87 protein-coding genes (1 of these 87 only partly in view) are annotated in these 95,670 nt (G+C 32.9%); 43 read left to right on the top strand and 44 right to left on the bottom strand.

Annotated features, from left to right (window positions below):
• The 11 genes from GB234_RS08265 to GB234_RS08315 form a co-directional block, all read left to right on the top strand.
• Positions 1 to 1,129 carry the 3' portion of a protein-disulfide reductase DsbD family protein gene (locus tag GB234_RS08265; RefSeq protein ID WP_151894074.1) on the top strand. 845 nt of this gene lie to the left of the window's left edge, so the window shows 1,129 of its 1,974 coding nt (coding positions 846-1,974); its start codon lies beyond the left edge, outside the window; the stop codon is at positions 1,127 to 1,129.
• A 294-nt stretch (positions 1,130 to 1,423) separates the two neighbouring features.
• The gene (locus GB234_RS08270; RefSeq protein ID WP_151894075.1) at positions 1,424 to 2,416 is read left to right on the top strand and encodes an alpha/beta hydrolase; all 993 of its coding nucleotides are present in this window, start codon (positions 1,424 to 1,426) and stop codon (positions 2,414 to 2,416) included.
• A 182-nt stretch (positions 2,417 to 2,598) separates the two neighbouring features.
• The gene (gene pfkA / locus GB234_RS08275; RefSeq protein WP_151894076.1) at positions 2,599 to 3,588 is read left to right on the top strand and encodes a 6-phosphofructokinase; all 990 of its coding nucleotides are present in this window, start codon (positions 2,599 to 2,601) and stop codon (positions 3,586 to 3,588) included.
• 81 nt (positions 3,589 to 3,669) lie between these two features.
• Positions 3,670 to 4,668 carry a type I glyceraldehyde-3-phosphate dehydrogenase gene (gene gap, locus GB234_RS08280; protein WP_172966865.1) on the top strand — a complete coding sequence of 333 codons (999 nt, stop codon included), beginning with the start codon at positions 3,670 to 3,672 and terminating at the stop codon, positions 4,666 to 4,668.
• A 52-nt stretch (positions 4,669 to 4,720) separates the two neighbouring features.
• Positions 4,721 to 5,593: an N-acetylglucosamine kinase gene (locus GB234_RS08285; protein ID WP_151894077.1), complete on the top strand. Its 873-nt coding sequence runs from the start codon at positions 4,721 to 4,723 to the stop codon at positions 5,591 to 5,593.
• Positions 5,594 to 5,622: 29 nt separating this feature from the next.
• A complete protein-coding gene (pgi, locus tag GB234_RS08290; protein ID WP_151894078.1) occupies positions 5,623 to 7,116 on the top strand; it encodes a glucose-6-phosphate isomerase in 1,494 nt (497 codons plus the stop codon).
• 183 nt (positions 7,117 to 7,299) lie between these two features.
• Complete coding sequence (locus GB234_RS08295; protein ID WP_151894079.1) at positions 7,300 to 9,777, top strand: S8 family serine peptidase; 2,478 nt, start codon at positions 7,300 to 7,302, stop codon at positions 9,775 to 9,777.
• A 101-nt stretch (positions 9,778 to 9,878) separates the two neighbouring features.
• Positions 9,879 to 11,420, top strand: coding sequence for a YifB family Mg chelatase-like AAA ATPase (locus GB234_RS08300; protein WP_151894080.1), 1,542 nt, complete (start codon positions 9,879 to 9,881; stop codon positions 11,418 to 11,420).
• A gap of 340 nt (positions 11,421 to 11,760) precedes the next feature.
• Positions 11,761 to 14,241: an ATP-dependent Clp protease ATP-binding subunit gene (locus tag GB234_RS08305; RefSeq protein ID WP_151894081.1), complete on the top strand. Its 2,481-nt coding sequence runs from the start codon at positions 11,761 to 11,763 to the stop codon at positions 14,239 to 14,241.
• 39 nt (positions 14,242 to 14,280) lie between these two features.
• Positions 14,281 to 14,730, top strand: a complete 450-nt coding sequence (locus GB234_RS08310; RefSeq protein ID WP_151894082.1) for a hypothetical protein — start codon at positions 14,281 to 14,283, stop codon at positions 14,728 to 14,730.
• Position 14,731: 1 nt separating this feature from the next.
• The gene (locus GB234_RS08315) at positions 14,732 to 16,081 is read left to right on the top strand and encodes a DUF5458 family protein (RefSeq protein WP_151894083.1); all 1,350 of its coding nucleotides are present in this window, start codon (positions 14,732 to 14,734) and stop codon (positions 16,079 to 16,081) included.
• Between the two features lie 34 nt (positions 16,082 to 16,115).
• Here GB234_RS08315 and GB234_RS08320 read toward each other — a convergent pair whose 3' ends face one another.
• The 14 genes from GB234_RS08320 to GB234_RS08385 form a co-directional block, all read right to left on the bottom strand.
• A complete protein-coding gene (locus GB234_RS08320; protein ID WP_151894084.1) occupies positions 16,116 to 16,496 on the bottom strand; it encodes a DUF3592 domain-containing protein in 381 nt (126 codons plus the stop codon).
• A gap of 405 nt (positions 16,497 to 16,901) precedes the next feature.
• Positions 16,902 to 17,510 (bottom strand): DUF8309 domain-containing protein, encoded by a 609-nt coding sequence (locus tag GB234_RS08325; RefSeq protein ID WP_503826537.1) that lies wholly within the window; start codon positions 17,508 to 17,510, stop codon positions 16,902 to 16,904.
• A 40-nt stretch (positions 17,511 to 17,550) separates the two neighbouring features.
• Positions 17,551 to 17,979, bottom strand: a complete 429-nt coding sequence (locus tag GB234_RS08330) for a hypothetical protein (RefSeq protein WP_151894086.1) — start codon at positions 17,977 to 17,979, stop codon at positions 17,551 to 17,553.
• 27 nt (positions 17,980 to 18,006) lie between these two features.
• Positions 18,007 to 18,153: an RHS repeat-associated core domain-containing protein gene (locus tag GB234_RS15355; protein WP_151894171.1), complete on the bottom strand. Its 147-nt coding sequence runs from the start codon at positions 18,151 to 18,153 to the stop codon at positions 18,007 to 18,009.
• Positions 18,154 to 18,344: 191 nt separating this feature from the next.
• Positions 18,345 to 18,776 (bottom strand): hypothetical protein, encoded by a 432-nt coding sequence (locus GB234_RS08340; RefSeq protein ID WP_151894087.1) that lies wholly within the window; start codon positions 18,774 to 18,776, stop codon positions 18,345 to 18,347.
• 332 nt (positions 18,777 to 19,108) lie between these two features.
• Positions 19,109 to 19,564: an Imm26 family immunity protein gene (locus GB234_RS08345; protein WP_151894088.1), complete on the bottom strand. Its 456-nt coding sequence runs from the start codon at positions 19,562 to 19,564 to the stop codon at positions 19,109 to 19,111.
• A gap of 1 nt (position 19,565) precedes the next feature.
• Positions 19,566 to 23,690, bottom strand: coding sequence for a DUF6531 domain-containing protein (locus tag GB234_RS08350; protein ID WP_151894089.1), 4,125 nt, complete (start codon positions 23,688 to 23,690; stop codon positions 19,566 to 19,568).
• 3 nt (positions 23,691 to 23,693) lie between these two features.
• Positions 23,694 to 25,055: a hypothetical protein gene (locus tag GB234_RS08355; RefSeq protein ID WP_151894090.1), complete on the bottom strand. Its 1,362-nt coding sequence runs from the start codon at positions 25,053 to 25,055 to the stop codon at positions 23,694 to 23,696.
• 6 nt (positions 25,056 to 25,061) lie between these two features.
• A complete protein-coding gene (locus tag GB234_RS08360; protein ID WP_151894091.1) occupies positions 25,062 to 26,825 on the bottom strand; it encodes a type VI secretion system Vgr family protein in 1,764 nt (587 codons plus the stop codon).
• 15 nt (positions 26,826 to 26,840) lie between these two features.
• Positions 26,841 to 27,242 (bottom strand): type VI secretion system tube protein TssD, encoded by a 402-nt coding sequence (gene tssD, locus GB234_RS08365; protein WP_151894092.1) that lies wholly within the window; start codon positions 27,240 to 27,242, stop codon positions 26,841 to 26,843.
• A gap of 96 nt (positions 27,243 to 27,338) precedes the next feature.
• Positions 27,339 to 27,725 (bottom strand): type VI secretion system tube protein TssD, encoded by a 387-nt coding sequence (tssD, locus tag GB234_RS08370; protein ID WP_151894093.1) that lies wholly within the window; start codon positions 27,723 to 27,725, stop codon positions 27,339 to 27,341.
• Between the two features lie 387 nt (positions 27,726 to 28,112).
• Positions 28,113 to 28,988 (bottom strand): TssN family type VI secretion system protein, encoded by an 876-nt coding sequence (locus tag GB234_RS08375; RefSeq protein WP_151894094.1) that lies wholly within the window; start codon positions 28,986 to 28,988, stop codon positions 28,113 to 28,115.
• 6 nt (positions 28,989 to 28,994) lie between these two features.
• Entirely contained in the window at positions 28,995 to 29,912 is a 918-nt protein-coding gene (locus tag GB234_RS08380; RefSeq protein WP_151894095.1) for a hypothetical protein, read from the bottom strand.
• 6 nt (positions 29,913 to 29,918) lie between these two features.
• Positions 29,919 to 30,950, bottom strand: coding sequence for an NlpC/P60 family protein (locus tag GB234_RS08385; protein WP_151894096.1), 1,032 nt, complete (start codon positions 30,948 to 30,950; stop codon positions 29,919 to 29,921).
• A 227-nt stretch (positions 30,951 to 31,177) separates the two neighbouring features.
• On the opposite strand from GB234_RS08385, the gene GB234_RS08390 reads away from it, so the two are divergent.
• Genes GB234_RS08390 through tssO form a run of 5 tightly spaced genes read left to right on the top strand, consistent with a single transcriptional unit; the run spans position 31,178 to position 36,233 of the window.
• Complete coding sequence (locus GB234_RS08390; protein ID WP_151894097.1) at positions 31,178 to 31,612, top strand: GPW/gp25 family protein; 435 nt, start codon at positions 31,178 to 31,180, stop codon at positions 31,610 to 31,612.
• A 7-nt stretch (positions 31,613 to 31,619) separates the two neighbouring features.
• A complete protein-coding gene (locus GB234_RS08395) occupies positions 31,620 to 33,458 on the top strand; it encodes a type VI secretion system baseplate subunit TssF (RefSeq protein WP_151894098.1) in 1,839 nt (612 codons plus the stop codon).
• A 30-nt stretch (positions 33,459 to 33,488) separates the two neighbouring features.
• Complete coding sequence (locus GB234_RS08400) at positions 33,489 to 34,511, top strand: PKD domain-containing protein (protein WP_151894099.1); 1,023 nt, start codon at positions 33,489 to 33,491, stop codon at positions 34,509 to 34,511.
• A 16-nt stretch (positions 34,512 to 34,527) separates the two neighbouring features.
• Positions 34,528 to 35,688: a hypothetical protein gene (locus tag GB234_RS08405; RefSeq protein ID WP_151894100.1), complete on the top strand. Its 1,161-nt coding sequence runs from the start codon at positions 34,528 to 34,530 to the stop codon at positions 35,686 to 35,688.
• 50 nt (positions 35,689 to 35,738) lie between these two features.
• Complete coding sequence (gene tssO / locus GB234_RS08410) at positions 35,739 to 36,233, top strand: type VI secretion system TssO (RefSeq protein ID WP_151894101.1); 495 nt, start codon at positions 35,739 to 35,741, stop codon at positions 36,231 to 36,233.
• A gap of 96 nt (positions 36,234 to 36,329) precedes the next feature.
• Here tssO and GB234_RS08415 read toward each other — a convergent pair whose 3' ends face one another.
• Positions 36,330 to 37,139 (bottom strand): methyltransferase domain-containing protein, encoded by an 810-nt coding sequence (locus GB234_RS08415; protein ID WP_151894102.1) that lies wholly within the window; start codon positions 37,137 to 37,139, stop codon positions 36,330 to 36,332.
• A gap of 292 nt (positions 37,140 to 37,431) precedes the next feature.
• Here GB234_RS08415 and GB234_RS08420 point away from each other — a divergent pair, with 292 nt between their 5' ends.
• The 8 genes from GB234_RS08420 to GB234_RS08455 all read left to right on the top strand — a co-directional run bounded on the left by GB234_RS08420 (position 37,432) and on the right by GB234_RS08455 (position 46,399).
• Complete coding sequence (locus GB234_RS08420; protein WP_151894103.1) at positions 37,432 to 40,308, top strand: M16 family metallopeptidase; 2,877 nt, start codon at positions 37,432 to 37,434, stop codon at positions 40,306 to 40,308.
• A gap of 109 nt (positions 40,309 to 40,417) precedes the next feature.
• On the top strand, positions 40,418 to 41,641 hold the full coding sequence (locus GB234_RS08425; RefSeq protein ID WP_151894104.1) for an Nramp family divalent metal transporter: 1,224 nt from the start codon (positions 40,418 to 40,420) through the stop codon (positions 41,639 to 41,641).
• 118 nt (positions 41,642 to 41,759) lie between these two features.
• Positions 41,760 to 42,500 carry a 5-oxoprolinase subunit PxpA gene (gene pxpA / locus GB234_RS08430; RefSeq protein WP_151894105.1) on the top strand — a complete coding sequence of 247 codons (741 nt, stop codon included), beginning with the start codon at positions 41,760 to 41,762 and terminating at the stop codon, positions 42,498 to 42,500.
• Positions 42,497 to 43,219 carry a 5-oxoprolinase subunit PxpB gene (gene pxpB / locus GB234_RS08435; RefSeq protein WP_151894106.1) on the top strand — a complete coding sequence of 241 codons (723 nt, stop codon included), beginning with the start codon at positions 42,497 to 42,499 and terminating at the stop codon, positions 43,217 to 43,219. The genes pxpA and pxpB overlap by 4 nt, the downstream gene beginning before the upstream one ends.
• A complete protein-coding gene (locus GB234_RS08440; protein ID WP_151894107.1) occupies positions 43,212 to 44,057 on the top strand; it encodes a 5-oxoprolinase subunit C family protein in 846 nt (281 codons plus the stop codon). The genes pxpB and GB234_RS08440 overlap by 8 nt, the downstream gene beginning before the upstream one ends.
• 233 nt (positions 44,058 to 44,290) lie before the next feature.
• Positions 44,291 to 45,004: a hypothetical protein gene (locus GB234_RS08445; protein ID WP_151894108.1), complete on the top strand. Its 714-nt coding sequence runs from the start codon at positions 44,291 to 44,293 to the stop codon at positions 45,002 to 45,004.
• On the top strand, positions 44,980 to 45,768 hold the full coding sequence (locus GB234_RS08450; RefSeq protein WP_151894109.1) for a sensor histidine kinase: 789 nt from the start codon (positions 44,980 to 44,982) through the stop codon (positions 45,766 to 45,768). The genes GB234_RS08445 and GB234_RS08450 overlap by 25 nt, the downstream gene beginning before the upstream one ends.
• Complete coding sequence (locus GB234_RS08455) at positions 45,746 to 46,399, top strand: response regulator transcription factor (protein ID WP_151894110.1); 654 nt, start codon at positions 45,746 to 45,748, stop codon at positions 46,397 to 46,399. Before GB234_RS08450 ends, GB234_RS08455 begins: the two co-directional genes overlap by 23 nt.
• 100 nt (positions 46,400 to 46,499) lie before the next feature.
• Here the strand turns inward: GB234_RS08455 and GB234_RS08460 are convergent, their stop codons facing one another.
• Together GB234_RS08460 and panB are read right to left on the bottom strand one after the other, a co-directional pair.
• On the bottom strand, positions 46,500 to 47,216 hold the full coding sequence (locus GB234_RS08460) for an RluA family pseudouridine synthase (RefSeq protein WP_151894172.1): 717 nt from the start codon (positions 47,214 to 47,216) through the stop codon (positions 46,500 to 46,502).
• Positions 47,217 to 47,257: 41 nt separating this feature from the next.
• Entirely contained in the window at positions 47,258 to 48,076 is an 819-nt protein-coding gene (gene panB / locus GB234_RS08465) for a 3-methyl-2-oxobutanoate hydroxymethyltransferase (protein ID WP_151894111.1), read from the bottom strand.
• 61 nt (positions 48,077 to 48,137) lie between these two features.
• Here panB and GB234_RS08470 point away from each other — a divergent pair, with 61 nt between their 5' ends.
• Positions 48,138 to 48,602, top strand: a complete 465-nt coding sequence (locus GB234_RS08470; RefSeq protein ID WP_151894112.1) for a nuclear transport factor 2 family protein — start codon at positions 48,138 to 48,140, stop codon at positions 48,600 to 48,602.
• 12 nt (positions 48,603 to 48,614) lie between these two features.
• Here the strand turns inward: GB234_RS08470 and GB234_RS08475 are convergent, their stop codons facing one another.
• A complete protein-coding gene (locus tag GB234_RS08475) occupies positions 48,615 to 49,112 on the bottom strand; it encodes a hypothetical protein (RefSeq protein ID WP_151894113.1) in 498 nt (165 codons plus the stop codon).
• Between the two features lie 269 nt (positions 49,113 to 49,381).
• Positions 49,382 to 50,809 (bottom strand): L-serine ammonia-lyase, encoded by a 1,428-nt coding sequence (locus GB234_RS08480; RefSeq protein WP_151894114.1) that lies wholly within the window; start codon positions 50,807 to 50,809, stop codon positions 49,382 to 49,384.
• Positions 50,810 to 51,072: 263 nt separating this feature from the next.
• Between GB234_RS08480 and GB234_RS08485 the strand changes: the two genes are divergently transcribed.
• Both GB234_RS08485 and GB234_RS08490 read left to right on the top strand, forming a co-directional pair.
• Positions 51,073 to 51,441 carry a S24 family peptidase gene (locus tag GB234_RS08485; RefSeq protein WP_151894115.1) on the top strand — a complete coding sequence of 123 codons (369 nt, stop codon included), beginning with the start codon at positions 51,073 to 51,075 and terminating at the stop codon, positions 51,439 to 51,441.
• Positions 51,442 to 51,446: 5 nt separating this feature from the next.
• Positions 51,447 to 52,706, top strand: coding sequence for a Y-family DNA polymerase (locus tag GB234_RS08490; RefSeq protein ID WP_235906088.1), 1,260 nt, complete (start codon positions 51,447 to 51,449; stop codon positions 52,704 to 52,706).
• Between the two features lie 44 nt (positions 52,707 to 52,750).
• Here GB234_RS08490 and GB234_RS08495 read toward each other — a convergent pair whose 3' ends face one another.
• Together GB234_RS08495 and GB234_RS08500 are read right to left on the bottom strand one after the other, a co-directional pair.
• Positions 52,751 to 53,539, bottom strand: coding sequence for a tetratricopeptide repeat protein (locus GB234_RS08495; protein WP_151894117.1), 789 nt, complete (start codon positions 53,537 to 53,539; stop codon positions 52,751 to 52,753).
• Positions 53,536 to 54,099 (bottom strand): RNA polymerase sigma factor, encoded by a 564-nt coding sequence (locus tag GB234_RS08500; RefSeq protein ID WP_151894118.1) that lies wholly within the window; start codon positions 54,097 to 54,099, stop codon positions 53,536 to 53,538. Before GB234_RS08500 ends, GB234_RS08495 begins: the two co-directional genes overlap by 4 nt.
• Positions 54,100 to 54,204: 105 nt before the next feature.
• Between GB234_RS08500 and GB234_RS08505 the strand changes: the two genes are divergently transcribed.
• From GB234_RS08505 to GB234_RS08515, 3 genes are all read left to right on the top strand, one after another.
• The gene (locus tag GB234_RS08505; protein WP_151894119.1) at positions 54,205 to 54,570 is read left to right on the top strand and encodes a hypothetical protein; all 366 of its coding nucleotides are present in this window, start codon (positions 54,205 to 54,207) and stop codon (positions 54,568 to 54,570) included.
• 55 nt (positions 54,571 to 54,625) lie between these two features.
• Positions 54,626 to 57,268, top strand: a complete 2,643-nt coding sequence (locus tag GB234_RS08510) for a CHAT domain-containing protein (RefSeq protein WP_151894120.1) — start codon at positions 54,626 to 54,628, stop codon at positions 57,266 to 57,268.
• A 344-nt stretch (positions 57,269 to 57,612) separates the two neighbouring features.
• On the top strand, positions 57,613 to 58,329 hold the full coding sequence (locus GB234_RS08515; protein WP_151894121.1) for a hypothetical protein: 717 nt from the start codon (positions 57,613 to 57,615) through the stop codon (positions 58,327 to 58,329).
• A 35-nt stretch (positions 58,330 to 58,364) separates the two neighbouring features.
• On the opposite strand, the gene GB234_RS08520 is transcribed toward GB234_RS08515, so the two are convergent.
• Positions 58,365 to 59,636 carry an MFS transporter gene (locus GB234_RS08520; RefSeq protein WP_151894122.1) on the bottom strand — a complete coding sequence of 424 codons (1,272 nt, stop codon included), beginning with the start codon at positions 59,634 to 59,636 and terminating at the stop codon, positions 58,365 to 58,367.
• Between the two features lie 122 nt (positions 59,637 to 59,758).
• Complete coding sequence (locus GB234_RS08525; RefSeq protein WP_151894123.1) at positions 59,759 to 60,403, bottom strand: peroxiredoxin; 645 nt, start codon at positions 60,401 to 60,403, stop codon at positions 59,759 to 59,761.
• Between the two features lie 568 nt (positions 60,404 to 60,971).
• On the opposite strand from GB234_RS08525, the gene dnaK reads away from it, so the two are divergent.
• The 3 genes from dnaK (at position 60,972) to GB234_RS08540 (ending at position 64,016) form a co-directional block, all read left to right on the top strand.
• Positions 60,972 to 62,873, top strand: a complete 1,902-nt coding sequence (gene dnaK, locus GB234_RS08530; RefSeq protein ID WP_151894124.1) for a molecular chaperone DnaK — start codon at positions 60,972 to 60,974, stop codon at positions 62,871 to 62,873.
• 286 nt (positions 62,874 to 63,159) lie between these two features.
• The gene (locus GB234_RS08535) at positions 63,160 to 63,654 is read left to right on the top strand and encodes a hypothetical protein (RefSeq protein WP_151894125.1); all 495 of its coding nucleotides are present in this window, start codon (positions 63,160 to 63,162) and stop codon (positions 63,652 to 63,654) included.
• Positions 63,655 to 63,692: 38 nt separating this feature from the next.
• Positions 63,693 to 64,016, top strand: a complete 324-nt coding sequence (locus GB234_RS08540; protein WP_151894126.1) for a hypothetical protein — start codon at positions 63,693 to 63,695, stop codon at positions 64,014 to 64,016.
• 93 nt (positions 64,017 to 64,109) lie between these two features.
• On the opposite strand, the gene GB234_RS08545 is transcribed toward GB234_RS08540, so the two are convergent.
• Complete coding sequence (locus tag GB234_RS08545; protein ID WP_151894127.1) at positions 64,110 to 64,625, bottom strand: hypothetical protein; 516 nt, start codon at positions 64,623 to 64,625, stop codon at positions 64,110 to 64,112.
• A 169-nt stretch (positions 64,626 to 64,794) separates the two neighbouring features.
• Between GB234_RS08545 and GB234_RS08550 the strand changes: the two genes are divergently transcribed.
• Positions 64,795 to 66,639, top strand: a complete 1,845-nt coding sequence (locus tag GB234_RS08550; protein ID WP_151894128.1) for a PLP-dependent aminotransferase family protein — start codon at positions 64,795 to 64,797, stop codon at positions 66,637 to 66,639.
• A 135-nt stretch (positions 66,640 to 66,774) separates the two neighbouring features.
• Here the strand turns inward: GB234_RS08550 and GB234_RS08555 are convergent, their stop codons facing one another.
• From GB234_RS08555 to GB234_RS08565, 3 genes are all read right to left on the bottom strand, one after another.
• Positions 66,775 to 67,074 carry a type II toxin-antitoxin system RelE/ParE family toxin gene (locus GB234_RS08555; RefSeq protein ID WP_151894129.1) on the bottom strand — a complete coding sequence of 100 codons (300 nt, stop codon included), beginning with the start codon at positions 67,072 to 67,074 and terminating at the stop codon, positions 66,775 to 66,777.
• Positions 67,067 to 67,318: a type II toxin-antitoxin system ParD family antitoxin gene (locus GB234_RS08560; RefSeq protein ID WP_151894130.1), complete on the bottom strand. Its 252-nt coding sequence runs from the start codon at positions 67,316 to 67,318 to the stop codon at positions 67,067 to 67,069. The genes GB234_RS08555 and GB234_RS08560 overlap by 8 nt, the downstream gene beginning before the upstream one ends.
• A 153-nt stretch (positions 67,319 to 67,471) precedes the next feature.
• The gene (locus GB234_RS08565; RefSeq protein WP_151894131.1) at positions 67,472 to 69,115 is read right to left on the bottom strand and encodes an acyl-CoA carboxylase subunit beta; all 1,644 of its coding nucleotides are present in this window, start codon (positions 69,113 to 69,115) and stop codon (positions 67,472 to 67,474) included.
• 236 nt (positions 69,116 to 69,351) lie between these two features.
• On the opposite strand from GB234_RS08565, the gene GB234_RS08570 reads away from it, so the two are divergent.
• The 5 genes from GB234_RS08570 to ettA all read left to right on the top strand — a co-directional run bounded on the left by GB234_RS08570 (position 69,352) and on the right by ettA (position 73,377).
• Positions 69,352 to 69,885: an NADPH-dependent FMN reductase gene (locus tag GB234_RS08570; RefSeq protein WP_151894132.1), complete on the top strand. Its 534-nt coding sequence runs from the start codon at positions 69,352 to 69,354 to the stop codon at positions 69,883 to 69,885.
• Between the two features lie 11 nt (positions 69,886 to 69,896).
• On the top strand, positions 69,897 to 70,334 hold the full coding sequence (locus GB234_RS08575) for a MarR family winged helix-turn-helix transcriptional regulator (protein ID WP_151894133.1): 438 nt from the start codon (positions 69,897 to 69,899) through the stop codon (positions 70,332 to 70,334).
• A gap of 41 nt (positions 70,335 to 70,375) precedes the next feature.
• Positions 70,376 to 71,245: a pirin family protein gene (locus GB234_RS08580; RefSeq protein WP_151894134.1), complete on the top strand. Its 870-nt coding sequence runs from the start codon at positions 70,376 to 70,378 to the stop codon at positions 71,243 to 71,245.
• A 206-nt stretch (positions 71,246 to 71,451) separates the two neighbouring features.
• Positions 71,452 to 71,628: a CAL67264 family membrane protein gene (locus GB234_RS08585; protein WP_235906093.1), complete on the top strand. Its 177-nt coding sequence runs from the start codon at positions 71,452 to 71,454 to the stop codon at positions 71,626 to 71,628.
• 57 nt (positions 71,629 to 71,685) lie between these two features.
• Positions 71,686 to 73,377 (top strand): energy-dependent translational throttle protein EttA, encoded by a 1,692-nt coding sequence (gene ettA, locus GB234_RS08590; RefSeq protein WP_151894136.1) that lies wholly within the window; start codon positions 71,686 to 71,688, stop codon positions 73,375 to 73,377.
• Between the two features lie 95 nt (positions 73,378 to 73,472).
• On the opposite strand, the gene GB234_RS08595 is transcribed toward ettA, so the two are convergent.
• Complete coding sequence (locus GB234_RS08595) at positions 73,473 to 73,754, bottom strand: hypothetical protein (RefSeq protein WP_151894137.1); 282 nt, start codon at positions 73,752 to 73,754, stop codon at positions 73,473 to 73,475.
• A gap of 188 nt (positions 73,755 to 73,942) precedes the next feature.
• On the opposite strand from GB234_RS08595, the gene GB234_RS08600 reads away from it, so the two are divergent.
• Positions 73,943 to 75,973 carry a S9 family peptidase gene (locus GB234_RS08600; RefSeq protein ID WP_151894138.1) on the top strand — a complete coding sequence of 677 codons (2,031 nt, stop codon included), beginning with the start codon at positions 73,943 to 73,945 and terminating at the stop codon, positions 75,971 to 75,973.
• Between the two features lie 5 nt (positions 75,974 to 75,978).
• Here the strand turns inward: GB234_RS08600 and GB234_RS08605 are convergent, their stop codons facing one another.
• The 4 genes from GB234_RS08605 to GB234_RS08620 all read right to left on the bottom strand — a co-directional run bounded on the left by GB234_RS08605 (position 75,979) and on the right by GB234_RS08620 (position 80,393).
• Positions 75,979 to 76,455, bottom strand: a complete 477-nt coding sequence (locus tag GB234_RS08605) for a response regulator transcription factor (RefSeq protein WP_151894139.1) — start codon at positions 76,453 to 76,455, stop codon at positions 75,979 to 75,981.
• 229 nt (positions 76,456 to 76,684) lie between these two features.
• Entirely contained in the window at positions 76,685 to 78,400 is a 1,716-nt protein-coding gene (locus tag GB234_RS08610; protein ID WP_151894140.1) for a LytTR family transcriptional regulator DNA-binding domain-containing protein, read from the bottom strand.
• A 210-nt stretch (positions 78,401 to 78,610) separates the two neighbouring features.
• The gene (locus GB234_RS08615) at positions 78,611 to 79,405 is read right to left on the bottom strand and encodes an MBL fold metallo-hydrolase (protein ID WP_151894141.1); all 795 of its coding nucleotides are present in this window, start codon (positions 79,403 to 79,405) and stop codon (positions 78,611 to 78,613) included.
• A 19-nt stretch (positions 79,406 to 79,424) separates the two neighbouring features.
• Positions 79,425 to 80,393: an NAD(P)H-dependent flavin oxidoreductase gene (locus tag GB234_RS08620; RefSeq protein ID WP_151894142.1), complete on the bottom strand. Its 969-nt coding sequence runs from the start codon at positions 80,391 to 80,393 to the stop codon at positions 79,425 to 79,427.
• Positions 80,394 to 80,684: 291 nt separating this feature from the next.
• On the opposite strand from GB234_RS08620, the gene trxB reads away from it, so the two are divergent.
• Complete coding sequence (trxB, locus tag GB234_RS08625) at positions 80,685 to 81,653, top strand: thioredoxin-disulfide reductase (protein WP_151894143.1); 969 nt, start codon at positions 80,685 to 80,687, stop codon at positions 81,651 to 81,653.
• Between the two features lie 107 nt (positions 81,654 to 81,760).
• On the opposite strand, the gene GB234_RS08630 is transcribed toward trxB, so the two are convergent.
• The 9 genes from GB234_RS08630 to GB234_RS08670 form a co-directional block, all read right to left on the bottom strand.
• On the bottom strand, positions 81,761 to 82,345 hold the full coding sequence (locus GB234_RS08630) for an aspartyl/asparaginyl beta-hydroxylase domain-containing protein (protein ID WP_151894144.1): 585 nt from the start codon (positions 82,343 to 82,345) through the stop codon (positions 81,761 to 81,763).
• Between the two features lie 116 nt (positions 82,346 to 82,461).
• The gene (locus GB234_RS08635; protein WP_151894145.1) at positions 82,462 to 83,976 is read right to left on the bottom strand and encodes a serine hydrolase domain-containing protein; all 1,515 of its coding nucleotides are present in this window, start codon (positions 83,974 to 83,976) and stop codon (positions 82,462 to 82,464) included.
• A 107-nt stretch (positions 83,977 to 84,083) separates the two neighbouring features.
• On the bottom strand, positions 84,084 to 84,620 hold the full coding sequence (locus GB234_RS08640) for a helix-turn-helix domain-containing protein (protein WP_151894146.1): 537 nt from the start codon (positions 84,618 to 84,620) through the stop codon (positions 84,084 to 84,086).
• A 10-nt stretch (positions 84,621 to 84,630) separates the two neighbouring features.
• Entirely contained in the window at positions 84,631 to 86,247 is a 1,617-nt protein-coding gene (locus tag GB234_RS08645) for a serine hydrolase domain-containing protein (protein WP_151894147.1), read from the bottom strand.
• A 155-nt stretch (positions 86,248 to 86,402) separates the two neighbouring features.
• The gene (locus GB234_RS08650; protein WP_151894148.1) at positions 86,403 to 87,125 is read right to left on the bottom strand and encodes a head GIN domain-containing protein; all 723 of its coding nucleotides are present in this window, start codon (positions 87,123 to 87,125) and stop codon (positions 86,403 to 86,405) included.
• A gap of 64 nt (positions 87,126 to 87,189) precedes the next feature.
• On the bottom strand, positions 87,190 to 89,019 hold the full coding sequence (locus GB234_RS08655) for a PspC domain-containing protein (protein WP_151894149.1): 1,830 nt from the start codon (positions 89,017 to 89,019) through the stop codon (positions 87,190 to 87,192).
• A complete protein-coding gene (locus tag GB234_RS08660) occupies positions 89,016 to 89,351 on the bottom strand; it encodes a PadR family transcriptional regulator (protein ID WP_151894150.1) in 336 nt (111 codons plus the stop codon). The genes GB234_RS08655 and GB234_RS08660 overlap by 4 nt, the downstream gene beginning before the upstream one ends.
• Complete coding sequence (locus GB234_RS08665) at positions 89,351 to 89,530, bottom strand: hypothetical protein (protein ID WP_151894151.1); 180 nt, start codon at positions 89,528 to 89,530, stop codon at positions 89,351 to 89,353. Before GB234_RS08665 ends, GB234_RS08660 begins: the two co-directional genes overlap by 1 nt.
• 2 nt (positions 89,531 to 89,532) lie before the next feature.
• Positions 89,533 to 90,171, bottom strand: a complete 639-nt coding sequence (locus tag GB234_RS08670; RefSeq protein WP_151894152.1) for a DUF4870 domain-containing protein — start codon at positions 90,169 to 90,171, stop codon at positions 89,533 to 89,535.
• A gap of 212 nt (positions 90,172 to 90,383) precedes the next feature.
• Between GB234_RS08670 and GB234_RS08675 the strand changes: the two genes are divergently transcribed.
• Positions 90,384 to 90,842, top strand: a complete 459-nt coding sequence (locus tag GB234_RS08675; protein ID WP_151894153.1) for a DUF4442 domain-containing protein — start codon at positions 90,384 to 90,386, stop codon at positions 90,840 to 90,842.
• 148 nt (positions 90,843 to 90,990) lie between these two features.
• Positions 90,991 to 91,188, top strand: a complete 198-nt coding sequence (locus tag GB234_RS08680) for a hypothetical protein (protein ID WP_151894154.1) — start codon at positions 90,991 to 90,993, stop codon at positions 91,186 to 91,188.
• A gap of 650 nt (positions 91,189 to 91,838) precedes the next feature.
• Here the strand turns inward: GB234_RS08680 and GB234_RS08685 are convergent.
• From GB234_RS08685 to GB234_RS08695, 3 genes are all read right to left on the bottom strand, one after another.
• Entirely contained in the window at positions 91,839 to 92,774 is a 936-nt protein-coding gene (locus tag GB234_RS08685) for a LysR family transcriptional regulator (RefSeq protein WP_151894155.1), read from the bottom strand.
• Positions 92,775 to 92,987: 213 nt separating this feature from the next.
• Positions 92,988 to 94,241, bottom strand: a complete 1,254-nt coding sequence (locus tag GB234_RS08690; RefSeq protein WP_151894156.1) for a hypothetical protein — start codon at positions 94,239 to 94,241, stop codon at positions 92,988 to 92,990.
• 143 nt (positions 94,242 to 94,384) lie between these two features.
• The gene (locus tag GB234_RS08695; RefSeq protein ID WP_151894173.1) at positions 94,385 to 95,338 is read right to left on the bottom strand and encodes a Fic family protein; all 954 of its coding nucleotides are present in this window, start codon (positions 95,336 to 95,338) and stop codon (positions 94,385 to 94,387) included.
• Between the last annotated feature and the right edge of the window lie 332 nt (positions 95,339 to 95,670).

The following is a 95,670-nucleotide window of genomic DNA, read 5'->3' on the forward strand; positions in this document are numbered from 1 at the left end:
TGAGATTATGTTACCCAATTCTTGGGCTAATAAAGTTGATAAACAAGCAGACAGAGGTGGTTTAATAGGTATCTTTTTTATGGCACTTGCTTTAGCCATTGTGTCTTTTTCTTGTACCGGTCCTATAGTAGGAACGTTGCTAGTTGAAGCCGCAGCTGGAGGAAGCCAAATAGGACCTATTGTAGGAATGTTAGGTTTTGCATTAGCGATAGCATTACCATTTGCATTATTTGCTGCTTTCCCTGGATGGTTAAATTCTTTACCAAAAAGTGGTGGATGGTTAAACACTGTAAAAGTGGTGTTAGGATTTTTAGAATTAGCATTAGCTTTTAAGTTTTTGTCAAATGCAGATTTGGTCTTACAATTACACTGGTTAGAAAGAGAGGTATTCCTTGCAATCTGGATAGCTATTTTTGGAGCTTTAGCTTTTTATTTACTAGGAAAAATAAGATTGCCACATGATTCGCCAGTGGCGCACATTAGCGTTGGGAGACTTATGTTAGCATTATTAGTCTTGTCATTTACGGTATATATGATTCCGGGGTTATGGGGAGCGCCACTTAAATTAATTAGTGGTTTCCCACCAGCAGCACATTATAGCGAATCTCCATATGGTGTAGGTTTTTCTAAGTTGGGTGGTGGAAGTGCTGCAGTACAAGGCGATATACCTGACGGGGCAAAACTTTTAGCTCCTCATGACATACTTTCATTCACTGATTATGATAAAGGAGTGGCTTACGCTAAAGAAGTAGGTAAACCAATTATGATAGATTTTACAGGACACGCATGTGTAAATTGTAGGAAAATGGAAGAAAATGTTTGGCCTAACGGTAATATACTTTCAATTTTAAAGAATGACGTAGTCTTGATATCATTGTATGTTGATGAAAAGAAAGAATTACCAGAAAGTGAGAAGTATACAAGTAAAGAGACAGGTAAAAAGGTGAGAACAGTAGGTAATAAGTGGAGTGATTTACAAATTATAAATTACAAAGCAAATGCACAACCTTATTACGTGCTCATGGATCACGATGAAGAAAACCTTATTAAACCAGTAGGATACACACCAGATGCAGAGGATTATGAAAAATGGTTGAAAACTGGAATATCAAAATTTGGGGCAAAATAAATCACATTTGGTTAGGGTAAAAAAATAGAGCGTTACAGTGTAACGCTCTTAACAAACCTAACTTAGTAAATTTTTTATTGTAATTGTATGTTTTTTATCCCCACAAAAAACATATTCTATACATATTCACTAATTCATACAACAAATTTAATGATTAGTGTTGTTTAATACCATACGTGTTTCCACGTATATTTTAATCTACATATCTGATTATCTTAACAATAAATTAGTAGTCACATTTGAGAATTCCTTTTTTATTCATTGTAATTTTACATAAACTTTAAGGTAATCTTTATGAAATTCTATTTGTTTTGCAGTATTGCTATATTAATCTCAGGTTGTAGTAACGCCCAAAAACACATTCAAAATATTGAAAAGCAAATTTCTTCTTCTGAAATTTCACAAACAAAAATCTATAATTTTGATATAATTGAAAATGAATCTGTCACAGGTAAACTTCACCGTTTTGATTCTTTTGCCTCAAATTTTATCATTCCGCGTACCGTTGATGTTTGGTTACCAGAAAATTACTCTGCCAATAAAAAGTACGCAGTCCTTTATATGAATGATGGGCAGGATTTATTTGATCCATTAGTTAATAAACGCAAGCCAGAAATCGAAATAGACGAAACAATTACTCGTTTAGTTTCAGAAGAAAAAATAAAAGATGCAATCGTAGTTGGTATTTATAATATCCCTAATGAACGTAGTGAAGATTATTTTCCTCAAAAACCTATTGATTTGTTACCCGTAAAAACTAAGGATTCATTATTGCGCCTGGTGAGAGCTTTTAATAAATCGTTTAATTTTAATAGTGATGACTACCTAAAATTTTTAACTCAAGAACTTAAACCATATATAGACGCTAATTATAGCACAGCCACAGATGTTACCAATACTTATATCGCTGGAGCAAGTATGGGTGGTTTAATTTCTATGTACGCCGTATGTGAATATCCTCAAATTTTTGGTGGTGCCATTGGGATGAGTACACATTGGGTAGGAGCAGTACCAAGTGATGGTAACCCTATTCCGCCAGCATTTTTTAATTACATGCGAAAAAATTTACCACCTCCAGATACGCATAAATTCTATTTTTCATTTGGAACAAAGGGGTTGGATATGTTTTACACACAATACGAAGATGAGGTAAACAATGTATTTAATGAACGTGGGTATACTACAAACAATGTATTCCGAAATATTAAAACCGAAGGCGGTAACCATAATGTCCCATCATGGCAAGAGCGCTTTCCTGAAGCTGTCCAGATGATGATAGGAAAATAGTAGTAATCTATTATTTAAAGTAAACAAAAATGTATCACAAATAATGTTATCTACATTCTTTGACGATACTTTTTTTATTCTTATTTCTGAAATATTAAAATTTAAAATGAAAATTTTAAACAAAAGTATTTTAGTAACATAAACTAATTGTATGTCACTATTTTTGAACTTATATTTATGCTATGAATAAAACAACTATAAAAAGAATAGGGGTACTAACTAGTGGTGGTGATGCACCAGGAATGAATGCAGCCATTAGAGCCGTAGTTCGTTCATCTGTTTATCACACTATTGAATGTGTAGGAATTTTTAGAGGATATGAAGGATTGATTGAAGGAGACTTTGAGGCTCTTAATGCTCGTAGTGTTAAAAATATAATCAATAGAGGTGGCACTTTTTTAAAATCGGCACGCTCAGAAGAATTTCGAACAAAAGAAGGCAGACAAAAAGCATACAATAATTTAAAGAAAGCCGAAATTGATGCCTTAGTAACCATAGGTGGTGATGGTACTTTTAATGGCGCTATTGTTTTTAATGAGGAGTTTGATTTCCCTATTGTAGGACTTCCAGGAACAATAGATAATGATATTAATGGAACAGACTATACCATAGGCTATGATACGGCATTAAACACTGTGGTTGAGGCAATAGATAAAATAAGAGATACAGCAAACTCGCATAATCGTTTATTTCTTGTTGAAGTAATGGGGAGAGATGCGGGAGATATTGCACTAAATGCAGGGATAGGTGCAGGGGCAGAGGAAATACTTATTCCCGAACAAGATATGGGACGAGATAGATTAGTCGAATCTTTGAAACGAAGTAAAAAGTCTGGTAAATCCTCAAGTATTGTTGTAGTTTCGGAAGGTGATCAGATAGGTAAAAACATTTTAGGACTTGCAGATTACATAAGAGAAAACCTTAAAGAGTATGAATGTAAAGTAACAGTTTTAGGTCATATTCAACGAGGAGGCGCACCAAGCTGTTATGATAGAGTTTTAGCCAGTAGGCTGGGAGTAGGAGCGGTGGATGCTTTACTTAATGGAGAGAGGGCTGTTATGATAGGTATTGTCCACAATAAGATTGTTTCAGTTAATTTTAAAGAATCTTTAAAAGGATCAAATAAGATAGATGAGGATTTAATTAGAGTGGCAGATATAATTTCTATTTAGACACAATTTATTCCGAATTTAAAATTTAAAAATTAATTTATTGTTGTTTTAAAATTTCCGCAGCATTTAGAAAAAAAATATATGATTACTAAAATAGGGATTAACGGCTTTGGTCGCATAGGTAGAATAGCTTTTAGAATTGCATCACAAAACCCAGCAATCAAGGTTGTAGCTGTAAATGATCTGTTAGATGTTGAACATTTAGCATATTTATTAGAGTATGATTCGGTTCACGGTAAATACCCGGGAATAATTAAAGTTAAAGATGGCAATTTAATAGTGGATGGAAATTCGATTAGAGTTTCAGGAGAGAAAAATCCAGAAAATTTAGCATGGGGTGAAGTAGGTGCTACAATTGTATTAGATTGTACAGGTATTTTTAAAACGATAGATACTGCTAATGCTCATATTAAAGCTGGCGCAAAAAAGGTAGTTATTTCTGCTCCTTCAAAAGATGCGCCCATGTTTGTTATGGGAGTAAATCATAAAGATTTAAAAGCTACAGATACTATTATATCAAATGCCTCTTGCACTACAAATTGTCTAGCGCCTTTAGCAAAAATTATAGATGATGCTTATGGTATTGTTGAAGGATTAATGACAACAGTACACTCATTAACGGCAACCCAATCAACCGTCGATCAACCTTCAAAGAAAAATTATCGTTTAGGAAGAAGTGGTGTAAATAATATAATACCTACATCAACAGGAGCAGCTGTTGCTGTAACAAAAGTAATCCCTGCGCTTGAGGGAAAATTAACAGGAATGGCCTTTAGAGTTCCCACTGTTGATGTGTCTGTCGTCGATTTAACGGTGCGCACTAAAAAATCAACTAGCTTAGAAGATATCAAAAAATTATTTAAAGACGCTGCAAATGGACCTTATAAAGGGATTGTTGCATATACAGATGAGCAAGTAGTATCTCAAGATTTTGTAAGCGATCCACATACATGTACATTTGATGCAGATGCCGCAATTGCACTTAATGATAACTTTTTTAAGTTGATTGCATGGTACGACAATGAATATGGGTATTCTGCAAAATTGATTGAACTTTCACTATATGCGGCAAGTTTATAAATAATTAAATCGCTAATTATCTAACTGGCTAAAATTCCTTTAATAAAGAATAATGATACTTATTACAGACGGAGGATCTACAAAATGTGACTGGATTTTACTTAATACAGTGGGTGAAGTTATATTGAAAACACAAACTCTGGGGCTTAATCCAGCAGTTATTCCAGAGCAGGAATTATACCAACGAATTTCAGAAAGTAAAGATTTAAAACCGCTATTTAAAACTAATATACAATTAGATTTTTATGGAGCAGGTTGTGGTACAAAAACACCTGTATCAATCTTAAAAAAAGTATTAAAATCCATTTTTATTGAGGCCTCAATAATTATTAGGGAAGACACTGTGGCTGCCGTTAACGCTATCACTAATAAACCTGGAATAGTTTGTATTCTAGGTACAGGTAGCAATAGCTGTTATTTTGATGGAGAAAAAGTACACTCTGGAGTAGTATCTTTAGGATACTCATTGATGGATGAGGCGAGTGGAAACTATTTTGGTAAACGATTAATACGAGATTATTTTTATAAAAAAATGCCAAGTGTCTTAGCACAACAATTTGAACAAAGTTTTAACCTTGATGCAGACGAAATTAAGATAAACCTCTACAAAAAACCAAACCCCAATATGTACTTAGCTTCTTTTGCGGAGTTTATTTTTAATAATGACAGATTAGAAAACACCGTTGAAATAAATGGTTATTTTTACAAATTAATTAGTGAAGGAATTCTCAACTTTATCGATAATCATATACTTTGTTTTAAACAAGCACAACATGTCCCCATTCATTTTATAGGCAGTATTGCCCATTTTAGTGAGGATATAATTAGAGATTGTATGCAACCATATCAATTAGAACTGGGGAATATAATAAGAAGACCCATTGATGGTTTAATTGAATATTATAAAAAAAATAAATTCGTTTAGTACAGTATTAGCTACCATTAAAAACAACTATGTTCCCAAAAATAAATCCTACCACTACAAAAGCATGGCAAAAGCTAGCAAAGCATTTTGAAAAAGTCAATGATGTTGAAATGCAAGATTTATTTACTTCGGAAATGAATCGAACTGAAAAATATAGTATTCAATGGAACAACTTTTTACTTGATTACTCTAAAAACCGAATGACTTCGGAAACGTTAGAACTCTTGTTAGAACTCGCAGATGAAGTAAAACTAAAAGAAGCCATTGAGGCTCAATTTACTGGCAAATTAATAAACGAAACCGAAAATAGAGCAGTATTACACACAGCATTAAGAGATATTAACAATCTAAAACCTGATGTAAAAGCTACATTGTCTCAAATGGAGCACTTTTCAGAAAAAATAATTAGTGGTTCTTGGAAAGGCTATACAGGTAGAGCAATAACAAATATTGTAAATATAGGAATTGGCGGAAGTGATTTAGGTCCAGCAATGGCAACTGAGGCATTATCCTTCTATAAAAACCATTTAAAAACACACTATATTTCAAATATTGACGGGGATCATGTAATGGAAACCCTTAAAAATCTAGATAGAGAAACCACACTAATTATTATAGTTTCAAAATCATTTACAACACAAGATACGTTGACAAATGCACAAACTGTGCGTAGCTGGTTCTTAGAAAAAGCGTTAGAGTCAGATATTGAAAAACACTTTGTGGCGGTATCTACAAATCTTGAAGAAGTTTCAAGTTTTGGAATTTCAGAAGAGAATACATTTACTTTGTGGAATTGGGTTGGTGGTCGATTTTCACTTTGGAGTGCAGTAGGCCTTTCTACCTGTTGCGCTATTGGTTATTCAAATTTTGAGCAATTATTAAATGGAGCAAATGAAATGGATAACCATTTTAGAGAAGCACCATTCTCTGAGAATATTCCGGTTATATTAGCATTATTATCCGTATGGTATAATAATTTTTTTCAAGCAGAAACTGAGGCGGTCATACCATATACTCAATACCTTTCAAAATTTGTCAACTTCTTACAACAAGCAGTAATGGAGAGTAATGGAAAGTCTGTAGATAGAAATGGTAATTTTGTAAATTATCAAACTGGAACAGTAATTTGGGGTAGCACTGGCGTTAATGCACAACATGCTTTTTTTCAATTAATACATCAAGGCACAAAATTAATTCCTTGCGATTTTATTGCTTTTAAAGAGGCTCTCTACGGAAATGAGGAACATCAAAGAAAATTACTAGCAAATTTTCATGCTCAGACAGATGCTTTATTAATGGGAACTAAAGGAACAGAAGTAGAAAACAACTTTAAATCATTTAGTGGAAATAGACCCACAAACTCTCTCTTTATTAAAAAGCTAACACCACAGTCATTAGGATCTTTAATAGCTATATATGAACATAAACTATTTGTTCAAGGTATCATCTGGAATATTTTTAGTTATGACCAAATAGGAGTGGAACTTGGAAAAAAATTAGCACTTAAGAGGCTTAATTCATAGTAACTTATTGCATGTTTATTAATAATTATTTGTTTTTCTTAAATAATTTCTCTCAAAATAGGTTTTTAAAACCTGAATAGTGTTAAAAATGGGCTGTTTTCATATGATTAAGGAAGTTATGACAAATAAAATCAACAGTTTTTTATTAAATTAGCAATCTTAAATTATAATTATAAAAAATATATGAAAAAGTCTACATTTTTATCAGGAGTTGTGCTTCTCGCTGGTATGGCAACAGCAATGGCTCAAACACCTGCTGAACGTCAAGAAATTGCTGCTAAGTATAATCAAACAGCTTTAACTCAATTAGAAGCTGAGTTGGCAAATGATTTTGAAGAACGACAACAAAAAGCAATGGTAGCAGCCGCTGCAAATGGTTGGGATATAGAAATTAGTTTACCTGATGGTGGTAATGCTTTGTTAGTAGGCTTGTACCCAGATGGGAGTCCTATGTATTATTCGACAGACAATCGTGAAGGTGGAATTACAACACGTACAGACCGTGTACATACTGGAGGTGCTGCTGGGTTAGATCTTAATGGTGAAAATATGTTAGGTGGAATTTGGGATGGAGGAAGAGTTCGTTCTACACATAATATATTAAATGATAGAGTAACTCAAATGGATAATCCAGCAAGTTTGAGTAATCACTCAACACACGTTTCTGGTACTATGATTGGAAATGGAGATCTATTTGCCGGACAAGTAAAAGGGATGGCTCATGTAGCTTCTTTAATAGCTTATGATTTTAATAGTGACGAACCAGAAATGACAGCTGAAGCTGGTAACGGGCTTTTAGTTTCTAATCATAGCTATGGAATTCGCGCAGATAATGGACCTTTATGGTACATTGGGTATTATGACAATAATGCTAGAAATATTGATCGTATTATATATAATGCACCTTACTATTTACCTATATGTTCAGCTGGTAATGATAGACAGTCTGGAGGTAATAATGGAGATGGTGGATATGATTATTTGACAGATAAAAGTTTAGCTAAAAATAATATTGTAGTAGCAGCTGTAAATGAAGTTCTTAATTATACTGGGCCTAATAGTGTAGTTATGTCTAGCTTTAGTAGCTGGGGACCACCAGATGATGGTCGTATCAAGCCAGATATTTCAGCAAAAGGAGTTAATATGACTTCTTCTGGTTCTGGTTCAAATTCTGCATTTAGCACATTAAATGGTACTTCAATGGCTACTCCTAATGTCTCTGGAAGTGCTATGTTATTACAACAACACTATAATGATATAAATGGGGAGTTTATGAAAGCTTCTACATTACGTGCACTTATTCTAAGTACTGCTGATGAAGCTGGAACAGCTCCAGGACCAGATTATAGATTTGGTTGGGGATTGATGAATACTGAGCGTGCTGCAAATGTTATTACTAATAATGGAAACACGTCAATGATAGCAGAGGCTTCTATGCAATCTAATAGAGCTTATACAGTTTCTTTTACTGCCGACGGTTCAAATGATGTTTTTGTTGCTGTAGCTTGGACAGATCCAGAAGGTAATTTACTTCCATCAGGTAATAACGATGTAAATACGCCTAGCTTAATTAACGATCTTGATGCAGTTATTTCTCAAGATGGAACTTCAAACACATTTTCACCATGGATATTAGATGGTTCAAACTTCCAATCTTCAGCAACAACTGGAGTAAATAATGTTGATAATATTGAAATTATTCAATTTACACCTCCTGCTGCTGGAGTATATACCTTAACAGTTAATCATAAAGGTGATTTTTTAGTAGGTGAGAATCAAGATTTTGCTGTTGTTATTGATGGAATTTCTAATCAAGACTTTTCAGTATCTACTGAAGATGCAAACATTGTTAAATGTGCAGCAGAGATGACTGTAGATTTCAACATAGATGTAGAGTTTGATGCTGGAGTAACAGAAACTGTTAATTTTACTGTAAATGGAGTTCCTGCTGGAGTAACTGGTACATTAACACCAAGCTCACTTTCTAGTAGCGGAACTGTTGTTTTAAATTTAGATGATATTACTGGATTGGCAGTAGGTGATTATACTATGGAAATAGTAGGAACTGGGACTTCACAAACGACTAGTACATTTGTAACATTAGAAATTACTGACATGTCATTCATTACAGTTGTTGAATTAGATTTTCCACCTAATAATGCAGGAAATAGACCAGTGGACATTACATTAGAATGGGATGCTGCTGCAGGTGATGTTGATGAATATTTTTATGAAGTAGCTAAAGATGAGGTTTTTACAGATATAGTAGAGTCAGCTTCAACACCAGATTTATTCGTAGAAATTACAGGGCTTGAATTTGAAACAGAATATTTTTGGAGAGTTAGGGGTGCAAATATTTGTGGAGAAGGTGAATTTTCAGATGTAAGAAAGTTTACTACCATGATTGAACTTGGTTTAGGAGATAATAATATCGATGGGTTACAGCTATACCCTAATCCTACATCTAATTTATTGACAATCTCAGCGGCTGTTCAAATAAACACTGTAGAAATTTATTCAGTATTAGGTGAGCAAATTAAAGTTGTTACATTGGATGGAAATTCAACAACATTTGATATTTCTTCATTAGCATCAGGAACTTATTTTGTGAAAATCACATCACAAAATACAAGTGCTGTAAAGCAGATTATTAAAAAGTAATTTATAATCGTATCATACTTTAAATGGCTGTCCAATGGACAGCCATTTTTTTATTGTATATTGGACAATAATAAACTCCCCAGGCATTCTAATCATGGAGTATGCTTACAAAAATTTATGGTAGTGCCGTTTTTGGTGTTGAGGCTACCACAATTACCGTTGAAGTAAATGTTGATAATGGCGTGGGCTACCACCTTGTAGGATTGCCAGATAATGCAATAAAAGAGAGTAATTACCGTATTGCTGCAGCATTACAAAACAACGGTTATAAAATACCAGGAAAAAAACTGATTCTTAATATGTCCCCAGCAGATTTGCGGAAGGAAGGCTCTGCTTATGATTTAACATTAGCGATGGGAATACTTGTTGCCACGGGGCAAATTAAAGAGCAACACCCTCTAAAAGATTATATAATAATGGGCGAACTTTCTCTCGACGGAAATTTACAGCCCATAAAAGGAGCGCTACCCATTGCCATTAAAGCCAAAGAAGAAGGTTTTAAAGGTTTCATACTTCCTAAACAAAATGCTAAAGAAGCAGCAATCGTTGAAGGACTAGAAGTTTATGCAATTGAAAATATAAGCCAAGTTATCGATTTTTTTAATGCTGAAATTCCACTTGAACAAACAATCGTTGACCTCGAAGCTGAATTCTATGAACACCTATCAGACCCTGAGTTTGATTTTGCAGACGTAAAAGGTCAAGAGTCAATAAAACGTTGTATGGAAATAGCAGCTGCAGGTGGTCATAATATAATTTTAATTGGTCCGCCAGGAAGCGGTAAAACAATGCTTGCAAAAAGGCTACCTAGTATTCTTCCGCCTATGACACTTCAAGAATCATTGGAGACAACAAAAATACATAGTGTTGCAGGGCGCACCCTGCAAAAAGCAGGAATTATGACATCGAGACCATTTAGAAGTCCGCATCATACAATTAGCGATGTAGCGCTAGTTGGCGGAGGACAATACCCACAACCGGGGGAAATATCATTAGCACATAATGGCGTACTATTTTTAGATGAACTTCCAGAATTTAAAAGAGGTGTATTAGAAGTAATGCGTCAACCATTAGAAGATAGAGATGTCACTATTTCTAGAGCTCGCTTTACAGTTACTTATCCAGCAAGTTTTATGCTCGTAGCAAGTATGAATCCTAGCCCAGGGGGTTACTTTAATGACCCAGATGCACCAGTAACATCTTCACCTGCAGAGATGCAACGATATTTAAGTAAAATTTCAGGACCCCTGTTAGATAGAATAGATATTCATATTGAAGTAACTCCCGTACCATTTGAAAAATTAAGTGACGAGCGTAAAGGAGAGCCAAGTACAACTATAAGAGAGCGCGTAACAAATGCTCGCAAAATACAAGTTGCTCGATTTGCAAGTTTTGAGAATATACATTACAATGCTCAAATGGGTGTCAAACAAATTAGAGCTTATTGCAAGTTAGATGATGCCTCTTTGCAATTATTAAAAACAGCAATGGAGCGATTAAACCTTTCTGCGCGTGCTTATGACAGAATTTTAAAAGTAGCAAGAACCATTGCAGATTTAGAAAATGTTGAAAAAATTAATGGGACTCACATAGGTGAAGCGATTCAATATCGTTCATTAGATAGAGATGGGTGGTTTGGGTAATTTAATTAGCTATCTACATTAATACAGGATACAATATTAAGTTTAATATAGTTAATCAAAATTTCCGTTAATTAATTTAAGCCTTTTTAGTATTTTTATATAATATATAATTAGTAAAGATTGGTTTTGTTTAAATAAATTTTTGTTTTCAGAAATTAATATTTCCGAAGAAACTTTAAAAATCATTCTTTTATATTTTAAAGGTATTCGTGTTTTTAACTTAATAATTAAACAAGTCAACGAATAGATTTTGATTGTATGCTAATATATCGTTAATTAAATGCTCTTAAGATACTGTTAATCAATAATAAGAGCGTTTTAAGCAACTAACTCAACTAACATGGCAGACTACCAACTCATAGACTCTTTAAAACAAACTTTGCATATTGCTCAAGCATTAGCAAAGGAGTATGCGCACGAAAAATATGGCGCAGCCCATTTACTTAAAGCCCTATTGCATAAAGAAATTGGGATGATGAAATTCATAGATGCCATGGGGCAAGATGCATATTATGTTGAAGAGTGGGCTGAAGTGAGATTAGAAACCATGCCCAAAACAGCAAAAGTACCAGAAGCCCCTGCGGGAGACGCATCTGTTGAGGCAGTACTTTATGAAGCAGATAATATTAAATTAAAATTAGGTCTAGACACTGTTAATGAACAATGCGTGTTAATTTCAATTTGTACTCCAGGAGTTGGTTTTTCTTACGACCAGCTCAAAACATTTCCATTGACTCCTAAAGAGATTTTTGATTTCCTCGGAAACGAAACAACCTCAAACCCTTCGACAGGCAATGCTCCCACTTCTAGCGGAACCGTTGCAAGTGGAGCTGTGAGTACTGGCGAAACATTAAAGAAATATTGCATAGACAAAACCCTTGCAGCACAAAATGAATCTATAGAAAACATTTCTGGTCGAGATGCCGAAATAAAAATGATTACTGAAATTCTAGGAAGACGTTCAAAACCTAATGTGCTTATTCTAGGCGACCCGGGAGTTGGGAAAACAGTGATGATGAATGGACTTTCTTACGCATCAATAAGTGATTCGATGCCAGGACACTTGCAAGACACAAAGGTTTTTGAATTAGATTTTATCAATTTGGTATCAGGTGCTGGATACAAGGGTGAGATTGAAGATAGACTTCAAAAGGTATTTAATGAAATCAAAAAATTTGCTAAGCCTATTTTATTGATAGATGAGCTAAAGAATTTAACTGATAAAAATTCAGGCAATCAAGGGCTCGTTAATATACTTAAATCTGAATTGAAAAAAGGAGAAGTGACAGTTATTGCTACAGCAACAAATGACGCTTTTAGAAAACATATTGAAGTAGACGAAGGCCTTGCACGGCAATTTGAAATAGTTAGAATTAGCGAGCCAAGTGAGACTGAAGCTCACAGGATGATTGCAAATTCTATGTCATATTTTACGGATCATCATCAACTAGATATTGATGAAGACTCTATTTCCGAAGCAATTAGACTTGCTAAACGTTACAATAAGGAGCGTAGTTTACCGGATTCTGCTCTTGATTTGATTGACAGAACAATGTCTGCCGCTAAATATATGGTAGAGACTTCTATTCCAGAAATTGAAAAACTTGCTGGTAGACTTGATACATTAAAAAATGAAAAAATTGAAGAAGCAAAACTTTTAGCAGAGCAGTCGTGGATGTACACGCAAATGAAAGATAAATTAAGTTATCTACTATTCGACGAGCTAGGTGAAGAAGACAGCTTTGAACAAATTAGTAAGTCCAAAGAAGGATTTAAAACATTAGGAAACATTTTAAAAAATTTAAAAACGATAGCAAGTAAAGAGAAGAAAAGTATTAATAAAAATGATATTGCCTCAACAATAGCTAATAAAACGGGCATTCCAACAGGTAAATTACAATCTGACGAAAAAGAAAGATTGTTAAATATGGAAGAAGTTTTAAAACAACGTGTTATAGGGCAGGACCATGCATGTAAAACAATAACTGAAGCAGTATTAGAATCACGTTCAGGATTAAGTAAACCAGGCTTACCCATAGGTTCATTTTTCTTTTCTGGACCTACGGGTACTGGAAAAACTGAATTAGCAAAAGCGCTTGCCGAATTTTTATTTCAGGATGAAACTTCAATTATCCGCTTTGATATGTCAGAATTCAAGGAAGAGCACTCCGCAGCATTATTGTATGGGGCGCCTCCAGGATATGTGGGTTACGAAGAAGGTGGTTTATTAGTAAATAAAATAAGACAAAAGCCATATTCTATTGTACTTTTTGATGAAATAGAGAAAGCACACCCTTCAGTTTTTGATATATTTCTTCAAATTCTTGATGAAGGAAAACTACACGATAGATTAGGTAAAGAAGGCGATTTTAGTAATGCAGTTATATTATTTACTTCAAATATAGGGAGTCAACATGTAGTAGAGACATTTGCCAAAGGTGAAATTCCAAAGTCAAGTGATCTTTTAGAAATTATGGGAAATCATTTTAGGCCAGAATTTTTAGGTAGATTAACTGAGATTATCCCTTTTTCACCAATTACTAAAGAGAATGTAGAAAAAATATTTAAAATTCAATTAAAAGATTTATACAAAGCATTAGCAAAACAAGAAATTAGTCTTCAAATAAGTGATAAAGCCTCTGAAGTTCTTGCTTTAAAAGGATTTACTCCTAAATATGGAGCAAGACCACTAAGAGGAGTTATACGTAGTGATTTAAGGTCACCACTTTCAAAAATGATAATTTCTGGCGATATTGCTAAAGGAACAAATATTAAGCTCGATATTGATAAAAAAGGCGAGTTAAAATGGAATATAAAATAAAAACTAACACAATAATTAATTAACTAAACTATACATGTTATGAGCGATACATATGGAATAGGTGGAACGGAAGTGAAAACAGATGCTAATGAAGCATTTGCCGAAATACCTCAAAATAGAACCCTATTAGTCGAGAAATTGACCAATGATCCAGCAATTAAGCCTGTTGTTCAAAAAGGATTAAAAACTGTTGAAGAGGTATTTGACCACTATAAACCAGAAGTAGAGGTGGAGTTTGAGGATACAGATGGTGTGGGAAAAAAAGAAATGCTTCGTTTTGCAAACTTAGGTGATTATGGTGCAAAAGGAATTACAAGGCAGAGTAAGTTTTTAAAAGATCTAGATACTGAGAAAGATCAATATATTAAAGTTGTAAAGCAACTTAAAACAAATAAGATTTTAAAAACAGCATTAGATAATCCAGAGTCAAAACAAGCGTTACTAGATTCAATTCGCGCATTATTAACTGAAATAGAAGAAAACAAATAACATGGCAGCACAAGAACAACAGCAGTTTTCCCCAGTAGAAAATCCAGCACAGTTTTTAAAAGAAAGTAGTGATAAACTTGTAAAGTTTGGAGGTTTTGACCTTTTAGAAGCATCTATTGAAGGGGTTCAAAATATGAATCCAGAACGTAAGGCAAGAAAACGTATTTTCTTAACAGAAATGGCTAAGAAAGACGAACGTGAAACACTTAAGAAAACACTAGAAATATGGTCAAAAGTATTATCTGGTAGTGATGAAATTTCAGAAATGGTTGAAGGCTCAGAAAAAGCAGCAGCAGATGCTCATCAATCATTGAATAAAAACTTAGGAATAGCAGTTAATGCAACTAGAGATTTAGAACGCTCTTATAGATCTGTAGCTTTATTTTATAAAAATTGTGAGTCTGATAAGTTGAAAAATATTTCAATTGTAAATGCAGAACTAGATCAAATGAAGGATTTAGATAATACTCGTTTTATTGATGCAATTTCAGAAGAACTTGTAGGTGCTTATGATAGACTTGACCTTAGAGAAAATTATGGTCTACTTGTTATTCCTGGTTATTTAGGATCTAATAAAGTTGTAGAAAAATGGGCGAAAATTGCTCATGAAAATAAAGTAATGCTCGTTACAGATTTTGAACATCTTGATGAACCAGATGATGTTATGGAAATGTTTGAAGCTGCTAACTTAACAGGCGGGGATAAATATCGTTCAAATGTTATGATGGCATGTAACTGGCTTGTGGGCCGTGGAAAACATGATGAAGTAGGAGAGGAAGAAGATCTTTTTGTGCCTCCATCTGCTGCCTTAGCAGGTAAAGTATATAGCACTTTAATGTCTCAAGTTACTGCTGGTAAAAAGTTTGGTGGATTAAACGAAGTAGATGGAGTTAGATTTGATTTAAAAAAGAGTGACATTGCCCAACTTGAAAAAATGGGACTTGTACCTATGGTTAATGAATATGGTAAAGTAATGGCATTCTCTGCTAAAACCTTATTTAATGGTGATAATTTAGGGCTACAAACATACTCTGTAGTTCGTGTATTTGATTATGTAACTAAAGTGTTGATGGATTTCTTAAATCGTCGCGCCTTTGAAAACTTCAATGCGAGAACTCGTAAAGAATTAATGGGGCAAATTGTAAAGTTTTTAGATGGTATTACAGGACCAGATAAGTTGATTGAAGATTTCTCTATAAAGCGTTTTGAGCAAGATCCCAATCAAAAGGATAGGATTCATTTAGATATCCATATGACGCCTTATTTTCCAGCTAAGAACTTCATGATAAAAATGGACGGACAAAAAGGAGATGATGGAACTCAATGGGATTCAGATTACGAACAACAATAATATAAGTGCCAACCAGAAATTAAAGACAGTCTTTTTAGGCTGTCTTTTTTCTTTTAATCAATCTAAATCCTATTACTAATAATAGTACACCAATAATAATATGCCAAGTATATTTTTGAATGAACCCTTTATTAGCACTCAATACAGCATAGGGATTGTCTTTTTGATAAATAACCGTTATAGTGTCTCCAGGATCTTTTAGAGAGCCTATAAATGGAAGACCAACTAATTGTACTTGACTAGAAATCGTTTTTCCACTTTCTGTTACATAATCAATTTTTGCCATTGAATAGGTATTTCGTCCAGATGTTTTTGTCTCAATGGAAGTAATCTTAGCTTCTGTTTTTATGCCATTTTCTATTGGTTGTTGTGTAGTTGAAAGAAGTGTAAGAATATAAAAAAATAGAATTTTCATTGTAATAAGATTAGCTGTTAATTCGATTATTTAAAGTTACTATTTTTCATTGTGAACAATTTATAAAATAGATGTTAATGTAATAGTTTGTGTTTCAATAATAATTATTTATTCAACGTCCCAGGTTTTCTTACTATTGGCACCATACTTTTCTAAAGGCGTACCTAAATAATCTGTAATTATAGAAAAGGTTCCACCATCTACAATTTTCGCTGCAGGCTTAAAGGTTCCCTCATCAAAAACCCATGTCGTTAAATTATCTAAAGGTTCTGGGGCTTCTTTTTCTAGGGTAACTTCTTTGTTGACGACGAGTTTAGGTCTATTGTCTACGTCGTAATTTATTTATTACTTAAATTGTAATAGGCCATTAGCAAAATTTCAAAGAACGAATTAAATTATAATGTTCTAATAACCTAAATCCGCTAAAGGAAATTTTCCTGAAACGATTTTTACATAAGTTTTGTATTCCAAAGGTAATTTTTCGTTGAATAATATATCTTTAGCAGGATCGACATTTTTGTTGAATTTTTTACAGAGCAAAAGGCGCTCATTGAGGTTTGGATATATTTCAACACTAGTTAGCTCATACTCGTTTAAATACCCGTCAATATTCTTTGTAAAGTTACTTTTGGAAATTTTATCTTTTTGTGATTGGCTTAAAGTAAATGAATCCAAGTTAAGAATGTTCTTATCTATTAATTTAGCACCATTTTCTCCCAATGAAATATACTCTATTTCATCAGGTGTATTTTCCCATACTTTAATCATTCTACTACTTGAATCTTCTTTTAACCACAATTTAGGTATATTATAATCAATTAATGGTTCTATGCTTAGTGTTTCTAATTCCGATTTTTTTAAAAATTGCTTTGTCACAGCATGGAAAAACAGAATATTTTCTTCTTTTAATTCTATATCATTAAATAAATTAGCATTTTCAGAATGATTGTAGAATATTATATATGGGCTTTTAATCATTTGTGCTAATACGTACAAATCATATTTTAATCCTATTTTTAATACCTTATTTTATTTCCAAGTTATTCTACTCATATTAATTACATCCTTTTAAATAGTTATTTTTGGCTTTTTCATATTTGCCTTTCTTTTTGTAATTTTTTCCTACAGGGTTCTGTTTGTTAGCTACATTATCTTTTCCGAATTTGTTAACATCTTCTTCGTAATAATGTTGTTCAAGTCCTCTTGCGGTATTTTTTCCATCTTTTCCCGATAAAACTTCATCATTTACAGAGGTTGGCGCAGTTCCTCCAAAGTCGTCAAAATTTCCATTATACCTCCTAGAAATTATTTCATCTGGAGTGAGATTTGCCGAACTAGGTGCACTGGCATAACCAGTATAGGGTTTTCCTCCTTTGGTACCTCTATATGTAACATGATACTTTCCTGTTCCTGTACTTACATTGTTCCATCCATAAGGGTCATATTGAGAATTTATATCTTCTACATAAGAGTAGAAGTTCATTTCTTCTGATTGTAATCTAATAGGATCTTAGCTCAGATACACCCCTTCCTCGGCAGCATAATACCTAAACCTATTATAATACAAGCCAGTCTCATCATCCTCATACTGCCCTTGATACCTAAAAGCACAGTCTAACGCATGACCAATAACTTGCTTACGTATCTTACCGTAGATGTCATACTCAACCTCCCAGGTCTTTTTTCCGTTTGCATCATATCCCGCTTAAAATAGCGGGACAGGTTATTTCCACATGCGTACCCAAGTAATCTGTAAAAATAGAGTAGGTGTTGCCATCTACAATTTTTGCTTTCAGGATATCCATAGAAAATTATCACCAAATGTCTAGAAAATCTGGTCGTAATAGGCTACAATTCAAAATACCACTCTAAAAAAGAATTAAATGTTTCCCATTTCACTTCGATAATTCCATTCTGGTAATTGGTTAATTTTTCCCCTAATTCCAACTCAATAACACTCCCATTTTCTCTATCATAAAAGTAACCTGCGCCACCTTCGAAACTATCTAGCGGGATTAAACTTTTGGGTAACTTTAGAGCATCGTGTGTTCTGTTTAAATCTAATTGATAATCTGAGTTTAAAATAAACCAACAAATTTGATAAATTTTTTTCTGACGGCTATAGAAAGTTGGTGCATCCTCCACATGAAGATAAAATTTTGCAAAATCAGATTCTAAATTAATTTTTAATTCTTTTAGGGCATTTGTATATTCTTCGGTATAGTCCTCGTACCACCAGCCTTTGCTCTGACAGAATGTTTTAATTTTATTCGATATCATTTTCTAGTCTATCAAATAATTCTTTTGCTCATTAAGTTTCTTCCATTTTTTTTATGAATCTCTAAACCCGTTATCGCTATTAGTCTGAATAATCTTTCTGAAGAAATAATGCTTTCTAAATCTTGGTTTAAAGTATCTATCAAATCAAAAGTTTATTTTTTAAACATGAATCTTTTTTATTATGGATTATGCGGCAAAATGCGAATTTTTTTCCTCTATCGCTATAATTATCTTTTTTAAAACTAACATTGTCCATTTCATTTGCGATAAAAATACTGATTGCAAAAATTTACTCATTTAAATTTTTTTAAACTTTTCATTAAATAATTAAACTATACATCCTGAACTTTTTTATCTCTCCAAAATTGAATGATTTTCTTAATTTGAATGTCACCCTTAGGAGAATATGGTGGAAATCTCTCTCCTTCTTGCTGCTGTTCAAATTCGCCTAGGATATTGATTGTTTTTAAATTTGACTTGTCTCCATAGGCATATTTAATTTCACTTGCGTCTTTACAGACAAATATCTCGTTTTCATGCTTCTCTATTTTCCATTCTCCTTCATCTTTTAATTTGAAAAGAGAATAAGAATCTATAATTTGTGGATACATTAGACGATTTTGTTTAATAGCTTTTGTATAATCAATTCTTGAATTACTGAAATAATCGAATATTTCTACAGCATGACCTATGCTAACTTTAGCTAAAGTTCTTCCGAATGCAATTTCTTTTTCGTTTAACCTTAGACTAAAAACATCACCTACATTTAACTCTTGCTTTTTAATCATATTAATTACATTTTAATGTTTTAGCTTTCTTTTTTCTATTTGACTCAAAATTATTTTGTCGTGCTCGAACTCTAGTTTTATTATTTGAATCGAAAGAGTTTATTTTATTGCCTCTGTTTTTTTGTGATATATCTTTCCCAACAGTCCCAGTTTTAGTCTCATAATGATCCATATATGCCTGTTCAAACCCTCTAGCTTCACCGTATTTAATGTTTTCATGTAATGGCACTAATGCGGTAGTGCCATTTTTTGTAAGTCGTCCGCTATTTTTATGTTGTGATCTACGCGTATCAACATCATTTGTAATTCCAATGTAATAGGGCTTATCAGATAGTATGTCTTCACCAAAATCATCAGTTCCAACAACATCATAGAGGCCGTAGACATTATGTCCGGTAGAATTATGATGAAAAAGTCCAAATATATCTATAAGACTATTGGTATTTTCTACATAGGAGTAAAGATTAAATTGTCCTGAATACAGCCCAATAGGATCCTGACTCAAATAAACCCCTTCCTCAGCAGTATAATATCTATGTCTATTATAATACAACCCTGTCTCCACATCCTCATACTGCCCTTGATACCTAAAAGGACAATCATTAGAATGACCTATACTTTGTTCTCTAATCTTCCCGTAGATGTCATACTCAACCTCCCAAGTCTTTTTCCCGTTTGCATCATACATTTCTACAGGCGTACCTAAATAATCTGTAATTATAGAAAAGGTTTTACCATCTACAATTTTCGCTGCAGGCTTAAAGGTTCCCTCGTCAAAAACCCATGTCGTTAAATTATCTAAAGGTTCTGGGACTTCTTTTTCTAAGATGCCTTCTTCATTGACGACTAGTTTAGGTCTATTGTCTAAGTAATACTTCCACTCATGCAACGGCACATTCCCATTCCATACAAAGCGCGTAATCAGGCTCTCCTTGTGGGTCATTTTTGGGAGTACAATCTTTGCTGTGCGTCTGCCCAGTGCGTCATATTCAAAAGCAACACGAGTGCCGTCTGGCTTATTCACTTGTTGTAACATGCCATTGCCTTGCCATGTATAGTTCCAATCGCCCTTGGGTGTTTGTTTTGTAATTAAGTTTCCTTCCTCGTCGTATTTGTAGTTGTTCCCGTTGGCGCTCAATAATTTTCCACCCGCTCCGTAAGTGCGGTCTTGCTGGTCGCGGCTTCTGTATAGATTACCCACTTCATCAGGGAGTTTATAATCAAATTGTTTGTCCTCATACCGTGCGCTGGCAAGATTACCCACACTATCATGGGTATAATTCACGGTGCCATTGGAAAGCTCATTGGTCATCGTGCGTAGCTGGTCATTGGCATTCCAGCGATAACTCCTGTGGCGGTGCTCTCTATGAACGCCCGTTACTCTTTGTGCAATAGGCCTTCCTGCGGTATCGTAGCGAAACGTACTTCTCACGTTCCCCGGCAATACGCGTTCTACTTCTTGTCCTATGCTATTATATTTAAAAGAGGCTTTCCATGAAGTTTCTTCTGCTACGGTAGCTTCGGTTTGGGTTACAAAGCCGTAATCGTTGCGATCGAGATTTATTTTTGCTCCCAGCGAACTCTGTATCCCTATTTTATTTCCTTGTGGGTCAAACGTGCTTTCTACTGTATATCCGTCCTGTTCTTCGGCGATGATATTGCCGCCACCATCTCGTAGTAATGTTACGTTTGTAGACTGGTTGACAGCTTCAATAAGTTGGCCGTCTGCATTATAGCTGTAGGTTTCCCACGTGCCGTCACTGTGTTCGGTACGGGTAATTTGCCCATTGGCATTGTATTCTTGCTCTGTAAACCTGCCTCCGGGACGTAAGGTTTTTATTACTTTACCCTCTGCATCACGCTTGTATTCTCTGCGCAGTCCATCAAATCCTGTTTCATTGATAACCTCACCTTTTTTATTGCGACCAAAAATATACAACTCCTCATGTTCATTCTCTATGGCAACTAATTGTTCTTCGGTGTTGTATTTAAATTTTACCGTAGTACCATTTTCTTCTCGTAGTTTTAAACTTCCTAGCGGGGTATATTCAAAATGGACTTCGTTTTTCTTCGCATCTACGAGTTCTGTTACTTCATCATAGGCATTGTATGCTAATGCTACTATATTATTATCTGGTAACAGTATTTTAGTCACTCTATCCAGCGCGTCATAACTAAATTGCTCAATATGGTTTTCAGCATTTATTTTTTGAATCACATTCCCCCAAGCATCATAAACCCACGTAGCAACACCATCGTTAGGGAAGGTTACTTTAGTTAGATTATGAGCTGGAGTGTATTCTAAAAAAGTACTATTTCCAGCGCTATCAGTGATGCTGGCAATCAATCCATTTTCGTTGTATTTATAAGTTGTTGTGCTACCATTAGTATTCACGGTTGCAAAAACTTTATGCTCTTTATAAACTTTTGCAGTCTTTACACCTTCGGGTGAAATTGATGCTATAAGTCTATCTTCTTCATCATATATAAAGGTGTAAGCATTTCCATCTGGCTGTATAATACTCTTTAAATTTCCGAAGTCATCATACGTATATCCTGTAATATCTCCTTGCTCGTCAATATCACGATAAGGTTCCATAAACTCCGTGTACTCATGAAAAATATGGTTTCCTTCTGCATCTGTCACTTGCGTACAAAGATTATTAGAGTCAAAATAATAAATTGTTTGATTACCTAGGGAGTCTGTCACCAGGTTTTGTCCCTTACCATATACAATTGTACCTGCTAAAATACCACCATCACCCCAAGTGCGTGTGCATTTTGCACCCGTAGTTTTACCGTCGTATTCCCAATAAAAAGCTTGCCCATTGCGGTCAGTCTTTTTAACCATTAAATGATTTATATATTCCATCACAGTGGTTTTACCCATTGCATCTGTAATACCCGTGAGATCACCCTCTTTATTGTAGGTGTATTCAATCAAGTCTTTGTGCGCTCCATCATGGATTGCCGTAATCTTGATTGCTCGTCCTTCGTTGTCTGTTTTAATATTTATTCTTCTCCCAGCAGTATCGATAATCTGCTCTAAGTTGTTGGCAGCATCATAGAAGAACATGTTAGCTAGTCCGTCTTTATTTTTTGTAGCCGAAATTTTAAAACTTGAACCTGTTGCCTTTGAAAAAACATCGATTAGGCCTGTAGTGTGATTTTCAATTTCGTATGTATTTACATCAATGCAGGTAAGCGTTAATTTTTCTTGGCGCAGATAAAAAGAATCTCCCTCAGCAATAAGATAGGGAAAGCTTGTTACGCGGCCATCTGGCAATCTCAATACAATAGCGTGGTCTGCTTCTTCTACATGAAGTGCCGTATCATAATTACAATGAAAACCATGCCCCATTAATCCTTGATACGAAGAATCTGAATACCAGTTGCGCTCCCATGAAATTGGGATAACACCGGGAATAAAAAAGTCTTCTCCGTCATAGACCATACGTCCCGTTACAAGGTCCACAGGCTCAAAGCCCATTTTACATAGCTTTTTACTTAGCCCTTGTGTAGCAGGGAATTTTTTTAAAACTAAATGGTTTAATTTTTTTAATCCTTTACCAGCTGCTTTCATTACAGCACCCATTCCAAAGGACATCGCTAGTGCCATTAATGCGCCCATAAGGTCTGGAACATAGGGTCCACCAACTATTACTGGAGGTCCAGCGGGTATAGGAACAGTAGCAGAAGTAGGGAGGTACATTCCTGGTTTTGGTTTCATTTTTTTACCTGGAGCAGCAGTTAATGGCATTCCTACATCATTACATGACATTACCATAAAACCAGATGCACTAAGATAAGAACCATCTGCATTTACTCTATTACTACCAAAAAAGTTTGCAGAGTCATGACCTATAGTTGCCGCCATCATAAAGGGCCCTCCCATAGGAATATGGACTTTTGATCCTAGCATTCCTGCGGTTCCACTATTTCCTCTTGGTTTTTTATTTACCATCACTGTGGCTCCTATCACTGGAACATAATCCATAGGGTCCAGAATCATCCCCACAAATGGATGCGGCAGAGGAGTGGGTATAGGTCCGGCTGGCGAGGGAATCATCACAATGTGAATATCTACGCCTAATACTGGATCTAGATGTTTATTTGATGGCATCATAATTTAAAACCAATTGAATAAGGAAAGTTTACGTTTTTCCATTTCTTTTCTTTTTGTCTCTACTTGAGATCTCCAATCTTCACCATCTACGGTTATCATAAATGTGTCGATTTCTTTACAGTGTGCCGTGTTATTTTGTTTGTCTAGTATATTATAATAATCTGCTGCAATAAAAGTCATACAAGTAGATTGGAGTGTTTCAATTTCTTGCTGACTACCAAACTGGTATGCTTTTTCTACAATTGTATTATATTTTTTTTTGTCTTTTTTCTTAATGGCATTATACGCCATCCACCATGCCGTTAATGGTTGTTGTGGATAACCATGCTCTAATGCTGTATCTGCTTGTTTACAGAATAATGTAGCAGCATCTTCAAGTTTTTTCTCAAGTTGTTTTGCACTCGCTTGAAAACCATAAATTTGAATAAGCAATGGTTTGCAGGTATCATCACCAGCTTTTAATCCTTGTGTGGCGAGTGTTAAAGCTTTTTGGAGTAATTCATTAATAATTTCAAACTCCTTAAATTCAAATAACATACCTGCATACACTAAATGAGCTGATGCAAAAAAACTATTAACTCCAGATCTTTGGGCAGCTTCAATAGCTTTTTTTCCCCATTTATGTACATTTTCTCTATTGTTATTATTGACAGCTTTTGTCATTTTAGAAACACATATTCTAAATTGTACTTCAGGTTTGTTAGGGTCTCCACTTGTTGCAATTTTTGATATCGCTCCATCAAGATCTAATGGTACTGAAAGTGATTTACCTATATCTTCAACCTCCTTCATTGCTATGTCTAAATGACGTTCATCTGCATAATCAAAAACCATGAAGCGCACATGTTTAGGCAATCCAAGTTCAATCATTGTATTTAACCACCTGCCATATTCTTTAGGATCTTCTACACTATAAGGAAAAAGTGTAAATGTTAGTGGTCTATCAACTTCGGGTAGTAATTTTTGAAAATCCCGAAGCATATCAATTAATAATAGGTTGTTTTTTTCTGTGTCTTCGGAAATTTTAGCTTCATAAACATCTGTGTCCCATTTATAATCTTTATCCTTCGCTTTAAGTTCTTTTAAAGTTTCGGTGTCATTTTTATAGGCGTCTATCCAGTGTTTTATTAAATTTTTACTGTGATGTAAAGTTGACGTAAATGGCGTCAATAGCACAAGTACCATATCTGGCAAATTTCCGCTTGCGGTAGACTCAAGACGTAAAAATCCCTCATAAAGTCTAGCTTGTTCTGGTATTATTAACCAGCGCACTAATTTTAAGTGGGGGTAGGGTGTTACCTCATTATTCCACTTATTTTGAATTTGGGTAACTAATTGGGCTATGGGGTTGTGTTCAAGGCTCATAGTAAATTAATTAAGATTAACTACGCCTCCTTTTACGTTTGTCATTCCACTACCATTAATATCTACCATAGGTGCTTCCAGCTTTGCCGTAGCACCACCTTTAGCTTCTATACCTACTTGAGCTTCAATTTTTGCATTAATTCCTGCAGTAATTTCAAAATCTAATCCAGAAGTATTTTGATGTTTGCTGCCTGCATTAGTTTTTATATCAGACCCTGCATCTATGTTGACATTACCTCCTGCGGTTATGGTAAAATCTGCCCCAGCTGTAAGCGTAATGTTATTTCCAGCAGTGATAGCAATATCATCTTTACTAGTATCAATTACAATAGAATTTCCATTTTTATCTTCAATAGTTATACTCTCTTCACCACCTTTATCTTTAAATATTATGGTACTCCCACCTTTTGTTTTAATTGCTTTAACGTCATTTCCTGAACTTGTATTACTCGCAGGTTTTTGACTTTTATGATATACAGACCCTACTACGTAAGGACATTCTGCATTGCCTCCTTCAAAATCTACGATAACTTGATCTCCTATTTCTGGAAAGAATTCCATTCCCTGACCTTCACCTGCATGAGGAACAACTAATCTTATCCATGGGGTTGAAATACCTTGTTTTTTTTGCCAAGCAAACTGTACTTTTACACGCCCTAGACTATTTTCATCATGATTGTCTGTTATTATTGCGATTTGACTTTCAGATTTTGGGAATGAATTAATATCTGTCAAGGGTGAGGTTTCTAAATCACCAGAAATACCTTCAAATTGATTAGTATAGCCACCTGCGTACGATACAGAATGTGTTACTTTCGTCATACGATAGTTTTCTCCATCAATATCTATTATTTTACCAGGTGCTACAGCTGGATTTAAGCTAACTCCATTTACCTTAATCTGGTTCATGGCAATAGCTTCTCTATGTTTTTTAGAAAGACTTTTTAATACATCACCTGCTTTTTCATTATTGTTAAAATTTATCCAAACGTCTTTTTGGTTTTTGAAGATTTCTTTTCCAGCATTATTTGCTTTATTTGTTTTATCATTTTTGAAATTAAAAGATCCTTTTGTGTTGTCTTCTTCAACTTTATCTAGCAAATAATTATTTGAAACAAATTTATAGTCATGAGATTTAGGAATCAATTTTGTTTGAAAATCGATTAAATCCATATTGAAGCTTAGTTTCACAGTTTCGGTACTGGGTTTGCCAAAATAAACGGTGTCTTCATTATAATAAAACCATTCACCGTATTGTCGTCCTAAGCGGTGAAGAAATTGATAGGCGCTTTCATTATGTTGAACTACATACTCAATAGTACTATTATAAGCTGGATTTATTTTTGCTGTAAGACCGTATGCACTGCAACATTCCTTTGCTATGTTTGAAAGTTTCATATTCTCAAATGAGTTGTAGTTAGGTCCATCATTTGAAATAATATCATTACTTTTTGCAGTAAGAATTGTTATGTTTCCAGCATCTGTATTTTCTCCCCTAACAATAGAAACTTCGGTAATAATTCCTGTAAATTTAAGTTCTTTGTCAAAATTGCTTATGGAATTTCCTGGTACTTGGATAGAGATTTTTTTTCCTAAATTATCTTTACTCTTAAGACCATGGTTTTCTATAGGTTCATCCCCTTCAAAGATATCCATCGGGAAATGCACTTGTAATTCATTATGTGTATCTATGTTTTGGGTAAGTTTAAGGTGCTGAAATCCCTCAACCTCTTTACCTTCTATAAGTATAGTAGTAAGTTCTAGTCCCATGATAATTTAATTTTTTTAAGTGAATTTTTTTGAGGTCCACACCTCGCTATGCTTGGCGTCGTTTAATTCAAGGACCCGAGCCGAAATTTGAATTTCAGTTTTCATTGGGACTGCATTTTCTGCGTCAAATGTTTCTTTGTAAAAAACACATACTGCGTCATCAAATATTAGTGTTTTATTACTAGACATTACGTCTCTTTTATAAAACACTATTTTTCCTTTTTTAAACTCATATGGATTGAGCATCCAGTGTGTTAAGTTTGTATTGTTTGTAGATTCTATCATTACGTTGATTAATCCACTACGTACCATTTCGATGGCACGCCCACTATGATCCACTTTTTGTGAAAATTCATAGGAGCAGAACAGTACGTTCATTTCATCATCTTCGATGATAATTTTGGCTAAAAAAGACATAATAAGTAGATAAAGGTTAAACTTACTTCAAGCTAAGTAAGGGAGCGATAAAATCACTCCCTTAACTTGCAAGAATTATGTTATAATAATGAAGGCTTATACCCAGTCATTAACGTGTTCACCGTTACCTATCCCTATAGATTTAGCTGAAATAACAAAAGATTCATTCATTGGGTTTTTACCAGTAGAGTCAAATCCCTCTTGATATTTTACCATATAACCTTCTGTAAATTTTAATTCTTTAGATGTAGCATCTGTATCTCTTTTAAGAAATACGATAGAACCGTCTCTACGCTCAAAGTTATTGAACATCCAGTCTGAGAGACTTGTATCTGCAGTAGATTCTACTACTAGTTTAATTTTACCTCCTCTTGTAATTGAAGAAGGTCTTCCTGTTGCATCAGTTTCTTGATGTAATTCATAGTAACAACTTAATACGTTGTACTCGTTTCCACTTACCTTTAATTTTGCTTTAAAAGACATAATAATTTAGTTTTAATTAATAATAAAAAGATATCTATGTATATATAAAATATGTATGATATAAAAATATGGAAATGAATTTGTTAGAAAAAGAATAATACTAATTAATTTTAAATGAATGGACAAAAAGCGGTTTTTATATGCTTAAGTACGGTTATACGGGAGAAAAGAAAAACAACTTGTAAGTGTTTTTTTACAATAACAGGCTAAAAATTAGCGGTTTATGTTTGGATTAACATTGAAGAATCGCTGAAAAACGCTAATTTTTAATTTTTTTAAGCAATTATATTGTATAAATTTTATATTTCCGAAGAGATTATATAGTGTAGATGCTATTAACATTACTATTCAAAAATAATATTATAAAGTATAAGATTATTTAATCTTCTAAGACAGAACACGACGACATATAATTACATCGTCTTCTTTGATAGCACTTGCAGCAACAGTATGATTAAAATTAATGTGCTTAACACCTTGATACCATTTAGGTTTTACATGGAATACCCATGCTGATGGTTGTTGTGAGTTAGGATCAACAATATCAATTTTTCCTTCAGGGTGCCTTTCATTATAGTCAATGATGAAGAAATAGAACAACTTTCCAAACTCCATTGACTGTGGAGCTTTAATTCTAAAATTAGTAACATCTGTTAAAGCATCTTTCTTTTTAAACTCAAAACTAATTACTTTAGGATTCGCAAGCTCATCTTTAGTGGGGTCTTTAATGTCTTTGCCTAATGGAAAAAACCAACTGTCAAAAACTGGCAATGGAATTTGAGTAGCGAATTCATACAACTTATATACAAGTGTAGGTATTAAGAACCAAATAACAGACCCCATAAAAATATAACTAAAAGGGGATTTAAATCTATTAACAACATTTGTGAACGCTATAAGACCAAGGGCACAATAAGCGAAAGCAAATAAAAATTCTGAAAAGAAGTCTGAAGGGTCTTCACTTAATGAAGGAAAATATTTTCTTACAAACCAAAGGTGTAAAACACCTAATAAGATGAAAAGCGTTTGAAACCCATAAAAGCTATTAATTGGCGTATCATTTAATATTTTGCTAGAACTTAATAAGGCTGTTAATGCAAAAGTGATTAATACAAATAGGGCATATAAAATGGCTTTCTTTTTGTTTTTTGTAAATACTTTGCGAACTTTCGTTACAAGCATCATAATAATAGAACTTAAAATAAGTAAACCTATACTCATTTTTAGCACCTCTCCGTTAGCTATGTTTCCTATGGACCCCATTATATTTTAAATTTGTGTAGAAATTCCCATGATAGGAGCATTTTCTTTGTTTAATAAAAATCCTTCCTCGTTGTTCACGGTAAATTTAATAATAACTTGAATTTCAATTGGTATAAAATACTCGAAAAATAAAATAATAAATTTTCGCACTCCATCTTTACTGATGAAATCATCAATTTTATCAGTAGGTATTGAGCCTATTGTTACATTTAATTCTGGATAAAAAATAGCATTATTTTCACTGTCTAATATTGTGTCAACGCCTAATATTAATTGATTTGAACGAGAATTGTTTTTTTTCTTTTCTTGAGAATTTGAATACATCTCTTTAAATAATACAGGAACGTTTAGGATTTCTTCCAAACATCTTCTTGTTAATTCAAAATTACCCGCTATTTTATAATTATAAGGCAATAGTTTGATTAATTTTAAACGATATTCTGATGGTATGCTAGTGTCTAAATCCCAAAATTCAATTAAAAAATTATCATTTAGATTATAAAAATCATTTAAAAGCTCTCTTTCTTTTTTTTCTATTTGAAATTTTTGATAAAAAAATTCATTTTCAATTGGTGAAAAAAAAGTTCTTGCTTCTTGTTCTTGCTCTTGAAACTGTTTCCTTTTTGCTAAATAATCCTCTGCATCTTGTTTTGCTTGTGGTTTATGAAAAAAACCTTCTGGCAGGGTGTCGTAAATTCCATTTCGAGAAAGATTTAATGTAATTTTCTCTGTATTAATGAGGGAATCTATATTTAAAATATCTCTGCGGTAAGGTCTAGAGAATGTGCTTTTATTTTGGATAATAAAATCTGTTGCAATAGCTTCACTATTTTTCTCTAATTCACCAACAATTACCTCTGCCTTTATATTTTCATAAAGGGTGTTTAGTTCTTCGCTGATTGCTTCAAAGGTTGATTTTTCCAAGGCTAATTAGTTGTCTTTAACGTGTCTTCTTCCTGCTGAAATGAATTTTTTTGACCAATAATTTTCTGCAAGGTTGCTTATTTTAACACCAGAAACTCCGGTAGATCCTCTTCTAGAAGTAGCGTTAACAAAGTAGTTGTTACCAAGATAAATTCCCACATGACTTATTTCGTATTCAGATTCTCCAAAAAATAATAAATCACCTTCTTTTAAATATTGTTTTCCAGAAAATTCATCAGTATATTTAGAATCACGTTGCTTCTGGGCTGTGCGCTCTATATACATGCCATAAACTCCAGTGAAAAGTCGTTGTGCGAATGAAGAGCAATCTATTCCGTCAGTATTAGCGCCACCCATTTTGTAAGGTGTCCCCATCCAATCATCAATAAATGTGTAAAGTTGAATGTTTGTTATTTCTTCAGGTGTTTTTCCTAAAATAGCTCCATATTTAATTTGTATAGGTGAAATTTCTTCAACATCAGATGTTTCTATTGGCTCGTCTACTATTGGATCTGTTTCTCTTGGTTCACTATCTATAACTGCATCTTCATAGTCAACCTCTATGCTGCCACCTCTTTTTTTGGCTTTTTTTAATTCTTTAGCTAAGCGTTTTTCTTCTTTTTCTCTATTTTTTCTTGCTTCTTTAAGTCTGTCTTCTTCATCCTTAAGCCTTTGCTCTTCTTCCTTTTCTTGCGCTTTACGTAGTTTTTTTCGACGTTTTATTTCGTCTTTAGTCATTTCTAGGCCTATATTCTCTACAACTACTTTTTTATCAGGATCTACATCTATTAAAAAATAGTGATCTTCATACCCTTCTTTTGTAACTATTACAACTTGTTCTCCTCTAGGTAATTCATCACTTATAGAAAATTTGCCGTCTAGATCTGTAGTTGCTTGAATCTTAGCACCGTCAATACTAACTACTGCGTAGCTGATTACGGTTCTAGATTCTTCGTCAATAATAGTGCCTTCAAATGTTTGAGCAAATCCAATTGTCGAAAATAAAAGAAGTCCAATTAGAAGAAGTGTTTTTTTCATAAATTTAGGTTTAATAATTTGAGGTCTTTTTTAATTTAAAGATAAATATAATCATTTACTAAATTTTTTAGCCCCTTACTCGATGAAATCATCAAAATTTAGGCAAAATGTAGCTTATTATGATTAATAGTTAATATTACTATATTTACGGAGCTTTAATAACATTTAATTGACTTATAAAATACTTTAATTAGTTACATTTCCGAAGAAAATAAAATTAAGTAAAAATGAAGAATAATAGGTATTATACATTGCCGCTTCAAGCAAATAAAATGCTATCTGGAGGTATGCATGATTCGTGTACAATAAATGAATCTATTGCTCATTATATTCATTTAGCAAATACATCATATTTTGGAGAGTGTACCTTTGATGAGGATTTTGGTAGTGCTATTTGGTTAGTTGATTTTGATAACTTAAAAAGTTCAAATAGACTTAAAGCTTTTATAGTTGAGAGCCTCGAGGAGTCGTTAAATCGTATTGAAAAAAGACTGTCAAATATACGTGTTGAAGTTAAAGTAAAGCAGGAGGAATTATTTGGAATGACAGAGTCTAACCGAATAAAAAAGAAAATTGATATTCATATTACCGCACGTGTAAATAAAACGAACGAAGCATTTAGCTATGTTGAGTATTTTTATTTAGGACCTTTATCTTATTAATAAATTTATGGGAGCAGAAACGAAAGAACAGATTAAAAACCGTATGATTAAAAAGGCGGCGACCATGTGGGATGTGCCTGCAAACGAGATTGAAATATCTTTTGATCCCATTGTTGCTCTTTTAATAACGGCTTGTGCTTCGGAAATGGAAAAAATTTCAAACGAAGTTAATCAATCACAAACTCGTATTACCGAAAAGCTTATTCAATTGATGACTCCTGAATCTGTCACGGGACCGAAGCCAGCTCATGGTGTCTTAAAAGTTTTTCCTGTTGATGATACTGTCAAAATAGAGGAGGAGTTTATGTTTATGTGTCGCAAGTCCATCTCCAATGATAAAACTTCTCGTACATATAAAGATATTTATTTTTCTCCAGCTCAGCCTAGTACTTTAATTGATGCACATATTACTCATATTGCTTGTGATAATATGGTATGCATGTATGACGAGTCAAAACAAAGAGAGGTTGTTTTTCAGCATAAAGAGTCTGGTAAGTTGCCGCCATCAACTATGTATTTTGGGATTTCAAGCGATATTGAAGAACTGCGTCTAAATGACATATCTTTTTTTATTGAATTGTTAGATATAGAGCATAAAGATTTGTTTTACCATCATTTACGAAATACAAAATGGTCTTGGCAAAATGCTAAACTAAGGGTTATTGATGGTTATTATAATAGTGATGATGAAGATACAACTAGTGTTAAAAATATTTTTGATACTGTAGCAAATAAAGCAACTTTTACAGGACAACAAATACTTAATAATTATAGGAGGCATTTTATAACAATTAAAAGTAATAAAAACCAAAAAGGTATCAATGCATCTAACTTTGAAGAGCTGGATACATTTATTTCTACTAATAAAATAAAAGTTGATTCGAAATTACGATGGATAAAAGTGGAGTTCCCAAGAATTATAGCAAATAACACACTTAAAAACTGTTATGCTACTTTAAATGCTATTCCTATTATTAACAGAGAGCTTAATACTTTAAGTTATAAAATTAAAGAATTTATAAATATACTTCCTATTAAGACAGAAGATTTATTCTTTGATATACAATCAATTGCGAATATAAATGGAAAAATTTATAGAGCTCGAAATAAAGATAATGTGAACCAAGACAAGGGTACTTTTGTGCTTCGTAATGATAATATAGGGAAGCTAGACCAGAGAAAAGCTCGTGAATACGTAGTTCATTTAATTGAGCTTTTAAAGGATGAAAGTGCATCATTTTCTTTTATGAATAATGACTTCCTTAATAAAAATTTAAAGAGTTTAAATCAACTACTTTCAGTTATAGAAAAAAAAGTTTCACAGTCTGAAGAGGATAAAACTGAAACTAATTATGTTTTCTTAACTCCATATAAACCCAATGAAACTATTGTAGTTGATTATTGGACTACACATGGAAATGTAGCAAACAATTTAAAATTAGGTACTGTATTAAATAATACTAAAGGAGTAGGGGTAGCATCTTCAGGTAATTATTTAATCACAACTACTTTAGGTGGTAAAAACACATTAAGTATGCAAGATAGATTAAATGCATATAGAAGATCTTTGCTTTCTAGAGACAGGATAGTTACTAAGCAAGACATTGTTGCACTTTGTAAAGAAATGTATGGACAAAAAATAAAAGGGGTTGATGTTAAAAAGGGATTTACTACAGGAATAGGTACTAACAAAGGTCTTACACAATCTATAGAGATTGAATTGCAAATTAATAAACAGATAGATACCTTAGATGAAGAATGGCAATCTTTAAACAATAATTTAATGCTTTATCTTAAAAAAAATTCAACAAATGTATTTCCCTATAAAATAAAAATGGTAAATTAATCATATTTTTACAAAGTTAAATCTCTTGTTATGAGTACAAATAAAAACCTTACAAACCATCTTGACCGTTCAGTTCTTTTGTTATTTCTGGGCTTTTTTCTAATTTCTGCAGGAACAGTAACCTATAAATATGTAAATAGGGCTTCATGTAATGAGGTGTTGTTTTCTATGGACGCAAAAGAATATCGCGTAGGAGATATGGTGAAATTGAAAGATAATAGTCCAAATGCTTCACAATGGGAATGGAATTTTGGAGATAGCTCTGAAGTTTCAACGGTTAAAAGTCCACTTCATATTTTTGATAAAGAAGGAGAATATAAAATTAAATTAAAAATAAATAATCTATGTGAGCGCGTAGAAACTATTGTAATAAAGGAAAAATTAAAATTATTAGATTCTACAAAGCTTCCTATTTTTGAAATTCCTTCAGAAATTAGAGTCGGTAAAACATTAAGAGTAAAAGACGAAACTGAAAATTCTACAACATGGGAATGGCGTTTTGGAGAAAACTCATCAATCGATGCAAACACTAAAAATGCAAAATACGTTTATGAAGAACCTGGAATCAAAACAATTTCTTTAGTTGTAAATGGTGATTTAGATTATGTTACTAAAAAGAGAATTGAAGTACTACCTATACCTGGACAAAAAACTGGAATTGCAGATATCGCTGAAATAGAACGTAACCGTCCGTCGAGAATAAAAGACGCACCAAGTACAGCTCCCATCAAAGATGCACCTATAAATGCAATTAAAGACGCCCCTACAACTAGTGAAAAACCTAGTGCGGCACCTTACATAAGTGAGAAAGAATTTTCAAGAAAAGTGCTTTTAGTATCAACAGAGGATCTAACTGCTAAATCTTTTTCAGATTTTTTCTGTGGAGATGTTAATAAACCTATTGTAGTGAATGGAGACAATACTACATTTCTAGTTTTTTGTCAGGATATTGAAGGAAAGAAAATAAAACTTAAAAAGCTTCAAATTTTCAGAAAAAAAGGTTCAAACTGTATCGATAATTTAGCAGTGGAATACAAAAAAAGTTGGTTTTAAACCAAAATGAAAACGTATGGAAACTAAAAAAAGAAATCAACACCGCGTCAACTGGATTGATGGAATGAAGATAAATAAAGACCATTTTATTGAAATGGAACATTCTTTATTGTCTCATATTAATCAAAGTGAACAAAAAGATATTTCTCCTATAAACTTTGGTTTACTCCCAGATTATAGTGAGTATGGAAGTGCTATAGACATATCACTATCAGTTGACGGTCAAGATACCATTTCAGTAGTGTTAAATAGATGTCGTGCAATTACACTTGGAGGGTATCAGATTGATATCAACGATCAAACTCGTCAATTATTAGAGCAATCTGGATACATATTGAAACAAGAATATGCTATTCAAAAAGATGATAATGAATGGTTTGTAATATTAACTGTTAATCCTTTTAATAGAATTCCTGTAGGCGATGCAGACCCAGATGAAGAACCGCCAAGACACCCACATGTTTTACCAGAATATAAACTAGATATTTTACCAAAGTCCGAAGTTTCAACTCAAGAAATAGGAAAACAGCATATAACTATTGGAAAAATAATTCTAGAAAATGGTAAACCAAGTATTGACCCAGATTTTATTCCACCGTGTCGCTCAGTTCAGAGCCACCCAGATTTGAAATTTACATATAATGGTATAGGAACATTTTTAAATCAAATGGAAGCGTATTCCATGCATATCATTCAAAAAATACACCAAAAAAAGCAAACCAATGACCTTGCTATAATGGCATTACATCTCACAGAGCAAGTGCTTAGGCACTTAAACGGTAGTATTACAGACTTTAGATTTAAAGACCGATATGCCCCGCCAGTACAAATGATCTCTAGAATTGTAAATCTTGGTCGGGTTATCAAAAGTAGTCTTGATGTTCACGTAGGAACTGGAAAAGAAGACTTCCTAAACTACTTGACAGACTGGTGTGACTTAAATCAAGGAGCATTTGAAAATGTTTTAATTGAAACTATAGAAATGGAATACGTCCATACAAATCTCAATGAAGCGCTCGTAAAAACTTCAGATTTTACAAAATTAATGCTATCGTTATTCAAAAAACTAAATGAATTAGATTTTATTGGTAAGAAATCTGATTCTGGTATTTTTGTAAAAGAAGAAGTAGTAGATAATACAGAAGTAAAAAGCCGCAGAAGTTTCTTACTAGATTAACTTCTGAAATATTAAACAATTTAAACTAACAACCATAAATTAAAACACGTATGAAACCAAAAAATAGCAAAGATAGACGTTCAGCATTTTTAAAATTCTTAGCACTTTTTGTTGTTACTGTAGGGATGGTTGTAGCAGCTGTATACTTTAATTTTAGAGTGCCAACAAAAGAAAATGATTTATTAAGAGCAGAATCTAAATTCTTAAACGAAGAAACTAAATTCCAAAGTAACTTTTATAAGGACATGGAAAAAGTAAAGGCAATGATAGATTCTTTAGACGTTCCTGGAGCACAGATTGACTATGAATCAAAAATGATTAGCAGTAAGCTTGTAGATATGCAAAAATCATTACCTACAAAGGACTCAACATACTTATACGATATGCACAGCTCAATTGTTGATATGTACCTAGAGTTAATAGCAAATAAACAAAAGTTGCGTTCCTTAAGTGATGCAGAAAATACAATAGAAGAATATAAGGACGCATATGAAAAATGCAGCCAGGACTTAAAACAAGCAGAACGAGAACTTAGGATTAAATAAAAAATTTTAGTAGTCCAATTTATATTTTCAGAAGTCAAATAACAATAAAACCGAGACATACGCTCGGTTTTGTTCGTTTTCAATATATAGATTAAATCATTTTTCTGCAATTACCTCTATCATCAAAGGGCAACAAAGAGTAGCTCCAGGAGTACTTTCCAATTCTGCCATTTCTTGAAGCGCTTCTACAACTTCTTCTTGAGTTAAAAGTCCTGCTTCAATTAGACGGGGAAAATAACTGTAATAAAATGTTTTAGGCCATTGCCACGACAAGTTATCTACCGTTGCTATTTTTTGCATAGGTCTAGAATGTGTTACTTTCATTCCAAGTTCTTGAAAAATTCTAGGTAATTCACGCCCTATATTAATTTCGCCACCCGAACCCTTAAAACTTTGCATTGCGGCATGTATAGCCTTTGTTAATTTAGGTTTGTGAGGTTCGGTTTGGTGCGTTGACCAATCGTAATATTCATGAATAACCATTTTTCCTCCGGGTTTAAGAGCATCATATACTTTATGTAAAATTTCTTTTGGATTAGAAAGCCATGCCAATGCCCATCGACAAAACATACCATCTAAGCTATTGGGAGTTAAATTCATTTCATTAAAATCAGAAACTATTCCTTCAATAGGAAGATGATGTATTGCAGCAATCTGTTTAAGGTGATTAATATATGCTGTGGATAAATCAATGCCAATGACTTTGCCTTTTACTCCTACGGTATATGCCAATTCTTGAGTACAAAACCCTGGGCCACTTCCTAAATCTAACAAAGTTTGTCCTTCTCTAAATTTTGCTAAACTCCATCCGTATTGTGCTTCACTAGCCCATACTTGATGTTGAACCCCTAAGCGATGTAGTTCTTTCGTGTCAGTCCCTAAAATGTAGGCGTTGTTTTCTTTCATTGGTTTTTAGTTAGTTGTCTATAAAGTTAGTAAAAATAAAAATGAAAGTAAAAAGGCTTAAAACACACTTTTTTCACATTGAATAGTTGAGGGTATTATTTTCTTCGGAAATATTAATAAATTAAAATTTCCGAAGCCATTCAAAATCAAACCTTATTTAATAATTCAATATAACTTCATATTGTTAATTATGAGATTTAAGTGATATTGAGTGAAACCACTTTAACACTTCTTTAAGAAAAATAAAATACGCTCAGAGTACCTTTAGCGTTGTTAAATAAAACATAAACCAATGATAAAAAGACATTTAAAAACGCCATTGTTCTTTATGATGGCTATCGCAATCTCATTTACTTCTTGTAAAGACACTGGAGGTGTTAGTTCTGGAGGAGGGGGAGAAAGTGCTAAACTTTCAGTTGACTTTGAAAAGTATACTTTAGATAATGGGCTAGAAGTAATTCTGCACCAAGATAAAAGTGACCCTATTGTATCTGTAGCTATTCAGTACGGCGTTGGTTCAAACAGAGAGAAAACAGGGAGAACAGGATTTGCTCACTTGTTTGAGCACATGTTATTTCAGGAGTCAGAAAATGTGCCACAAGACCAATTCTTTAAAAACATTCAAGATGCAGGTGGAACTTTAAATGGAGGTACTTGGAAAGATGGTACTATTTATTATGAAATTGTCCCTAACAACGCACTCGAAAAAGTGTTATGGATGGAGAGTGACCGTATGGGGTTCTTAATTAATACAGTTACTGAAGCTGCATTTTATAACCAGCAAGAAGTTGTTCAAAATGAAAAGCGCCAGCGTGTAGATAATAATCCATACGGGCATACAGGTTGGGTGCTTGATAAAAACCTTTATCCAGAAGGACACCCTTACAACTGGCAAGTAATTGGAGAGTTAGTAGACCTTCAAAATGCAACCGTTGAAGATGTAAAAGAATTTTACGATATGTATTATGGTCCTAATAACGCAACACTCGTGCTTGCAGGTGATTTTGAAACTGGAAATGCAAAAGAGTTAGTTGAAAAGTATTTTGGTGAAATCAAGAGACGTCAAGATGTTCCTCGCTTAACACCTATGCCCGTAAAACTTGAAGAAACAAAACGCTTATATCACGAAGATAATTTTGCAAAGGCACCACAATTAAATATGGTTTGGCATACTGTTGAACAATATACAGATGATGCCTATGCATTAGATTTTTTAGGTGAATTATTCTCTAGCGGAAAAAATGCACCGCTATACAAAGTATTAACAAAAGAAAAAGAGTTAACATCAAGAGCATATTCTTATAACTCATCAAATGAGTTAGCAGGAACATTTAGAATAAACATAACGGCAAATGATGGTGTGGACCTTGATGATGTTGAAGCTGGAGTTAATGAAGCATTTACAAGATTTGAAACAGAAGGTATTACAGACCGTGATGTTGAGCGCATTAAAGCAGGACTTGAAACTGGCTTTTATAATGGCATAAGTAGTGTTCTCGGAAAATCTTTTCAACTAGCGAGTTATAATGAGTTTACTGGAGACCCTAGTTTTATTGAACAGGATATTGAGAATATCAAGAAAGTAACTAAAGAAGATATTACACGTGTATATAACAAATACATAAAAGGGCAGCCATATGTAATGACAAGTTTTGTTCCTAAAGGACAATTAGAATTGATTACAGAAAACTCTACAAAGGCGCCAGTAGTAGAAGAGAAAATCACTGAGAATGTTGCAGTGGACATTGCAGAAGCAGATAGTGAAGTTTTAAAAACACCGTCAAATTTTGACAGATCTGTTGCGCCAGAAACAGGAGAGAGTCCAGCTTTAAAAATTCCATCATCTTGGACAGCTGAGTTGAGTAATGGAATGGAAGTTTATGGTATTGAACAAAACGAAATCCCTACGGTAAACTTTAGCCTTGTAATGGAAGGTGGTCATTTGCTTGATGATAAAAATAAAAACGGAGTTGCAAATTTGATGACCGATATTATGATGGAAGGGACAGCAAATAAAACACCGTTAGAATTAGAAGAGGAAATAGAGATGTTAGGTGCTTCTATTAACATGTACACAACGAGAGAGTCTATTGTAATTCAAGGAAATACATTAACACGTAACTTTGGGAAGACAATGGATTTAATCGAGGAGATTTTGTTAGAGCCACGCTTTGATGTGGAGGAATTTGGTCGTATTAAGATTAAAACTATTAATGACATTAAGCGCTCATCTGCAAATCCAGATAGAGTTGCAAGTAATGTTTATAACAAGTTATTGTACGGAGAAGACCATATTTTTAGCTACCCAACCAGTGGAACACCAGAAAGTGTTGAGGCGATTTCAATAGAAGATTTAAAAGCATTTTATACAAATAATTTTTCACCATCAATTTCTAAATTCCACGTAGTTGGAAAAATTGACAAAAGTGCAGTGATGAAAGAATTAAAGGATCTAGAATCAAACTGGAAGGCAAAAGAAGTAACTATTCCAGAATTTCCTATAGCATCAGCGAGAGATAAGGCGTCTCTATATTTTGTTGATGTACCAGATGCAAAACAGTCTGTAATTAATATAGGTTACATTGGAATGCCAAGAACAGACAAGGATTTTTATCCAGCCGAAGTGATGAATTATAAATTGGGTGGTTCTTTCAGCGGAAATGTAAATCTCATTTTACGTGAGGAGAAAGGATTTACATACGGTGCGAGAACAAACTTTAGCGGTAGCAAGATCCCAGGAACATTTACCGCATCGTCAAGCGTACGTACAAATACTACAGGCGAGTCTGTAAAGATTTTTAAAGAACAAATAGAAGCTTACAAAAACGGAATTTCTCAAGAAGACTTAGATTTTACTAAGAATGCCTTGATAAAATCAAACGCACGTCGTTTTGAAACTCAAGGTTCTTTACTAGGAATGTTGCAGGAGCGTAGTAGTTACGACTTGCCTGCAAACTATATTGAAGATGAAGAAGGAGTTGTAAAAGCAATGACGTTAGAAGAACACAAAAAATTAGCTAATAAGTACTTAGATGAGTCAAAAATGGCTTACTTAGTTGTTGGAGATGCCGCTACACAATATGCACAGTTTAAGGATATGGGCTTTGATGAAGTAAAACTTCTAGATACTGATGGAGAAGAAGTAAAACTAAAAAATGTAAAAATGTAATTTACATCTTTCTAATACATTAAAAAGAGCCTCGATATTTTCGAGGCTCTTTTTTATTTGAAAAAGCTATCTTTAATGCTAAAATGTGCAACAACCAAAAATAGTCAACTTGAAAAATCCATTCAAAAACATAGGCCCAGGAACGCTCGTCGCAGCTGCATTTATTGGGCCTGGTACTGTAACCGTTTGCACACTTGCAGGGGTTCAATATAGTTTTACGCTCCTTTGGGCAATGCTTTTATCAATTATTGCCACAATTGTTTTGCAGGAAATGGCAGCTAGATTAGGGCTTATTTCAGGTAAGAGTCTGGCAACAGTGGTTAAAAACGAAATACAAAACCCGGCACTCAAAGTAGGGGCGGTTGTTTTGATGTTATCAGCAATTTTAATAGGTAACGCTGCATACGAAGCTGGGAATATTAGCGGAGGAGTTTTAGGTCTTGAAACGCTTGTCAATACTGCTGTTTTAAATATTAATGACTTTGAGTTAAACCTTTGGAGTTTGTTAATTGGTAGTATTGCCTTTATTTTGCTGTTCCTCGGAAATTATAAGCTCATTGAAAAAGCGTTAGTTTCATTAGTAATTTTAATGAGCCTCTCATTTATAATAGCAGCAATAAGTACCACCCCTAATATTTCCGAAGTTTTAAAAGGTCTTTTTATCCCCACCGTTCCAGAAGAAAGTGTTTTAATGATTATAGGACTTGTGGGAACAACTGTAGTGCCGTATAATTTGTTTTTGCACGCCTCGCTAGTTTCTGAGAAATGGAACGGTGTGGCAGATTTAAAAGCAGCAAGAAAGGATTTATATATTAGCATTACACTAGGTGGGTTAGTATCAATTGCAATTATTATCTGTGCCGCAGCAGCACAACAAACCGAAATTAAAAATGCTGCAGATCTTGCAAAAGGATTAGAACCACTCTATGGCAATGCCGCAAAGTATTTATTGAGCATAGGGTTATTTGCTGCCGGAATTACGTCTGCAATTACCGCACCACTTGCTGCAGCTTATGTTGCTAAGGGAGTTTTTGATTGGAAAGTAGGGTTAAAGAATGTAAAATTTAGAATGGTTTGGGGTGTTGTTTTAGTGTTAGGAGTATTATTTTCTTCCATTGGGTTTAGTGCTATTGAAATCATTCGATTCGCTCAAATAGCTAATGGATTGCTGCTCCCTATCATTGCTGGTTTTTTATTGTGGGTAGTAAACAAAAAAAATGTATTAGGAAATTATGTAAATTCAAAATTTCAAAACATTCTAGGTAGTATCATTTTAATCACAACTATAATTCTGGGAGCAAGAACCATTTTAAAAGTAATAGGTTTACTTTAAAACTATTTATATGTTCAAAAATTACCCTATGCCTGGCAGAGCATAGTCAAAACCTTTATTTGTTTGAAAACACTTAAATTCAGTAGAAAAAAAATTAAAGCTTAATGTTATTCAATTAATGCACAACAAAATTAAAATAGACATCAATGCAGACCTTGGAGAAGGTATGAGTAATGACGCTCAAATAATGCCTTTAATTTCTTCATGTAATATTGCATGTGGTGGTCATGTGGGGAATGAGATGACTATTTTAAAGTCCTTAAAATTAGCAAAAAAGCATAATGTAAAAGTAGGAGCACACCCTTCTTTTCCAGATAAGGATAACTTTGGAAGGGCTTTAATCACAATGACTAAAAAAGAATTAACGCGGTCTATTTATGAACAAATAATGTTATTTTATAATTGCTGTGATCAATTAAAAATGAAGATGCATCATGTAAAATTACACGGCGCACTTTATAATTATGCAGCAAAAGATGCGCCTACAGCAGATGCTGTAGTTGAAGCCATTTTAGAAACAGGAGAGCGCCCTGTGTTATACGTGCCACCTAATTCTGTACTTGCCGAAAAGGCAAAAAATTTATTACCCATTAAGTACGAAGCATTTATCGACAGAGCGTATAATGAAGATTTATCATTAGTTTCAAGAAAAGAAAACGGTGCTTTGATACAAAACAAAAAGATAGCTCTTAATCAATTATTAAATATTGTCATTGATCAAAGTGTAAATACGGTAATAGGTGTTGAGGTGTCATTAAAAGCGAGTACATTTTGTATTCACGGTGACCAGAAAAATGCAGTTGAAATATTAAAATTTATTATAGACGATCTGCCTCAAAATAATATTATCGTTTCATGAAATACCCACAAATAAAATTTTACGGCAACAATGCATTTATATTAGAGTGGGAGCAAGTTATTTCAACAAAAGTTCACAATAACGTATTGCAGTTTCAAAATTATCTTACTAATAATTATAGCAATAAAATTATAGAGCTTGTTCCTGCATATAATTCATTGGCCGTTTATTTAAAAGAGTCGGTGCAATTAAATAAATTTATAGAGGTCATAAAAAAAATAAATATTGAGGCTTCGGAAATTTTAAAAACCGAAAGATTTCTTGTTCATATTCCAGTGTGCTATAAGAGTAAATTTGGTTTAGATATTTTAGAAATTTCAAGGCAAAAAAAGATTTCAATTCCTGAAATTATATTACGCCACACAGCCCTAATATATCCAGTTTATTTTATAGGTTTCCTTCCTGGATTTCCATATTTAGGAGGACTTGATGAGTTGTTATTTGTAAAACGAAAACAACAGCCTCGCACACAAGTTTTAGCTGGTAGTGTTGCTATAGGAGGTCAACAAACGGGAATTTATCCCAGTGATTCTCCTGGGGGGTGGAATATAATAGGACGTACTCCTTTACAATTATTTTCAGTTACAAAAGCAAGTAGCCTTTTAAAAGCAGGTGATAAGGTTCAATTTTATGAAATTTCTGAAGAAGAATTTAAAACTATTTCACATCAAATAGAAATGGGCGAATATCGAATAAGAAAGGAGATTCTTGATGATTAAATTACTTACTAGCGGTCTTTTTACAACAATCCAAGATAGAGGTAGATTTGGGTATCGCAATCAGGGAATACCTGTATCGGGGGCAATGGACATGGCGAGCGCTACTCTTGCAAATACTGTTTTAAATAATGTTGAAAATGAAGCTGTGATGGAGATTACAATGCTTGGTCCTACATTATTTTTTGAAGTTGATACTTTTATTTGTATCACTGGCGCAATATTTAATCCTATATTAAATGGAGTGGAGGTGCCTATGTTTAAACGTGTTCATGTAAAGAATAATAGTACATTAAAAATAGGAGCAGCACAACAAGGAATGAGAGGATATATCGCTGTAAAAGGAGGATTTGACGTAGAAAAAATTTTAGGTAGTTATAGTCAATATAAAGGTGTTACAAATTTATATCAGCTTAAAAAAGGAGATGAATTATCTTTAAAACAACCTAAGGTAGAGGGTTTTCAAATTTCAGAAGATAATATTATCAAAAAACTTTCTTCGGAAATATATCTTGAAGTAACAAAAGGACCAGAATTTGACATGTTGACTACGCAAGAACAAGAAATTTTACTCAATTTTAAAGGAGTGATAAACCCACAAAGTAACCGTATGGCATACCTTTTAGGAAATATTTTAAATATTAACCCTCCCGATATAATTACTAGCGCTGTGCAGCCTGGGACAGTTCAAGTTACTCCTTCGGGAACGTGTATTGTTTTAATGCGTGATGCTCAAACTACTGGTGGATATGCTAGAGTTTTACAGCTTACATCTAAGGCGATTGATGTTTTGAGCCAAAAACAACCAATGGAGCGTATCACTTTTCTATTGAAAAATTAAGGGGAAAATACCCTTAATTTTTTTAAGTGTTTTTCTATGATTTCACTTCATAAATTTTTAATGGATTTATATTTACTTACATTTAAAAATTACAATGAAAATTAAATAATAAGTAAAGCTATTTCAATGATAATGCTTGTGCGAGCTAAAGAATTCCTTAATGATTCAGATAATAATTATAGCATGGATCTAGCGATTAAGGAGGTCAAGGGTGATTTCAAAAGACTTATTAAATGGAACTAACCGATTATCTATTTGATGTGTTACCTATTTTTATAATAGAATTATTAGCACTTATTGCGGGGTTAATTTATTTAAAAACCATAAAACCAACCAAAAGTGATTATTTGATTGTTGGTTTGCTAGCCCTTACTTTTTTAATAGAATTGATGTCAATTTATTCTCCAATAGCTTATTTTTCTAATTATGAGTATTTTGGATTTATTAAGGATACTAAGTATGCTCAAAATACTTGGATGTATAATATTTATTCAATTATTAGCTTTCTGCTTTATAGTACTTATTTTAAGTGGAAAATACGTACAAAATGGCATATACAGCTTATTAGCATATTGTTATGGGTATTTGCTATAACAAGTATTATTAATTTGTTATTCACAGATGTTTTTTTTAGAACACTTTCAGTATATACAGATTTAGCAGGTACTACAGTACTTTTATTTTCGATTGGGGTATATCATATCCAACTTTTGCGTAGTGACGAAATTTTAAACTTTAAGCTGCTTTTACCATTTTATATTTCGATTGGTGCTACTATTTTAAGTTTATGTTTTGTTCCTTTTGCGATTTATGGTGGTTTTTTTAAGTCAGACATTAGTGAGGATTTTATTCAGTTACAATCAAATGCTTTGCTATTCGTAAATCTATTGGTATATTCCATTTATATTTTTGGTTTTCTAATATGTCTAAAGAAGAAATCTTACTAATTACTTATGTTATTGCGGTACTGCTAGGATTTACTGTATTTACCATTTTCTTTATTACTGCATTTCAGAAGAAGAAAAATAAATTTTTAGTTGAAAAAGTTAACGCACAACAACGTTTTGATAAAGAAATTGAAACCTCAAGATTAGAGATTCAAGAACAAACACTAAAAAATGTTGCATGGGAGCTTCATGATAATATTGGACAGTTACTAAGTGTTGCTAATATGCAACTAAATTTACTTTCAATGAAAGCACCTCAAGAGAACAAATATTCTTTAGAAGAGGCTTCTCAAACCATCAAACAAACTTTAAACGAAGTAAGGCTATTATCAAAGACTTTAAATAGTGATGTTATACTCAAAAATGGCTTAGTTGATTCGATTAAAAATGAACTTTCTCGTTTTGATAGAATGAAATTTTTAAATACTACTCTAAAAATTGATGGTGATGTGATTGTTCTTGAAAGTGATAAAGAGATATTAATCTTTAGAATATTTCAAGAGTTTTGCACTAATGTGCTCAAACACGCTAAGGCAAGTGTACTAAGTGTGCGCATTGCTTATGAAGAATCCTATGTGACTATAACCATGGATGATGATGGAGTAGGGTATGATGATAAAGTTAAGAGCAGAAGTAATGGATTAGAGACTATGAAAGGTAGAGCAAACCTTTTAAATTCAGAATTTAAAATAACATCAACACCTAATAAAGGAACTTCATTGTTTTTAAAATCCCCGTATAATGACCTCACAAAAACTAATTAAAATTGTAATCGTTGATGACCATCAATTATTTGCAAGTTCTTTAATGCAATTAATTAAGTCACTTAATGGATTTGATGTGCTTTTCTTTACAGAAAATGGTAAAACATTGAAAGACAAATTAAATCTTTCTTCTGAAATTCCAGATGTAATATTATTAGATATAAATATGCCTGTTATGAACGGACCAGAAACGATGGAGTGGCTGCACAAAGAATATCCTACAATTAAAGTACTAGCATTATCAATGGAAGATGAACAGCTAACTGTTTTAGAAATGTTACGTAAAGGAGCAAATGGATATTTGTTAAAAGATATTCACCCTGAGGAATTAGAAAAGGCAATGTATGAAGTCCATGAAAAAGGATTTTACCATACAGAGCACGTATCTCAAACTTTGATAAATTCAATAGGGAAAGATACTTCAATAGATGAGATTATCTTTAAGGAAAAAGAGCTAGTTTTTATAAAACTTTGTTGTACCGAAATGACCTATAAAGAAATTGCTGAGGAAATGTTTTTAAGTCCAAAAACAATAGATGGCTATAGGCAAGCTTTATTTCAAAAACTAGATTTACGTAATAGAGTAGGGCTTGTTATGTATGCTTTAAAAAATAACTTATTTCATCATTGAGATATTGAAAAAAAGCACATTTGTAAATTTAGCCCTGTCTAAAAATTACACATAATTAATTAATAATCAAATAATTATAGTTGACTACATAAAGCGTTAGTTAATCCTGTGTTGTTTGGCATAAATTCCAGATTACATCTTGAGGTGGAGGTGCGATAAAGGTAATTTTTTCCTTAAGTACGGGATGTACTAACGTCATTTTTTTTGCGTGAAGATGTATAGAACCGTCTTTATTACTTCTATCAAATCCATATTTTAAATCTCCTTTGATGGGGCTTCCTATTGTTGAAAGTTGAGATCTAATCTGGTGATGTCTCCCAGTTTCTAAGTGAATTTCTAGTAGTGAATAATTATCTAATTTTTTGATAAGTTGATAACTTAAAATAGCTTTTTTACTATCAGGAACTTCTTTAATATGTGCGTAACTTTTATTCTGTTTTGGGTTACGTTTTAAAAAATGAATTAGGCGATCATTGTGTTTTTTAGGAGTATTCTTGACTATTGCCCAATATACTTTTTGGGTATTTCTTTCGGCAAAAAGTTTATTAAGTCTAGTAAGTGCTTTTGAAGTTCTAGCAAAAATAACTACACCGCTTGTGGGTCTGTCAAGACGATGTACAACTCCTAAGTAAACCGCCCCAGGTTTGTTATATTTTGCAGCAATATATTCTTTTGCAACTTCCGAAAGGGGTTTGTCACCAGTGTTATCTCCTTGTACTATATCACCAGGGCGTTTATTGACCACTAACAAGTGATTATCTTCAAAGATAACTTGGAGATTATTAGCTGTGCTTAGCTTATTATCATAGTTTTTAATTGCCACAGTTGAGAGCTTTAAAATCTTTTGAGAATCAAATCTTAATATTGCTCGTCATCATTAGGGAAGTCACCTTTCTTAACGTCAATGCTGTATGCTTTAAAAGCATTAGTCATTTCGGCATACATATCAAGATAACGTCTTAAAAAACGAGGATTGAATTCGTGAGTCATTCCTAGCATGTCATGCGTAACTAATACTTGTCCATCTACACCACCACCTGCACCTATTCCTATAATTGGGATAGTTAGGCTTTTAGCGACTTCTTCAGCAAGTTTTGCAGGCACTTTTTCTAAAACAATTGCAAAACAGCCTGCTTTTTCAAGTAATAAAGCATCTTCTTTCAATTTATCTGCTTCTTCTTCATGTTTAGCCCGTACAGTATATGTGCCAAATTTATATATACTCTGTGGTGTTAAGCCTAAATGCCCCATGACAGGAATCCCTGCATTGAGAATGCGCTTAACAGATTCTTTAATCTCTTTACCTCCTTCAACTTTTACAGCATGACCACCGCTTTCTTTCATAATTCTAATTGCAGAACGTAACGCCTCTTTAGGATCACTTTGATAACTACCAAAAGGTATGTCCACAACCACTAGGCTTCTTTCAACACCTCTAATTACAGACGCTGCATGATAAATCATCTGGTCCAGTGTAATGGGTAGTGTAGTTTCGTGCCCAGCCATTACATTTGATGCAGAATCTCCTACTAATATTACGTCGATTCCCGCACCATCAACAATTTTTGCCATCGTATAATCGTAGGCAGTTAACATAGAGATCTTTTCTCCACGCTTCTTCATATCTACCAGTGTTTTTGTGGTGATACGCTTATATTCTTTTTTTGCTACAGACATAAATTAAATTATTGACCGTAAAAGTACTAATTTTGAATGGTATCAACTATATCTTGAAAACATGAAGTCGCTCATTATTGTTATCTGTCTCTTTATCTGTAATTTAAATGCAGATGCACAATCAAAATTTACAAAACAAAATGCCAAATCTATAATAGATACTTTTTTTGAAGGATTTCATGAGGGAGACACCTTAAAAATGAGTCAAACAATGGCTTCAAATATGGTTATGCAAACTGCTTATTCCACTAAAGATGGTCAACATAAAGTAGAAGATTCAAACGTAACAAGTTTTTTAACATCTATAGCAAATAGACCAACAAGTCAAAAGTGGGATGAGCAGTTACTTGACTACAATATTCAAATTGATGGTAATCTAGCGCATGTTTGGACTCCTTATAAATTTTATTTCAACGGAAATTTTAGTCACTGTGGAGCTAATGCTTTTACATTAACAAAAACAAATGAGGGGTGGAGAATACTACATCTCATAGATTCCCGAAGGTTTGAAGGGTGCTTAGATTAATTTTTTTTGTTCTCAATATGCGGTTGAAACAACCGTATTTAGTTTGTTTTTATATGCGGGAGATTGCTTAAATAATATTTTTAACTGATTGTCCCAGTCATTAGCAATAATGAAATAGCTGCTATTTACACGAGCCATTATAGTGCCGCAATCATTGCAGGTATGTTCGCTGTATTCCAAAAAATAATGTCCAAATTCATGAAAAGCTACAACCTTTAATATTTCGGTATCGAGCATGGCTACCCAGTTAACCACAATATTTTCAACTACGCCGTCTTTGTCTCTTTGCAGCATTCCTAGAATAGAACCATTTGGACTCGTTTTCAAATCTTCAACAACCGCAATTTTTTTTAACTTAAAAAGTTTTTCATGGTACGCTATGCCGTAGTTATCGCATTGTTTAAAAAAATCTTCGAGAAGTGGTTTTAGCCTACCGTCAATAGAGGTGTTTTGAGCATTACCTATAGAGGCAAATAAACAAAGGATAGATATTAAGATAATTTTTTTCATATAAGTAGTTTTTATTTCTGCTCTTTAAATTAACAGTTTTCGCAATCTAAAGAAGCTCAATAGATTATTTGGCGAATTAAAAAATGAAAGTAAATCTGCTACGTATAGAATTTTTTGAGAATTATAGGAATTAATTATGCTAATTTGAGGTTAAGCATAAATTTCATATTCTCAATATAATAACAACAATATTGCTAGATTAGTATGTTGTAATTTGTTTTAATTTAAATAATTTAATAAAAATAACTCTTATTGTTTTTTAAAAAGTGTTAGCAATCACTCATATTCACTTGTACGGCAAGTCCACCTTCGCTAGTTTCTTTGTATTTGTTAGCCATATCTTTTGCTGTTTGCCACATTGTAGCAATCACTTTATCAATAGGTACTTTAGCTTGTGAAGGATCTGCATCAAGCGCTAATTCGCATGCGTTAATTGCTTTTAATGCGCCCATTGCATTTCGTTCAATACAAGGGATTTGTACGAGTCCGCCAATGGGGTCACATGTTAATCCTAGGTGGTGTTCCATGGCAATTTCCGCAGCAATTAAACATTGCTCAGGAGAGCCTCCCATAAGTTCAGTCAGTGCTCCAGCTGCCATTGCAGATGACACTCCTATCTCAGCTTGACATCCACCCATAGCCGCGCTAATGGTAGCTCCTTTTTTAAATAAACTCCCTATTTCACTGGAGACTAACAAAAATTTACGCACGTCTTCAAAATTGGCATCGTGGTTTTCAATTACCATATAATACATTAAAACGGCAGGAATAACGCCAGCACTACCATTTGTAGGCGCTGTAACTACACGTCCTAAGGAGGCATTTACCTCATTTACGGCAAGTGCAAAACAGGAAACCCATTTAAGGATTTGTCTAAATTTAACCTCTGTATTTCGAATAGCACTAATCCACTCTGTAGCATTGTTGTACTTGCTTTCATCAGGCATCAATGTCTTGTGTGTAGCATAAGCACGACGGCGTACATTGAGCCCGCCAGGAAGCGTACCCACCGTATGGCAGCCCACATACATAGAATCAAGCATTACATCCCAGATAGCTTGTATTCCTTCGTTAAGTTCTTTTTCAGAACGAAGGGAAAGTTCGTTCTGTAGTACCATTTCTGAAATAGAAAAACCCTGTTCATTGCAATGTTTTGAAACATCTTTTCCAGATTCGGTTTGAAAAGGAAATTTGCTAAATTTCTCAATTTTCTTCTTGGCTCTTTTTCGCTCTTTTTGAACCACAAAACCACCGCCAATGGAATAATAAGACATGTGCCGCTTAGTACCATCTTTTAGTAAACATCGAAATGTTATTCCGTTAGGGTGAAAATCTAAAAATTTTCGATTAAAAATTATCTGTTCTTTTGGGATAAAAGGTACTTGGAGTTCTCCGTTTAAGTTTAATATATTTTGAGTAGCAATATTTTCAATTTCTTTGTCAATATTTTCTATCGGAAATGTAACTGGGTCAAAACCGCAGAGTCCTAATTGTACAGCAATATCTGTAGCATGTCCTTTTCCTGTTAATGAAAGTGAACCGTATAAGTCAACCGAAACTGCAACAATTTCATTAAAATAGCCATGACGCTTACAGTGGTCAATCCATCTTCCTGCAGCACGCCAAGGCCCTAATGTATGTGAGCTTGAGGGGCCTACGCCTATCTTTAACATATCAAAAACACTGATGCTTTCCATAACTTTAATTCTAGAAATTACAATAACAAATATAGGATAGTATTTGCCTAGATGTGCATTGGGAAGCTAAAATTATTCTAGTTATTGATTTAATATTATAATTATTTAAGCCTTGTTATGTTACTTATATTCTATCGTGTTTATAAAGTGAATATTGTTTTCTAACGGGTCCCGTTTTAAGTTGCATTTTCATTGTTGATATCTTTAAAAGTTAAATTATAGGATATAATCCAAATATATGGAAATATTCCTAATTTTGTAATATGGAAGACACTATTATCGGAAAAATAAAAAAGCAAGATGCTCGGCATGAGTCAGAAGTTTCTAAACAAACGGGGTTTCCTAGTCCTGCAACGCACTATTTGGAGCCCTCCATAGATCTTAATAAAGAGCTTACACAACAAAAAGATGCTACTTTTTATGTGCGAGTAGAAGGAGATGCGTGGTCCCAATTTTCGATATTAAATAACGATGTGTTAATTATAGACAAAGCAATAACACCTCGAGCTGGAGATTTAGCTTTAGTCGTAGAGGAAGGAGATTTTAATGTTATCTATATACCACTATCTTCATCAACGCATTCCTTTACGCTTTGGGGAGTTATTACATATATAATTCACAAGGTAAAATGATAGCAATGATAGATTGTAATAGCTTTTATGCGTCTTGCGAACAGGTATTTCGTCCAGATCTTTGGGGGAAGCCAGTAGTGGTGCTTAGTAATAATGATGGGTGTATCATTGCAGCAAATAAAGAAGCTAAAGCAATGACGCATATCCCTATGTTTGAGCCTGTTTTTAAAATTAAAGACCAACTCATTAAAAATAAGGTTACTTTTTTTTCTTCTAATTACACGCTATATGGAGAAATGTCTCAGCGTGTCATGAATATTTTAAGCACATTTTCTCCTTATGTTGAAGTCTATAGTATTGATGAGGCATTTATAGATGTGAGTGGTATGGAGCATATAGATTTAAAAGATTATGGTGTTTTAATTAAAGATACTATAGCAATACATACAGGCTTACCAGTAGGAGTGGGAATAGCACCAACTAAGGTATTAGCTAAATTAGCTAATAAAATTTCGAAGAAAGAGCCTAGGTTTTCTCATGTGTGTGTTATAGACACAGAGAAAAAACGAATTGAGGCTCTTAAGTGGGCAAAAACAAAGGATGTTTGGGGTTTAGGAAAAAAGCATCAAGAGCGCCTTAAGAACATAGGAGTATTTACTGCCTATCAATTTACAGAGTTGCCTTTATCGTGGGTTCGAAAACAAATGACCGTTGTGGGAGAACGTTTATGGCGAGAACTCCGTGGAGAATCTTGTATTGATTTCACTACAATACCTAAGCCCAAAAAAGCTGTGGGCACAGCAAAATCTTTTGGAACAAAACTAGAAGACTTAGAGCGTATTGAAGAAGCTTGCGCCTACTACATTAGTGAAGTAACCGAAGTACTGCGTACTCAAAAATCTTGCGCTACGTATGTACAAGTTTTTGTTACTACAAACTACCATAGCAATATAGATAAGCAGTATAGCGATAGTCGTACAGTAACCATGTCTGTTCCCACAAATGATACATTTGCTTTGATAAGAGAGGCAAGAAAGGCATTGCACCTTATTTATAAACCAGGATATCGCTATAAAAAAGTGGGAGTTAATCTTACAGGATTAATACCCCAAGAATATGTACAAGGTAATTTGTTCGAAAGTACAAAGCTACATGATAAACGATTAATGAAAGTAGTGGATGGACTCAATAATAAATATGGAAAAGCCACCGTGAGTTCTGCTTTAGTAGGGACTCGAGTAGAAGAATGGGAATTAATAAAAAAAGAGCGTAGTAAACGTATGACGACGCAGTGGGGTGATTTATTGACAGTTAAAAGTCACTAGTTTGTTTTTCTTCAGAAATTTAAACTAAAAAAATACTCAGTAAATTAAAGCTTATCCAAAAGCTCTTTAGCTTTAACGTGATTGTAAAAATTATTTTGAATAATGGAGCGGAGTGTGTTTTTTGCTTTTTGAGTATCCTCACTTTTTAAATAGGTTAGTGCTTTAAACCAATATCCTTTCTCAGCGTCAAGTAAGTTGCTTTCAATAAGATTGTTATATGTTTCAATAGCATTTGAATACTGTTTGGTTTCTGTAAAAGAAATCCCTTGAAAAAGCATAAGTGTTGCTCGGTTTTTAGATGTTGTAGCAAGCAGTTCTTCAGTGAAAAGTATAGTTTCGGTAAAATTTTCCTCTTCAAATAGTTGTTGCACTTTATTATAATTATCTTCATCTAAAGCCCCTCTTACAATTAACGATGGAAGTTCTGATGGATTATAAAACTGTGCATATAGTTCTTGTGTAGAACTACCAGTATTAAATATAGAAAAAACTGAAAGGGAAAGAACCAATAATGCCGCAATACCATACCAAGGATAAAAGTTTCTTTTAGTAGGAATCTCTTTATCCTGCATGATTTTTTCTAGAGTGCTTTCTAGCGCTTTAGTTTTTGAGCTAGAAAATAATTCTACATATGTTTTTACTTCGGTGTGCTCTATATTGTGTGCAAAACTCCAATCATTTATATTTAAAGTTTCACGTAATTGTTTTTCAAAATTTACGTGTTCATTAAATTCTGCACTCTGTTCCATTCTCTTCAAGAATAGTTTTTGCTCATTTTGGGTAAGTTCACTATTTAAGAAAGAATCAATTAATATGTGTTCTTCTTCGCTCATAATTGTTTTAACATTTTAAAACGGGGATCATTTTTAATAATTTGACTCAACTTTTTTTTACATTTAAAAACACGTTGTCTAGCTACAGTTTCAGAGTTATACCCTAGTTTTTCAACAATTATAGAATAGGCTGTTTTTGTAAAAAATAACTTTAAAACTTCTTGACAATTTTCAGAAATACTTTTAAGACTTTCATTAAATAACTCCCATCTTTTTTGTTCTAATAATGCCAAGGCTTGATCTTGTTCTTCATTAGGCTGTTCAAAAGCATGTAAACTTGTTACCCTTCTTTTTGATTTATTTAACTCTCGGCGCCATAAATTTTTACAAGCTGTAAATAGGTACGCTTCAAAACTTGAATTAATTTCAAATTTTTCTTTTCGATACCGGACTGAAATCTGGACGATTGCTTTTTGAAAAACATCCTCTGCATCGGCCTCTTGACCTTTATTCTGAATTACAAATTTGCGTACCGCAGGAAAATTTTCCTTGTATAATTTTTTAATTATTACAGAGTTGTTTGTAAGTAAGGCATTTAGGTATGTTAAGTTATTTTTCATTAAATTTATCTTATTCCAAAAATAAGATTTTAAAATTTGTGGGTAACAATTAAGAGGTTTAATGAACGTCCTTATGAAACCATTTTTTTAATTTAAATTATTATTATGAAATTTTTAAAACAAACTTTATTATTAACCTCTCTAATAATTTTCAGTTCATGTGAATCTGAAATTATAGAGCAAAACAGTGTTAATGAAAATTTTCAATCAAATATTACTAATTCTACACGGTCTGTTGAGATTGGAGAAGTATTAGTAGTATGGGAAGAAGGCATTAGCGAACGACGCAAAGAAGTTAAAAGACAAGATTTAATAGAAAGAGAGTTTCTTTTTACTTGGGATATTTGTCCCGAAAATCTTAATATGGAAATCTGGACATATAATTTAATGCATAGAGGTAAGCCAAAAGTTAAGACTGATAGTGATAGTGATTATGAGAAGTGGTTACCTAATGAAAACTGTCCAGAATAATTAAGTGATCAGAGTTATACTTTTATTGTTTTTATGTTGGCTGTACAATACTAATTTGTATAGCCAACATTATTTTGATACCTATAAAGGAATTGTTGATAATAACGATTTTCGACAGAGTGAAATAAGAATAGATAGCCTCTTAAATTCGCTTAAGCTTGAAAATGATATGCAAGGTTTTATCGCAATAGCTCACAAGTTTTCAATTGATTTAAGAAAAAATTCTATAGAAAAGGCAATATTTTATGCAAATCTAGAAATTGAAACATACAATCAATTGTGTATTGATGATGAAAATTTCAGAAATGCACTTTTCAATTTAGGTAGATTTTATTATACGAATAATCAATTCTCTGAATCACTTGATTGTTTTAAAATTGTTGCATATGCTAACGTAGATGATAATTTTACAGCTCGAGCTTATTGTCAAATTGGTAAAATCTATACGGTATTAGGGGACTATTATAGATCAGTTTTATATTATGAAAAAGGATTAGATGACTTAGCTATTCTAAACGATCGTAAAAATTTAATTACTCATTATTTAAATGTTGCTACTGTATACGAAGAAATTGGAACTAAAGAAAGTTTAGATGAAATGTTATTTAGTTTACTTAAGGTGGACTCTCTCTCTAAAATAGTACAAATAAAAGAGCGTGATCAATATATTTTAAACAATCAATTAGGAGATTATTATAATAACGATCTCACTTTTAATTATAAGATTTCAAAAAAACACTATAAAAAAACAATAGCATTAGCTCAAAAAGAAAAAAGTACTGAGGTATTGGGTGCAGCTTATAACAATACGGGATTATTATTAAATAAGATTAAAAATGATAGTGCTTATATTTATTTGAACAAAGCATTAGATTATATAGATGAACCCGAATATACCTATCAAGGCTTAGCAGACTACGCTTATGTAAATCAAGATTATAAAACTGCAATAAATTATATTAATCAGTCAATTGAATATAATATAGAAAAACAAAAAAGCAAAAACGAATTTATAGATGTAGCAAATTTACCAGAAAGCACAGACCATTATTTATTGCTATTGTCGATTTATAGAAAAGCGACCATTCTAGTTAAAAAATTTGAAGCCAATAATGAGATAGAACCTTTAAATTTAGCTTTGCAAAATTTAAAGGTTGCTGATAGCATCATTTTATTTTTGCAAAACAAAAGCCAAGAAGAATCTTCAAAACTGCATTGGCGAACTGAGGCCTCTGCTGTATATACCTTAGGTGTCTATATTGCAGAATTATTAAATGATGAAAATCTCGCTTTCTCTTATATTGAAAAAAACAAGACATCATTACTTAAAGAGGCAATTGTTAAAAATACTGTTAAGGAGCAAATACCTATTAGATTTAAGGATAGGGATTTCGCTTTTAGAAAAAATATTTCTAAAATTAAAATTGATCTAGTTGCGAATAATACTAAAAAGCTAAGAGATAGTCTTTTTTTCTTAAAATTGAATTATGAAGATTTTCAAGATTCAGTAAAAATATTGATGCCACCTATCGATTTGAAAGAGATAACAAAACCATTAAGTCTAAAAGAAGTTAAAGATAAAATGGATGATAATATGATAATTGTCTCTCAAATTTGGAATAAAAATGATGAATTTTCAAAAGACCTTTTCACTCTTTGGATCTCTAAAAATGAAACTATATTACACAAACAAAAATTAAGTCCAAACTTCGAAAATTCAATATTAACATTAAAAAACCTTTTGACTACGCCTTTTACTACAAAGGAAAGTCAAACTAAATTTCAAAATATATCACATAGTTTGTATAAGCAATTGTTTGCTACGAGCTCTATTAAAAAAATGGTTAAAGGAAAGCACTTGTTGATAGTGCCAGATGGTGATTTACAAAATTTTGTCTTTGACGCATTGATTACAACTAATAATAGCAATGATTATTTAATTAAAACTAACAATATTAGTTATGCAAATTCGGTGTCTTTTTTATATAAAAATAGTGAGAGAGAACGAATTGCAAAAAATGGATTTTTAGGTTTTGCACCTATAAAATATGACTACGATAAACTATCAAATTTGCCTAATTCAAAAAATGAAATTGAAAATTCATATAGACAATTTAACGGTCATATAAAACTTGGGACTGAAGCCACAAAAAAGGAATTTCTTAAAAACAGTAATAATTTTAATATCATACATTTAGCAACTCATGCAGATGCAGGAGAACAACCTTGGATAGCATTTAGTGATAATAAAATATACCTTAACGAATTGTATAATTCTAAAAATCAAGCAGAATTAGTTGTGCTTAGTGCATGCAATACTTCACTAGGCGAAACAGCGAAAGGAGAAGGTGTACTTAGTTTAACTAGAGGGTTTTTCTATGCAGGTGCAAATAGTGTAATTTCAAATGCTTGGGAAGCTAATGATAAGAGTACTAGCGAAATTTTACAAAGTTTTTATAAATACTTCAAAGAAGGAATGTCAAAAGCTAAGGCGCTACAAAGTGCAAAAATTGATTATTTAAAAAACCATTCACTTTCAGAAAGCTCTCCTAGTTATTGGGCCTCATTACTATTAGTTGGGGGATATGAAGAAACTATTACATCTAATGAAGGCTTAAGTTTTTTAATAATTATAATTGGTTCAATTATTTTTATGGTATTTATGTTTTTTGCAAAAAAAATACAGTTAAAGATTTAAAAATAAGCGTTTTATGTTTTTTTTAAATAAAAATTCAAATTTCATAACATTTTAAGGGTAACAAATTAAAGTCTCTTTGAACAGTAGTGTAAAGGAACATTAACCATAAATATAAATGTATTATGATTTAGCTATTCTATATAAAAAAGAGAAAGCCTCTACTAGGTAGAAGCTCTCGTGGTTCGTCAAAACCGAAATAAACTTTCGTTTAAATCTTAGGCAAGATACAAAATATTTAGATAAGATTTAAAAGTTGGTGAATTTCAAGTGTTATGCTAGGCACTTTAAATAAGCCGCGTAAGCCGAAAAGCGCAAGAGTAGGCACCTTATTAAATATTTATATTATGAACATTTTAGACTCATTAAGAAGACCTTATTTTGCAGTATTTCTTTCTGCATTAATATTATTTGTTTCTTGCGAAAAAGCTATCTTAGAAACAAATGAAAGTATGCCAGTTCAAACTGCAGAACTAAATAGGAGTACTAACGCTTTTAATTATGAAGTGTATAATGAATTGATACGAAGTTCTGATCTTTCAGAAATATCTACTACTTTAATAAATAATGAAGTAGGTGAAATGAGAACTGTTGAAAAAAGTAAGACTATTTTAGATATTACTAATGCACACTTCGGTAGTGATATCGAATTACCAGAGGAATTTCATGAGATAACTGATTCTGATGCAGAATATATATTAGATGTTTCCTTAGCAAATGGTTGGGTAAATCAAGTGGATATTGATTTGATACGTCAATTTGAAACAGACATAAATAACTCAGATTTTGATACTGCATTAAGAAATTATGAAAATACTGTTTTAAGCTTGAGGTTAGATAGTAAGGAATTTGCTAAAAAGAATAACCTAGCAAATTCCCTCAGAGCAATGAACCATTATAATCCGGAAGGATTTAATAAGGTTGACTCATGTTTCACTGCAGTGTTATCACTTACGTTAGCTACTGTAAGTTTACTTACATGCATTGCTGTTTGGCCATGTTTTTTTGCAGGTGCAGCATATACTCTTGCTTATATTAATTATATTGATCAGTGTACAGATTAATTTTGAGCTATAATAATTTTTCAAAACCAGCAATATCAATTGCTGGTTTTTCTTTTTGAAATAAAATAAAACAATGTAGAAGCCAAAAACCCTACAAAAGAGAAAACTGCTAGCAAAATAAAAACATATTGATGCCCTTCAAACCCTTTATAATTATCTAAAAAATAACCCATCATTGGCCCAGCAAAGATATCTGGCGTATAGCCAATAAATGAAATTATACCCACAGCAGTCCCAGTCAATGCTAGTGGAATTTTACCTTCTCTCATTACAGCAAAATATAGTACCCGGGCAGCATAAACTCCAATAGCAGTAATAATAATAGTTATAAAAAACAGAGGGGTAGTGCCTTTGCCTAATACACCTGAAGCAAATAAAACTGCACCAACAATTGAAAGCAGAAAACCAAGTATTAAATAAAAAGAGGGGCGAGATTTATCTGCTAAAAAACCAATAATAACGCCAACCACAGGACGAATAAACAATAAAAAAGTCCCTGTTTTTGCAGCATCCACTTCACTATATAGCATAACTTCACTTGCGTAAAGAGAGAATATATCTGTTATTTTATAACCCACATATGCACAAAGAATAATAATCATTAACAACCACACAGAAGGTAATTTAAGAACTTCAATGATATTCTTCTTCGTTATTTTTTCGGTAATAATCTTTTCTTCGGAAATGTTAGATTTCAGAAAAAAGAAAACTAGAATCCCTACTAACGCAACAAGCCCAGACGAAATATAAACAACCAATGTAAAAGCGTCTCGCTGCTGAAATGTATTCAATTCAACATTTCCGGATGGTACAAACAATGAAAATATATAAACTCCTAACAACCCGAAAAGTGCGCCAACTAATCCGCGGCCTCCGTCTAAAAATCCAAAGGCTTTTCCTTGACTTGTCTCGCCACCCCAAACACGGGTTGCTTTTATCATAGGTGCCCAAAAGAGGAAAATTGTTGTAAATCCCCAAAAACCATAAAGTATGATGAGTGTTGAAAATGAAGGTTGGTTGGCATATAAAATTCCACCAGCAGCTGTTAATAACAATGCAATACTCATTAATTTGCGAGGTTCAAATCTATCTGCCAAGGGACCACCTACAAGATAACTACACAATGCTACGAGCCCATAAATAGAAAAACAATATCCCAATTGGGTGTTAGTAATATGATAGACATCAAGCACAGTCGCTCTAAATACACGAGCCAACACAAAGGGAAGAATAAATACAGCCTCTCCTGCTAGAATGAGAAGCAGAATATATATGGGAGATTGATTAGAAGATTTGGTTGGTTTCAAAAATAAATTTTAACGAAGCTAAAAGATAGGTTTAAAAAAGCAATAGTCAAAAATATACTTTAAGCCAATAAAAAAATCCCCAGTCAATAAGGGACTGAGGATTTAGTAGTATAATATTTTTTTTAATTTAACTGCTCAGTCATATATGTTGCAACACCTTCGCGGTCTGCGTTCATTGCTGTAGCTCCTTCTTGCCAGTTTGCTGGACATACTTCACCGTTTTTTTGTACGTGAGTATAAGCATCAATTAATCTTAAAAATTCAGATGTATTTCTTCCTAGAGGCATATGGTTAATGCTCTCGTGGAATACTGTTCCTTCTTCGTCTATAAGATATGTAGCACGGTATGTAACATTATCTCCATCAACAAGTACAGTTCCTGTTTCATCATCAAAACGCTCGTTAGTGATGTCAAGAATATCTAGCTGGTTTGCTAAGTTTCTATTTGTATCTGCAAGGATAGGGTAGGTAACTCCTTCAATACCACCGTGGTTTTTAGGAGTGTTTAACCATGCAAAATGAACTTCTGGTGTATCACAAGATGCTCCAATTACAATAGTGTTTTTATCTTCAAACTGTTGCTTTGCAGCCTGGAATGCATGTAATTCTGTAGGACACACAAAAGTGAAATCTTTTGGGTACCAGAAAAGGATTATTTTTTTATTTTCTTGTTGTGCTTTTTCAAGAATATTAATTTTTTTAGTTACACCTGTTCTATCGGTTGAATCTACTGAAAGGTTTGGGAATTTTTTTCCTACAAATGCCATTAAATCTCTATTTTATTAAATTTTACATTAAAAACAAAATACTCTGTTTTTTTTTCGGAGTGCAAAAGTACGCATGATAACGACAACTTTAAAGGTTTAATAAATCTATTTTTTAGGAATAGGTTTCTTTTGTTTTAATCTAGTTTATGTATAAGATTTGGAAAAAAAAGTACTTCCCATTTCTGAAAAGTACTTTAATGTAATGCCAATTGGGCATTGAGGATTCACAGGATTAGTACCTCACATTCTAATCTTGCATCATTAATTAATCTAAAATAATTGAGCTTTCAAAATTTGACTTTATTTAGATATTTAATTTTAAATATCTTCTGTTTTATATCTTGTTCTGTAATCAATTGATTTTTAATGTTTTGTAAAAGTAAAATATTTATAAACATTTAGTGCTAGGTATTTCTACGTGTTTTTAATTTAAATACTTTTTTTAATGTCTGCCACGATGTCAGTCTCTTTCCGCTGGCACATTTGTTGTCTAATAGCAACCGTGTTAAGGAATTAATATTTCCGAAGACACTTAAATAGAAATCATTAAAAAGTAAAACATAAAACTATGAGTAAAATAATTGGAATCGATTTAGGGACAACAAATTCTTGTGTGTCTGTAATGGAAGGTAGTGAGCCTGTGGTAATCCCAAATGCTGAAGGAAAAAGAACAACACCTTCTGTGATTGCATTTGTGGAAGGTGGCGAAATTAAAGTTGGGGACCCTGCAAAAAGACAAGCAGTTACAAACCCAACAAAAACCATTTCTTCTATAAAAAGATTTATGGGTAACAAGTATAGCGAGTCTTCAAAAGAAGCTGAGCGTGCTGCTTACACTGTAAAAAAAGGAGATAATGATACACCACGTGTTGATATTGATGGACGTTTATATACGCCACAAGAATTAAGCGCAATGGTGCTTCAAAAAATGAAAAAAACGGCTGAGGACTATTTAGGTCAAGATGTAACTCGTGCGGTAATTACTGTACCAGCTTACTTTAATGATAGCCAACGTCAAGCTACTAAAGAGGCAGGTGAAATTGCAGGTCTTAAAGTAGAACGTATTATTAATGAGCCTACAGCGGCTGCATTAGCATATGGTCTTGACAAGAAAAGTACAGATCAAAAAATTGTTGTATTTGATTTTGGTGGTGGAACGCATGATGTTTCTATCCTTGAATTAGGTGATGGTGTTTTTGAAGTACTTGCTACAGACGGTGATACGCACTTAGGTGGTGATGATGTTGATCAAAAAATTATCAATTGGTTGGCTGATGAGTTTCAGTCTGCTGAGGATATGGATTTGCGTAAAGACCCAATGGCGTTACAACGTTTAAAAGAAGCTGCTGAGAAAGCGAAGATCGAATTATCTTCTTCTGCACAGACTGAAATAAACTTACCTTATGTAACGGCTACTGCTAGTGGACCTAAGCACTTAGTAAAAACATTGACACGTGCAAAGTTTGAGCAATTGATTGATGACTTAGTAAAAAGAACAATTGAGCCTTGCCAGACTGCAATGAAAGCTGCTGGATTGACAAATAGTGATATTGATGAGGTAATCCTTGTAGGAGGTTCTACACGTATTCCTGCAGTACAGGAAGCGGTTGAGAAGTTCTTTGGGAAAGCGCCTTCGAAAGGAGTGAATCCAGATGAGGTTGTTGCTGTTGGTGCTGCCATCCAAGGTGGTGTATTGACCGGAGATGTGAAAGATGTATTGTTACTTGATGTAACACCACTTTCATTAGGTATTGAAACTATGGGTAGCGTAATGACTAAGTTGATTGAAGCTAATACGACAATCCCAACTAAGAAAAGTCAAGTATTCTCTACGGCTGCAGATAATCAACCAAGTGTTGAAATCCACGTATTGCAAGGAGAGCGCCCAATGGCAAATGATAACAAGACAATTGGTCGTTTTCACTTAAGTGATATTCCACCAGCACAGAGGGGTGTACCTCAAATTGAAGTAACCTTTGATATCGATGCAAACGGAATTATTAAAGTAAGTGCAGAGGATAAAGCTACTGGTAAGAAGCAAGACATTCGTATTGAAGCATCTTCTGGTTTAACAGAAGAGGAAATTGCTAAAATGAAGCAAGAAGCTGAAGCTAACGCAGATGCTGATAAGAAAGCGAAAGAAACGGCTGACAAAATCAACGAAGCTGATGGGATGATTTTCCAAACGGAAAAGCAACTTAAAGAATTTGGTGATAAAATATCTGACGATAATAAAAAGCCAGTTGAAGAAGCTTTAGTTGAGTTGAAAGCAGCTTACGAAACTAAGAACGTAGATGCTATCACGCCAGCGCTTGATAAAATCAACGAAGCTTGGAAAGCAGCAAGTGAAGAAATGTACAAAGCACAAGCAGATGCACAAGGTGGTGCTCCAACCGGAGAGCCAACAGCAGACGCAGGAGCTGATGAAAGTGCAGATGTTGAAGATGTAGACTTTGAGGAGGTGAAGTAAATGAGATAGCAAATCACAGATTTGCGTAATCGAATTTATTCCGACCGATAACGTCGGAATCTTCAAAACTCGATATAGTACTAAGAATCCCAATCTAATTAATTTTAGGTTGGGATTTTTTTATTTCTTAAGTAACGTACTGGTATTTTGTGTGTTAGGTTTTCTCTTCGGATATCCATAAACAATCAAACATATTTTTTCTATTTTCACAAAAATTAAAACAAATGGATTTTTAAAATTTATCTATTAAAACCCCAAAATTACTTAACCAAGAAAAAATGAATTCATGAAAACAACAACATTACTTTTAACAATTACATTAGCAACATTAGCTTCTTGTTCCAGCTATACTCGTATAGGAGATTTAACAGGGATTAGTAATCGAAATCTTGATGATAGCCAAGAATACGTACTTATAGAAAGAGAAGTTGAAGCTGTTGCAAAATCTGATAATGATGCACTAGAACAAGCTGTAGATAATATGACTAAAGAATACCAAGGAGAGTTTTTGCGAAACGTAAAAATATACGTAAAGAGTAATGGAAAGAAAGTGAAGGTTATAGGTGATGTATGGGGAGTTCAAAATACAAATGTAAACGTAACTGCGAGTGCGGTAGCTGAAATTAATTTACAAATTGGAGATAGTGTAGTCTTTAATCGAAGAGGAAAAATTATTGATGGAAAAATTATTGGCTTAAATTCTAATTCGGTTATTGTTGAATATGGCAAAAAGAATAAAAGAATGGAAGTTAAGTATGACGATGTAACAAAAACAGAATAAAAAGATAGCACTATAATATAGATAATAAATTTTTTAAGATGAAAAACTACTTAAACTTAATTTCAACACTTATTTTACTTGTTTTTTTTATTGCTTGTAATAAAGATGATAATTCGGGTACGCTTAAGGTGATTAATCAAAGGGATTGTATATTCAATATATTTGAAGGGACTTCAAGTGGTTCTCTTATTGGAACAGTTCTTGAAAATGAAACTAAAAATTTTGTAATAAATATTGGAGATTTAGATTCTGAAGGTTCTTTTTACTATGCAGATCCACAAGATGAATGTGAAGGGTTTTCTGGTGAACAATTTAATATCGTAATTGAGGATGGTGAAACAACTACAATTCTTCTTGACTAGTATATTAATATAAATCAATTTTTTAATCCCCAATCTAATTAATTTTAGGTTGGGATTTTTTTGTTCTAGTTTTTTCTTCGGAAATATTAAAACCTAATCAATAGACACATTTGCATCTGTATAAGTAAAAACTGCAGCACTGCCTACCGCTTTAGTTTTTAAAGCTAACGCCGAAATATTTGCATTAAAACCATTAAAAGATTGAGCCTCAGTAGAATTTTTTGTAACATTAATTGGGAATTCAGCAATACCCGTCCAATTTGCAGGAATGTTACTCTTTTGTCTAAATAAAAGAATGTTTGAAGCCGTATTATAACTTGCGGTAAAATAATCTAATACACTACCCGTAACTAAGCTTACATTAAAATCTTTTAATTCTATATACTGTAAACTCACGCTTATAGTAATATTAGATTCATTAAAAGCTTTGCTTGGCACTTCGACCCCAGCAGTTTCAGAAACTTGGAGCGTAGCAGTTGCAGTGCCGTTATTCTCTACAGTACCCAATGGCGCAGCAGATATTGTGGCAAGTGGCATTGATACTGATTGCGCTATACTATTAAAAGATATTAGACATACAAACAATGCCAAGGCTATTGAATATTTCATTTTATAATAATTTTATTACAATTATAGGTCTTTCAAAATTAAACAAACTTTGTTTTAAATTATTATCGCTTTCAGATAAATAGAATAAAATTTATACAAATCAAAACCTCATGTTAAACCTTTATGATACATGTAATTTATGTATATTTTTGCCTACTAAAGGTAACCTATGAAAGATAATGCAGTAGTAAGCTATATAAAACAAGTTCTTAAAAATATGCCAAACGATTGGTTGAACTTAACAACCCATCGTTTAGATATTTACGAGGAGAAGTTAGCTAAAACCCAATTTTTAGACCAATTTGAAACATTGTTTAGAGATGATAATTCAGAAACATCTTCATTAAATATACTGCCCACTGCGTATGATTATATACGATTAGGGCATCCACTATCATGTATATTAGAATGGGGGATTGCAAAAGAACAAAATGAGGAATCAGAAAATATTATTAGCTTTTCTTCAAAGACAACTCCAGTGTTGGCTATTTTAAGGAAGAACTTGTTAGATAATAAAAAAACCCAAATTCTTTATAAGGATTTACTGCCTCCTTTTTTTAATGAAGAGACAATTAAAAATGTGTACGGTTATAATTTTGAGGTAAAAAAGGTTAAAAGTATAACTGAAGTTTCAGATTTTGATGGAAGCATAATTTATATTTCTGAAGAAGAAATAATAGGGTCTTTTGAAATTAATGAAAACATTGATTTTTACGTCAATCTTCATGGTGAAATAGGTAGTGTTTTAATGGTTAGTGGTAAGGATAATGAACGTTATATTTCAGAAATACAACACGTAAGAAGGAGAGAAACTATTGCAATGACGCCATCTAACGCTATCATTGCTTTAAAATCCTTTGTTGAAAAAGCACCAATTGAGAAAACTAATAGCGAAGTGGAAAAAAACAAAGCTTCGGTTTTAGATTCTATAATTGATGTTACGGGAACTACTGGAAAACCTTTAGTGGGGTCAAGTGGGTTATCAATTCAATATGCAATTATGATGGGGCTTATTGATGATGCACTTGAAAATCACAAAGGAAAAGCAATAAAGTTTATTGTACCTACAAATTGTTATGGTGGTACTAATGACCAAGCTAGGCGCGTAGCTGCTTGCAACGATAATGTAGCAGTTGTAGACCTAGAGGTGGATGGTGATAATGATATGGTTCAAAGTATTGATAAAGTATTAAATCAAATTGCAAACCAAGATGCTATTCCTTACATTATTGCCGAGATCCCTACAAACCCAAGGGTTGAGGTTCCAGATTTATTAAAGTTAGAAAAGGTTTTAAATAAAGAACGCAAAACCGCATCTGGTGCTATAGCAATTGATCCTGTTTTTATTCTGGATCAAACATTTTGCCCAAATGTTCATTTTTTAGGTAAAGGCGAAGTGTTGTCAAAGGGTAGAGCTATTTCGTATGTTAGTGGATCAAAATTTCCTAGTGGAGGAAAGTGTACTGCGGGTTATGTCGTCGGAAATATTAAGGCCGAACATTTAATGAATAAAATTGAAACTCATCTTTTACTTTGTGACAACGAGGCTACGGAGCTTCAATATGAAATTTTAGCAAAGCAACTTCCCTCTATGAATGAAAGGATAAAGGGTGCTTATAAAAACACAAGAGAATTTGTAAACTTCATTAATGAAAAACTACCAGAGGCTAAAATAAATTTCGTTTCAGAAGAACTTGCAGAACATGGTTTTACACCTTCAGTCTTTTCTTTAGATCTCCCTACAAAAGGAAATTCCACAGAAGAAAAGGAAATGTACAAAAGAGCATTAAATCATAAATTAATTAATTTAATGATTACCGAAATTCCTAATGAAAGTAAATACTGTGTGAGTTACGGGCAATTAAAAGGTGTTTATTGGACCATTCCAGCAACCTCTACGCAAGGAACAACTAAGGAAGGGGATAAGGATTATATTGCTAGGGTATCACTGTCAGCAAATATGGATATGGAACACCATAAAAAAGTCTTTACAGATTTTGTTGAAAAAATTTGAAAATTTTTACTTTTAGTATATATTTTATTTTTGGGAAGTCGTCAAACTTAAAAATTTAGCGACTTTCCAAATATGCCTTAACTTTGTTTAAGCAACTAATTAGCTATGAGTAATATACTTTGTTGTGTGCAGTTTTTATTCCGCTATTCTTTTTTTTAAGTCAATTCTTTCGTGTAATATTCTTGTTATTTCCACGTGGTTTTGGCTCAATGCTCTGTAAAATATTATGTGTCGATTTGATTTTTTTCCTAAGAGTTGTTTGGATATTCCGTCGTAGTTTTTTCCCAAGTCAGGATTATCAGCAATTTCTTGACAATTATAAATCAGTTCGTCATAATATTTGTCAGCTTGTTTTTCTGACCAAACCTCGAATGTATATTCCCAACTTTTTGATAAATCAGCAACAGCCTTATTCGTAAATTTATATTCAGCCATTTACGTGCTTTTTGGCTTTTAAAGATGCAAGATGTTTCTTTGGGTCAAAATCGTGCGCTATTCCGCAGTCAATTCCTTCTTGAATTGCTTTTTTTAGAGCAATTACTTTATTTTCTTCTTCCTCCAAAAGTCTCAGTCCAGCACGTATAACTTCACTAACATTTTTAAAACGTCCCTCGCTTATGCTATTTTGCACAAATTGGTCAAAATAATTTCCGAGTGATATTGATGAGTTTTTATTCATTTTAAAACTAAATTTACTCAAATATACCAAAAATTGGTATTAAACAAATTTTTCTCCAAATTGCACACAACATGAATTAAGATTAATGAATACTACTATTAATTAATACCTTCGGAAATTTTAACCATCAAATTAATTCCATAAAATTAAAAACTACACTTGAATGATTCCTAAGTTAAATGGCTTTTCAATAGGAGCGTGGTCTGCGGCTTCTATTCCCATGCTAATCCACTTTCGAGTATCTAATGGGTCTATAACTCCGTCTGTCCAAATTCTTGATGCTGCATAATATGGTGAAATTTGCTCGTCATATCTGGCCTTAATTCGGTCATATAATTCTTTCTCAACTTCTGGTGTAATTTCTTTACCTTGTTTTTTTAAAGAAGCAGTTTCAATTTGTAATAGTACTTTTGCAGCACTGTTTCCACTCATTACAGCAAGCTCAGCACTTGGCCATGCTGCGATAAGCCTTGGGTCATAGGCTTTTCCACACATTGCATAATTTCCTGCTCCGTAGCTGTTTCCTATAATAATTGTGAACTTAGGTACCACACTATTACTTACTGCATTTACCATTTTTGCACCATCTTTAATAATACCACCGTGCTCACTTTTGCTACCTACCATAAACCCAGTCACATCCTGTAAGAATACTAAAGGGATTTTTTTCTGGTTACAATTCGCAATAAAGCGTGTAGCTTTATCAGCACTATCACTGTAAATTACTCCGCCAAATTGCATTTCGCTTGGTTTTGTTTTAGCCTTCGTAGTTTTTACTAATTTACGTTGATTAGCAACTATTCCTACAGCCCATCCATCAATACGTGCATAACCCGTTAAAATAGTTTGTCCATACCCTTTTTTATATTCTTCAAAATCACTATCATCTACAAGACGTGTAATGATTTCTCGCATGTCATACTGATCAGCTCTAGATTTTGGTAGAATTCCAAAAATTTCTTTTGGATCATCCTTTGGTTTTACTGATTTTGCACGGTTATATCCGGCCTTATCATATGCGCCTATTTTTGACACAATATTTTTAATAGTATCTAAAGCGTCTTTATCATCCTTAGATTTATAGTCTGTCACTCCGCTAACCTCACAATGTGTTGTTGCGCCACCTAGTGTTTCATTATCAATACTTTCACCTATGGCAGCTTTTACTAAGTAACTTCCCGCTAGGAAAATACTTCCGGTTTTATCAACGATCAATGCTTCATCGCTCATAATAGGTAAGTAGGCACCACCAGCAACACAACTTCCCATGATAGCGCTTATTTGAGTAATTCCCATACTACTCATCACTGCGTTATTACGAAATATACGTCCAAAATGCTCTTTGTCAGGAAAAATTTCATCCTGCATAGGCAAATAAACCCCAGCACTATCAACAAGATAGATAATAGGTAGTTTGTTTTCAATCGAAATTTCTTGCGCACGTAAATTTTTCTTTCCTGTAATAGGAAACCATGCACCCGCTTTTACTGTTGCATCATTAGCAACAACAATACACTGAACACCGTTTACATATCCTATTTTTACAACAACACCGCCACTAGGGCATCCTCCGTGTTCTTTATACATACCTTCTCCAGCAAAAGCTCCTATCTCTATAGAAGGTTTTTTATCGTCTAGTAAGTAAGAAATACGTTCTCGTGCCGTCATTTTTCCTTTGGCATGATGCTTTTCAATCCTTTTTTCACCACCACCAAGTTTTACTTTGACAAGGCGTTGACGTAGGTCTGAGGCTAATAGTTTATTATGATCTTCGTTTTTGTTGAACTTGATATCCACGTGTATTTGTTTTGAGCTAAAATACAAATTATCCAAAAAATAAGTCCCTTGTTTTATATTAATCAGAAATATTATTTATCTAGAAAATAATAAAAAGCATTTACAATACTCACTTAGTATATTTTAATAAAAATTAGTAAAAACAAAACTAGGTATATTGTATTTTCCTCGGAAATATATGCCTAGGAAAATATATTGTATTTTACTATATTTGTATAAATAATCAAATAATACGTATGAAAAAGTTAATCGCCTTTGCTGGAAGTAATAGCTTAAATTCTATTAATAAAAAATTTGCTATTTATACCGCTAATCAAGTGAATAATACCACTGTTGAAATATTAGATTTAAACGATTTTAATCTACCAGTTTATGGAATAGATTATGAAATAAAACACGGTATACCAAACGTTGCACATCAATTTCTAGAAAAAATAAAAGGAGCAGATGGCATCGTACTTTCATTAGCCGAACATAATGGGGCTTATGCAACAGTTTTTAAAAATATATTTGACTGGATGTCTCGTATTGATGGGAAGTTATGGAGCGATGTACCTATGTTTTTATTGGCAACTTCACCAGGAGGAAGAGGAGGAGTAACCGTACTAGATATTGCAAAGGGTAGATTTCCATTTATGGGTGGTAATATAACTGCCACTTTTTCTTTACCAAATTTTAATGATTCATTTTCCCCTACGGGAATCGTTGACGATGAATTAAAAAGAAGATTTGAAATAGAGCTAGAAAAATTTGAAAAATCAATTCAATAATTCATACAACTATGGGAGATCTTTCAAAAGACATAAATAGTGAGTTTGCAAATGATAAAATAAAAGCCATGCTTAATGTGATGTACACAGCAAGCTGGATACAAAGTAAACAAAATTCATTTTTCAAACCCTTTAATATTTCTCCTCAACAATACAATGTTTTAAGAATTTTGAGAGGAGCTGGAGAGCCTATTTCAGTACAAACTATTAAGAGTAGAATGTTAGAAAGAGCGCCTAATGCTACAAGATTGATGGATAAGCTGTGCGATAAACAATTAATTGAGCGTGTGGCTTGCGAGAGTGATAGACGTGTGGTGCATATAAAGATTACTGCTCAAGGACAAGGTTTGTTAACTGAAATTGACACAACAAAACGCGAAGACTTACTAGCTAATTTAAGCTTAAAAGAAGCAAAAACACTTAGTGACTTATTAGATAAAATTAGATGAAAAGTTAACGAGCTTCATAATTGATATTAAAAGAAAAAATCATGAAATATAATAGCATAAAAAAAATAGGAAGAAGTGACTTTGTAAACATGGGGTCTATAAAATTAAGACAGCCTATCCCCACACAAGATATTGAACTTTTAGACCCATTTGTACTACTACACCACTATGGACCTTACCCTATTAGTGAGTTAAATAATCCCTTTGATTTAGGTCCACACCCGCACCGTGGTTTTGAACCTGTTACATTTTTAATTCAAGGAGAGCAATTGCATAGAGACTCTTTAGGAAACGAAAGTGTAGTAAAGGCAGGCGATGTTCAATGGACAACCGCTGGTAGAGGAATTATTCATGCAGAAGGCCCCACAAAAGACTTTATAAAAAAAGGAGGAGATTTAGAAGGAATCCAACTATGGCTTAACCTTCCTGCAAAAAAGAAAATGATTCCAGCAAATTATCAACATGTAACTAATGATGATTTTTTAATAGTATCATCAGAAGATGAAAAGGTGACAACGCAAATTATTGCTGGAGAACTTGACGGCACTAATGGAAGAATAGCGACACAAACTCCTGTAAATGCTTATATGATTCATGCAAAAAAAGGTGGAGTATTCAATTTAAAAATTTCAGAAAGCCATCAATCATTACTTTATTTACTAAAAGGAAAAGTGACAATTAATGATGAGATAAATTTGTCATTAAATGAGGATCAACTGGTTTGGTTTGAACAAGATGGCGAGGGCTGTTCCATAAAGGCGGGAAAGGATAGCATACTGTTATTTCTATCAGGCGAACCTATTAATGAGAAAATTCAAAGTTGGGGGCCATACGTTATGAATAATCAAACCGAAATTATGGAAGCATTACGTGATTATCAGCAAGGTAAAATGGGCTTTCTTCCATCTTAATGTTAATTTAAAATCATGAAACTAACATGCTCTGTTTGTTTCAAAAGATAGATTTATTAACGATATTTGTTGTTGATTTTTTTCTACTTCGGAAATGTGACTAATCATCTAACTAGGTGTCATGGATTTAAAATTTCCGAAGAACATATAAACAACTTAAAATTCATCTGGATAATTATTCAGATATGTATAAATTAAAATTTATGATGAATAAGAATACAGTACTGGGTTGGGCTACTTTTATTATGATAATCGTGGGGTTAAGCCTCATTGCACTTGGTGCTTTTAGATATGATGATGTTGCAGGTTGGGGATTTGCCGCAGTAGGAATAGGCTTTTTCGCAATCGCATGGGTATTTAATGCACTAAAAGGAAGAGTGTAATTTAAGTTTAGAAAACTAGTCACTTAAATTTCCAATTAACAATTCAACTATAAAATAATGGCAGACGATAAAAAAGTAATCTTTTCAATGTCTGGATTGACTAAGTCATTTCAGAATGCACAAACACCAGTTTTAAAAAATATATACCTTAGTTTCTTCTACGGAGCAAAAATTGGTATTTTAGGACTCAACGGTAGTGGTAAATCTACGTTGTTAAAAATTATCGCAGGTGTTGATAAAAATTATCAAGGTGATGTTGTTTTTGCTCCGGGATACTCTGTGGGCTATTTAGAACAAGATCCACAATTAGATCCTGAAAAAACGGTAATGGATATTGTTAAAGAAGGTGCTGCAGAGACAGTTGCTATTCTTGATGAATATAATAAAATTAATGATTCATTTGGGCTAGAAGAAGTTTATAGTGATGCTGATAAAATGGAAAAGTTAATGGCTCGTCAAGCTGTTTTACAAGATCAAATTGATGCCGCGAACGCATGGGAACTGGACACCAAGCTAGAAATAGCTATGGATGCATTACGTACGCCAGATAGCGATAAAAAGATAGGTGTACTTTCAGGAGGTGAAAAACGCCGTGTTGCTTTATGTAGATTGTTATTGCAGGAGCCAGATGTACTTTTATTAGATGAGCCTACAAACCACTTAGATGCAGAAAGTGTTCACTGGTTAGAACATCATCTAGCACAATATAAAGGAACTGTTATTGCTGTTACGCATGATAGATACTTTTTAGATAATGTTGCTGGTTGGATTTTAGAACTTGATAGAGGTGAAGGAATTCCATGGAAAGGTAATTACTCATCTTGGTTAGATCAAAAATCAAAACGTATGGCGCAGGAAAGTAAAACTGCAAGTAAGCGTCAAAAAACATTAGAACGTGAGTTAGAATGGGTGCGTCAAGGAGCAAAAGGGAGGCAGACAAAGCAAAAAGCTCGTTTGAAGAATTACGATAAGTTAATGAGTCAAGATCAAAAACAACTTGACGAAAAGTTAGAGATTTATATTCCTAATGGTCCACGATTGGGAACAAATGTGATTGAAGCAAGTGGTGTAAGTAAGGCGTACGGCGACAAGCTACTTTATGAAGATTTAAATTTTAATTTGCCACAAGCAGGAATTGTAGGGGTAATTGGTCCTAACGGTGCTGGTAAAACTACCATCTTTAGAATGATTATGGGAGAGGAAAATCCAGATAAGGGTTCATTTATTACTGGAGAAACAGCAAAAGTGAGTTATGTAGATCAAGCGCATTCAAATATTGATCCAGAGAAAACTATTTGGCAAAACTTTAGTGACGAGCAAGACTTGGTCATGATGGGAGGAAAGCAAGTTAACTCTAGAGCATATTTAAGTAGGTTCAACTTTAGCGGAAGCGAGCAAAATAAAAAAGTTTCATTATTATCAGGTGGTGAACGTAATAGATTGCACTTAGCAATGACCTTGAAAGAAGAAGGAAATGTATTACTACTTGATGAACCTACAAACGACTTAGACGTTAATACACTTAGAGCTCTTGAGGAAGGACTAGAGAATTTTGCTGGATGTGCTGTAGTTATTAGTCACGACAGATGGTTCTTAGATAGAATTTGTACACATATATTAGCTTTTGAAGGAGATAGTCAAGTATATTTCTTTGAAGGTGGATTTAGTGAATATGAAGAAAATAAGAAACAACGTCTTGGTGGAGATTTAATGCCTAAACGTATTAAATACAAGAAGTTAGTTCGATAATAATTATAATCTTTTATAAAAATAAAAGTCTCAAAGAGTTTGATATATTAAACCTCTTTGAGACTTTTTTAATTAAATGAGAATCTATTGTAATTCTAATTTACATTATCTTTTAAGTATAATTTACTGTGCCTACCTATTTGGTTATTATATAGATATGTACAAGAAGTAAATTTTACATCTTTAGATGAATTATTTGAAACTTCAAAACTAATAGGGATATTAATAGCCCAAAAAGTTTCCATTTTCTCACTATATCTTAAAACAATATTGTTCTCTATAGTGTTAATTTGCTTTACTTGTAAAACTCCATTTTGGTTTTTACAACCTATTAAAATAAAGCAAATTAATGTTAATATAGCAGCGGTTTTTTTCATAAAATCTAATAATTACAAATTTTGTAAATTCCAGCATTTAATATTAAAAATTTAAAAATATGCAGCTCTAAATTGCAAATCAACATAATACTAAATTATTGTATTTATTTTTTAAAATACTTAATATGTCAACTAAAATCCTTTTTTAAAATCTCTCTTTTTTTTATCTTGAAATCAAAATTCAAACTATGAGATTATTCCTGTTTTTTAGCATATTTATTACATCAATATTGTCTTCTGAAATTTCTGCACAGGTTACAACGCCCTTTGAATACTTAGATGTTTTTCAATTAGAATACGCAAATTCACCACAAATTTCGCCTGATGGGAAACATGTTATTTATCGCCGAACAGGTTTTGATATTATGGCAGATAAAAGCACAGCGAGTCTTTGGATAATTGATATTGACGGAAATAATCATCGCAAATTAACATCTAGAGACAAAGGTGAGGGGAGTGCTCGATGGTCACCTAGTGGTGATCGCATTGCATTTACAAGCGGTAGCGAAAATGGAAGTGAAATTTATGTATACTGGATAGCATCTGGAACATTAGCACGCTTAACTCAATTAGAAAAGAGTCCGTCAAGTTTAGCCTGGTCGCCTGATGGAAAGTCTATTGCGTTTACAATGAAAGTAGCAGCAAAAGCTCCAGTGATTGCAAAAATGCCCTCAAAGCCAAAGGATGCAAAATGGGCAAAAGCTCCAAGAATTACAGATAGGTTAAAACATGAAGCAGATGGTTCAGGATATATTAAACCTGGCTTTACGCATATTTTTACAATTTCGGCAGAGGGAGGGAGTCCACGTCAATTAACTAGTGGAGACTTAAATCACGGCGGCGGTTTATCTTGGTCCCCAGATGGGACAAAAATTTATTTTTCAGCTAATTTAAATGCTGATTGGGAGTACGATTTTAGAAACTCAGAAGTGTACTCAGTCGATACTAGAAATTTGCAAATAAAAACGTTGACAGACAGAAAAGGACCTGATGGCAACCCAATAATTTCACCTAATGGAAAACACATTGCTTACGTTGGTTATGAAGACAAAGTACAAGCATATCAAGTGCGTCAATTGCATATAATGGACAGCAATGGTGGTAATGCAAAATCTATTTCAGAAGCACTTGACAGAAGCGTTAGTAATATTACTTGGGCAAATGACAGCAAGGGATTATACTTTATGTATAATGATAAAGGGGTTACAAAATTAGCACATATTTCGCTCAGCGGAAATGTAACTGATATTGTGAACAACGTTGGTGGAACAACCTTAGGTAGACCTTACGCGAGTGGAAATTACTCAGTGTCAAATAACGGAAGAATTGCGTATACATTATCAAAACCAGACAGACCAGCAGATGTGGCGATTACCTCAAAAGGTAAAAGTAATGCGACAATAATTACCAGTTTAAACGAAGATTTGCTAAACTACCGAAAGTTAGGAAAGGTAGAAGAAGTATGGTACAAATCTTCAGTAGATAAGCGTGATATTCAAGGGTTTGTGGTGTTTCCTCCAGAATATGATTCGACAAAAAAATATCCTTTACTTGTTGAAAACCACGGAGGACCCATTTTAAACTATGGACCACATTTTTCTGCTGAAATGCAATTATATGCTGCAGCTGGGTATATTGTTTTTTACCCTAACCCAAGAGGAAGTACTAGTTATGGAGAGGAATTTGGAAACTTATTATTCAATAATTATCCTGGAGAGGATTATAATGATGTCATGGATGGAGTTGATACAATTATTACAAAAGGAAATGTAGATATCAATAGACTATACGTTACAGGAGGAAGTGCTGGCGGAATTATGACTGCATGGATGATTGGTAAAAATAACCGCTTTAAAGCTGCTGTGGTTGCAAAACCAGTGATGAACTGGATAAGTAAAACGCTTGTAGCAGATAATTATTTTGGGTATGCGAATAGCAGATATCCTGAGCAACCATGGGAAAATTTTGAGGGGTATTGGAAATTTTCACCATTGTCACTAGTGGGTAATATTGAGACACCAACGATGGTTATGGTAGGAATGAATGATTTGCGTACGCCACCCAGTGAGGCAAAACAATTATATCATGCATTAAAGCTTAGAAAAATTGAAACTGTGCTTGTTGAAATTCCAGACGCATCTCATGGTATTGCAGCTCGGCCTAGTAATTTAATTACAAAAATTGCACATACACTTGCATGGTTTGAAAAATATCAATAATTAAACTATATAACTAAATCTATAATAAGCGATAGCTTTACAAGTGAAGCTACATTATTAATTTCTAACTTTCTATAAATACTTTTGCGGTGTGCATTAACTGTATGGACTGAAATGAAGAGTTTTGCGGCTATTTCTTTTGTTTGATGTCCATTTGCAATTAGATGAAAAATATTAAGTTCTTGCTTTGTAAGCGACTTTAATTTTTTTGCATTAGTTCCTTGTTCTTGTACTTCCATATATATTTTAGAGAGTACATTTGTTATTTGCTTTACCTCTTTCTCAATCGTTGCAGAAGTATTGAGGTATCTTAAATTATCTTGGTTTAAGTTTTGAGTTTTCAATAGGTGCGTGTTTGTAGAGGGTTTATTTTCTGAAATTAAGTGGAGAATATGATTTGATACTTGCTGTTGAATATTAGTGAGCAAATTTCTTTGAGGGTGTTGGTAGTTTTGTTGCGATCTTTGTGCTAGAGCATTCATATCATAAGTGTTTTGGGTTCATCTTAGTTGATACCCAAAGAAAGATAAAACAAATGAAGTAAGAATTGTTTAAGTCACTAACAGCATGTTTTCTATCATGAAATACAACATGTAATCTAATGAAAATAGGGGAGTTGTCATAAAACACGTTTTTTATGACACTAATAAATTTTATAAAAATGAGATAAAAATGAGACTTATTAAGATTGTTTTTTACCTTAAATTAATATTATTCCTCTTCCTTTTGAGTATGAAGTAAAACCTCTTTTAATTTAGGCTTATATGTTCTAGACAATGGCAACCAAGTTCCATCTGTAAGCATAATTTTTGTAGAATTTATAATTCTAACATATTGTAAGTTTACAATATAAGATCGATGAATTTGCGCAAAATCTAAATCTTTTAATTGTTCTAAAACATCTTTGAGCGTGTTACGATCAATTTCAGGTTTAGCTATATCTTTTGAATAAAACTCAAGATAATGGCTGTCACTTTTAATGTACAATAATTCCTCAGTTTTTAAAACAGCCTTACTTTTCAATGACAGCATTGTAGCAGGTTTTTGAGTAACTTTTTTATGATAGTAAGCCATTTTTTCTCTTAATAATCCTAGTTCTTTATTTGATTCTTGGAATCTTTTATATAAAAGAAAAAAGAATATAAGAAGTACTAGTGCAATAATTGTCGCAATAAAAAAGGTAGATTTATAAAATGATTTTTCACCTTCTAAACTGTCAATAGCTTTCTCTTTTTCTTTGACTTCAAGCTCAGTAACTATTCTATTTAAGTTCTTATTATTTTCAGTAGTGTAAATGGAATCTTCTATCTTTTTAGCTTTTTTAATATAACTATTTGCACTTTTAAAATTATTCTTTCCCTCATGAATAGTACTTAAGAGGTTATATGTGTCAGCTAACAATTTTGCGTGATTAGCTCTATTAAAATTGCTTATAGCACTATCTGCATGAGCTTGAGCAGCATTTAGATCATCAAGTTTAAAGTAATAATTTGCAGCAGTTATATGTCCTTCACCTATTTTTTCTGGAATGTTTATATTTTTAAAACCTTTTATTGATTTATTAAAATAATAGAATGCGCTGTCCTTTGTATTTAAATGAGAATGAGAAGTTCCAATGTTTTTATAAGCTAAATACTCAGCATATTTGTCTTTTTTCTCTTGATAGTAAGGCAAGACTTTTCTTAAATAAAGCAATGCAGAATCTGGTTTTTGGGCAGCATTATAATTTACAGACAAGTTATTATATGCTCTATAAAGGTCTCGTTTGTTATCATTTTTTAAAGCAATCATTATTACTTTTCTAAAGCTCTCATTACTTTGACTCCTATTTTTTAAGTTAGCTTGGGCAACTCCCATATTTAAATACGTTGCTGTTAGGCTTTTCTCTTGGCCCAAGCTATCATATATTTTTAGCGCTTTTGTGTAAAGTTCAATAGCTCCTTTAAAATTACCAGTATTCTTTTCTGTAATCCCTAAATCGTTATACGCAGGCGCAAGGTGCGACCATAATTTTTTAGATTTAGCTAGTGTAATAAGTTCGTTGAAAGTTTTTTTAGCATCATCAGTTTTTCCTAATCGTGAATAGCTAATACCCTTGTTACGTATTAATGTAGCGATAATTTTAAAATCTGAATCTGGTACTCGCTGTTTAGAAACTAATGCACTATCATAATACACAATACTCTGTGCAATTTCACCCTTGAGAGACTCAGCTTGACCTAAAAAATAATAGCCACGCATAGAAACAGCAGCACGCTCACTATCGTCAAGTGAGAGTAAAAAATGACCATATTTTTGTAAACTATCTGGGGAGCGTCTATTTTTTATACCAAGTTCATAAATAGAATCGTATTGGGCATTTTTTTGTGCGAGTATATTGAAAAATGGTAAAAATAGAAGAGACAATAAAATGGTAAAGTATCTCATTTAAGGGGCATTATAGTTGGTTAGTAGTTACTCAAATGTAGGAAATACTTACAAAGTAAACTAAACTCATAATCAATTAAATTTCGTTAATCTAATTATATTTGATTTAAACGCACATTTATAACGTTGGTATAGAGTTGTTTATGTGGGTAAAAAAAATAGCGTTTAAATTTTAATTTAAACGCTATTGAACATTAATATTTGGATAAACTATTCTGTTTCAGGGTACCAATCTAATTGTACTACTTCAATATTTTTGTTTTCTCCTTCAATAAGATTATTAAAATTCTTGACATCACTCATTCCATCAGTACCTCTATAATGGTATGGATATACTTTTTTTGGCTTAAAATCAAGTACAGCATTTGCAGCACTTTCAACAGTCATAGTATACGGTAAATTCATACATATGAAAGCCACATCAATATCTTTAAGTTGTCGCATTTCTGGAATGTCTTCTGTGTCGCCAGAAATATAAACGCGCTTTCCATTTTTTGAAATGATATAGCCATTACCACGACCTTTTTCATGAAACTTTAACGCTTCAGGTCTTAAATTGTACATTGGTATTGCTTCCAGACTGACTTTTTCAGTAGTTTTTGAGACAATTTTTTTGCCATTTTCTAGCACTGTAGTTCTATCTTGAAGTTCAACATCCATTTTATCAAAAACAGCTTGTGGCGCAATTATTCGAGTATTTTCATTTATGGCCGCCAATGTTTCGGTGTTAAAATGGTCACCGTGAATATCTGTTACTAAAACGAGTGTAGCTTTAGGATTTCCTGCAAAAGCATTAATACCTCCCACAGGGTCAACGTAAATTACTTCGTCATCCCATTCTAGCACCATTGTGGCGTGTGAGATAGGAGTAATTTTAAAATTTGTTTTTTTTTCTTCAGAAATTTCTAAAGTACTTTCTTCTGAAATTTGCTCCACCTTTTTATCATTGTTTTTACAACTTAAAATCGAAAGCAAAACACAAAATACTATTGCTGATTTTTTCATAATTTGATCATTTTAATGATTAGCTATATTTAAGAAGTACTTCTTGTTGGTGCGTTATGGCGTCTTTAAATTCGGTTTTCATTTTTGAAACTAATTCTTCCATCGGTAAATCATCATGAATTGAAGTTACACCTTGACCAGCTGACCAAATGGTTTTCCAAGCTTTAGCTTCTGTATCAAGTTCTTTACCAAAATCTACTTTTTTAGTGCTTTTTAATTGCTCTTGGGTAACTCCAGCTTTGTCTAAACTCTTTTGTAAAAAGTTTGCTGCAACACCACTTATTGCAGCAGTGTATGTTACATCGTTTGTAGCACTTTCTTTGATCATTTCTCTGTATTCAACTTCGGCTTTACTTTCTTTAGTATTAATAAAGCGGGTTCCCATATAAGCTAAATCTGCGCCCATTTGCATTGCACTTGCTACATCTTGTCCATTGCTTAACGCTCCACTTAAAAGAATAAAGCCATCAAATATTTGTTTTATTTCATTGACAAATGGTACTGGGTGTAGCGTACCAGCGTGACCACCAGCTCCTGCGCATACTAAAATTAACCCATCAACGCCTGCCTCAATCGCCTTCTCTGCGTGACGTCTTTTAATTACATCATGAAAGATGAGCCCACCATAACTGTGAACAGCATCAACAACCATTGAAATTGCTCCAAGCGAAGTAATTATTAAAGGCACTTTATGTTTTACACATATCTTTAAATCTGCCTCTACCCGAGGGTTCGTCATGTGGACAATTAAATTTACTCCAAAGGGTGCAGCCTTCTTACCTGTTTCTTTTTCCCAAGCTTCAAGTTCTGTTTTTATCTGGATTACCCATTCTTCAAAACCTTCGGTGGTTCGTTGGTTAAGTGCTGGAAATGTACCCACTACACCACTTTTACAAGCAGCAATTACAAGCTCAGGGCCTGAAATTAAAAACATAGGTGCTGCTACAACTGGCAGTGATAAATCTTTGGTAAATTGGTCTTTATTCATATTTGTTTTTTAAGAAAAGTAAAATTAGTTGTTTTGTGAGAGATATGAAAGGAGTAGTGGTCTTTAGTAGGTGTAAGATAGGGGGTATTTTTAATTTTTATAATTTACAAATTGAAATGAGAAGCTAAAAATTTTAATCAATGGAAATTTCAGAAGCAAACCCTATTAATTTACTTGGTTAATTTCTATTTGATTCCTTGATAACTTCATTGTTTTTATGGATAACTTTCTTTGTAAGGTTTATTTCAAAATACCTATTTTTATAATCTTAAAATTTGAGAAGAAAACATTATGAGTGATACAATAGAAAGAGTAAAGTGTTTGATTATTGGTAGTGGGCCTGCTGGATATACGGCAGCAATTTATGCGGCACGTGCAGATATGAAACCTTTAATGTATACAGGGATGGAGCCTGGTGGTCAACTTACAACTACTACAGAGGTTGATAACTTTCCTGGATATCCAGAAGGTATTGACGGCCCAACAATGATGGTGCAATTGCAAAAACAAGCAGAACGTTTTGGCACGGAGGTACGTATAGGGATGGTTACATCAATTGAGTTTAGTACAGAAGTAGGAGGTATTCATAAAGCAACTGTTGATAACAAAACTATCATTGAGGCAGAATCTGTAATTATTTCTACAGGAGCAACTGCAAAATACTTAGGCTTACCAAGTGAGCAAAAATTGCGGGGTGGTGGAGTTTCGGCTTGTGCTGTTTGTGATGGTTTCTTTTATAAAGGACAAGATGTTGCAATTGTAGGCGCAGGGGATACTGCTGCTGAAGAAGCAACTTACTTAGCAAATATTTGTAATAAAGTGACAATGCTTGTTCGTAAAGATTATATGAAAGCAAGTAAAGCAATGCAACACAGAGTAACATCTACGCCTAATATTGACTTGCGTTATAATACTGAAGTTGATGAAGTTTTAGGAGATATGGTTGTGGAAGGGTTGCGTATGAAAAATAATGAGACTGGTGATAAAGAAGAAATTGCTATTACAGGATTATTTATCGCTATTGGACATAAGCCTAATACAGATATTTTTAAAGGTCAATTAGACATGGACGATACGGGGTATTTAATTACAAAAGGCAAGTCAACAAAAACGAACATTCCTGGTGTATTTGCTAGTGGTGATGTACAAGATAAAGAGTATCGTCAAGCCGTTACTGCCGCTGGTACTGGTTGTATGGCTGCTCTTGATGCTGAACGTTATTTAGCAGCTATTGAGTCTATTGAAGAAGTTGTAGCTTAATTTTTTGAAATAAAATTTCTATCCTTATAGAAATAATAAATATTGCTTAAAAATTAGAAATCCCGAAACAATCCATTTTCGGGATTTTTTGCGTTCTAGAAATCTACTTAATTAGCATTTTCAATGAGTTTAATAATACTATTATTTGGTATTACATCTATTGTTAAATTGATACGATCTGTAGTTCCATTATTGATTACTCGGTGGGAACCTGAGAGTCGTAAATACCAACATTCTCCAACTTTCATTGGCACTAAAGTATCATTAAGATAAAACTCAACTCCATCATTATTATCTATGGGGATGGTTAATCGAATCATTGATTTATCCTCTTCTAGTGCTAACGTTGGGTCTGTATGTTCTTTAACGATTGCATTAGGAGCTAAAAATAACAGTCGTACTAAGTTAACCGTTGTATAGGCATTTAGTGTTTCGACTATACTTTTTATGTAATGAGATTTTTCTAGATTAGGGGTGTTAGTCCAGCTTGTCCAAGAGCCATCTGCATAATCAATTGCGGGTGGAGGGAAAGGTAATGATGTGTCCACTAAGTGAGCAGGAGCACGTAATGAAATAACATTATAATATTCATAATGTTCCTCTTTTAGTGCATTTGCTTCTGCAAGCATTTTTTCTACATCAAACTTAAATGGTAATTTTATTCTGTCGTTAAAATGTTTTTTGGTTTCCATTACATGTTTGATTTTTTGTTGATTAGTAAAATTAAGTATTTTGTGGCATCGAAAAGACACGTAATTTTACTTGTTTGTGGCACGAATTAATATTTCAGAAAATAATAATACTGTATTTATTCTTCTAAATTTCTACGAACAATCTCTTTCCCAATTTCCCCAAAATACTCCATAATTACCTTTTGCCATAATACGATACCATTTTCTGAATTTGAAAATAAGACTAATCCTCGTTTTGATTTAGGAAGTGCAATGGCAATTGTTTTAATTCCATAATCGCCACCAGTGTGCATTAGTGCTATTTCATTATTTGGTAAATTAGTTAATAGTTGCATGCCTAAATTTCTATCAATCCCCTTTTTTTCTGTGACTTGAGGTTTTAGAAATTCTATGTATAAATCTTTTGATAACCCGGCACCATTCATAATATAAATCATAAACTTAGAATAGTCATTTGCCGTAGTTAACAAATTAGCTGCTGCATTGGCTTCAAAATGTTTTTTGAATCGTATAGGAGCTCCGTTTTCATCATGCTCAACAGCATAACGATTGTCATCTATTGTAGATGTCCAATCAAAATGGGTATCATTCATTCCTATAAGTTCGAATAATAGTTCTTTTGAAATTTGCTTAAATGACATTTTGAATTTGCTTTCAATAGCTTTTCTTAAATATTCAAACGCTTCACCCGAATATTGAAACTTGGTTCCTGGTTCAAATTCGAAAGTTAATTTATCATAATCACTCAAATAGGTCCAATTAGTGAATCCAGATTGATGAGTTAAAATATTTCGTGGAGTTAATTCATTCAAATATGGATGATTTCTAATAGCTGGGTCGATATAATAGTTGGATAAGGGTTCATCCAATTCTAATTCTCCATTCTCAATTAATTTAAGTGTTACGATTGCTACAATTGGTTTTGTAAGCGATGCAATTTTGTAAATAGTATTCACTGAAACAGGTACTCCGTGCTTTTGAATACCAAAAGCACGCAATTGTTTAAGCCTGCCTTCTTCAATATAGCCTATAGAAATAGATGGAATATTATGTTGTTTAAGTAAGGCTTCTATTTTAATATCATTATCAAAAAGTGGTAATGGTGAATTTGCTTCAAATTTTTGACCATAATTTTTATTTGGTTCTTTATGGTCGTAGCTTAAAACTCTAGAAAGTTTCCAAGCGTCATTTTCTAAATTCCAAAGAGACGTAAACTTGGCAATATTTGTTAGGTATAACTCCTTGTTTGGTTCCTTAATATAAAATAGATGAACTCCTTTTTGGATTGCTCCATAGACTTTTCCATTATTTTTTAAAGGAAAAACCTCTAAGCTTTCTTCTACTATTTTTCTAATAGGTTTGATTTTTGGATTTGAGCAAATACTTTCTTTAAACGTTTTAAAGAATTGTTCTCTATTTTGTGTGCCATTTATATCATGATAAAATTCAAAATCACTAGGGATATATGTTTCTAATAATTTAAAATTGCATTGATTAAAGGTTTCTTCAAAAAATAAGCTATCTGTTTTTTTTAGCTGAATAAATAGCTCTGAATCTTTAGATATTTGTGCTGAAATTTTAAGCGAAAATAGAATAGAAATGAATGCTAAAAGTATACAGAAATTTTTCATTATGATAGATTTTTAATAATTGGTTAACAATGAAACAAAATTCTGAAATCTATCAGCTGCCGAAGGTAAAATGAACATGACAATTGCCCGACGATGTTATGACATTTTTATAAAAAACTGAAATTCAATTTAATACGAAGTGAATTGTTTTTGTCCAATGAAATGGCATTTATTAAAATGATACCAACGTTTAGTAAAACTGAAATAATCAAAACAATTAAAACAAGTTCATTTTGTAAGGATATAAGTCTACCAATAAATGGACTCAAAAGAAAAATAATTGAAGATAGTATTGTCCATAAGATTTGAATGGAAACAATTTGTTTAGTAATTAAATTTATTTCTTTTTTATAGTACATTATAAGTAGGGGAACTACAATATTTACAAGTGGAATTATTACAAAAGGTAAAGATGAGAGGTTTATTAATTTTATCAATTTATAATTTAATAAAGACTCGTTTTCTACTCCAGATAGTTTTTCTATAGGTATGTTTAATGCTTGGGATAATACATTTAAGCTGTGGCCTTTTAATGTTGCTCCAGCTTCAATTCTTTGAATTGTTCTAACAGATAAACCAGACTTAGTTGCTAAGTCTCCTTGCGTAAGGTTTAATTTTTCTCGGTACTTGATAAGCTTATTCATTACTACTGTTTTAATTCTTTAATATCGCTGGCAGAATATAATCAACCATCATTTTATCAACATTAATATGTGCATTAGGTATGTTGTAAGCTGATGAAGTAATTACAACCACAAATGGTATATCATTAAAAACAAAAATTTTATTCCCTCCTCGACCACTACAATAAGAAACTTCATAATTTTTATTGTTTACCGAAAAAGTTTTATTCCAAAACAAATAACCGTAATAATCTTCACTGTTAATTGATTGTTTTACTTGTTTAGCTAAGCTTTTTTTTACCCAGTTTTTATCTAGAATTTGCTTACCATTCCACATGCCTCTATTTTTATACAGTTGACCGTATTTAGCAAAATCAATTGCTCTTAGTCTAATACCACCAGCAGTATTACCAACCTTTTGAGGAGTATATTCCCACTTATAATTTGTAATACTAAGAGGAGTGAAGAGTTTTTCATTAGCATAAGAAACTAAGCCTTTAGGTACAGATTTATGAATAACATCTCCTAAAACAACTACACCAGCAGTAAAATATGCAAAATCACTATCTTTATTATCTTGCATAGGTAAGTCAAGTGTAAATTTGACCCAGTTTTTAGTTGGGTACATATTTTCTTCATTACCTAAACTATTGTAATCACTATCATCACCCACAAAACCAGAGCTCATTGTTAATAGAGATTTTAAAGTCACATTTTCTTTTTCAATGCTGAAATTATTAAAAGATTTTAAATCATAAAAATCTTTTAATTGGGCATCTTCGTCACTTATAAAATTTTCTTCAATAGCAATACCAAGCATGGTTGAAGCAATTGATTTTCCAACAGATCTTGGATTATGTAAACTTTCTCTAGCGGCATCGTTAAAATATTCTTCTATTAAAAGTTTATTGTTTTTGATTACTACAATGCTATTTATATCTTCAAATCTTTTTTCCGCAATTTTTCTATTAAGAGCTTCAATTTTATGACGGTCAAAGCTATCATTAGAAACAATCCAATCACTACTAGGCGCAATCTTTTGAACAGCAATAAGGGCTTGGTCTACTTGGATTTCTGGAACCTCTACATTAATAGTACCTGCTGCTAAAAGAGCACCCACACTTAATTTTTCTTGTTTTATATAAGGCCTAATTTCTATAGTGAGCTCGTGATTTCCTGTATGAAGCGCATCTTGTCCACCACCAATTTTCATAAATTTAAGCCACATAAACCATCCCCAAAAATCAATCTGTTCTGGTGTAATTAAACGTACAACATGATCAATTTGTTCTGTTTTAAAAGCTTTTAGTCCAGCTCCTTTGTGTAAGTTTTCTACGTAAATTATTTTTCCATCTACTATAAATGAAAGTTGAAAACTTCCTATTTGTAATAATTCATCTTCGGTTAAGGTTTCATCTAATAATTGAAGGCTTTTAATTAAAGGTTTTTCTAAAGTAAAATGAATATTTAAAAATTCGTTTTCGTTTAGCGTGAAGTTGTTTGTGTAGTTAACCTCTTTTAATTTTGTAACATCATCTTTGGAAAAAAAAAGCAAAGGTTTATTTCGTGTTTGTGCTGTTACTAAATTATTCTCACTAAAAGAAAAGAGTAAGCAGATTGTAAGGAGTAGTATGAATTTTGCTTTCATAGTTTTAATTTTTTATTAAGATTTAAATTCATTTCTTTTATTTTAGATTGAATATTTAATGAAAGACTGCTGATTATTCAAAACAACATAATAGAGAACTAAAAACCCCGAAACAAAATTCGTTTCGGGATTTTAGCTTACAGATGTCAATAGCATTATAATCTGCTCACATTATTATTATGCTTACTGCTGTTATTTTTAACAATAGGGTCGCCGTCATACGTTATTGAACCTCCGCTACTTGTTTTAGCTTCTAATTCTTCTTTTGTATTTACAGTAATATTTCCTCCACTTGAAGCCCTAGCGTTACAAATAACAGATAATAAATCTTTAGCATCAATATGACCACCACTAGAAGCCTTAGTGCGTAAGTTTTTTGTCTTACCTTCTACATGAACATTACCACCACTACTAGCTTCAACATAAGCATCTTTAGAAAAAACACTCGCAGTAATTGCTGCACCACTACTTGCATCTAGCGTTAATTTTTCTTCCTTAAACTCATTGTTCAAACTCACATTTGCACCACTACTAGCTTTAATACTAGATAACGTTGTGTACGTAACATATACAGTCTTTTTTGCTGCGCTGCCTATATTTTCTTCAGCTTTAATGTAAAGTGTGTTATTATCTACATACGTTTCAATAATATTTTGAAGGTTCGAATCTGCTTCAACTCTTAGTGCATTTTCAGATCCTTGTGTCAAAATAACTTCAAGTCCTGAGCTTCCTTTGACGGTGTCAAAATCTCTACCTATACTTCTATTCTCTGTAACCACATCACGGTTACCATCAATTTGATTTATATTAAAATTACCTATACAAGACGTCATTAAAAGGACCCCTAAAAGCATGATTACTATTTTTGTCGTTTTCATAATTGGTTTTTTTATTTCTGAAATATAACTCACATTAACTATACGAGTTTTTCAAAAAGATTAATTAATAAGTTTCGGTTGTAATATTTACTTTAATATTTTTTCCTTTTTCAAGAGAATCTTTAAGTTGTTGAATTTCTCTTTCTTTTTCTTCCAACATTTTATCTACACTTTTTACATTACTTCGAGTTCCATTAAGTCCATCTTCTACTTCTTGTTCCCAACCTTCATTAGAGTACTGATTAGAATTTCTATCCTGATAATAGTCATCATTAACGTCTTTTGAGTTTGATGATGAAGTAGGGCAGTCTAGACATACAGTTCCTTCTGGAGTAATACGTAATAATCTACCTTCATCACCATTGTCTAAAATATCTCTATAGCTTGAGCTATTACGGTGGAATGAATACGTGTTTTTATCTGCAATTAATTGCGTGTCGCTTGGTAAATACAATACGATTTCAATCTCTTGATCTCTAAATTTATTATCCATTGCTGTCGTAAAAAAGCCATCTAGTAATAACTCATTGCCAGTGAGTGTGTAATTATAATTAATAGCATCTGCATATGTTTTAGCTTCTATAAAATCTGCCGCTTCTGCACTGCGCTCTATAATCAATTTACCAATTGAATCATCTGTGTGTCTAACAATTAAGCGTATATCATTAGAGTAGATAACACGTTCACCACTTTCATTAGTTCTCAATTTTAATCCACCATGTCTATTAACCTCATAACTATATTGTTTGTCAGCTCGCATTTTCACCTTAAAAATTTCCGAAGCATTTACAGGAACAGAAACTTCTGTAATTGTACTGTTGTCATATGCTCTCGCACTTGCCTGTTTGATTGCTAGAGCAGCAATAACTCCAAGAGATGCTAACCATAATATTAGTAGTGTGATTTTTGCAGATGTTCCAATCGATTTAACATTAGGCGCTACTATTTTGAGCCCTAATATAAATAATATGAGCATAGGGATTCCAAAGGCAAATATGCCCAATATAGATATTACCCAAACTGGTGTATTTGATGCATCTACTAAATGCCACATGTCAAGCCCTACACCATTATCATATATGCCAAAGGTTCCAAAGGCAAATAATCCAATTATTATGGAGACAAAACTCATTAGTCCTACAACCATTAAAATAACTCCAAAGAATTTAAGAAATACTTTTAATATAGTAACGATTACGGTACCGAGGGTATCAAAAAAGTTTGACGAACCTTTTCTTATTTTATCGCCATACTTGTCGTAGTCAGCATTTTTTATACTGTCTGCAACGTTTTGATAACCCTCATTAAACTTTTTTTCAATATTCGAAATATTTATAGGTTCGCCAGTCATTTTCAATTTTTCACTAGTACTCTCAGCAGCTGGCACAAGTATCCAGAAAAGAACATATGCTAATATTGCTGTACCACTTGTAAGAAACGTAATTAGTATCCATAATAAACGTACCCATATTGCATCAATCCCTAAATAATGTCCTAGTCCTGATGAAACCCCGCTCACAAATTTATTATCAATGTCTCTAAATAATTGTTTGTGCGAACTACGTGTTTTAGACTCAAATGGAACTGCTCCTTTAGACGCATCACCCATATCATCATCATAACTAGCTTCACCCATGGCATAATCCTCAGGCTGCCCCATGATTTTAATTACTTCATCCAGTTCTTTAACAGATACAACTTGTGTGTTTGTTTCAATTTTTTCTGAAAAAAGTTCAGCGATACGTGCTTCAATATCACGTATAATTTCTTCGCCACCCAGTGGGTCACTCAGTGAACGACGTATGGCATCGAGGTAGCGTTGTAATTTTCCAAAAGCATCTTCGTCGATGTGGAAAAAAGTTCCGGCTAGATTAATATTAACTGTCTTTTTCATTTTTTGGTTGTATTGGTTACTTTAGAAACCGCTGTTTGTAGGTTACTCCAAGTAGTTGATAATTCGTTTAAAAATAGATGACCAGTCTCAGTAAGGTCATAATATTTGCGTGGTGGTCCACTCGTGGATTCTTCCCATCTATATGATAGTAATCCAGAGTTTTTAAGGCGTGTAAGTAGGGGATAAATTGTTCCCTCAACCACCAGCAATTTTGCGTCCTTAAGGCTCTCTAGAATATCACTTGTATAAGCCTCACCATCTTTTAAGATAGAAAGAATACAGTACTCCAGCACTCCTTTACGCATTTGCGCTTTTGTGTTTTCAATATTCATTAGTGTGTGTTATTATTAATATGTTCGTTTTTGATTAAGCCTACCTGTGTGGTAATTTCACAGCATATTTCTTGTGGCGTTATCATTTCTAGTTGTTGTGTTATCTTTTGTTGGTGTGCAGCCTGGGCACTAGTAAAATGGAGTGCCGCGGCAAGTATGAGGTTGATGAGTGTTTCCATAGTTAGCTGTTTTTTGATGTGGTTGAGTCGTCTATTATATCATCTACGCTACTAGATGTGTTGTTGTATGCTTGTGTCTTTTCTTCTTCGGAAATTTTTTCTTCGGAAATATTAGAATCTGAATTATTCTCTTCAAATGTTTCATCTTGCGGTTCATTTTCAAATTGTTCCGTTTCAGAAGCTGTTATAAACTTAATGCTTAGTGGATACTTAAATTGTTCTCCTTTGCTAGCGCTAATTGTTCCCATAATAACATAGTATAATTCAAAGAGAAAGAGTCCAAAAAGTAATAAGCCAAATATTGCAAATAAAGCAATGTATCCTCCTAAGTTTGATATGTGTCGCATGGTGTGATTGTCTGTCGCTCTATCAATTGTTTCTACAAGGCTTATAAAATCTGTAGCGAAAATTGCAATAAATGGAAGACTTAATAATGCGATGCCTAATGCATAAATAAATATGCTCAATTGAAAATTTAAAGCTTCTCTCCCATGATGATCTAAAAAGCGTTTCTCTTTATGGAGCGTCCATAAAAGGAGTGGTGCAAAAAAGTTTGCTAGTGGAAAAAAGTATTTTAAAAATGTAGAAGCATGTATAAATGCGCCTAAATTTTTTTGATTATCTGTGATTGATTGTTCCATTGCCTATTAATTTCTTATACAAATATATGTCTTTAAAAAGGTATTATGTTACGCATAGTACTATAATTAACATTTTATTAACATTTGTAAAAACTATAAAGCATTGATAGTTAGATATTAACGTGTTTAGGTGATTTTAGGTTAAAATTGGAGCTTTGCTATCAAGTAGGTTATAAATGATATAATTATCTTCGCTAGAAACAAATTATGCTATGATTTCAAAGCAAAAACTAAATACATTTACTTTATTTAAACTGCCCTCTGTATTTTTTACAGGAGTTAGGGTAAAATCTATTTCTCAAACTAGTTGTGTAACAACTGTAAAGCATCGTTGGATTAATCAAAATCCTTTTAATTCTCTTTTTTGGGCTGTACAAGGAATGGCAGCCGAACTTTCTACGGGTGCTTTAGTAATAGGTGAGATAGAAAAAAGCGGAAAGAAAATTTCGATGTTAGTTGCAAATAATAAAGCAAATTTTAGTAAAAAAGCAAAAGGTAGAATTAATTTTACGTGTAATGATGGTCACCTCATTTCAGAAGCTATTCAAAAAACAATTGCTAATGGAGAAGGGCAGACGTTCTGGATGAAATCTACCGGTACAGATGAAGGTGGCGATGTTGTTTCTGTTTTTGAGTTTGAGTGGACGGTACGCTTAAAGCCTAGAAAATAACAGCTTAGTTCTTTTTGTTAATAACTAGGAGTGTTAATTAACGAGAGTATGTAACGTTGAGCGATTTTTTTCGTTATATTTAAACAGGATAACTTAAACATAAAGCGTATAGAGAAAAAATACTTAATTAACAATTAACTAAGTTACTATGGCCAGAGCAATGTATGATTACTCGAAAGCAGTACTTTCAAAAGTGAGCTTCGACGTTAATCTTTTTTGTAAAGAGTTAGAAAAAGCCTTTTCACGATTACTTCCTTACGAAATTGAGGAATTAAAGATTTGGGTAAATTCACTTATTGCAGAGAAACCAGAACTCAATCAATGTTTAATTCATTTAAATCCTTAAAAGGAAAAACGTCGTTCAAAGTTATTTGAGCGACGTTTTTATTTTAATAATCTTTATTAGGAAATATATATATGAGGGATTCATATATATCGTAAGATGTTTTTATTTGGAGTTCAATATCTTCATTCGTAATAATTTTATATACAACAGATTTTATAAATTTGTTTGTAGGTTCTTCACACCTTATTTTTTTAATCTCATCGTAAGTAACATTTAGGATAATTGAACCTCTAGAAATAATTATTCTATTGGGTTGTAAAAACATTTTAGCAGGGCTTAATTTTTTTAAATCTTTTAAGAAGATTCCAATTAAAAAAATAGTGACAGCTAATAAAAACAACCAAAAGCTTTTAAATTTAAAAAAACCGTACGTATTTAAATCTATTGTAAAAAGTGCAATAATTGAACTAATAAATAGTATTCCTGTAGTAGTTATTAATTTATCTCCTGTTTTATTTAAGAAATGTTTTTCTGCTATTTCTATTGAATAAGATTGTTCATTAATGTTTAATTCCTTGTTTTTGTTGTAAAGGTTTTGTGGTCCTACTAATGGGTTATTAAAAAACTTTTTTCTGTCCTTAAAATTAAAATTACTTTGATTTTAATTGTTTGTAGATGTATTTAAAAAGTAATTTCATTTTTTAACAAACCTACTTTAGAGGACTTACAATTTTAACATCTTCAAAACGTATGGCTCCACGAATTACTCCCGCGATTACATCATACATTGCATTAACAATTTGCATTTTTAACTCGCTGTTATTGTAAATAAGACTTACTTCTCTCGCTGGAGATGGTTCGTTAAAATAGCGTAGTTTTTCTTTTTGAACTTCTGTAAGATCTAATGTGTGTAAATAGGGTAGGAGTGTCATCCCTAGACCTTCGTTTGATAATTTTATAAGTGTTTCAAAACTTCCACTTTGTAATTGAAATTTATCATTTTGAATTGCATTTTTTGATTTACATAAATTTATGACCCCGTCTCTAAAACAGTGTCCATCTTCTAATAATAATAAATCATCTAGGTCTAAATCTTCACTATTAATTTTTTTGTTTTCGTTAAGCCTATGGCTTTTGGGTACATATCCTACAAATGGCTCATAATAAATAGGGCGCTCTTTAATATTTTCTTGCTCAAGTGGTGTAGCTGCAATAGCGGCGTCTAGGTGTCCATCTTTTAATTTTTTTATAATGTCCTCAGTTGTTAATTCTTCGATTTTTAAATGAACTTTAGGATATTTATTTGTAAAATTTCTTAAAAACATAGGTAGTAGTGTAGGCATCACTGTTGGTATAATACCAATATGAAAATCACCACCTATATATCCTTTTTCTTGATCAACAACATCCTGCATCCGTTCACTTTCATTGACTATATTACGAGCTTGGCGAACAATTTTTTGTCCCACTACTGTAAGTTCGATAGGCTTTTTGCTTCTATCAAAAATAAGAATATCAAGTTCTTCTTCTAACTTTTGAATTTGCATGCTCAATGTAGGCTGTGTAACAAAAGTTTTTTGGGCAGCTTTTGTGAAATTTTGATTTTCGGCTACTGCTAGAACATATTTAAGCTGGGTTATCGTCATATCTTTTAAAATGTGGTTGTTATTCAAAGATAAGAATTATTGATATTCCAAACCTCAAATCAAGGTTTCGTTTATGGATATTAAATTATTTGTATTTTACAGAAACAGGTTGACTTTTTTCGCCAGTGTTCATTTTGTGTTTTTATAAGTTACTATAATTAAATGTTTATTTTTAGTCAACCTATTTCAGAAAAGTTCATTTTGCTATGATGTCTAGTTATATTCAGCTTTTAGGGCTATATTCTTCTGATTCAATATGACAATTTCGAAGTCGGATTTATTTAAAACTAATGTAACCTTCTTATCATCCGTTTCTTGTATATCATAAGGAACGGCTTTGCCGACTTTCTCACCTTTTTTGTAAGCAAGTACCAAACATGGGCACTGGATATTTTCTTCAACAAATGATATTTCCACTTCTTTACGATCACTATACACCATCCATTGCGGACGATCGTACTTTTTACTTCTTGGATGGAAAACTGCTATGTCATACCTGAATGTGCCCATAGGAGGTAAATCAATAGAGGTTTTCTTTCGTTGCTGACCAAATAGCTCACCAGATTCATTGACAAAAACACTAGGTCTTTCTAGATCTGTAATCTGATAATACGAGTTTTCGTAATCTCTGTTACCCTTTTCAGAATAAATTGTCTGACTTATGGTTAATGGGTCAACTCCTGTAAATTCCGTCAATCTCCCTGCCATCGCCTTTCCCCAACCCATGGAATTGTTAGGCATATCTCCTTCGTACACATGATCAAAACCACAATGAATTAATATCTTTTCGTTGGGGTATCGATTTAGATAGGATTCAATATTCCTGGCTTGATTAATTTCTCTTTCTTTCCCATTAGCCTGTCCACTGCTTTCGTACCCAAATATATTGAACCCCATATCAAAGGCAGTTCTTATTAAATTGCCAAATTGAGGTTCTTGTGTATAATATCCAGAATCAAGAGTTGGATAACCATTGGCTTGCATAATTGAATCTGCTTGAGGCGTATTAAAATATCCTTCCATTCCTAAGTGCTTATAGCCTCTTCTTTTAAGCCCTTCAAGTAGTCGAGTGGTAAAAATTCGATGTTGGGGCATTTGATGAGCTTCATTTATGATGACTACTTGGGACTCTTCAGCTTCATTCAATATGTAATCTATTGCATCCATTGCTTTAAAGTTGCCAAAACTATCTCGTTGTTCCTGTGTAAGTCCAATTTCAATTGATTCTTTCGTATCCCAAATCTCATGCATCCTTTCTATGTTTCCGATTTTGGCAAATTCCCATGCTGTTTTATCGACCATTGTAGGAAAGGTATCCCAATATGAAGAAAAATTGTACGGCATCTCATTTGACTCTGTCTCAAAATGAAAGTCAAACTTCACAAAATCTAACTTTTTCTGATCTTCATTTTTAGTATTACAGGCAATGCTCAGCAAAGAAATACCAATAATAAATAAGTGTTTCATTAATTAGTTTTTTATATTTTCGGTGTTTTTGGTTGTTTCATCACACATAACGTTCTTGTATACTAACAGTGCGAGGGAGAATGGCATTAGCCATTCGGTTGAGCCTCGAGCTGATTTTTACCACAGTACTTTGTTGTGCCCAGTTATTTTAAACGATAGATTGTCTTATTTTTTTCTCCTATTTTTTCAAATAAATCCAATTCAGCTCCTTTTTTTAAATCTCTACTTGCAGTTGCTGATGAAATATCTTTAAAAATATCCATATAGTCTTTTCTAGTAAATTCTGTTTTATTTAATGAAACATAATATTCTAATCTGTCTTTTTCATTTAATGTTCGATTATTAAAATCTAATAACTGGCTTATTGAAATTTCAATTACGTTAAGCATATATTCAATAAACTTAGTTGATTTTCCAGATTTATCACTTTCAGCTAAAGCTTTGTAATATTTTTCTTGGTCGTTACTAATTAAGGTTTCAAAAGGCAAAAATTCAAAGATTGGATATTTTTCCATTAAAATTAAAGTTTGCCATAATCTTCCCATTCTTCCATTTCCATCCAAAAAAGGATGTATGAATTCCATTTCGTAATGGAAAACACAACTTTTAATTAATTCAATTTCATCAGACTTTTTCAAATATTCAAAAAGGTCTTTCATTAAATATGGCACATTTCCAAAAGGTGGTGCTAAATGCTCAACTTTTGAACCTTTTACAATTCCGACACTTTGATTTCTATATTTTCCAGAGTTTTCTATTAAACCTTCCATTAAATTTTGGTGTGCCTTTAAAAAGTATTTTTCATTTGAAGGATTGTAATCTTCTAAGTTTTCATAGATTTTAATTGCATTTAAAACTTCAAGAACATCTTTTTTAGGACCAATAACTCTTTTGTTTTCAAGAAGTGCTGTTATTTGTTCCTCTGTAAGCGTGTTTCCTTCTATTTTTAAAGAAGAATGAATAGTTTTGATTCTATTCTGTTTTCTCAATTTAGGTGAAGGTCTGTTTAATAAATTAGCATTTACTTCTCCTATTTTTTCTGAAATAGAAGTTATTAATTTTAAAATAGAAGATGTTATTTCGTAAGGTGGATTCATTCTTGATACTATCATTTGATACTATCAAAGATACAATTATTTAATCTGAATTATCTTATGAAACATGTGGATTCAAGGTGCTAACGTAACAAATGTTATTAATTTGGTTAGTTCCTCGTTCCCAGGAAGCATATGGATGGGCAAAATAAACTAGTACACTAGTCTGTGTATTATACTGAAATAGGTTGACCTTTTTTCGGTTGTTTTTTTTGATTAATCAATTTCTATTTTTAAATCTTAAGTTCAGCTAAATTTACATTATTTTTTCGATAGGATTTATATTTGATATTTGGATTTAAGTGTACTTCAGCTGGTTTTCTTAATTCCAGGCT

This window comes from Patiriisocius marinistellae, from assembly GCF_009014635.1.
GTDB classification, from domain to species: Bacteria; Bacteroidota; Bacteroidia; order Flavobacteriales; family Flavobacteriaceae; genus Patiriisocius; species Patiriisocius marinistellae.

What these genes read in the sequence shown, in the direction of transcription:
- GB234_RS08270 (WP_151894075.1), top strand. Translation starts at nt 1,424, where the DNA reads ATGAAATTCTATTTGTTTTGCAGTATTGCTATATTAATCTCAGGTTGT.
- pfkA (WP_151894076.1), top strand. Translation starts at nt 2,599, where the DNA reads ATGAATAAAACAACTATAAAAAGAATAGGGGTACTAACTAGTGGTGGT.
- gap (WP_172966865.1), top strand. Translation starts at nt 3,670, where the DNA reads ATGATTACTAAAATAGGGATTAACGGCTTTGGTCGCATAGGTAGAATA.
- GB234_RS08285 (WP_151894077.1), top strand. Translation starts at nt 4,721, where the DNA reads ATGATACTTATTACAGACGGAGGATCTACAAAATGTGACTGGATTTTA.
- pgi (WP_151894078.1), top strand. Translation starts at nt 5,623, where the DNA reads ATGTTCCCAAAAATAAATCCTACCACTACAAAAGCATGGCAAAAGCTA.
- GB234_RS08295 (WP_151894079.1), top strand. Translation starts at nt 7,300, where the DNA reads ATGAAAAAGTCTACATTTTTATCAGGAGTTGTGCTTCTCGCTGGTATG.
- GB234_RS08300 (WP_151894080.1), top strand. Translation starts at nt 9,879, where the DNA reads ATGCTTACAAAAATTTATGGTAGTGCCGTTTTTGGTGTTGAGGCTACC.
- GB234_RS08305 (WP_151894081.1), top strand. Translation starts at nt 11,761, where the DNA reads ATGGCAGACTACCAACTCATAGACTCTTTAAAACAAACTTTGCATATT.
- GB234_RS08310 (WP_151894082.1), top strand. Translation starts at nt 14,281, where the DNA reads ATGAGCGATACATATGGAATAGGTGGAACGGAAGTGAAAACAGATGCT.
- GB234_RS08315 (WP_151894083.1), top strand. Translation starts at nt 14,732, where the DNA reads ATGGCAGCACAAGAACAACAGCAGTTTTCCCCAGTAGAAAATCCAGCA.
- GB234_RS08320 (WP_151894084.1), bottom strand. Translation starts at nt 16,496, where the DNA reads ATGAAAATTCTATTTTTTTATATTCTTACACTTCTTTCAACTACACAA.
- GB234_RS08330 (WP_151894086.1), bottom strand. Translation starts at nt 17,979, where the DNA reads ATGAACTTCTACTCTTATGTAGAAGATATAAATTCTCAATATGACCCT.
- GB234_RS08340 (WP_151894087.1), bottom strand. Translation starts at nt 18,776, where the DNA reads ATGATATCGAATAAAATTAAAACATTCTGTCAGAGCAAAGGCTGGTGG.
- GB234_RS08345 (WP_151894088.1), bottom strand. Translation starts at nt 19,564, where the DNA reads ATGATTAAAAAGCAAGAGTTAAATGTAGGTGATGTTTTTAGTCTAAGG.
- GB234_RS08350 (WP_151894089.1), bottom strand. Translation starts at nt 23,690, where the DNA reads ATGATGCCATCAAATAAACATCTAGATCCAGTATTAGGCGTAGATATT.
- GB234_RS08355 (WP_151894090.1), bottom strand. Translation starts at nt 25,055, where the DNA reads ATGAGCCTTGAACACAACCCCATAGCCCAATTAGTTACCCAAATTCAA.
- GB234_RS08360 (WP_151894091.1), bottom strand. Translation starts at nt 26,825, where the DNA reads ATGGGACTAGAACTTACTACTATACTTATAGAAGGTAAAGAGGTTGAG.
- tssD (WP_151894092.1), bottom strand. Translation starts at nt 27,242, where the DNA reads ATGTCTTTTTTAGCCAAAATTATCATCGAAGATGATGAAATGAACGTA.
- tssD (WP_151894093.1), bottom strand. Translation starts at nt 27,725, where the DNA reads ATGTCTTTTAAAGCAAAATTAAAGGTAAGTGGAAACGAGTACAACGTA.
- GB234_RS08375 (WP_151894094.1), bottom strand. Translation starts at nt 28,988, where the DNA reads ATGGGGTCCATAGGAAACATAGCTAACGGAGAGGTGCTAAAAATGAGT.
- GB234_RS08385 (WP_151894096.1), bottom strand. Translation starts at nt 30,950, where the DNA reads ATGAAAAAAACACTTCTTCTAATTGGACTTCTTTTATTTTCGACAATT.
- GB234_RS08390 (WP_151894097.1), top strand. Translation starts at nt 31,178, where the DNA reads ATGAAGAATAATAGGTATTATACATTGCCGCTTCAAGCAAATAAAATG.
- GB234_RS08395 (WP_151894098.1), top strand. Translation starts at nt 31,620, where the DNA reads ATGGGAGCAGAAACGAAAGAACAGATTAAAAACCGTATGATTAAAAAG.
- GB234_RS08400 (WP_151894099.1), top strand. Translation starts at nt 33,489, where the DNA reads ATGAGTACAAATAAAAACCTTACAAACCATCTTGACCGTTCAGTTCTT.
- GB234_RS08405 (WP_151894100.1), top strand. Translation starts at nt 34,528, where the DNA reads ATGGAAACTAAAAAAAGAAATCAACACCGCGTCAACTGGATTGATGGA.
- tssO (WP_151894101.1), top strand. Translation starts at nt 35,739, where the DNA reads ATGAAACCAAAAAATAGCAAAGATAGACGTTCAGCATTTTTAAAATTC.
- GB234_RS08415 (WP_151894102.1), bottom strand. Translation starts at nt 37,139, where the DNA reads ATGAAAGAAAACAACGCCTACATTTTAGGGACTGACACGAAAGAACTA.
- GB234_RS08420 (WP_151894103.1), top strand. Translation starts at nt 37,432, where the DNA reads ATGATAAAAAGACATTTAAAAACGCCATTGTTCTTTATGATGGCTATC.
- pxpA (WP_151894105.1), top strand. Translation starts at nt 41,760, where the DNA reads ATGCACAACAAAATTAAAATAGACATCAATGCAGACCTTGGAGAAGGT.
- pxpB (WP_151894106.1), top strand. Translation starts at nt 42,497, where the DNA reads ATGAAATACCCACAAATAAAATTTTACGGCAACAATGCATTTATATTA.
- GB234_RS08440 (WP_151894107.1), top strand. Translation starts at nt 43,212, where the DNA reads ATGATTAAATTACTTACTAGCGGTCTTTTTACAACAATCCAAGATAGA.
- GB234_RS08445 (WP_151894108.1), top strand. Translation starts at nt 44,291, where the DNA reads ATGGAACTAACCGATTATCTATTTGATGTGTTACCTATTTTTATAATA.
- GB234_RS08450 (WP_151894109.1), top strand. Translation starts at nt 44,980, where the DNA reads ATGTCTAAAGAAGAAATCTTACTAATTACTTATGTTATTGCGGTACTG.
- GB234_RS08455 (WP_151894110.1), top strand. Translation starts at nt 45,746, where the DNA reads ATGACCTCACAAAAACTAATTAAAATTGTAATCGTTGATGACCATCAA.
- panB (WP_151894111.1), bottom strand. Translation starts at nt 48,076, where the DNA reads ATGTCTGTAGCAAAAAAAGAATATAAGCGTATCACCACAAAAACACTG.
- GB234_RS08470 (WP_151894112.1), top strand. Translation starts at nt 48,138, where the DNA reads ATGAAGTCGCTCATTATTGTTATCTGTCTCTTTATCTGTAATTTAAAT.
- GB234_RS08475 (WP_151894113.1), bottom strand. Translation starts at nt 49,112, where the DNA reads ATGAAAAAAATTATCTTAATATCTATCCTTTGTTTATTTGCCTCTATA.
- GB234_RS08480 (WP_151894114.1), bottom strand. Translation starts at nt 50,809, where the DNA reads ATGGAAAGCATCAGTGTTTTTGATATGTTAAAGATAGGCGTAGGCCCC.
- GB234_RS08485 (WP_151894115.1), top strand. Translation starts at nt 51,073, where the DNA reads ATGGAAGACACTATTATCGGAAAAATAAAAAAGCAAGATGCTCGGCAT.
- GB234_RS08490 (WP_235906088.1), top strand. Translation starts at nt 51,447, where the DNA reads ATGATAGATTGTAATAGCTTTTATGCGTCTTGCGAACAGGTATTTCGT.
- GB234_RS08495 (WP_151894117.1), bottom strand. Translation starts at nt 53,539, where the DNA reads ATGAGCGAAGAAGAACACATATTAATTGATTCTTTCTTAAATAGTGAA.
- GB234_RS08500 (WP_151894118.1), bottom strand. Translation starts at nt 54,099, where the DNA reads ATGAAAAATAACTTAACATACCTAAATGCCTTACTTACAAACAACTCT.
- GB234_RS08505 (WP_151894119.1), top strand. Translation starts at nt 54,205, where the DNA reads ATGAAATTTTTAAAACAAACTTTATTATTAACCTCTCTAATAATTTTC.
- GB234_RS08515 (WP_151894121.1), top strand. Translation starts at nt 57,613, where the DNA reads ATGAACATTTTAGACTCATTAAGAAGACCTTATTTTGCAGTATTTCTT.
- GB234_RS08525 (WP_151894123.1), bottom strand. Translation starts at nt 60,403, where the DNA reads ATGGCATTTGTAGGAAAAAAATTCCCAAACCTTTCAGTAGATTCAACC.
- dnaK (WP_151894124.1), top strand. Translation starts at nt 60,972, where the DNA reads ATGAGTAAAATAATTGGAATCGATTTAGGGACAACAAATTCTTGTGTG.
- GB234_RS08535 (WP_151894125.1), top strand. Translation starts at nt 63,160, where the DNA reads ATGAAAACAACAACATTACTTTTAACAATTACATTAGCAACATTAGCT.
- GB234_RS08540 (WP_151894126.1), top strand. Translation starts at nt 63,693, where the DNA reads ATGAAAAACTACTTAAACTTAATTTCAACACTTATTTTACTTGTTTTT.
- GB234_RS08545 (WP_151894127.1), bottom strand. Translation starts at nt 64,625, where the DNA reads ATGAAATATTCAATAGCCTTGGCATTGTTTGTATGTCTAATATCTTTT.
- GB234_RS08550 (WP_151894128.1), top strand. Translation starts at nt 64,795, where the DNA reads ATGAAAGATAATGCAGTAGTAAGCTATATAAAACAAGTTCTTAAAAAT.
- GB234_RS08555 (WP_151894129.1), bottom strand. Translation starts at nt 67,074, where the DNA reads ATGGCTGAATATAAATTTACGAATAAGGCTGTTGCTGATTTATCAAAA.
- GB234_RS08560 (WP_151894130.1), bottom strand. Translation starts at nt 67,318, where the DNA reads ATGAATAAAAACTCATCAATATCACTCGGAAATTATTTTGACCAATTT.
- GB234_RS08570 (WP_151894132.1), top strand. Translation starts at nt 69,352, where the DNA reads ATGAAAAAGTTAATCGCCTTTGCTGGAAGTAATAGCTTAAATTCTATT.
- GB234_RS08575 (WP_151894133.1), top strand. Translation starts at nt 69,897, where the DNA reads ATGGGAGATCTTTCAAAAGACATAAATAGTGAGTTTGCAAATGATAAA.
- GB234_RS08580 (WP_151894134.1), top strand. Translation starts at nt 70,376, where the DNA reads ATGAAATATAATAGCATAAAAAAAATAGGAAGAAGTGACTTTGTAAAC.
- GB234_RS08585 (WP_235906093.1), top strand. Translation starts at nt 71,452, where the DNA reads ATGAATAAGAATACAGTACTGGGTTGGGCTACTTTTATTATGATAATC.
- ettA (WP_151894136.1), top strand. Translation starts at nt 71,686, where the DNA reads ATGGCAGACGATAAAAAAGTAATCTTTTCAATGTCTGGATTGACTAAG.
- GB234_RS08595 (WP_151894137.1), bottom strand. Translation starts at nt 73,754, where the DNA reads ATGAAAAAAACCGCTGCTATATTAACATTAATTTGCTTTATTTTAATA.
- GB234_RS08600 (WP_151894138.1), top strand. Translation starts at nt 73,943, where the DNA reads ATGAGATTATTCCTGTTTTTTAGCATATTTATTACATCAATATTGTCT.
- GB234_RS08605 (WP_151894139.1), bottom strand. Translation starts at nt 76,455, where the DNA reads ATGAATGCTCTAGCACAAAGATCGCAACAAAACTACCAACACCCTCAA.
- GB234_RS08610 (WP_151894140.1), bottom strand. Translation starts at nt 78,400, where the DNA reads ATGAGATACTTTACCATTTTATTGTCTCTTCTATTTTTACCATTTTTC.
- GB234_RS08615 (WP_151894141.1), bottom strand. Translation starts at nt 79,405, where the DNA reads ATGAAAAAATCAGCAATAGTATTTTGTGTTTTGCTTTCGATTTTAAGT.
- GB234_RS08620 (WP_151894142.1), bottom strand. Translation starts at nt 80,393, where the DNA reads ATGAATAAAGACCAATTTACCAAAGATTTATCACTGCCAGTTGTAGCA.
- trxB (WP_151894143.1), top strand. Translation starts at nt 80,685, where the DNA reads ATGAGTGATACAATAGAAAGAGTAAAGTGTTTGATTATTGGTAGTGGG.
- GB234_RS08630 (WP_151894144.1), bottom strand. Translation starts at nt 82,345, where the DNA reads ATGGAAACCAAAAAACATTTTAACGACAGAATAAAATTACCATTTAAG.
- GB234_RS08635 (WP_151894145.1), bottom strand. Translation starts at nt 83,976, where the DNA reads ATGAAAAATTTCTGTATACTTTTAGCATTCATTTCTATTCTATTTTCG.
- GB234_RS08640 (WP_151894146.1), bottom strand. Translation starts at nt 84,620, where the DNA reads ATGAATAAGCTTATCAAGTACCGAGAAAAATTAAACCTTACGCAAGGA.
- GB234_RS08645 (WP_151894147.1), bottom strand. Translation starts at nt 86,247, where the DNA reads ATGAAAGCAAAATTCATACTACTCCTTACAATCTGCTTACTCTTTTCT.
- GB234_RS08650 (WP_151894148.1), bottom strand. Translation starts at nt 87,125, where the DNA reads ATGAAAACGACAAAAATAGTAATCATGCTTTTAGGGGTCCTTTTAATG.
- GB234_RS08655 (WP_151894149.1), bottom strand. Translation starts at nt 89,019, where the DNA reads ATGAAAAAGACAGTTAATATTAATCTAGCCGGAACTTTTTTCCACATC.
- GB234_RS08660 (WP_151894150.1), bottom strand. Translation starts at nt 89,351, where the DNA reads ATGAATATTGAAAACACAAAAGCGCAAATGCGTAAAGGAGTGCTGGAG.
- GB234_RS08665 (WP_151894151.1), bottom strand. Translation starts at nt 89,530, where the DNA reads ATGGAAACACTCATCAACCTCATACTTGCCGCGGCACTCCATTTTACT.
- GB234_RS08670 (WP_151894152.1), bottom strand. Translation starts at nt 90,171, where the DNA reads ATGGAACAATCAATCACAGATAATCAAAAAAATTTAGGCGCATTTATA.
- GB234_RS08675 (WP_151894153.1), top strand. Translation starts at nt 90,384, where the DNA reads ATGATTTCAAAGCAAAAACTAAATACATTTACTTTATTTAAACTGCCC.
- GB234_RS08680 (WP_151894154.1), top strand. Translation starts at nt 90,991, where the DNA reads ATGGCCAGAGCAATGTATGATTACTCGAAAGCAGTACTTTCAAAAGTG.
- GB234_RS08685 (WP_151894155.1), bottom strand. Translation starts at nt 92,774, where the DNA reads ATGACGATAACCCAGCTTAAATATGTTCTAGCAGTAGCCGAAAATCAA.
- GB234_RS08690 (WP_151894156.1), bottom strand. Translation starts at nt 94,241, where the DNA reads ATGAAACACTTATTTATTATTGGTATTTCTTTGCTGAGCATTGCCTGT.
- GB234_RS08695 (WP_151894173.1), bottom strand. Translation starts at nt 95,338, where the DNA reads ATGAATCCACCTTACGAAATAACATCTTCTATTTTAAAATTAATAACT.